Annotated in this window: 107 protein-coding genes (2 of these 107 only partly in view); 54 read left to right on the forward strand and 53 right to left on the reverse strand. The window is 46.5% G+C overall.

Annotated features, from left to right (window positions below; all coding sequences use genetic code 11):
- The 5 genes from WH95_RS10310 to WH95_RS10330 form a co-directional block, all read right to left on the reverse strand.
- Window positions 1-184, reverse strand: the start of a protein-coding gene (locus WH95_RS10310; RefSeq protein ID WP_046506587.1) for a 2-hydroxychromene-2-carboxylate isomerase. It extends 419 nt beyond the left edge of the window; 184 of the gene's 603 nt are visible here — the first part of the coding sequence; its start codon is at window positions 182-184; its stop codon lies beyond the left edge, outside the window.
- Complete coding sequence (locus WH95_RS10315) at window positions 181-1332, reverse strand: acyl-CoA dehydrogenase family protein (RefSeq protein ID WP_046506589.1); 1152 nt, start codon at window positions 1330-1332, stop codon at window positions 181-183. Before WH95_RS10315 ends, WH95_RS10310 begins: the two co-directional genes overlap by 4 nt.
- Window positions 1333-1344: 12 nt before the next feature.
- A complete protein-coding gene (locus WH95_RS10320) occupies window positions 1345-2025 on the reverse strand; it encodes an SDR family oxidoreductase (RefSeq protein WP_046506592.1) in 681 nt (226 codons plus the stop codon).
- Window positions 2026-2282: 257 nt separating this feature from the next.
- Window positions 2283-3674 (reverse strand): magnesium transporter, encoded by a 1392-nt coding sequence (gene mgtE / locus WH95_RS10325; protein WP_046506595.1) that lies wholly within the window; start codon window positions 3672-3674, stop codon window positions 2283-2285.
- 152 nt (window positions 3675-3826) lie between these two features.
- Window positions 3827-6112 carry an NADP-dependent malic enzyme gene (locus tag WH95_RS10330; protein WP_046506597.1) on the reverse strand — a complete coding sequence of 762 codons (2286 nt, stop codon included), beginning with the start codon at window positions 6110-6112 and terminating at the stop codon, window positions 3827-3829.
- A 242-nt stretch (window positions 6113-6354) separates the two neighbouring features.
- Between WH95_RS10330 and lipB the strand changes: the two genes are divergently transcribed.
- Window positions 6355-7002 carry a lipoyl(octanoyl) transferase LipB gene (gene lipB, locus WH95_RS10335; protein ID WP_281174829.1) on the forward strand — a complete coding sequence of 216 codons (648 nt, stop codon included), beginning with the start codon at window positions 6355-6357 and terminating at the stop codon, window positions 7000-7002.
- A 35-nt stretch (window positions 7003-7037) separates the two neighbouring features.
- On the opposite strand, the gene WH95_RS10340 is transcribed toward lipB, so the two are convergent.
- Together WH95_RS10340 and WH95_RS10345 are read right to left on the reverse strand one after the other, a co-directional pair.
- On the reverse strand, window positions 7038-7319 hold the full coding sequence (locus WH95_RS10340) for an acylphosphatase (RefSeq protein WP_046506600.1): 282 nt from the start codon (window positions 7317-7319) through the stop codon (window positions 7038-7040).
- Between the two features lie 31 nt (window positions 7320-7350).
- Window positions 7351-8211 (reverse strand): LysR family transcriptional regulator, encoded by an 861-nt coding sequence (locus WH95_RS10345; protein ID WP_046506602.1) that lies wholly within the window; start codon window positions 8209-8211, stop codon window positions 7351-7353.
- 107 nt (window positions 8212-8318) lie between these two features.
- Between WH95_RS10345 and WH95_RS10350 the strand changes: the two genes are divergently transcribed.
- From WH95_RS10350 to WH95_RS10365, 4 genes are all read left to right on the forward strand, one after another.
- The gene (locus WH95_RS10350) at window positions 8319-9242 is read left to right on the forward strand and encodes an MBL fold metallo-hydrolase (protein WP_046506605.1); all 924 of its coding nucleotides are present in this window, start codon (window positions 8319-8321) and stop codon (window positions 9240-9242) included.
- Between the two features lie 151 nt (window positions 9243-9393).
- The gene (locus tag WH95_RS20570) at window positions 9394-10215 is read left to right on the forward strand and encodes an AraC family transcriptional regulator (protein WP_052741930.1); all 822 of its coding nucleotides are present in this window, start codon (window positions 9394-9396) and stop codon (window positions 10213-10215) included.
- A 132-nt stretch (window positions 10216-10347) separates the two neighbouring features.
- Entirely contained in the window at window positions 10348-10806 is a 459-nt protein-coding gene (locus tag WH95_RS10360) for a (2Fe-2S)-binding protein (protein ID WP_046506608.1), read from the forward strand.
- Window positions 10807-10809: 3 nt separating this feature from the next.
- Window positions 10810-12984, forward strand: coding sequence for a xanthine dehydrogenase family protein molybdopterin-binding subunit (locus WH95_RS10365; RefSeq protein ID WP_046506610.1), 2175 nt, complete (start codon window positions 10810-10812; stop codon window positions 12982-12984).
- A gap of 117 nt (window positions 12985-13101) precedes the next feature.
- Here WH95_RS10365 and WH95_RS10370 read toward each other — a convergent pair whose 3' ends face one another.
- Window positions 13102-15489, reverse strand: a complete 2388-nt coding sequence (locus tag WH95_RS10370; RefSeq protein ID WP_204247764.1) for a transketolase-like TK C-terminal-containing protein — start codon at window positions 15487-15489, stop codon at window positions 13102-13104.
- 226 nt (window positions 15490-15715) lie between these two features.
- Here WH95_RS10370 and WH95_RS10375 point away from each other — a divergent pair, with 226 nt between their 5' ends.
- Entirely contained in the window at window positions 15716-16183 is a 468-nt protein-coding gene (locus WH95_RS10375) for an Lrp/AsnC family transcriptional regulator (RefSeq protein ID WP_046506613.1), read from the forward strand.
- 95 nt (window positions 16184-16278) lie between these two features.
- Here WH95_RS10375 and WH95_RS10380 read toward each other — a convergent pair whose 3' ends face one another.
- Together WH95_RS10380 and WH95_RS10385 are read right to left on the reverse strand one after the other, a co-directional pair.
- Window positions 16279-16485, reverse strand: coding sequence for a hypothetical protein (locus tag WH95_RS10380; RefSeq protein ID WP_046506616.1), 207 nt, complete (start codon window positions 16483-16485; stop codon window positions 16279-16281).
- 25 nt (window positions 16486-16510) lie between these two features.
- A complete protein-coding gene (locus WH95_RS10385) occupies window positions 16511-17773 on the reverse strand; it encodes a serine hydroxymethyltransferase (protein WP_046506618.1) in 1263 nt (420 codons plus the stop codon).
- Between the two features lie 218 nt (window positions 17774-17991).
- Between WH95_RS10385 and WH95_RS10390 the strand changes: the two genes are divergently transcribed.
- From WH95_RS10390 to WH95_RS10415, 6 genes are all read left to right on the forward strand, one after another.
- On the forward strand, window positions 17992-18888 hold the full coding sequence (locus WH95_RS10390; RefSeq protein WP_046506621.1) for a LysR family transcriptional regulator: 897 nt from the start codon (window positions 17992-17994) through the stop codon (window positions 18886-18888).
- Window positions 18889-19067: 179 nt separating this feature from the next.
- A complete protein-coding gene (locus tag WH95_RS10395) occupies window positions 19068-20963 on the forward strand; it encodes a PhoX family protein (protein WP_046506624.1) in 1896 nt (631 codons plus the stop codon).
- A 157-nt stretch (window positions 20964-21120) separates the two neighbouring features.
- Window positions 21121-21825, forward strand: a complete 705-nt coding sequence (locus WH95_RS10400) for a hypothetical protein (RefSeq protein ID WP_052741931.1) — start codon at window positions 21121-21123, stop codon at window positions 21823-21825.
- Entirely contained in the window at window positions 21818-23404 is a 1587-nt protein-coding gene (locus WH95_RS20575) for a HAMP domain-containing sensor histidine kinase (protein WP_052741932.1), read from the forward strand. The genes WH95_RS10400 and WH95_RS20575 overlap by 8 nt, the downstream gene beginning before the upstream one ends.
- 38 nt (window positions 23405-23442) lie before the next feature.
- On the forward strand, window positions 23443-25089 hold the full coding sequence (locus WH95_RS20580; protein ID WP_052741933.1) for a response regulator: 1647 nt from the start codon (window positions 23443-23445) through the stop codon (window positions 25087-25089).
- 124 nt (window positions 25090-25213) lie between these two features.
- The gene (locus WH95_RS10415; protein ID WP_046506626.1) at window positions 25214-25714 is read left to right on the forward strand and encodes a hypothetical protein; all 501 of its coding nucleotides are present in this window, start codon (window positions 25214-25216) and stop codon (window positions 25712-25714) included.
- Here WH95_RS10415 and WH95_RS10420 read toward each other — a convergent pair.
- A complete protein-coding gene (locus tag WH95_RS10420; protein ID WP_046506629.1) occupies window positions 25711-27096 on the reverse strand; it encodes a sensor histidine kinase in 1386 nt (461 codons plus the stop codon). The genes WH95_RS10415 and WH95_RS10420 overlap by 4 nt on opposite strands.
- Window positions 27096-27758, reverse strand: a complete 663-nt coding sequence (locus tag WH95_RS10425; protein ID WP_046506632.1) for a response regulator — start codon at window positions 27756-27758, stop codon at window positions 27096-27098. The genes WH95_RS10420 and WH95_RS10425 overlap by 1 nt, the downstream gene beginning before the upstream one ends.
- Window positions 27759-28015: 257 nt before the next feature.
- Here WH95_RS10425 and WH95_RS10430 point away from each other — a divergent pair, with 257 nt between their 5' ends.
- The 5 genes from WH95_RS10430 to WH95_RS10450 all read left to right on the forward strand — a co-directional run bounded on the left by WH95_RS10430 (window position 28016) and on the right by WH95_RS10450 (window position 33442).
- Entirely contained in the window at window positions 28016-29047 is a 1032-nt protein-coding gene (locus tag WH95_RS10430) for an ABC transporter substrate-binding protein (protein ID WP_157845937.1), read from the forward strand.
- A gap of 290 nt (window positions 29048-29337) precedes the next feature.
- Window positions 29338-30336 (forward strand): tripartite tricarboxylate transporter substrate binding protein, encoded by a 999-nt coding sequence (locus tag WH95_RS10435; protein WP_046506876.1) that lies wholly within the window; start codon window positions 29338-29340, stop codon window positions 30334-30336.
- Window positions 30337-30377: 41 nt separating this feature from the next.
- Window positions 30378-30857 carry a tripartite tricarboxylate transporter TctB family protein gene (locus WH95_RS10440; protein WP_046506634.1) on the forward strand — a complete coding sequence of 160 codons (480 nt, stop codon included), beginning with the start codon at window positions 30378-30380 and terminating at the stop codon, window positions 30855-30857.
- Complete coding sequence (locus WH95_RS10445) at window positions 30857-32392, forward strand: tripartite tricarboxylate transporter permease (RefSeq protein ID WP_046506636.1); 1536 nt, start codon at window positions 30857-30859, stop codon at window positions 32390-32392. The genes WH95_RS10440 and WH95_RS10445 overlap by 1 nt, the downstream gene beginning before the upstream one ends.
- A gap of 3 nt (window positions 32393-32395) precedes the next feature.
- Complete coding sequence (locus WH95_RS10450) at window positions 32396-33442, forward strand: AbrB family transcriptional regulator (RefSeq protein WP_046506640.1); 1047 nt, start codon at window positions 32396-32398, stop codon at window positions 33440-33442.
- A 31-nt stretch (window positions 33443-33473) separates the two neighbouring features.
- On the opposite strand, the gene WH95_RS10455 is transcribed toward WH95_RS10450, so the two are convergent.
- From WH95_RS10455 to WH95_RS10465, 3 genes are all read right to left on the reverse strand, one after another.
- Window positions 33474-34439 carry an amino acid ABC transporter permease gene (locus WH95_RS10455; RefSeq protein WP_113772010.1) on the reverse strand — a complete coding sequence of 322 codons (966 nt, stop codon included), beginning with the start codon at window positions 34437-34439 and terminating at the stop codon, window positions 33474-33476.
- Window positions 34440-34449: 10 nt separating this feature from the next.
- Window positions 34450-35301, reverse strand: coding sequence for a transporter substrate-binding domain-containing protein (locus WH95_RS10460; protein ID WP_082114110.1), 852 nt, complete (start codon window positions 35299-35301; stop codon window positions 34450-34452).
- Between the two features lie 233 nt (window positions 35302-35534).
- Complete coding sequence (locus WH95_RS10465; protein ID WP_046506642.1) at window positions 35535-36158, reverse strand: TetR/AcrR family transcriptional regulator; 624 nt, start codon at window positions 36156-36158, stop codon at window positions 35535-35537.
- A 212-nt stretch (window positions 36159-36370) separates the two neighbouring features.
- Between WH95_RS10465 and WH95_RS10470 the strand changes: the two genes are divergently transcribed.
- The 9 genes from WH95_RS10470 (at window position 36371) to WH95_RS10510 (ending at window position 48454) form a co-directional block, all read left to right on the forward strand.
- Complete coding sequence (locus tag WH95_RS10470) at window positions 36371-37561, forward strand: pyridoxal phosphate-dependent aminotransferase (RefSeq protein ID WP_046506644.1); 1191 nt, start codon at window positions 36371-36373, stop codon at window positions 37559-37561.
- Between the two features lie 31 nt (window positions 37562-37592).
- Window positions 37593-39209, forward strand: coding sequence for a 5-guanidino-2-oxopentanoate decarboxylase (locus WH95_RS10475; protein ID WP_046506647.1), 1617 nt, complete (start codon window positions 37593-37595; stop codon window positions 39207-39209).
- Window positions 39210-39430: 221 nt separating this feature from the next.
- Window positions 39431-41824 carry a NosR/NirI family protein gene (locus WH95_RS10480; RefSeq protein WP_157845938.1) on the forward strand — a complete coding sequence of 798 codons (2394 nt, stop codon included), beginning with the start codon at window positions 39431-39433 and terminating at the stop codon, window positions 41822-41824.
- Window positions 41825-41913: 89 nt separating this feature from the next.
- Entirely contained in the window at window positions 41914-43815 is a 1902-nt protein-coding gene (gene nosZ / locus WH95_RS10485) for a TAT-dependent nitrous-oxide reductase (RefSeq protein ID WP_046506650.1), read from the forward strand.
- An 18-nt stretch (window positions 43816-43833) separates the two neighbouring features.
- Window positions 43834-45168 carry a nitrous oxide reductase family maturation protein NosD gene (locus WH95_RS10490; protein ID WP_082114099.1) on the forward strand — a complete coding sequence of 445 codons (1335 nt, stop codon included), beginning with the start codon at window positions 43834-43836 and terminating at the stop codon, window positions 45166-45168.
- Complete coding sequence (locus tag WH95_RS10495; RefSeq protein WP_046506652.1) at window positions 45165-46088, forward strand: ABC transporter ATP-binding protein; 924 nt, start codon at window positions 45165-45167, stop codon at window positions 46086-46088. The genes WH95_RS10490 and WH95_RS10495 overlap by 4 nt, the downstream gene beginning before the upstream one ends.
- A gap of 1 nt (window position 46089) precedes the next feature.
- The gene (locus WH95_RS10500) at window positions 46090-46920 is read left to right on the forward strand and encodes an ABC transporter permease subunit (RefSeq protein WP_046506654.1); all 831 of its coding nucleotides are present in this window, start codon (window positions 46090-46092) and stop codon (window positions 46918-46920) included.
- Complete coding sequence (locus WH95_RS10505; RefSeq protein WP_046506656.1) at window positions 46917-47450, forward strand: nitrous oxide reductase accessory protein NosL; 534 nt, start codon at window positions 46917-46919, stop codon at window positions 47448-47450. The genes WH95_RS10500 and WH95_RS10505 overlap by 4 nt, the downstream gene beginning before the upstream one ends.
- A 17-nt stretch (window positions 47451-47467) precedes the next feature.
- On the forward strand, window positions 47468-48454 hold the full coding sequence (locus WH95_RS10510) for an FAD:protein FMN transferase (protein ID WP_046506658.1): 987 nt from the start codon (window positions 47468-47470) through the stop codon (window positions 48452-48454).
- Between the two features lie 66 nt (window positions 48455-48520).
- Here the strand turns inward: WH95_RS10510 and WH95_RS10515 are convergent, their stop codons facing one another.
- The 7 genes from WH95_RS10515 to WH95_RS10545 all read right to left on the reverse strand — a co-directional run bounded on the left by WH95_RS10515 (window position 48521) and on the right by WH95_RS10545 (window position 56232).
- Window positions 48521-49336 (reverse strand): ABC transporter permease subunit, encoded by an 816-nt coding sequence (locus WH95_RS10515; protein WP_046506660.1) that lies wholly within the window; start codon window positions 49334-49336, stop codon window positions 48521-48523.
- The gene (locus WH95_RS10520) at window positions 49333-50235 is read right to left on the reverse strand and encodes an ABC transporter permease subunit (protein WP_046506662.1); all 903 of its coding nucleotides are present in this window, start codon (window positions 50233-50235) and stop codon (window positions 49333-49335) included. Before WH95_RS10520 ends, WH95_RS10515 begins: the two co-directional genes overlap by 4 nt.
- An 11-nt stretch (window positions 50236-50246) precedes the next feature.
- The gene (locus WH95_RS10525; RefSeq protein ID WP_046506667.1) at window positions 50247-51392 is read right to left on the reverse strand and encodes an ABC transporter ATP-binding protein; all 1146 of its coding nucleotides are present in this window, start codon (window positions 51390-51392) and stop codon (window positions 50247-50249) included.
- 69 nt (window positions 51393-51461) lie between these two features.
- Window positions 51462-52559, reverse strand: coding sequence for a polyamine ABC transporter substrate-binding protein (locus WH95_RS10530; RefSeq protein ID WP_204247765.1), 1098 nt, complete (start codon window positions 52557-52559; stop codon window positions 51462-51464).
- Window positions 52560-52648: 89 nt separating this feature from the next.
- Window positions 52649-54022 (reverse strand): aspartate aminotransferase family protein, encoded by a 1374-nt coding sequence (locus WH95_RS10535; RefSeq protein WP_046506670.1) that lies wholly within the window; start codon window positions 54020-54022, stop codon window positions 52649-52651.
- A 43-nt stretch (window positions 54023-54065) separates the two neighbouring features.
- Complete coding sequence (locus tag WH95_RS10540; RefSeq protein WP_046506673.1) at window positions 54066-55412, reverse strand: glutamine synthetase family protein; 1347 nt, start codon at window positions 55410-55412, stop codon at window positions 54066-54068.
- Window positions 55413-55476: 64 nt separating this feature from the next.
- A complete protein-coding gene (locus tag WH95_RS10545; RefSeq protein WP_052741935.1) occupies window positions 55477-56232 on the reverse strand; it encodes a gamma-glutamyl-gamma-aminobutyrate hydrolase family protein in 756 nt (251 codons plus the stop codon).
- A gap of 285 nt (window positions 56233-56517) precedes the next feature.
- Between WH95_RS10545 and WH95_RS10550 the strand changes: the two genes are divergently transcribed.
- The 4 genes from WH95_RS10550 to speB are packed head-to-tail and all read left to right on the forward strand — an operon-like array spanning window position 56518 to window position 60807.
- Entirely contained in the window at window positions 56518-57903 is a 1386-nt protein-coding gene (locus WH95_RS10550; RefSeq protein ID WP_046506676.1) for a glutamine synthetase family protein, read from the forward strand.
- Window positions 57904-59181: an NAD(P)/FAD-dependent oxidoreductase gene (locus tag WH95_RS10555; RefSeq protein WP_046506679.1), complete on the forward strand. Its 1278-nt coding sequence runs from the start codon at window positions 57904-57906 to the stop codon at window positions 59179-59181.
- A 49-nt stretch (window positions 59182-59230) separates the two neighbouring features.
- Entirely contained in the window at window positions 59231-59779 is a 549-nt protein-coding gene (locus WH95_RS10560; protein ID WP_046506896.1) for a cupin domain-containing protein, read from the forward strand.
- Window positions 59780-59835: 56 nt separating this feature from the next.
- On the forward strand, window positions 59836-60807 hold the full coding sequence (gene speB / locus WH95_RS10565; protein WP_046506682.1) for an agmatinase: 972 nt from the start codon (window positions 59836-59838) through the stop codon (window positions 60805-60807).
- 56 nt (window positions 60808-60863) lie between these two features.
- Here speB and WH95_RS10570 read toward each other — a convergent pair whose 3' ends face one another.
- The 7 genes from WH95_RS10570 to WH95_RS10595 form a co-directional block, all read right to left on the reverse strand.
- On the reverse strand, window positions 60864-61292 hold the full coding sequence (locus WH95_RS10570) for a GNAT family N-acetyltransferase (protein ID WP_046506685.1): 429 nt from the start codon (window positions 61290-61292) through the stop codon (window positions 60864-60866).
- A gap of 44 nt (window positions 61293-61336) precedes the next feature.
- On the reverse strand, window positions 61337-61594 hold the full coding sequence (locus WH95_RS20960; RefSeq protein ID WP_082114100.1) for a YjhX family toxin: 258 nt from the start codon (window positions 61592-61594) through the stop codon (window positions 61337-61339).
- A gap of 233 nt (window positions 61595-61827) precedes the next feature.
- Complete coding sequence (locus WH95_RS10575; protein WP_046506688.1) at window positions 61828-62268, reverse strand: Rrf2 family transcriptional regulator; 441 nt, start codon at window positions 62266-62268, stop codon at window positions 61828-61830.
- A 127-nt stretch (window positions 62269-62395) separates the two neighbouring features.
- Window positions 62396-63184, reverse strand: a complete 789-nt coding sequence (gene otnI / locus WH95_RS10580; protein ID WP_046506690.1) for a 2-oxo-tetronate isomerase — start codon at window positions 63182-63184, stop codon at window positions 62396-62398.
- A 4-nt stretch (window positions 63185-63188) separates the two neighbouring features.
- Window positions 63189-64121, reverse strand: a complete 933-nt coding sequence (locus WH95_RS10585) for an NAD(P)-dependent oxidoreductase (RefSeq protein WP_046506693.1) — start codon at window positions 64119-64121, stop codon at window positions 63189-63191.
- Window positions 64122-64203: 82 nt separating this feature from the next.
- Window positions 64204-65205 carry a GlxA family transcriptional regulator gene (locus tag WH95_RS10590; protein WP_046506696.1) on the reverse strand — a complete coding sequence of 334 codons (1002 nt, stop codon included), beginning with the start codon at window positions 65203-65205 and terminating at the stop codon, window positions 64204-64206.
- Window positions 65206-65492: 287 nt separating this feature from the next.
- Window positions 65493-65966: an MEKHLA domain-containing protein gene (locus WH95_RS10595; RefSeq protein WP_046506699.1), complete on the reverse strand. Its 474-nt coding sequence runs from the start codon at window positions 65964-65966 to the stop codon at window positions 65493-65495.
- A gap of 429 nt (window positions 65967-66395) precedes the next feature.
- On the opposite strand from WH95_RS10595, the gene WH95_RS10600 reads away from it, so the two are divergent.
- Window positions 66396-66605, forward strand: a complete 210-nt coding sequence (locus WH95_RS10600) for a cold-shock protein (protein WP_020593825.1) — start codon at window positions 66396-66398, stop codon at window positions 66603-66605.
- Between the two features lie 199 nt (window positions 66606-66804).
- Here the strand turns inward: WH95_RS10600 and WH95_RS10605 are convergent, their stop codons facing one another.
- From WH95_RS10605 to WH95_RS10615, 3 genes are all read right to left on the reverse strand, one after another.
- Window positions 66805-68433 carry a thiamine pyrophosphate-binding protein gene (locus WH95_RS10605; protein ID WP_046506704.1) on the reverse strand — a complete coding sequence of 543 codons (1629 nt, stop codon included), beginning with the start codon at window positions 68431-68433 and terminating at the stop codon, window positions 66805-66807.
- 60 nt (window positions 68434-68493) lie between these two features.
- On the reverse strand, window positions 68494-69702 hold the full coding sequence (locus WH95_RS10610) for a CaiB/BaiF CoA transferase family protein (protein ID WP_046506707.1): 1209 nt from the start codon (window positions 69700-69702) through the stop codon (window positions 68494-68496).
- Between the two features lie 86 nt (window positions 69703-69788).
- On the reverse strand, window positions 69789-70976 hold the full coding sequence (locus tag WH95_RS10615; RefSeq protein WP_046506710.1) for an acyl-CoA dehydrogenase: 1188 nt from the start codon (window positions 70974-70976) through the stop codon (window positions 69789-69791).
- A gap of 204 nt (window positions 70977-71180) precedes the next feature.
- Here WH95_RS10615 and gcvA point away from each other — a divergent pair, with 204 nt between their 5' ends.
- On the forward strand, window positions 71181-72086 hold the full coding sequence (gene gcvA / locus WH95_RS10620) for a transcriptional regulator GcvA (protein ID WP_281174827.1): 906 nt from the start codon (window positions 71181-71183) through the stop codon (window positions 72084-72086).
- Window positions 72087-72266: 180 nt separating this feature from the next.
- On the opposite strand, the gene WH95_RS10625 is transcribed toward gcvA, so the two are convergent.
- Window positions 72267-72488, reverse strand: a complete 222-nt coding sequence (locus WH95_RS10625) for a hypothetical protein (RefSeq protein ID WP_046506713.1) — start codon at window positions 72486-72488, stop codon at window positions 72267-72269.
- Between the two features lie 441 nt (window positions 72489-72929).
- On the opposite strand from WH95_RS10625, the gene WH95_RS20585 reads away from it, so the two are divergent.
- The 3 genes from WH95_RS20585 to WH95_RS10640 all read left to right on the forward strand — a co-directional run bounded on the left by WH95_RS20585 (window position 72930) and on the right by WH95_RS10640 (window position 76883).
- Window positions 72930-73961, forward strand: a complete 1032-nt coding sequence (locus WH95_RS20585; protein ID WP_052741936.1) for a PD-(D/E)XK nuclease family protein — start codon at window positions 72930-72932, stop codon at window positions 73959-73961.
- A gap of 234 nt (window positions 73962-74195) precedes the next feature.
- Window positions 74196-75536, forward strand: coding sequence for an NAD(P)/FAD-dependent oxidoreductase (locus WH95_RS10635; protein WP_046506716.1), 1341 nt, complete (start codon window positions 74196-74198; stop codon window positions 75534-75536).
- A gap of 66 nt (window positions 75537-75602) precedes the next feature.
- Window positions 75603-76883: an NAD(P)/FAD-dependent oxidoreductase gene (locus tag WH95_RS10640; protein WP_046506719.1), complete on the forward strand. Its 1281-nt coding sequence runs from the start codon at window positions 75603-75605 to the stop codon at window positions 76881-76883.
- Between the two features lie 34 nt (window positions 76884-76917).
- Here WH95_RS10640 and WH95_RS10645 read toward each other — a convergent pair whose 3' ends face one another.
- The gene (locus tag WH95_RS10645) at window positions 76918-77676 is read right to left on the reverse strand and encodes a DeoR/GlpR family DNA-binding transcription regulator (RefSeq protein WP_046506722.1); all 759 of its coding nucleotides are present in this window, start codon (window positions 77674-77676) and stop codon (window positions 76918-76920) included.
- Between the two features lie 226 nt (window positions 77677-77902).
- Complete coding sequence (locus tag WH95_RS20590) at window positions 77903-80362, reverse strand: DUF3772 domain-containing protein (RefSeq protein WP_052741937.1); 2460 nt, start codon at window positions 80360-80362, stop codon at window positions 77903-77905.
- Between the two features lie 386 nt (window positions 80363-80748).
- On the opposite strand from WH95_RS20590, the gene WH95_RS10655 reads away from it, so the two are divergent.
- From WH95_RS10655 to WH95_RS10675, 5 genes are all read left to right on the forward strand, one after another.
- A complete protein-coding gene (locus WH95_RS10655) occupies window positions 80749-82053 on the forward strand; it encodes an extracellular solute-binding protein (protein WP_046506725.1) in 1305 nt (434 codons plus the stop codon).
- Between the two features lie 87 nt (window positions 82054-82140).
- Entirely contained in the window at window positions 82141-83019 is an 879-nt protein-coding gene (locus tag WH95_RS10660; protein ID WP_046506728.1) for an ABC transporter permease subunit, read from the forward strand.
- A gap of 11 nt (window positions 83020-83030) precedes the next feature.
- The gene (gene ugpE, locus WH95_RS10665; RefSeq protein ID WP_046506731.1) at window positions 83031-83885 is read left to right on the forward strand and encodes a sn-glycerol-3-phosphate ABC transporter permease UgpE; all 855 of its coding nucleotides are present in this window, start codon (window positions 83031-83033) and stop codon (window positions 83883-83885) included.
- On the forward strand, window positions 83885-84961 hold the full coding sequence (gene ugpC, locus WH95_RS10670) for a sn-glycerol-3-phosphate ABC transporter ATP-binding protein UgpC (protein ID WP_046506734.1): 1077 nt from the start codon (window positions 83885-83887) through the stop codon (window positions 84959-84961). Before ugpE ends, ugpC begins: the two co-directional genes overlap by 1 nt.
- A gap of 48 nt (window positions 84962-85009) precedes the next feature.
- Window positions 85010-85774 (forward strand): DeoR/GlpR family DNA-binding transcription regulator, encoded by a 765-nt coding sequence (locus WH95_RS10675; protein WP_046506737.1) that lies wholly within the window; start codon window positions 85010-85012, stop codon window positions 85772-85774.
- A 35-nt stretch (window positions 85775-85809) separates the two neighbouring features.
- On the opposite strand, the gene WH95_RS10680 is transcribed toward WH95_RS10675, so the two are convergent.
- The 5 genes from WH95_RS10680 to WH95_RS10700 all read right to left on the reverse strand — a co-directional run bounded on the left by WH95_RS10680 (window position 85810) and on the right by WH95_RS10700 (window position 89472).
- Window positions 85810-86511: a substrate-binding periplasmic protein gene (locus WH95_RS10680; RefSeq protein ID WP_157845939.1), complete on the reverse strand. Its 702-nt coding sequence runs from the start codon at window positions 86509-86511 to the stop codon at window positions 85810-85812.
- Between the two features lie 257 nt (window positions 86512-86768).
- Window positions 86769-87122 carry a VOC family protein gene (locus WH95_RS10685; protein WP_046506742.1) on the reverse strand — a complete coding sequence of 118 codons (354 nt, stop codon included), beginning with the start codon at window positions 87120-87122 and terminating at the stop codon, window positions 86769-86771.
- A gap of 29 nt (window positions 87123-87151) precedes the next feature.
- Entirely contained in the window at window positions 87152-87676 is a 525-nt protein-coding gene (locus WH95_RS10690) for an SRPBCC family protein (RefSeq protein ID WP_046506745.1), read from the reverse strand.
- Window positions 87677-88009 (reverse strand): ArsR/SmtB family transcription factor, encoded by a 333-nt coding sequence (locus tag WH95_RS10695; protein ID WP_046506746.1) that lies wholly within the window; start codon window positions 88007-88009, stop codon window positions 87677-87679.
- 86 nt (window positions 88010-88095) lie between these two features.
- Window positions 88096-89472: an aminotransferase-like domain-containing protein gene (locus WH95_RS10700; RefSeq protein WP_052741938.1), complete on the reverse strand. Its 1377-nt coding sequence runs from the start codon at window positions 89470-89472 to the stop codon at window positions 88096-88098.
- Window positions 89473-89575: 103 nt separating this feature from the next.
- On the opposite strand from WH95_RS10700, the gene WH95_RS10705 reads away from it, so the two are divergent.
- Both WH95_RS10705 and WH95_RS10710 read left to right on the forward strand, forming a co-directional pair.
- Entirely contained in the window at window positions 89576-90316 is a 741-nt protein-coding gene (locus tag WH95_RS10705) for a pyridoxine 5'-phosphate synthase (RefSeq protein WP_046506750.1), read from the forward strand.
- 123 nt (window positions 90317-90439) lie between these two features.
- Entirely contained in the window at window positions 90440-90853 is a 414-nt protein-coding gene (locus WH95_RS10710; protein ID WP_046506753.1) for a DUF1801 domain-containing protein, read from the forward strand.
- A gap of 16 nt (window positions 90854-90869) precedes the next feature.
- On the opposite strand, the gene WH95_RS10715 is transcribed toward WH95_RS10710, so the two are convergent.
- The 9 genes from WH95_RS10715 to WH95_RS10755 all read right to left on the reverse strand — a co-directional run bounded on the left by WH95_RS10715 (window position 90870) and on the right by WH95_RS10755 (window position 99297).
- Window positions 90870-91136 (reverse strand): metal-sensing transcriptional repressor, encoded by a 267-nt coding sequence (locus WH95_RS10715; RefSeq protein WP_046506756.1) that lies wholly within the window; start codon window positions 91134-91136, stop codon window positions 90870-90872.
- 117 nt (window positions 91137-91253) lie between these two features.
- A complete protein-coding gene (locus WH95_RS10720) occupies window positions 91254-92024 on the reverse strand; it encodes a hypothetical protein (RefSeq protein WP_046506759.1) in 771 nt (256 codons plus the stop codon).
- A gap of 73 nt (window positions 92025-92097) precedes the next feature.
- The gene (locus WH95_RS10725; protein ID WP_052741939.1) at window positions 92098-93159 is read right to left on the reverse strand and encodes an RDD family protein; all 1062 of its coding nucleotides are present in this window, start codon (window positions 93157-93159) and stop codon (window positions 92098-92100) included.
- Window positions 93144-94154 (reverse strand): stage II sporulation protein M, encoded by a 1011-nt coding sequence (locus WH95_RS10730; protein WP_082114102.1) that lies wholly within the window; start codon window positions 94152-94154, stop codon window positions 93144-93146. The genes WH95_RS10725 and WH95_RS10730 overlap by 16 nt, the downstream gene beginning before the upstream one ends.
- 15 nt (window positions 94155-94169) lie before the next feature.
- Window positions 94170-95486, reverse strand: a complete 1317-nt coding sequence (locus tag WH95_RS10735; RefSeq protein ID WP_052741940.1) for a DUF58 domain-containing protein — start codon at window positions 95484-95486, stop codon at window positions 94170-94172.
- Window positions 95486-96442, reverse strand: a complete 957-nt coding sequence (locus tag WH95_RS10740) for an AAA family ATPase (RefSeq protein ID WP_046506767.1) — start codon at window positions 96440-96442, stop codon at window positions 95486-95488. The genes WH95_RS10735 and WH95_RS10740 overlap by 1 nt, the downstream gene beginning before the upstream one ends.
- Entirely contained in the window at window positions 96429-97685 is a 1257-nt protein-coding gene (locus tag WH95_RS10745; RefSeq protein ID WP_046506772.1) for a hypothetical protein, read from the reverse strand. The genes WH95_RS10740 and WH95_RS10745 overlap by 14 nt, the downstream gene beginning before the upstream one ends.
- Entirely contained in the window at window positions 97682-98419 is a 738-nt protein-coding gene (locus WH95_RS10750; RefSeq protein ID WP_046506775.1) for a hypothetical protein, read from the reverse strand. Before WH95_RS10750 ends, WH95_RS10745 begins: the two co-directional genes overlap by 4 nt.
- Window positions 98420-98736: 317 nt before the next feature.
- Window positions 98737-99297: a TetR/AcrR family transcriptional regulator gene (locus tag WH95_RS10755; protein WP_046506778.1), complete on the reverse strand. Its 561-nt coding sequence runs from the start codon at window positions 99295-99297 to the stop codon at window positions 98737-98739.
- A gap of 143 nt (window positions 99298-99440) precedes the next feature.
- On the opposite strand from WH95_RS10755, the gene WH95_RS10760 reads away from it, so the two are divergent.
- From WH95_RS10760 to WH95_RS20595, 3 genes are all read left to right on the forward strand, one after another.
- Window positions 99441-100103, forward strand: coding sequence for a cupin domain-containing protein (locus tag WH95_RS10760; protein ID WP_046506780.1), 663 nt, complete (start codon window positions 99441-99443; stop codon window positions 100101-100103).
- Window positions 100104-100469: 366 nt separating this feature from the next.
- Window positions 100470-101468 (forward strand): D-cysteine desulfhydrase family protein, encoded by a 999-nt coding sequence (locus tag WH95_RS10765; RefSeq protein ID WP_046506782.1) that lies wholly within the window; start codon window positions 100470-100472, stop codon window positions 101466-101468.
- A 48-nt stretch (window positions 101469-101516) separates the two neighbouring features.
- Window positions 101517-102191: a GDSL-type esterase/lipase family protein gene (locus WH95_RS20595; RefSeq protein ID WP_082114103.1), complete on the forward strand. Its 675-nt coding sequence runs from the start codon at window positions 101517-101519 to the stop codon at window positions 102189-102191.
- A 183-nt stretch (window positions 102192-102374) separates the two neighbouring features.
- On the opposite strand, the gene WH95_RS10775 is transcribed toward WH95_RS20595, so the two are convergent.
- On the reverse strand, window positions 102375-102833 hold the full coding sequence (locus tag WH95_RS10775; protein ID WP_046506785.1) for an Lrp/AsnC family transcriptional regulator: 459 nt from the start codon (window positions 102831-102833) through the stop codon (window positions 102375-102377).
- Between the two features lie 213 nt (window positions 102834-103046).
- Here WH95_RS10775 and WH95_RS10780 point away from each other — a divergent pair, with 213 nt between their 5' ends.
- From WH95_RS10780 to WH95_RS10805, 6 genes are all read left to right on the forward strand, one after another.
- On the forward strand, window positions 103047-103952 hold the full coding sequence (locus WH95_RS10780; RefSeq protein WP_046506788.1) for a DMT family transporter: 906 nt from the start codon (window positions 103047-103049) through the stop codon (window positions 103950-103952).
- Between the two features lie 274 nt (window positions 103953-104226).
- Window positions 104227-106257: a hydantoinase/oxoprolinase family protein gene (locus WH95_RS10785; RefSeq protein WP_046506791.1), complete on the forward strand. Its 2031-nt coding sequence runs from the start codon at window positions 104227-104229 to the stop codon at window positions 106255-106257.
- Window positions 106258-106348: 91 nt separating this feature from the next.
- Complete coding sequence (locus tag WH95_RS10790; protein WP_046506794.1) at window positions 106349-106648, forward strand: Imm32 family immunity protein; 300 nt, start codon at window positions 106349-106351, stop codon at window positions 106646-106648.
- A gap of 29 nt (window positions 106649-106677) precedes the next feature.
- The gene (locus WH95_RS10795; RefSeq protein ID WP_046506797.1) at window positions 106678-107307 is read left to right on the forward strand and encodes a DUF2971 domain-containing protein; all 630 of its coding nucleotides are present in this window, start codon (window positions 106678-106680) and stop codon (window positions 107305-107307) included.
- Between the two features lie 305 nt (window positions 107308-107612).
- Entirely contained in the window at window positions 107613-108758 is a 1146-nt protein-coding gene (locus WH95_RS10800) for a hypothetical protein (protein WP_204247766.1), read from the forward strand.
- A gap of 66 nt (window positions 108759-108824) precedes the next feature.
- Window positions 108825-109595: an abortive infection family protein gene (locus tag WH95_RS10805; protein WP_046506799.1), complete on the forward strand. Its 771-nt coding sequence runs from the start codon at window positions 108825-108827 to the stop codon at window positions 109593-109595.
- Window positions 109596-109683: 88 nt separating this feature from the next.
- Here the strand turns inward: WH95_RS10805 and WH95_RS21500 are convergent, their stop codons facing one another.
- Window positions 109684-109977 carry a winged helix-turn-helix transcriptional regulator gene (locus WH95_RS21500; protein WP_204247767.1) on the reverse strand — a complete coding sequence of 98 codons (294 nt, stop codon included), beginning with the start codon at window positions 109975-109977 and terminating at the stop codon, window positions 109684-109686.
- 298 nt (window positions 109978-110275) lie between these two features.
- On the opposite strand from WH95_RS21500, the gene WH95_RS10815 reads away from it, so the two are divergent.
- Window positions 110276-110653 (forward strand): VOC family protein, encoded by a 378-nt coding sequence (locus tag WH95_RS10815; protein ID WP_046506805.1) that lies wholly within the window; start codon window positions 110276-110278, stop codon window positions 110651-110653.
- A 309-nt stretch (window positions 110654-110962) separates the two neighbouring features.
- On the opposite strand, the gene WH95_RS10820 is transcribed toward WH95_RS10815, so the two are convergent.
- A complete protein-coding gene (locus tag WH95_RS10820) occupies window positions 110963-111379 on the reverse strand; it encodes a PilZ domain-containing protein (RefSeq protein ID WP_046506807.1) in 417 nt (138 codons plus the stop codon).
- Window positions 111380-111638: 259 nt separating this feature from the next.
- On the opposite strand from WH95_RS10820, the gene WH95_RS10825 reads away from it, so the two are divergent.
- Complete coding sequence (locus WH95_RS10825) at window positions 111639-112637, forward strand: lipid II:glycine glycyltransferase FemX (protein ID WP_046506920.1); 999 nt, start codon at window positions 111639-111641, stop codon at window positions 112635-112637.
- Window positions 112638-112787: 150 nt separating this feature from the next.
- On the opposite strand, the gene WH95_RS10830 is transcribed toward WH95_RS10825, so the two are convergent.
- Window positions 112788-114017 carry a YeeE/YedE family protein gene (locus WH95_RS10830; protein ID WP_218044485.1) on the reverse strand — a complete coding sequence of 410 codons (1230 nt, stop codon included), beginning with the start codon at window positions 114015-114017 and terminating at the stop codon, window positions 112788-112790.
- Window positions 114018-114271: 254 nt separating this feature from the next.
- Between WH95_RS10830 and WH95_RS10840 the strand changes: the two genes are divergently transcribed.
- On the forward strand, window positions 114272-115343 hold the 5' portion of the coding sequence (locus tag WH95_RS10840) for a tetratricopeptide repeat protein (protein WP_046506924.1). Its footprint extends 332 nt past the window's final position; only the first 1072 of its 1404 coding nucleotides appear in the window; it begins with the start codon at window positions 114272-114274; the stop codon falls past the right edge of the window.

Here is a 115343-nt window from a genome sequence, read left to right on the forward strand (position 1 = left end):
AGTCCTGCTTTAAAGGCATTGAAAGCAGCGGTTGCGCCCCTGTTTTTTTGAATATTGCCCCAAGCAAGATAGGGTGCCAGTGAAGTGCTAAACTGTGCCGTTCAGCAAGTTTATCAACATCCATTGCGGCGAAATAGGCATAGGGGCTGGAGAAATCAAAATAAAAATCCAGCACCCTGTTCATGTGTCATCTTCCTGCAGGATCTGTCGACTGATAACCAAACGCTGTATATCAGATGTTCCTTCGTAAATTTGGCAAACCCGGACATCCCGGTAGATCCGCTCGACCTCATAATCACGAAGGTATCCATACCCACCGTGGATCTGGATTGCATCTGAACACACACGCTCTGCCATTTCAGAAGCAAAAAGCTTCGCCATGGAGGCCTCTTTCAAGCAAGGTTCGCCATTGTCCCGCAATCGCGCTGCCTCTAACACCATCAACTCTGCTGCCTGCAAAGATGTCGCCATGTCTGCCAAACGAAAAGCGACGGCCTGATGCTTGGCAATTTCCTTACCAAAGGTTTTACGCTCTTTGGCATAATTTTTTGCTAATCTATAGGCACTGCGCGCCATACCAATAGACTGTGAGGCGATACCAAGTCGGCCACCTTCTAGATTGGATAATGCAATCTTATATCCTTCACCTTCTGCGCCTAACAAATTATCTTTTGAGATTTTACAGTCTTCAAAAACCAGGTGCGCCGTATCCGAAGCGTGCTGGCCGAGCTTGTCTTCGATATTTGCACAGGAAAAACCCGGTGTTTTTGTGGGCACGATAAAGGCAGAAATACCCTTTTTGCCTGCGTCAGGATCAGTAACAGCAAAGACAACAGCAATGTCAGCATTTTTACCGGTCGAAATAAACTGCTTCGACCCGTTAAGGATATAGTGATCCCCCTCTTTTTTCGCCTTCATCTCTAACGCAGAAGCATCAGAACCTGCACTTGGTTCTGTTAGACAGAAACACCCCAGTAATTCACCAGATGCGAGCGGTTTAAGATAGGTTTCTTTTTGATCAGCTGTCCCGTAGTTCATAATAGGGGAACAAACCAATGAGTTCTGCACCGACATGATCGTCGAACAGGAACCATCACCAGCGGCAATTTCAATCAATGCCAACACATAGGAAATGTGATCTGTACCTGCCCCGCCATATTCCGGCGGTACCAGCATTCCCATAAATCCGAGTTCCCCGAGTGCATCAATTGCATTTCGGGGAAAAGTTGCTTCCTTGTCCCACTCTGCCGCAAAGGGCGCAAGCTGCTCACGTGCAAAGGATTGAGCTGTCTCGCGAATTAAAGTTTGTTCTTCGCTAAAACGTGATGACATAGAAGCACCTCTCTACCAGGGAATAATCGTCCCGTCATAATTAAAGAATTGTCCGGTTTGCTCGTGCGTTACCTTGCCGATGAGTTTCCGTAATCCGGATACTGACTTTGAAATTGTCAATGGAGCCTGTTCCCCCCCCATATCGGTTTGAACGTGACCGGGGTGAACACAAATCACTGTAACGCCCTGTTCCTTGAGATCAACGGCCAGACTTTTGGTTACAACGTTCAAAGCTGCTTTCGATGATCGATAAACATAGGCACCACCGCCTTCATTCTCGGCAACAGATCCCATTTTACTGGAAACGTTAACGATCAGCTTTCGTTCACTACCAGCGACATGTTCAATGAAATTTTCAACCATGCGCAAAGGTGCCATGGTGTTGACCTGAAAGGTATGCGCCCAGTCTTCATAATCAATTTCACCAAACCCAAGGCGAGGACCATAATATCCTGCATTGTTGATCAGGATATCAATCTTCTCATCAAGCATACCACGGGCAACACTTGCCACACGCAAACCGTCTGTTACGTCAAGCTTATGAATGCTGATATCACCTTCGATACCTTGCAGTCCCTTTGCTTTGTCCGGCTGACGACAGCAGGCATGAACCTTCCAACCATCAACGGCAAATGATTGCGCAAAAGCAAGTCCGATACCCTTGTTGGCACCTGTGATTAAGACACTTGGCACGTGGCCACCCCATAGTCTGTTATCCCGATGGACATATTATGTCCTTCGCGCACCTTACGCCTTTCCCATTTCCAGTCAACATATCGAAGGCTGATCAAACTTGCGTAATTAACCCTGATTTTGGAATTATCTATCATAAGAAGAATTGAACAGTGGGATATATATGCGAGACATTTCCAGTTAACCACTTGTATTTAAAGAAAACAAAAAGTTATTTTTGACTTTGTATAATGATTGAAGAAACGGACCTGACAATATTAGAGCAAGAATATTGCCGCCAAGCCCAAAAAGGCAAAAAACCCGATAACATCGGTAACTGTGGTCAAGAACACACTGGATGCCACAGCGGGATCAATATCAAATTTTTCCAAACCCAAAGGAATAAGCGTGCCACATAACCCCGCAACAACCATATTGATGATCATTGCCGCGCCAATAACCAAAGCCAAAGCGGCCTGATCAAACCACAGCCATGTAACAACCCCCGTAAGTAAGGCAAACAGAAATCCATTTATAACGCCAATGATAAGCTCTTTACCTATAAAGCGCGAAGCATTTGCTTCGGACAGATCCTTCATGGCGAGAGATCGCACCGCAACGGTCAATGTTTGCGTCCCCGCATTTCCGCCCATAGATGCCACAATGGGCATCAACACCGCCAGCGCAACAACCTTTTCAATCGTTGCATCAAACAAACTAATAACAATTGATGCCAAAACAGCGGTTAAAAGATTGACCCCAAGCCAGGTAAAGCGGGCTTTGGTTGTATCTGCCACATCCTCATAAAGATCCGGCTCGCTCACGCCCCCCATTTTCATAAGGTCATCGCCAGCTTCTTCATCAATAACGTCCACCACGTCATCAACCGTAATGACACCAACCAGACGACCGCTTTCTTCAACAACAGGTGCCGAGATCAAGCCGTATTGACGGAACATGTGTGCAACGTCCTCCTGATCAAGCTCAAGAGGAATAATACGCATATCATCGTCCATTACTTCGTCCAGGCGCACATGACGACGTGATCGCATAACCCGACTGGCCGGAACAAATCCGACAGGATGATGGCGGGGATCAACGACAAAGATATCATAGAAGTCATCTGGCAGATTATCGCTGACACGCATGTAATCAATTGTCTCGCCAATGGTCCATACTGATGGCACAGCAACGATTTCACGCTGCATCAGACGTCCGGCTGAATCTTCCGGATAGCTGAGGCTTTCTTCAATGACACGACGATATGCTTGGGGTAGAGCCGCCAGGATATGCATCCGGTGATCTTCATCAAGATCCTGAACCAGTTCGACAGCATCATCACTATCCAGTTCCTGAACCAGTTTAGCGATACCCTGTGGGCCGAGCCACTCTACAATTTCTTCGCGGATTGTTTCATCCAGATAGGGAAGAATTTCAGGATCAAACCCAGCCCCGATTACCTCCATCAGGCGATAGCGTTCATCCCGTCCCAGAATTTCAAGCAGGTCAGCGGTATCAGCCTCATGAAGACTTTCGACAAGGTCCTCAACATCTGAATCCCTGCTTTCTTCAAGCGCGTCCTCAACGGCGTGGATAAGGTCGGACGAAAGACCAAAATTTTCATCTTCTGCGAGATTTTGAAGATCATTATTATTTTTTGTATCTTCCATTATCTCTCCCTACTACCTGTATCCCTGATACTGCTTTAAATGACAATTGCCTGATTTTATGTACAGGAGGAACATTACCCTTTTATGCAATGTCCCTCCTTAAATACTTAATCAGGCTCAATAACTTTTCAGTGCTTAAACGTGTCAGGCGTTTATTTTTTTATTCGCCTTTCTCTATTCTGTGCATCAACTACCGCAACTGCGGTCATATTAACAACCCCTCTTCCTGTTACAGAAGGTGTTAAAATATGTGCTGGCTGCGCAGCACCAACCAGAATTGGCCCGACTGGCAAGCCATCTTCCACAGTTTTCATTAAATTAAAGGCAATATTTGCAGCATCGAGATTAGGGAAAATCAACAGGTTTGCAGGACCCGTTAAATTCGAGTTCGGGAATACTCTATGGCGAAGCTCAGGATCCAAAGCGGCATCCGCATGCATTTCTCCTTCGACCTCCAACTCTGGATCCATTTCCTCTATCAAAGAAAGAGCCTTGCGTACACGGCATGCTGATTCGCTATCCGAGCTACCAAAGTTAGAATGCGAAAGTAAAGCAACCCTTGGCTTAAGGCCAAAGCGACTGACATGCTTTGCAGCCAGAATTGTGGTTTCAGCCAACTGTTTAGATGTTGGTTCCTGTGTAACGTAAGTATCCGCCATAAAGTAAGTTCCACTTGGCATCAACATCAGGTTAATTGATGAAAAGTCAGAAATACCATCCTGCAACCCAAGAACCCCGCGAACGTGTTTAAGATGACGATGGTATCCCCCCGTCACACCACAGATCATGGCGTCGGCATCCCCACGATAAACAGCAAGCGCCGCAATAACTGTGTTCCGGGTACGCACGATAACCTTCGCAGTTTCAGGCGAAATCCCCTTGCGTTCCATCAGGCTATGATAAGTTGTCCAGTAATCGTTGTAACGGGGATCATCCTGTGGGTTAATGATCTCAAAGTCTTTTCCAACCTTGAGCTTAATCCCCACCTTGTCCATGCGCATCTGCACAACATCCGGGCGACCGACAACAACGGGTGTCGCAATTTTCTCATCCAAGGCAATCTGAACAGCCCGAAGAACGCGCTCGTCTTCCCCTTCGGCATAGATCACCCGCTTTGGATCTTTCTTAGCGCGCTCAAAGAGCGGCTTCATTACAAGACCAGAACGATAGACAAAACGTTTTAGCTTCTCGCAATAGGCTTCAAAATCTTCAATAGGACGACTGGCGACCCCTGTATCCATTGCAGCCTTGGCAACAGCCGGAGCAATAATAGAAATCAACCGTGGATCAAAGGGGCTGGGGATAATATATTCCGGGCCAAAGTTCTTGGCCTCACCGCCCATTGCCTTGATAACGATTTCATCCTGCTCTTCCATCGCAAGATCTGCAATGGCCTTCACACAGGCAACTTTCATCTCTTCGTTGATGGCTGTTGCCCCGACATCCAAGGCCCCCCGGAAGATATAGGGGAAACACAAAACATTATTGACCTGATTAGGATAGTCAGATCGTCCGGTTGCCATAATGGCATCATCACGAATTGCCTTGACTTCTTCGGGCATAATTTCCGGTGTCGGGTTTGCCAAGGCCATAATAACAGGATTTTTGGCCATGCGTTTCACATAGTCAGGCTTTAATACACCCGGTGCTGAAAGCCCAAGAAAAATATCAGCCCCGTCAATTACGTCCGACAAGGTCCGCGCGTCTGTTTTTTGGGCAAAAACTGACTTCCAGCGATCCATGAGTTTTTCCCGGCCTTCATAGACGACACCTTCGATATCTGTAACCCAGATATTTTTGCGATCAATCCCCAAAGAAACCAAAAGATTAAGACAGGCCAGTGCCGCGGCACCTGCACCAGAAGCAACCACTTTGACATCTTTTTTCTTTTTTTTCACAAGACGCAGGGCATTGTATATGGCCGCAGCAACAATAATGGCTGTACCGTGTTGATCATCATGAAAAACCGGAATGTTCATCTTTTCGCGCAACGCGTCTTCGACAATAAAACATTCTGGTGCTTTGATATCTTCCAGATTAATACCACCAAAAGTGGGCTCTAGCGCTGAAATGACATTAATCAGCTTGTCTGGATCAGTCTCATCAATTTCGATGTCAAAAACATCAATACCCGCAAACTTTTTGAAAAGAACCGCTTTTCCTTCCATAACAGGTTTCGAGGCAAGTGGACCAATCGCCCCAAGTCCCAAAACAGCTGTGCCATTGGATATCACGCCGACAAGGTTACCGCGTGAGGTCACGGTAGAAGCTTCGGCGGGGTCATCGACAATGACCTCACAGGCCGCGGCTACTCCGGGGGAATAGGCCAAGGCCAGATCACGTTGGTTACCAAGAGGCTTGGTTGCGGAAATTTCAAGTTTTCCAGGTGTTGGGTAGCGGTGATAGAATAATGCAGCGTCGCGCAGGTCTTGCGTCATAAAGTTTATTGCTCCTTGGGGCAGTCGATGCCTTATATATAAATCGGGAACGGCTCGTTCCTGCCAATGACGGTCTTGACAGTGTGGCGCATAAAAGCGACACCCTGACGCGATTAAAACATAGCAATCCATGCGATGCCATAGATAGGATGAGTAAAACCGTGAAAAATTTCCCAACGCTCCCAACGGCACACCCGAATGAGGGGCAAGAGGGTAAAGGTGACAATGAGAAAAAGGTCTCTTTGGACATGCCGGGAATCGAATGGCGCATTACGGAAAACCACGTCACCTATCCTGATGCCCTTAGCTTTATGGAGGACCGCGTGGGAAAGATTTTCAAAAAAGAATCCCCGCAAACCGTTTGGCTGTTGGAACACCCGCCCCTCTACACTGCGGGCACATCAGCTGATAAAGAAGACCTGATCGATCCTGATCGTTTTCCCGTCTATGATGCTGGCCGTGGGGGGCAATATACCTATCATGGACCGGGACAACGTGTTGCCTATGTGATGATCGACCTTAATCAATACGATAAAGATGTTCGCAAGTTTGTATATAATCTGGAAGAATGGATCATACGTACACTTGCAAAATTCAATGTCAAAGGTGAACGACGCGAAGGTCGTGTCGGAATCTGGATCGACCGCGGAAATGGCCGTGAAGACAAGATCGCGGCAATTGGTGTCCGTGTAAGAAAATGGATCACCTTTCACGGCATTGCCATTAATCTTGATCCTGATTTATCGCATTTCGAAGGTATTGTCCCCTGTGGGATCAATCAACATGGGGTGACATCACTGGTTGATCTTGGGCTTTGTGTATCCATGGAAGATCTTGATGTGGCGATGAAAGAAACCTTCTATGAGGTTTTTGACCCGGTTTCCTCGTAAATCCGGGTTCCGAGTAATGATTCCCGCGTTCAGAGCTATTTTATTTGGCGGAAATCATCAACATCATCAAGAGGGGAATTATCCTCGGTCACATCAATGGACTCGACTGAAGCAAGTTGAGGGCCATCATGGCAGGCTTTGATCAAAGCATCGATGGAACTTTCATCACCCTGTGCTACGGCCTCAACCTGACCTGACATCAAGTTCCGGACCCAGCCTTTCAGCCCTAACTTAGTGGCGGTCTCTACTGTCCAGCCTCTATACCATACCCCCTGAACACGCCCTGTTATAAGCAGACGTACCTGTTGATCAGCCATTGAACATATTCCCTGTATCTCCTCTGAAAGCTTAAAGCTTGTTATCTTTATCATAATTCACCAAAAAATCGACAAAGGCTCGAACCCTTCGAGGCAGATGCTTTTTAGCTGGTCGAACTAAATAAAGAGAAAGTTCCGGTAGCTCCCATTCAAATTCAAATGGAACGAGTTCTCCAGAATTAAGCGACATTTCACATACCGTCTTGGGTAAAAGCGCAATTCCCTCTCCTTTTATGGCGAGGCATTTAGACAGTTCAAAGTTTTTTGTCGAAATAAATGCTTCAACAGAAACAAAATCCAGCTCTTTTGCGAGACCTGTTGGATCGAGTAGAGGATTCACTTTTAGAACATCAGAGAGAGATCGGGCCTTAGACTTTGCAGCTATATCTGGGCTCGTGACAAAAACCATTTCTCCGGCAGATATCTTGCGTGCAACAAGACTGTCACTTCCAGGATTTTTTCCCCTAAAAGCCAAATCAATATTCTCTGAAACCATATCCAACGTATTGTCGGTTACAATAACATCAAAGACCACGTCGGGGTGAAGCGCGTTAAATTCACACAGCAAAGAAGCCAGATATTCCTTTGGCAAATCTATGGGCACTGTCAGACGGATCAGTCCCTTTAAGACCTCCTTGTCCTGAAATTCTTCTTCAATAGATTTAAGTGTATCCATTGCTTCGAAACAACGATCGTAATAACGCTGGCCCTCATGGGTGAGGGATACCTTACGGGTTGTGCGTGTTAGGAGCGCAACATTCAAGCTTTCTTCCAGGGCTTGAATACGGGCGCTTACTGTCGAACGAGGGACCATCAGAAGCTTACTGGCTTTTGTAAAGCTCTCAGTCTTGGCCACTTCAAGGAAAGTTTGAATTTGAATAAATGATACCATTGTACAATTTTATTAAATAATTAATTCAAAACTATCCGACTATTTTAACCAGATTTCATTTTGTAAAGTCAATCCGTAACCAATCAAATTTTCTATCAGGTAAAGCTATGGATCGTCGTAATTTTTTGAGAGTTAGCCTCTTTGCAGCAGGGGCAGCCCCTCTCCCTATTTCGCAAGCAACAGCAAAGGGTGAAGTGTCCCCTTTGCACACACAATCGGATCTGAAGATTTCCTGGCTGGGCAGCGCAACACTTTTGATACAATTCAACGGATTTAACATTCTGACAGATCCCTGTTTCGGCGGTGGAGATCAGGCCTTTGAGATGGGTAACCCCAACGAAAAGTTTGATCTAGCAAAAGGCCCGAACATCATCCATCACAAACGCCTAAGTAAAACACCAGACGTTCAGGACCTTCGTATCAACCAAATCATTCTAAGTCATGGACACGAAGATCACTTCGATCAAAAAGCACAGGAAAATTTAGAAAAATCTATTCCCTTTATCTCTCCCCCTCATGATCTTAACAGAGTAAAAGAAGCAGGCTTCACACAAGTGGCTCCTCTTGACTGGGGTGAGAGCAGGACAATCAAGCTGGCTAATAGTGCAATTAAAATTACTGCTATTCCAGCCTACCATTCGGAAAACCCCGAAATCGCAAAGATCCTTGGCAAGGGCAACGGGTATTATTTTGAGTTTGATCATGGGGACTGGCAGCGCACAGTCTATTGGACGGGAGATACTTTTGGTACAAAGGCTGTAGTGGAAGCCCTTGAGGCCTTTAAACAGCCGGATCTTATGATTCCTCATATGGGGGGCGTAGGTACAACCGGCCCCTTGGGAAAAATCAGTATGGAAGCAGAGGATCTTTTGCCCTTTGTGGAAAAGGTTAAGCCCATGAAAGTTCTTCCAATCCATCATTCAACCTACGAGCTTTATCTGGAAAAGATCAGTAAATTGGCACTGAAAAACGATGACAACCTATTTGATATGGATTTGATTTCCGAAGGAAGTACGCTTTCTATATCCTAACGTGATAACCGTTATTTTACTTATAAAACAATCCACTAAGCAACACATTTGAAAACCAGAAATAGTAGTAACAACAAACAAAAATGGGGGGTAAACATTGTAGTTTGCCTCCCGCTTCCCTATCTCTATTGACAGCTTGGGGAGGCTCTTAATGTTAGATACTGGTTTAGTTGAAAAATTGACAACACTCGACCCTATGTCAAATTCTTGGCGTACGGGCACCATTGAGGTTGGGGAAACCCATCCCGGTGATTGCGTATTTTCGACCACACAACTGACGCTAAACTTTATGCTCTCCCCGGTTAAGAAGCGTCATGATTCCGGTAATCTAGCTGAATATGATATTGGTCAAGGCTGGATGGTTCCGGCAGGCATTAACCTTCGCTGTGGTTACGAGACCTCCTCACGTAGTTTGCGTCTAACCCTCCCCCTGACCACTTTACGGGACGTGCTGCCCGAAGGACAAGCCATTCCCGACCTTCCGATCACATGTCTGGAAGATCCCAGCTTCTTGCATATGGTCTTAAACCTTTATCATGCCAGTCAAGAAGACGACGCCTATTCAGCACTCTATCGGGATACCATGACCATGGCGCTTGCGGCGCATCTTTATCGTGCTTACGGGCGCGTGGAAGAAAGCGTTACACACAACAGTGACCCACGTATAAAAAGGGTGCTGGAATATATAGAGGATAACCTCGATCAAGCGATGACACTGGATGAATTGTCAGCTGTGGCAGCAATGAGCAAATATCACTTTGCCAAAATGTTTAAGGATCTGACCAGCCTTCCACCCCATCGCTATGTAGCTGAACGTCGGGTTGAACGCGCGAAAAACCTTTTGATGACTTCCAAGGTTTCTACCGCAGAGATTGCCTATCAAGTTGGTTATAACAGTCAAAGTAACTTTACCCAGATTTTTAGACGTTTAACTGGCGTTACACCGGCAAAGTTCAGGGAAGTACGGGTTTAATAACCCTTTCCCAAGAATTTGATAAACAATCCCAAGAACCGATCTATCAAGATTACCTGACGTTTCCTAATTTAAATACCTAGCCTCCCACAAGAGCGAGGCCTTAATGCAGAAATTGTCAGGATACCAACCATGATTACTTTCACACTCAACAACGAAACGCGCTCGGTTGATGCCGATCCCGATACCCCCTTATTATGGGTTATCAGGGACGAAATAGGCCTAACAGGAACGAAATTCGGATGTGGTGCCGGTCTATGCGGTGCCTGTACAGTTCATCTTGATGGCGAACCAGTACGATCATGCCAGACACTTATTAGTGACATTGAAAATCAAAATATTACGACGATTGAAGGTATTGACGGGAAAGCCGCCAAGGCCGTTCAAACGGCTTGGGAAGACATCCAGGTTCCTCAATGTGGATACTGCCAGTCTGGACAGATTATGTCAGCCACCTCTTTGCTATCACAAAATCCCAAACCAAGTGACGAACAGATTGATGAAGCCATGAATGGCAATGTCTGTCGTTGTGCCACCTATGTACGTATCCGAAAAGCCATTCATCATGCTTCTGATCTGATGGAGGCCTAAAAAATGACAAAAGAACAATTAATAAATTCCAGCCGTCGTACATTCCTCAAATCTGCAGTTGTAACCACCGGGTTACTTGTTGGTTTTCATATTACGGGAAAGAGTGTTGTTGCCGCCCCCAAAAGCCAGACATTTTCACCAAATGCCTTTGTGCGCATTGGCACCGATAACCTGGTTACTGTGATCGCAAAACATATAGAGTTTGGACAGGGAAGTCATACCGGACTTGCCACAATCCTTGCCGAAGAACTGGATGCCAGTTGGGATCAGATCCGTATTGAATCAGCCCCGGCAGATGCAAACAAATACAATAATCTGCTATGGGGGTCCTTTCAGGGAACAGGTGGGTCAACAGCCATCGCAAATTCATGGATGCAGCTTCGTGAAGCTGGTGCAAAAGCCCGTGCATTACTGGTACAGGCCGCCAGTAGCGAATGGAATGTTCCTGTATCAGAAATTACTGTTTCCGATGGCATCGTAAAACATGAAAAATCAGAGAGACAGCAAGCCTTTGGCGCACTTGCTGAAAAAGCAGCCCAACAACCAGCCCCGGAACAAATTACACTAAAAACACCCGATCAATTCAAACTGATCGGACATAAAGTCAATCGTAAAGATATCGGCCCAAAAACCAATGGCACAGCAATCTTTACCCTTGATATAAGCCGGCCTGGAATGGTTGTAGCCGTTGTAAAACGCCCCCCACGGTTTGGCGGGCAGGTTAAATCATTTGATGATACTGACGCCAAAGACATCAAAGGTTATGTCGGATCAGTTACAATCCCCCGTGGTGTTGCCGTTATGGCAAAAAACACATGGGCGGCGATAAAAGCACGCGAAGCAATTACAGTTGACTGGGACGACAGCCAGGCTGAAATGCGTGGCACAGAACAGATAATGGCTGAATATCGTCAACTGGCCGAAACACCGGGCTTGCCAGCACGCACCGACGGAGATGCCCTGGCGGCTATTGCAGAGGCAAACCAGATACTTGAAGTCAGTTATGATTTTCCATTTCTTGCCCACGCACCAATGGAAACACTGGATTGTGTGATAGAGCAGACAGATCAAGGTGTCGAGGTCTGGACCGGATCGCAAATCCCAACGGGTGATCAACATACTGTCGCAACCATCCTTGGACTAAAACCTGAGCAAGTTACAATTCATTCCCAACTTGCGGGCGGAAGCTTTGGGCGCCGTGCAACCTCTGATTCAGATATGGTTTCAGAAGCGGCTATGATCCTCAAAGCGACCAAGGGTAACGTCCCTGTAAAGGTCGTGTGGACCCGGGAAGATGATATCCAAGGCGGCAGATACCGCCCGGCATATCATCACAAACTCAAAGCCGGGCTTGATGATCAGGGAAATATAACGGGATGGCAGCATTCAATCGTTGGACAATCCATTGTGTCCGGAACAGCATTTGAAGCTTTTCTCATTAAAGAAGGTATTGATGCTACGTCTGTAGAAGGGGCAACCAACCTTCCGTACACCATCCCGAATATATCTGTTGACCTGACAACAACCGATTCAAAGATACCTGTTCTCTGGTGGCGGTCCGTCGGCTCGACACACACAGCCTATTCCACAGAAACCTTTATTGATCAGCTGGCAAACAAAGCAGGCAAAGATCCCCTTGAATTTCGACGTGCCATGTTGAAAAATCACCCCCGTCATCTTGCCGCGCTTAATCTGGTTGCTGAAAAAGCAGCATGGGGAAGCCCGATTGCCGAGGGGCGTTATCGGGGTGTTGCCGTTCATGAAAGCTTCAGTTCAGTGGTTGCCCAGATCGCAGAAATCAGCTTTGATAATGACGGATTGCTAAAAGTCGAAAAGGTTTGGTGTGCCGTAGATTGCGGGGTCGTTGTTAATCCTGATATTGTCAAGGCACAGATGGAAGGTGGAATTGGCTTTGGTCTAGGGGCCGTTCTGCGTAATTCTGTCACTCTGGATGAAGGTATCGTTGATCAATCCAACTTCCATGATTACGAACCTCTTCGTATAGAAGATATGCCAGAGGTCGCCGTTTATATTGTTCCAAGCGAGGCAGCACCTACTGGTGTCGGCGAACCCGGTGTGCCGCCAATTGGCCCCGCCGTAGCAAACGCGATTTTTGCAGCAAAAGGTCAAATGGTTACCAAGCTGCCCTTTAGCGAAGGCATGCCTGATTTGGTATAACTTTTAAGCAAGACCATAGAACCAAACAAGCCGGGACAAAGAACATTGCCCCGGCTTGTTTTTATTTGGATAGAATGACCTGAACCAAGAGTAAATCAATATCCAGTCTTGTGTACCTTATGACGCAATTTCATAGGGTGTTTGCAGTGCGTTATTTGCCGATCTGGCAATTGATTCTGAATCCAGACCAAAATGACGATACAAATCGCCAATGGTGCCTGTTTGACCAAAGTGCTCTACACCCAGAGGAATTGTGCGATGTCCGCCAACAGCGCCGAGCCATGACAGAGTTGCCGGATGACCATCAATCACCGTCAGCACGACACAGTGCTTTGGCAAACGGGAAAAGAGCTGTTCAACATGGCTGGTGGCCTGACGGTTGCCGCGACTGCGATCCCGTTGCGCTGCGGTCCAGCCCGCATTCAACCGATCAGCTGATGTGACGGCAAGAACACCGACATCACGATTATGCTGCGATAGCTTGCCCGCGGCATCAATGGCTTCATTGGCAACGGCCCCCTGATACACAATGACCAGTTCACAGTTTGGTCCCGGTTTGCGCATCCAATAGGCACCATCAATAACGCCCTGTTCAAAATCCGCGTTTGACCTTTGGCCTGGCTGTTCCAGTGGATTTGTCGTCAAGCGAAGATAAACGGATCCACCCGTTTCATCCCGAAGCCAGGTTCGCTCATCCGGCTCACCTTCGCCATCACGCTGCATATAGTCAAAAGCCCATTGCATGATGATTGCCAACTCATCCACAAAAGCAGGTTCAAAGGCTGCCAAACCATCCTGAGACATACCAATCAAAGGAGATCCGATGGACTGGTGCGCGCCCCCTTCCGGTGCCAGTGTGATACCGGATGGCGTACCGACGATCATGAAACGTGCATCCTGATAACAGGCATAGTTCAGGGCATCCAAGCCCCTGGCAACGAAGGGGTCATAAACGGTGCCGATTGGTAACAGGCGCTTCCCATAAAGCGAGTGCGACAAACCCGCAGCCCCCAGAAGCAGAAAAAGGTTCATTTCTGCAATACCAAGTTCAATATGCTGGCCTTCGGGGGTAAATTCCCATTTTGCGGTGGACGGAATTTTCTCGTTAATGAAGGTGTCGCTCTGCTCACTGCGGGCAAAGAGCTTACGACGATTAACCCAGGGACCAAGGTTTGTTGTTCCCGTCACATCAGGTGAGGTGGTTACAATACGCTGTGCAAGCTCGGAATTCCCTTTGGATAGGTCATCCAGGATTTTACCAAACCCCATCTGGGTCGATATCTCGCGATCACTTGCCAACTCAATTTTTGGAACCTCGACAGGCGTATCGGAATAGCGACGCATCCCCTTGGCAAAGAAAGGCGTTTTATCCAGAAACTCCTGTAGTCCTCTAACATCTGCAACAGCGGCGAACTTCTCCCACTCCTGTCCTTCCGGCACGCCCATATGCGCTTGCCACTCTGTCATTTGGGGCTTGTTCATCAGCCCACCGTGATTGTCCTTGTGCCCGGCAATAGGTGTCCCCCACCCCTTGATGGTGTAGGCCAGGAAGCAAACGGGTCTGTCATGATCAATGGCATCAAAAGTTTCCGCCATGGTCTGAACGCAGTTGCCGCCCAGATTTTCCATCAATTCGGCCAGTTCGTCATCGCTGCGTTTGTTGATCAGGGCCGTAACATCCCCTTGGTCGCCCAAAGCATCCATCAGGCGTTCGCGCCAAACTTTGCCCCCCATGTATGTCAGGGCTGAATAAAGCTGGTTCGGGCAATTATCAATCCAGTCTTTGAGCTTCTCGCCGCCCGGTTCTTCAAAAGCAGCTCGTTGCAGGTGACCATACTTGACCCGAACAACATCCCAGCCAAAGGCATCAAAAATCTGCTCTATGCGCTGGAATAAACCTTCGCGCACAATACCATCAAGGGATTGACGGTTGTAATCAATAATCCACCAGGTATTGCGCAAATCATTTTTCCACCCTTCCTGCAGGGTTTCATAAATATTGCCTTCATCCAGTTCCGCATCACCAACAAGCGCAACCATGCGTCCAAGTGGAAGGTCTTGGCCCCATGACTTTGCCTGAATGTAATCCTGCACCAGAGACGCAAAAGAGGTTATCGCAACCCCCAAACCAACAGAACCTGTAGAAAAATCAACATCATCAATGTCTTTTGTTCTAGAAGGATAGGACTGAACGCCTTTGTATCCTCTGAAATTTTGCATCTTTTCGAGGGTCTGATTTCCCATCAGATATTGCATCGCGTGGAAAATAGGTGATGCATGAGGTTTCACAGCCACACGGTCTTCGGGTTTCAGGGCAGAGAAATAAAGCGCCGTCATGATCGAGACCATAGAGGCCGAAGATGCCTGATGCCCGCCGACCTTGATACCATCTTCCTTGGGTCGCAGATGATTGGCGTTATGGATCATCCAATGCGAAAGCCACAGCAATCGTTGCTCGATCGTTTTCAGATGATTAATTTTTATCTGGCTCGCCTTATCAGACACGATGCCCTCCTCCCAATGCGTAAAAGTCAGGAAACAATAAAACAGCTCCAAATAATATTACTCACAGCAAACAGCTTAAGAAAAAAAGTTACCAAAATTAACATTATTTGGGGCAAAAATATTGTTCGATTAGAAAACGTACCATCTAAACAAAAGCGATATCTTGCTATTTACACCTTATTTGATTTATGAATTGGATGAATCTAACATTTTTTAGGATTTTTTAGTGGCTTCACCTAATCTAGATGACATTGACATTCGAATCTTACGCGAACTTAGAAAAGATGGGCGGATCACGGCTGCCGAACTCAGCCAGCGGGTTGGCCTGAGTGTAACCCCTGTTATCAGGCGGCTTAAACACCTTGAGAACACGGGGATTATTACAGGATATGTTGCGCTAATTGACGAAGTTGCCCTTGGCTATGAAATGTCCGTCTTTGTGTCTGTCAAACTGGACAAACAAATAGATGCAGCCATCGAAAATTTCGAAACAGAAATGCTAAAATTTCCAGAGGTCGTCGATTGCTGGCTGATGACAGGACACAGAGACTATCTGTTACGTATCGCCATAACAGGTTTAAAAGAGTTTGAAGCCCTGATGATTGAAAGGCTTGTCAAAATCAACGGCGTTGCATCCATCGAATCATCTATTCCGATACGGCGGGTAAAATCCGGTATTTCCAGAACGCCGTAACCCATTCCAGTCTGCAAACCCAGCCAGTCTGTAAACCCAGATAGTATAAAGGCTGATATCCAGAACATATCAGCCTTTATTCCTGCCAATATTAATTAGCGTTTTTGATCATAGATTTTTGCCAGTTTCAGTTCCTGTTCGATAGAAGCAAAAGAACTCGCAACTGACAGGTCACCTTTGTTATCAAAGCGATAGGAAGCTTTCCTCAAAAAACGCCCCTTTCGATTGCGTGAAATGATCGGTTTCCGAGCAGAGTCCTGTTCCGCCCACAAGACTCTGCTTCGTGGATTTAAAGTCTGCATTTCAAAATCCAGTATCAATCTTCTATCAGGAATAAATAGGGAAACGATTACAGAGGCTTGCAACCTGTTCCTTAGATTTTTGGATAGTCGTTTCTTCTTTCTCGGTACCCGCGGCCAAAATCATTTCACTGATCAACTGCCCCAGTTCGAAAAATTCAGTTTCCTTCATGCCCCGTGTTGTTGCCGCACTCACACCAAGACGCAATCCAACCCAGTCAGCCGGGCGTTTGCTATCAAAGGGGATCGGGTTTTTGTTTGACGTAATATCAGCGCGCTCCAAAAGCCTTTCAATCGCTTGTCCGGTCTTTTTCTGTGCGTTGAGATCAAGCAGAACAATATGCGTGTCGGTGCCGCCAGAGACAAGATTGATCCCCTTGCCCAAAAGCGTCTCAGCCAGCGTATGGGCATTATTCTTTATTTGTCGCGCATAGGATTTGTACTCGGGCTGTAAAGCTTCGCCCAGACAAACTGCTTTTGCTGCCAGAACCTGCGTATGGATAGATCCTTGGACACCTGGGAAAACCGCAGCCTGAAGTTTCTTTTCATAGTCTGTGGATTTAGAGAGAATAATCCCCCCGCGTGGTCCACGCAGTGTTTTGGTGGTTGTACAGGTGACAAGATCGGCATGGGGGATCGGACTTGGGTGAACACCGCCAGCAACCAAACCGGCAAAGTGCGCCATATCCACATGGAAAAGGGCCTCTACTTTTTTGGCAATAGCCGCCATACGCTCAAAATCAATCTCTCTGGGATAGGCAGATCCCCCTGTGATTAACAGTTGGGGACGAATTTCCAGCGCTAGAGCTTCCAGCTTGTCATAGTCAATCTGTCCTGTTTCTCGCTCTACACCATAGTGATGTGCTTCAAACCACCGACCAGACAGATTAGCCCCCAGGCCATGGCTTAAATGACCACCCGCGGCAAGATCGAGGCTCAAAACCTTGTCACCGGGTTTGAGTAGGGTAAAGAAAACAGCCAGATTGGCCTGACTGCCGGAATGAGGCTGAACATTTGCATAGGCACAGTTAAATAGCTCTTTAGCCCGATCAATTGCGGCCTGTTCGACAACATCGACATAACGACCACCGCCATGGAAACGCGCGCCCGGGTAACCTTCTAGCGTTTTGTTCGTCATCTCATGCCCCAGGGCATCAAGAACCGCACGACTGACAATATTCTCAGATGCAATCAATTCAATCTGGTCTTGTTGACGGGCTTTTTCATTTTGCAAAGCCTCGGCAATTAACGGGTCAGTCGCTGAAACGGGGGCGTCAAAATACACTGACATCTGAAATATTCCCTATAAAAGTATGCGCCAGCCCAAACCAACAGGCTTGATTACAATAGAGAAGTTCAAACAAAACCTCTGTTCAAATTCGCTTTCCCGAAGCTGGCGCAGTTAAGTTACTGTCTCTTGAGGACCCCTTGATGATTGCGCGAATTCAATAGACGCCGCAAATCAGTTTTGCTATATCTTAGGCCTAGAAAAACTGAGTCTTAAATATTATGGCTGTTGCCCCACCCCGTCCGCAAATTCCTCCCCTGAACTCTCTCCGTGCCTTTGAAGCAGCGGCCCGACTTGGTGGTTTTTCGCTGGCTGCAGACGAGCTTTGTGTGACACCCGGTGCTGTGGCGCAGCACGTAAAATCACTGGAAGCATGGGTCGGCGCTGACCTTTTCATCCGCAGATCGCAAGGAGTTGAGCTGACCGAGCTGGGGCAAAACGTCCTTTCAGAGTTCAGTGCCGCTTTTGATCAATTGGGCCTCGCGGTTCAAACACTGCGATCACAGGCAACCCCCAAACACATCCGAATTGCCGCTTTACCCAGCATTGCTCAGCTGTGGCTCTCTCCCAAATTGCCTTCTGTTCGGGAAGCTGCTTCCGATCTCACCATCTCGGTCACTGCAATGGAAAAGGAACCCAATCTTCAGCGTGAACCTTTTGATTTAAGTATTTTCTATCAAGATAATCTGAACAGCCCAAAAGACACTTTTTCCACCACATACGAAGTTTGCAAGGATATCATTTTTCCCGTCTGCTCGCCGCAAGTTGCAAAACGGCTGAAGGTTCCTGAAGATCTGGAAAAAGAGCTTTGCCTGCACGACGCCTCTTGGGCAGAAGACTGGACAAAATGGGTTGCCTGTGCCCTCCCCCATACGCCGTTAAACACAGACGGATCTGTTTTCTCGCTCTATGGTCTTGCGATTGAAGAAGCCCGTAATGGTGCAGGCATTATGATGGGGCATCAGGCACTGGTTGAGCATCATCTGGAAAACGGCAGTCTAGTCGCACCTTTTGACACATCACTTACACTGGACCGTGCACTGGTCATCGCGACGGCGCAATCAGCCAGGAATAACCCCTATCTGGAATTAATTATCACAACACTTCTGGGTAAATAGGTCGAACAACAAAGCCCCTCTGGATGGTAACAAAGCGGCTTGGCTCTGTGTCTACCGGGTTTGTTTTTAAAGGTTCCAGAAAGTGTCATATTTATGCAATGGCCAGTAAGTAATCGTAAGGCATTCAACAATGATAAAGCCGACACTGATCAAGGCTGTCGTGCGTTCAGGAGTGCAACATGATTGAAAATAAAAACGAAGACCTTTCTTTTGATGAATTTGATGAAATCACAAATCCCGGCCCTGATGTAACCGGATTTGAACAGGTTGTAGAAAAGGCCATGTCTCGCCGTAATTTTCTTGGCGGTGGCTTGGCCATCGGGGCATCTGCCTTTGTTTTGGGATCAACTGCCTTGACACCTTTTAATGCAAAGGCGGCAAGCAGTTTTGATTTTGAACCTATTCCCGCAAACTCTTTGGACACTGTCACAGTGCCAAAAGGCTATTCATGGCAGGTTGTAACCCAATGGGGGGACGAGCTTTGGTCCAAATCTATCCCTTTTGATCACAAAACACGCGGCACAGGTGAAAGCCAGGAACTCGCCATTGGTGATAACAACGATGGCATGTCACTCTTTACCATTGATGGACACCATCTGCTGGTTTCCAACAATGAATACACAAACCGCAGCATTATGTATGACAACCGCGAGAGCAAGTTGCCGGAAACAGCAGATGATATCCGCAAAGGCAAAGCCGCTCATGGCGTTACAGTCGTAGAAATCAAACAAGACGGCAAAAAATGGAACATCGTAAAGGATTCCAAATATAACCGCCGCATTACCGCGGACTCCCCTATGGAAATTTCGGGTCCGGCACGCGGTCATGATTTGCTGAAGACATCAGCCGATCCATCCGGTACACAGTCACTCGGGACATGGAACAACTGTGGAAATGGTCGTACACCCTGGGGCACCTATCTCGCATGTGAAGAAAACTTCAACGGTTATTTTTCCAGCAGCGATGAAAACTATGCGCCAAGTGATGAACTGAAACGCTATGGCGTCAAGAATGAAGACTGGGGCTACGCCTGGGCCAAAGAAGATGAACGTTTTGACATCAGCAAGAACCCGAATGAACCAAACAGAGCGGGCTATGTTGTTGAAATAGATCCAAGTGATCCGACATCAACACCGAAAAAGCGCACTGCTCTGGGGCGTTTCAAGCACGAAAATGCAGAAGTCGTTGTTAATAAAGACGGCCATGTTGTGGTTTATATGGGGGACGATGAGCGTGGAGAGTTTATCTATCGCTTTGTCTCTAAAGGAAAGTTTGCAGAAGGCGGCGACAATACCGATCTTCTGGATGAAGGCCAGCTCTACGTTGCAAAGTTCAACGATGACCAAAGTGGCGAATGGCTGGAACTTTCCCCTGCAACAACGGGCATGAAGTCTCAGGCTGAAGTTTGTATTCACGCACGGATTGCGGCCTCAAAGGTTGGTGCAACCACAATGGATCGCCCGGAATGGGTCGCATCGCACCCCAAGAAGGCAGAGATCTACTGTGCTTTAACCAACAACAAAAATCGCGGCAAGAAACCAAATGCCGGTGGTGACGAAACACCTGTCACAGGTCCGAACCCCCGCGCTGCGAACCTCTATGGTCAAATCGTTCGCTGGAGACCCCAGGACGAAAATCATACGTCGAATGCTTTTTCCTGGGATCTATTTGTGATGGCGGGCAACCCCACTGTTCACAATGATGCTTACGCGGGTTCAAAAAATATTGACGCCCACAATATGTTCAACTCACCTGATGGTATTTCGTTCGATAACAACGGAAAACTCTGGATCCAGACAGACGGCAAGTATTCCAACAAAGATGACTTCGCCGGTATGGGGAATAACCAGATGTTGATCGGGGATACCGAAACCGGGGAAATTCAACGTTTCCTTGTGGGTCCAAAAGAATGCGAAGTGACAGGCATTACCTGGAGCGAAGACCGCAAAACAGTCTTTGTTGGCATTCAACACCCGGGCGAAAAAGGGGACAGTACCTTCCCCGGTGGTGAAGGAACAGCACCACGTTCCGTTATCGTTGCAGTCACCAAAGATGATGGGACCGTTATTGGTTAGATTCTATTGATTGTATTCAATCATTAAAAGTTTATCTGAAATTAACGGGAAGATTTTTCTTCCCGTTAATTTGTTTTACAACAGAACAAAACACCACTTTAGGTTTTGTAAACACTTTAAAGCTATCCTTGAACGTGATTAATCAGGAATAAAGGCTATGAAGTTTTACATCAAATTATTCTCATTAATTTTTGCAGCCGTCATTTCGGCCGAAGCACATACAGCCAGTAAAACGATTCAAACACTTGGCTTGGTTAACTTGCCTAAATCAGATGACTTGGCAGCCAAAGTCATAAATGAAATAATTCAAACAAAAATCAAACCTATCTCTCAACAAGAAAGTATTATTACTGCCATTAAGCAACAAAACATCGAGTTTACGGATATTCATGAGATAAAAATAATCGCTATGGATAAGAAATGGCGATTGGAAACTGAGAAATTAGGCTCCTCCCCAATTAATCACCCATTAATAAAAAAACTACTCGATAGAACTGCGTCAAAAAAACTTCGTTCAATTAAAGAGAAACAAAGAGGTCTTTTCACCGAAATCATTGTAACAGACAACAAAGGTCTAAACGTTGCAATTAGCGATATTACTTCTGATTACTGGCAGGGTGATGAAGACAAATGGCAAAAAACCTTCAAAGTAGGTCCAGAAGCCATCTTTATTGATGAGCCAGATTTAGACGAATCAACGCAAGCCTTTCAATTACAGGTCAGTATTACAATCAACGACCCCCATAATAATCAGAGCATTGGAAGTCTTACTGTTGGGCTAGACTTAGATCTGCTCGAACTTCTTCTCGAAGATGAAGTTGAGGTATCCAGTTTCAACAACAGGAACTTACTTAATGAATGAGCAAAAAATTAATCGTTCAAAATTTTTTTGGAACGTTAGTCGTAAAGTATGTTTTTTAGCTATAACTGGTACAACACTTTGCTTTGCATTGCTTACATATATCAACTGGCAAGTCGAAAAAGAAAGAATTTACCAGATCGTGATTGATAATGCCGTAATCAAAACAGAGTTATTGGCATCGCAAATTGTCGGCGGAGTACGATGGAAAAAACCTGAAGCAATATGGCGCCCCTTTAATAGTCTAAAGGCAAACAACTCAATATCAAATTTTAACATTCATGTATTTGATAATAGCGGCAATCAGCTAATTGAGCATGAAGAACTAAAACAACACAATAATGCGTGGGATATTAGCGTTTTTTTATCGCAGGACGAAGTTAAAACCGAATATATTAAAAACCACGATAATACTTTAACAGTTATCACACCGATAAAAAACACCCGAGATACAATTTTTGGCACTCTTGTGATGGGCTGGAGTCTTGAACAAGCAGAAAATTATCAACAGCAGAGTTTACTGGAAGAACTGTATGTCTTTCTCGCCTTCACAATCATCTCTGTATCTTTTTTATTTCTTATTATTAACAAGAAAGTTGGTAAGGTTCTAAAACAACTCAGCCATGAAATGGTTTTGGTTACTGAAAATAAGCATAAACCTGGTAGCGATCTTTTATCGCGAAAGGATGAGTTTGGCTTAATGGCCAATGCTTTGGAAGTGTTTAAAAAAAACACGGACAACCTGAAAAAAATCGAAGAAAAGCTTATTGAAAAAACTCTTCAGCTAGAAAGCACGTTACAAAAAGAACTTAAGCAAAATGCACTTCAACGTGACTTCATATCCATGACTTCCCACGAATTTCGCACCCCCCTCGCCATCATTGACAGTAGTGTCCAAAGAATTGAACGGCGGATGGATAAACTTGACAAAGAACAACTGCAAAGACGAATTCATAAGATCAAAGTAGCCACTCAGCGTATGCTCACCTTAATTGACAGTACGCTAAGTGCATCTAGGATTGAAGCTGGTGAAGTAGAAATCGAACTCGGTCCCGTTGATCTTGCGGGTTTGGTTGCACAACTTTGTATTAGTCACGACGATATCGCAGACAAACACACAATTACCTATAACGTAGAACAACTGCCCAGAAACATGATCGCTGACTTTTCAAAGCTATCACAGGTTTTCACTAATCTCTTATCTAACGCCATAAAATATTCACCGGATGCTTCCGAAGTTATTGTTAATGGTTTTCTCGAAAACAATCGGGCAACCATCACCATACAAGATTTTGGGATTGGTATTTCGCAAGAAGATTGGGACAACATCTTTGAGCGTTATTATCGGTCAAGTAATACAACAGGTATTTCAGGAACAGGTATTGGTCTTTGTCTAGTCCAAACCCTTTTGGAATTACAAGGCGGTGTCATCTCGGTAGAGAGTGAAGTTAACCAAGGATCTACCTTTAAGGTCCAGATGCCAGTTAATCCACCAGGAGATAAAACGGCAGAAATAATTGAGGTCCCCCTTAGCTCTCAAAAAAACAAACCGTCACTTGATGACATTATGGATGCACTCTGATTACGCGCTGATCATATTTAGATTATTAGGGAATAAAAATGGCAACAATTCTATGTGTAGAAGATGAAGACGCCCTTCGTGAAGATTTAGTAGAAGAACTTGAAGACGAAGGCTACACTGTTCTATCAGCCAAAAATGGCGAAGAAGGTTTCAAAATTATTTCGGAGAATAAAAACCTTGATTTGGTTTTAAGTGATATTTCAATGCCAATAATGAATGGCTTTGAGCTTTTGAAACAGGTCAGAGAAAATGATGCAGCCTTTTCTGATATTCCTTTTGTTTTTTTGAGTGCTTTGTCAGACAGAGATCAAATTCTCGAAGGCAAAAAACTTGGCGTTGATGATTATGTTATAAAGCCTGTTGATTTTGATTTGTTATTTGCAACGCTCGCTACCCGTGTTCGACAAATTACAAAGATAAAACAAAAGCAGGAAAAGGAAATGGTTGCCCTTTATAAGGCATTATCTCCTGAAGAGAAAAACGCGTCTGAAGCAGCTCAAAACACGGTTCCTAACGTCACTCAAGTTCCTGAACAAAATAACACTACGCAGGAACCAACACCACAAACGACATCTTCGCCTCCCAAGCTACCTGAAACTGGAAAGTTGGTAACCGGGCGTTTTCAGTTGCTTGGCTTGGATAAATTAAAAGAAAAGCTGAAAGACAAAACCGATAAATATATGGCAACGCTTCAAACCGTTATTCAAAATGTTGTTTCAAAAAACCTGTCTCCTGAAGATGTATGTAAAATCGGTGCTGACCATGAAATGATGATTTGTTTTGCCAAGTTATCAGAAGAAGAAGCAGCCTATAAAATTGAATCCATTAAACGGGAAATCTGGATAAAAGTACTTGGAGAAGAAGATTATCAGGAAGAATTAAGTATAAATTCGCAAGTCTATGAAATCGAAGTTGAAGAAGAGGAATATGCTAGCGCCAAAAGTCCCTGGGATTTAATCCAGGATAGAATAAATAAAGCCGCCGCAGCAGCCGAAGAACGCGTTGATATCTTTATTGGCGAAATACTAGAACGTGCTGAAGTACGATTTACAAAGCTGTACAATACTGATGGAAAACCATTACCAATATCTGTCGCAAAATTTGATGGTTTTGGACAAAATAAACTGAACTGCATTAATCAAGTAATCAAACCCGATGACCCGCGCTGCCTTATCGTAGAGGGAAGCTATATTGGCCAAACCATTGCGTATATGATTTCTAATCTATCAGATATGGCCGCGGGTGTTGTTTTAAAAATTAGCTATCAGCTCTGTATCAACAAAAAAGAGTTTGAAAACGCGCTGGGATTACTTGAGAAACTTCCAAAAGTTGCCAGAGATCGAATGATCATAGCAATTACCAATATTCCGCCAAAACTGCATCTTTCACAACTCAGTGACTTGATGATGCGAATAAGGCCCTTTTGCAAAATGGGAATGACAGAGTTCCAACTGGAGATGCCATCAGATCAAAACTTTGAATTGGTTGGTGCCTCGATACTTATGCTGGATTTTCACGAAGCAAAAGCCTTGATCAGATATTCAAAGCCAGCCTTTGTACAGGCCATAAAAACATTACGGCTAAAAAAGAAAAAATTGCTCATCACGAATGTGCCTGAAAAACAAATCGAAACTTGCAAAAAACTTGGAGCTAATTTTGTAGATATCAGAAACGAAGCTGCTTAGTTAACATGAGCATCTGTACTATCCGTTTTGAAGACACCAAATATACGATGCCCCCCAGGTGTAAAAAAACGTGTAAAAAACTATACGGGCTTTAATAACAGCTGTTTTTAATAACCATAAGACAATGCTTCAAAATTCTCTCGCAACATGGGACACGAAATCTGCCGAAGATATTCGTAAAATCTATGCGCAGTATGTGAACGCTCCCAACTTCGAACAAGATCTTGTTGCCTCTTTACAAATCAAAGATTTGCAACAAGGTGCCACGTGGCTATTAAAACACCATCTTTGTCAAAAAGGTCTCGCCACTTCGATCTATTCGGACACCTTGTTTAATAATCTGGATTTATTTGATGAATGGGAAAGCTGGCTACACATTTTACAGTCATTTGAGCATCTTATAATAGATATTTCACACAAAAAATCCGTCGAACAGTTTGTTCGCAACAGCCTCAAAAGCGATAATAAGCTAATCCGCGCTTGGGGATATCACGGGTTTTATTATCTCAGTCAACAGTTCCCGGAATATCAAACGGAAGTCAAATCACTCATGCAAAAGGCCCTTTTGAGCGAAGCCGCATCGGTAAAGGCACGGATAAGAAATTTACCAAAAGTGACTGATTAACTTTTGGGGAAAACCAAGATAAAACAGGCTCCGGAACCTGGTCGCATATCCCTATATTCAATTGATCCGCCGTGGCGTTCCATGATTTCCTTTATAATTGGCAAGCCAAGGCCACATCCCTCATCATCGCGTGTTTCAGAACGATAGAAACGTTCAAAAACCTTATTTTGCTCACCTTTTGAAATTCCCGGGCCGTTGTCTTCTACCAATAGAACAACGTGCTGAGTATTTTGTTTTAATCGAACCGTCACAGTTGACCCCTTGGGACAATAGTTCAAGGCATTTTCAATTAAATTCTTTAACGCTTCTTTGATCAGCTCTTCATTACCAAAAATAGATGAAACCGGGTTTTCGGGCTCAAAGCCCAAATCAATTTCCTGTGCAACGGCCATCGGGACATATGCACGGGTTACATCCTCACTTAGTCTTTTAAGATCAATGGCCCCGGTTTGGAAGCTCTCGTCCTCTTGATGGGTTCGGGCCAGGCTAAGCAGCTGATTAATAAGCCGTGATGTTTGTTTGGTGCTTCGGTTCAAATGCTCTAACCGCTTCGAAATTTCCTCTGGATCTTTTGTCTTACGGGCTAATTCTGCCTGTGTCTGGATCGCAGCAAGCGGTGTTCTTAACTGGTGCGCAGCATTCGCTGTAAATCGTTGCATGGCTTCTATAGACGCGCCCAGCCTTTTCATCAGATCATTAATCGCATCAATCAGGTGTCGGACCTCTTGTGGGACTTCGTGTTCTATGGGGCGAAGGTCAGAGGGTGTTCTGCGATTAAGGGCTGCTTCCAATCGCACAAGAGGTTTTAAGCCCCACCCGATACCTATCCACAAAACAATTCCAGCCACCACTATAAACACCAATTGACGGACAATCGCGGCTGTCATCATTTCATTAATCAGATTGTTACGCCCCTCGACGGTCTCGGCTACCATCACAGTAAAACGAGCAGATAAACGCCCCCCGGAAATATGACGGGAAATCACGCCGACCCTTATGGCATCACCACGGTAATCAGCATCAAAGAAAAGCGGTGCACCATTTTTGGGAATATCTTTATTATCTACCACCGGTAAATCATCATAACCTGTGATAAAGCTATTTCCCGGGCCAACAACCTGATAAAAAACGCGATCCTGAGCCGCCGATGTCAACATTTCAAGTGCCACATAAGGCACATCAACTTCCAGCTGTTCGCCCACGACAACAACGCGTTCGGCAATCGCCAGTGCAGACCCCAATAACACCCGGTCGTATGCTTCGTTAGCTGCTTTACTTGCGCTGGACCTTACCTCGAACAGCATCAGCACAGAAATAATAGCAAGTACACCAAGCAACCACAGCAACAAACGCCTACGGAGAGATTTGCGCTGCCAGCTCATTATTTTTCCATCAAATAGCCAAGACCCCGGACAGTCTTGATACTTATATTTGCCGTCGTCAATCTCTTCCTCAAACGACTGACATAAAGCTCGACAGCATTTGGACTGATGTCTTGATCAAAATTGGCAAGGCTGTCGGCGATCTGTTCTTTACTGACAACATGCCCTGCCCTGCTGATCAGTAGTTCCAGTAAACAAAACTCTCGACGTGGCAGGTCAAGTGGCTCCCCCAAAAGGGTGACCCGACGTGCCACACTGTCAAAGATCAACTCACCAATTGTAATTTCCGGTGATTTCAACCCACTTTGTCGGCGTAAAAGCGCCCGTACCCGCGCTTCGAGTTCGACAAGATCAAACGGCTTTGTTAGATAGTCATCTGCCCCAAGATCCAAGCCTTTAACTCTGTCGTTCAGCGTATCCCTTGCTGTCAGAATCAGAACCTGGGCTTTACCACCATTTTGACGATAGCGTTTTAAAATCTCAAGCCCGTCATAGCCCGGTAAATTCAGATCCATCACGACCAGATTAAATTCCTGAGTACGTAAAATATTGTCTGCTTCTGTACCGTCACCAACAACATCAACGGCCATTTCCATGCGGGTAAGAGCACTGGAAATTCCGTCTGCCAAAGCAGCATTATCTTCTACGACTAGTATTCTCATGCGCAAAAGATTAACTTTGTTCCAGGTTGTTTGAAAAGCCCGGGAACGAAAGAAAATCTAATTTCCTTTCGATGACAGGTTCCCGACAGCTTTCAACCCTACGCTTAAAGGAAAACAGAAACCATAAATTGGTCAGTACTAAATCAGGGGCTCGGATCATCAAAACATTATTACTTAATCGTGCACTTTGTATACGCGCGTTTTACAAATCACTACTATTCATTTTTGGCTTATTTGGCGTCATACTGGCTAGCCACTTGGGCACGGGTACATCCTATGCAAAGGCATATGATTTTCCCGCCATATCAGGAAAAGAAAATAATGTCATAACGATTTATAGCGTAACCGATGTTGATATTTTCCAAGACATCATAGCCGATTTCCAACAGATATTTCCCGATATTTCTATCATCTATCACGATCTGCAATCTCTTGAGCTTTATGAACGTATTCAAGAGGAGACGTTGAAAGACAATGTCACTGCCGACATCGCCATCAGCTCGGCTATGGACCTTCAGATGAAACTTGCCAACGACGGATTTGCGCAGCCCGTCGAAATATCGACGGCACAGGAAATGCCGTCATGGTCACAATGGCGGAACGAAGTCTTTGGCTTTACATCAGAACCAGCAGTTACGATTTACAGTAAAAAGTACTTTGAAAACCATGCGCTGCCCAAAACGCGCCTGGAACTTCAACGCTTTCTGGCGGAAAGGCACGCAGATTTATTTGGGCGAATTGCGACTTATGATATAGAACGCAGCGGTGTTGGTTTTCTTTTTATGGGGGTCGATTCTGAACGATACAAAGGCATTTGGAATCTAGTTAAATCATTTGGGGCAAACGGTGTAAAACTGTCCACAAACTCTTCGGCCATTATCAACAATGTCAACAGTGGGAAGTATGTAATTGGCTATAATGTCCTGGGATCTTATGCACTCGCACGACTGGAAAGTTCACCCAATCTTGGTATATTATACCCCGAAGACTATACAACCGTTCTCTCTCGCCTCGCCCTGATTCCCAAAGCTGCAAAATCGAAAGAGACAGGAAAACTCTTTTTAGAATACCTTCTTTCTGAACGGGGACAGAAACTACTAACCAACAGTGCCAAACTAAGTGCAGTGCACCCGGCCGTAAAAGCGAGCGGCCCAAAGGAAATTCTGGCCGCCCAAGCCCGCAGTAATCTTCAACCGATCAAGGTCGGGCCGGGATTACTGGTATACCTTGATCAAGTAAAAAGACGAAAAACCATCAACCAGTGGAACAAATCCTTACGTGGCGAATAAAGGATAAGACACATTAAAAAAGCAACATAAGCACCTATTATTAAACAGTATTTAATTTTATTTAAAATAATTCATTCAACGACAGGATAGTGACAGCTTTATAGATTAGCTTACTGATATTGAATGGTGGGCCGCAGCATAAAAATAAAAAAAGCGGTTGGGGAGACAGTAATATAAACGGCTCGGACAATGCTCTGAACCGATTTTCCTACATTAAGGCTTCCCCTTACCCGACTTGGCTCGGCGGTTTGTTATTCATCGAATTAACAATCATACTCGGAGGCCAATTCATGTTTGGCAAAACAACAAAACTATCACGTCGTCTTGTACTTTCTATGGCAGCAGCGACAGTTTCCCTCGGTCTGGCAATGCCGCTTTCTTCTGCCTCGGCTGCTGATCTGGAAAAAATACACTTTCTTATCCCTGGTGGTGCTGGTGGTGGCTGGGATGGCACCGCACGTGGCACTGGTGAAGCCTTGACCAAATCGGGTTTGCTTGGTTCTGCCTCTTTTGAAAACATGTCCGGTGGTGGCGGTGGTAAAGCCATTGCCCACCTGATCGAAACGGCAGAACGTCAGGGTGATACCCTGATGGTCAACTCTACGCCAATCGTTATCCGTTCACTAACAAAAGTTTTCCCACAATCCTTCCGCGATCTGGTTCCTGTAGCTGGTATTATCGGTGATTACGCAGCTTTTGTTGTGCCAGCTGATTCCAAATACAAATCTTTCTCCGAAGTTGTGGCTGATTTCAAAGCTGATCCTAAATCCGTGAAAATAGCGGGCGGTTCCGCACGTGGCAGCATGGATCATCTTGTTGCAGCACAAGCTTTCAAGGCTGCTGGCGGCGACCCCAAAGCTGTAAAGTACATCCCTTATGATGCTGGTGGCAAGGCAATGGCCGGACTTCTATCCGGTGAAACTGCCCTGCTTTCAACAGGCCTATCCGAGGCACTGGAACTGGAACGCAGTGGTCAGGTTCGTATTCTTGCCATGACTGGCGCCAACCGTATTGACGATGCTCCTGAAATTCCAACCCTTACAGAACAGGGAATTGACGCCACATTCGTAAACTGGCGCGGTTTCTTTGCAGCGCCAGGTACATCAAAAGAAAAAGTTGCGGCCTATAACGCCACTTTGGAAAAAATGTACGACACACCCGAATGGGAAACCGTTCGTTCACGTAATGGATGGGTCGAAGTCTTCCAGCCTGCTGATATTTTCTACACCTTCCTGGAAGAGCAAGAGGGCATTATTGGTAACCTGATGAAAGAGCTTGGCTTCTTATAAGTCGAATATCTGTCAGTAAATTTAAAGAAGGAATGGAGACAATGACCCTCAGCAAGGAAAAAGCGGGAGCCTTGTGTTTTCTGGTTCTCGCAATCGCTTATGGTATGGAAGCAAGGCAAATTCCCTTGTTTCCGGGTGATGAACTGGAACCTTTTACCGCCCGGACTATGCCAATCGCCCTTTCCTGGCTTACGGGCATTGTCTCCTTTCTTCTTCTTGTCCTGCCGCAAAGAGAAGAAACAGACGATATCTTATCCGTCTTTCGTGGACTGAATTGGGGCAGAACTTCTATCCTGATCGGCCTAATGGTCTTTTACGGATTTACATTGAGCCCACTTGGGTTCCTGTTATCTACCGTCTTGTTCCTGATTGGTGGTATCTATGCACTGGGTGAAAGACGATGGTCCGTCATTCTTCTTTCTTCAGTTCCTGCCACCGTTGGTTTCTGGTTCATTCTCGACAAGCTCCTGGGGATCTATCTCGCACCCGGTGAGATCTTTACTATGCTCGGAGCAAATTAATGCTTGATGGTATTCTTCAAGGGTTAAGCACGGCTGCTTCCCCCGTTAATCTTTTAATGGTTTTTGTTGGCTGTTTCGCAGGAACCTTTATCGGCATGTTACCGGGTCTTGGCCCTATTTCAGCCATTGCTCTCATGATCCCTATTACCTACGGCTTTGACCCTGCAACGGGCATGATCCTGATGGCTGGTGTGTATTATGGTGCTATTTTTGGTGGGTCAACATCCGCAATTCTGATCAATGCACCGGGTGTTGCTGGTACCGTTGCCACATCATTTGACGGCTACCCTCTTGCTAAGCAAGGCCATGCTGGTAAAGCCTTGGCAATTGCAGCCTATAGCTCCTTCAGTGGCGGTACCATTGCCGCGATATTCCTTCTTTTTGCAGCACCTGCATTGGCATCGGTCTCCCTCAGCTTTCAATCTGCTGACTATTTCGCCCTTATGGTTCTTGGCTTAACAGCCGTCTCCGCCTTTGCCGGAAAGGGAAAATTTCTGATTGCGGTTCTGATGACACTCTTTGGCTTGATGCTCTCGACCATCGGGACCGACCAGACAGCAGGGCTACAACGATTTACATTTGGCTCTCTGGATCTGATAGATGGCATCAGCTTCCTGTTGCTTGCAATGGCGACCTTTGCCCTGTCAGAAGCATTGATGGTCGTTCTAAAGCCAGAAAAAGTATCTCAGGAAGCTGAAGAAGCGACCAAAGGGAAGCTCGGCAGCATGAAGGTGAGTAAAGAGGAAGTCAAAGACCTTGCGCCTGTTGTCGGACGTAGTTCTGTCCTCGGTTTCTTTATCGGTGTCCTACCCGGGGCTGGGGCAACGATTGCCTCTTTCCTTGCCTATGGGATGGAACGCAGCTTCGCCAGTGCGAAGGAAAAACTTAAATTTGGCAAAGGCTCCATACGGGGCTTGGCTGCGCCGGAAACAGCAAACAATGCTGCTTGCTCTGGATCATTTGTGCCACTTCTCACGCTTGGTATTCCGGGGTCGGGTACAACAGCGGTTATGCTGGGCGCACTTATCTCCTATGGCGTTCAACCCGGACCACGACTATTTGTGGAACAGCCAGCGGTATTCTGGTCCGTGATTATTTCCATGTATATCGGGAATATCATCCTGCTTGTTCTAAACTTGCCCTTAATTCCTTACATTGCCCGTTTACTGGCGTTGCCCAAGCAAATCCTGACACCCTTGATCCTGTTTTTCTCGTTGATCGGTGTTTACCTTGTCTCCTTTAATACCTTTGATATTCATATCATGGTTATCGTGGCAATTATTGCGATCGTCTTCCGATTGATTAACTTCCCGCTTGCCCCGATGTTACTGGGCTTCATTCTGGGCGGAATGATGGAAGACAACCTTCGCCGGGCCTTGGCAATCAGTGATGGAGAGTTGTCCTTTTTGTGGGAGCGTCCAATTACCGCAAGCATTCTGGCGATTACCGTCATTGTTTTACTTGCGCCGCTCGTTCAAAACATCATTGATATTCGCCGAAAAAAAGCCCTCAAAGTAAATGATGGCGAAGGATAGAATGTGTCTTCCCCACAAACAGCACTTAAGCTGGTTCTGACTTTTCTATCCGGTTTGATGGGAGGCTTCGTGTTTTGGACACTGGGCCTCCCGCTTCCCTGGATGTTAGGTTGCCTGACCGGTAGCCTTGTTGCCTCGTTATCAAACGTCCCGGTTGGTGTCACAAAGCCTGTGCGACTGATCATTATGGTTATTCTCGGTGTGATGTTGGGTGGGACCTTTTCTCCCGAAGTTCTCGCCCGTGCCAGCGAGTGGGTCCCAACGCTTATTGCAGCAGTCCTGTACTTGGCCGTACTCACCTTTGTTGCACAGTTCTACTGTCGAAAATTTATGAAGATGGATCGCCTGACCGCAATCTTTGCCGGGTTTCCTGGCGGTCTGTCAGAAATGACAATCTTAGGGGAGGAAGCCGGGGCTGACGTTCCAGCCCTAACCCTTGCACATGCATGCCGTGTTGCAACCATTCTCCTCGCAATACCATTATTTCTAACCTACTGGTCAGGACTAGAAATGATAGAAAAAGAGACCACGTCCCCGTTATGGTCTCTGGTTGATATTCTTATTCTACTCGTGCTTGCTTTTGGCGGGTTATTCCTGGGTAAAATTGCCAAGTTTCCCGCTTACCAATTAACGGGGCCTCTTTTATTAAGTGCTATCGTTCACACCAGCGGGCTGGTTCAAGGCGAGCCCCCGGAAATAGTCACCATTCTATTACAATTAACTCTTGGTTCTGCACTTGGCGCGCGCTTCGCAGGTTACTCGCTAAGTCAGGTTGGGAAATTAATGGTGCTATCCGTCATCATGGCCTTTTTAATGCTCGCAGTTACCTTGATTGTATCCGGGGCATTATCATACGCTTTTGATCTCGAGTTCGAAGCATTGATTCTCGCCCTGTCCCCCGGTGGATTTGCAGAAATGACATTGGCAGCACTATCCATGGGGATTGACCCGGCCTTTGTGACCACTCATCACGCTCTGCGGCTTTTGGTAATCGTCTTTATTGTCCCCGTCTTTCTTACTCGAATTATTAAGCGCAAGAATGAACGCTGACATAATGAGCATCTATCGACGTCAAGCAAATCTAGACATGGTTGACGTCGATACCTTTGCCATACTTCTTTTCAATCCTGGATTGAACAATTTCAAATCCTACAGACAGGATCCAGTAAATAAGAGCCGCTGAAATCAACATCTCCATATACTTGAACTCTGCACGACCATGGGTTCGGGACATATACATTAATTCCCAAGCCCCCAGAACAGAGACCAGCGAGCTATCTTTAAGCATCGCAATGAACTGGTTACCAGTCGGTGGAATAATCAACCGGATGGCTTGGGGTAAAATGACAAGCCGCATAATCTGGCTGCCTCTCAGCCCCAAAGCTCTTGCTGCTTCAGACTGTCCGGCAGGAATAGCCTGAATACCCGCCCGGAAAATTTCTGCCATATAGGCCCCATAACAAAGGGATAATGCAATAATGGCTGCCGGGATAGGATCAAGAACAACGCCTATTTGTGGTAGCCCCAGATAAACCAAAAGGATTTGCAAAAGCAGGGGTGTCCCCCTGAAAAAAGATATGTAAAAAGTGGAGATCCCCAACGCCATACCATTTCGCGACAAACGCGCAAGAGCCGCCACCAGAGCCAGAATGGTTGAAGCAAAGATCGACACGGCACAGATAAAAACCGTAAGTGCCGCGCCCATAAGGAACCCACTTTTCAATCCCAATCCCAACAGGTGAGGTAACCGGGACAGAATAAATTCGTAGGAAAGATCAAAGCTGTAGAAAAAGAAAAGAAACAGCGCGAACAGTTGTCCCCACGTCACAAAAAGCTGTGTCGTTGTGGGCAACTTACTTACAAGGAAAAAATTAGATAAAATTCCCAATGCAAAGATACCACGAACAATTTCTATATTTATTGAAACCCCGGAAATTTCTGTGAAACCAGAGAGATCAAAACTCAGAAAGATAAGGTAAATAACAATGAAATAGAGCGACCATCGTGCTAATGGCCGCTCTACAAAATTAAAAGACTTACTATTCACAAGATTATACTCACTGTGTCAGATCACCGCCATACCACTTTTCAGATAAGCGAGAGAGAGTCCCATCTTCACGCAACGCCGAGACAGCTTCTTTGATCTTCGCATTAAGCTCTGCGTCTCCCTTGTCAGTAGCAATCGCCAAAGGCTCCATAAACAATGCTTCCGGACCAACAATTTTAATGGGATAGCCTTTCTTTTTAGCTTCCAGAACCGTTGGCAGTGCTGTGAATGCCGCATCCAGACGTACCCCGTCGCCTAGGCGCAAATCATCCAGAGCCAATAAATCTGTATCATAAGTACGAATATCAGCATCATTGATAATATAAGAGAATTCGGGAACATTTTCCGCATCGATAACCAGGTTTTTCTTGAGGTAACTTTCATAGGTCGTCGAAACGCCAACCCCAACCTTATGACCCGAAGCATCTTTTGTACTTAGGATCGATGTATTTTTTTCGTGAACAACCAATGCTGCAGGTGTAAAATAATAAATAGCAGGGAAATCCAGAACTTCCGCACGCTTTTTAGTTGGCGTCATAGACCCCACGGACATATCCCACCGTCCCGACCAATGGCCAGCCGTTATAACATCCCAACCGGGGGTTACAAATTCGGCCTCTACCCCAAGGTATTTGGCAATAGCCCGGCCAACATCAATATCAAAACCAACAAATTCGTTATCTGCATTTAAGGAAGATTGCGGGGGATATTCGGCATCAGTCGAAATTACCAGCGTCTTCTTGTCCATAATTCGATCAAGAGTTTCACCGGCAAAAGAACTGCCCGTCGCAGCAATTACAATTGCTGTAATCCCCGCAATCCTTGCGAGCCCCGTCATCATCGTTTGTCTGAAAATTTTCATTACTTTCTCCCTGTTAGGAACGAGGGCTTGAACAAGTTTTCCTGTTTCTTTGGCCCTAATACTCAGTTTTTTTTTGAAAACCGCTTTCAGTGAAATAAACGATAACACAATTGAACACATGTTCAACTAGAAATTTTACATACGAAGATCCCCTCTCCTCTGAAGGTGTATTTCCTTAATGTTCTCAGTTAGAGTGTGAAATTTTCTGCGGTGAAATTTTCTGCGGTGAAATTTTACAGCTTAAAGGCACCGGCCATAAGACCATCCACCCAGCCTTCGCATAACTTTAATCCCTCTTCGGGAGAGAAAACATCAGGATTGAGGCACCATTCAAGCCAAAGACCATCCAACATTCCGCTGAGGCCAATGGCCGCAAGTCGATAATTAAATTCAGGTGTTTCAGAAGACTTGACCAGATCCCTGAGCATAAGTTCAATTTGATGCCGAAACCCAGCATTTGTCTTGTCATGTGACAGTCGCACCTGTTCGGACTTGTCCGACATATGCCAGAATACAATCCAGATCCTTAGAAATTTTTGGTCCAAAACGATTGATGAAAAATAGGCCTTAAAAAAAGCACTCATTTTTTCACGGGGCGACCCGTCTGTTTCAGCAACAATATCGACAACATTTTGCAAAATGTCTGTCGCAAGCTTTTCATAGGCATCTGCAATCAAATCATCTTTACTGGGATAATGGTGGTTTATAAGGCCGACAGAAATCCCGGCTTCCGAACTTATACTTCGCACCGACAGTCCATCGCTACCCTTTTTTTCAAGGCAGCGAATGGTCGCTTCAACCAAATCTTTTTTCCGTGCATCTGGTGCCTGACGCCGAAATTTTGGAGTTTCTGTCATATTGTTCTCTGAAAATTAAACCTAAAAAAACCACCACTTATCTAGATTTACCCCGTATATATCGCCCTGACAACACATGCATTCAGGCCATTAAAATGAGTCTTTCATTTTTCTTGTTGAACGTTTGTTCAGTTTTATATATTGTCCAGATATACCAACTGTATTCTTTAACAGGCGCGGTGAGCTTACAACCATTACAAGTCAGGTGATTTATGCAACTTTCCCCCCTTACAAAACGCGTAACTGGTGCTGGTGCATCCGCATGGGATTTACATAGTAAGGCTTTGCAAGAAAAGTCCGAGGGTAAAGATGTCATCGTTATGAGCGTCGGCGACCCAGACTTTTCAACGCCGGAAAAAATTACCGCTGCCGCCAAAGATGCGTTGGATGCTGGTGATACCCATTACACAGAATTAACAGGTAGATACGAATTAAGAGACATTCTGGCCAAAAGACATAGCAGGCTTACAAAACAACCGGTAACTGCCGATAATGTCATCGTTTTAGCTGGTGCTCAGTGCGCCCTTTTTACGTCATCTCTGTGCATCGCGACCCAAGGCGATGAAATTATCGCGCTGGAACCAATGTATATCACTTATGAGGCCAGTATTTGTGTAACGGGCGCGACGATCGTCCCTGTATCTCAATTAGCAGAAACAGGTTTCAGACCTGATATCAAGGCAATAGAAGATGCGATCACCCCCAAAACCAAGGCTATTTTCCTAACAACCCCAAATAATCCAACGGGCGTTGTTATGACACAGACAGAACTTGAAAAAATCGCCCAACTTGCACAAGCGCATAACTTATGGGTAATCGCAGACGAAGTATATTCTGATCTGATTTTTGCTGGCGAGCATGTCTCTATCGGCTCGTTACCCGGCATGGCAGAGCGCACAGTTACCATCAGTAGTTTATCCAAATCACACGCAATGACCGGGTGGCGACTGGGATGGGCAATTGGCCCCCGCCATCTAATTCAAGCGATGGAAAAAATTGCGCTTTGTATGTTGTATGGTTTGCCCGGCTTTTCGCAAGAAGCTGCCAAGGTCGCTCTAACCGATCTGGCCAATGAACCAAAAAGAATGAAAGAGATCTATCACAAGCGTCGTGATCTGACTTTAAAATCACTGAAACCAGCCACAACCCTGTTACCCCACTGCCCGCAGGCGGGAATGTTCTTATTGGTCGATATTCGGTCAACAGGCCTGACCAGCCGAGAATTTGCAGAAAACCTCTATTCACAAACAGGTGTCTGTGTCTTGGATGCCGAACCTTTCGGCCACAGCGCAAAAGGACACATTCGATTGTCTTTTACCCTGTCAGAAGAACAAATCGTCGAAGGCTGTCGCCGAATTTGTGAATTTTGCGACAGCCTAAGTCAGCAAAAGACATTCGCATAATCTTCTCTTGTTTATATAAAGCGAAACCAGCATGATTACACTTGGTGAATATCTCATAAAACTGCTTGAACACTATGAAGTAGATCGGGTTTTTGGCATCCCCGGCGTTCATACAATCGAACTTTATCGTGGCTTGGCAAACTCTTCAATTACCCATTATACACCGCGCCACGAACAAGGTGCAGGCTTTATGGCAGATGGCTATGCACGAATAAGCGGAAAACCGGGGGTCTGTTTTGTCATCACAGGTCCAGGACTAACCAACATCTCAACGGCAATGGCACAGGCCTATGCAGATTCAATTCCTATGCTGGTCATTTCAGGTGTTAATAAGACCAAACATCTTGGACACGGAAATGGGAACCTGCATGAATTACCCAACCAAAGCGCATTTGCAGAACAGGTTGCATCCTTTAGTTATTCCGTCAGTCACCCAGATGATTTGCCACAGGTAATGGCACGGGCATTTTCTGTCTTTTCCAGCGCGCGCCCAAGACCTGTTCATATTGAAATTCCAATCGACCTGATGTCTGCGCCAGCGGATCATCTTATGCCGATCCCTCCCCTGTCATTTCCACAGGCCCCGGTTCCTGACAAAAACAGCATAAATCAGATCACAAAACTCTGCTTAGCTGCAAAATCGCCCCTTCTGATCATTGGCGGAGGCGTTAAGGGAGAAAATAAATCTGCGCAAGAACTTGCCGAAGTTCTGGATTGCCCTGTTGTTATGACCGTCAATGCCCGGGGACTAATACCAGATAGTCACCCCCTTGCGATACCAGCCAGCCCATCTCTGGAGGCCACGAGGGCATTAATTAAAAATTCGGATCTGGTGTTGGCAATAGGTACAGAATTAGGACCAACTGACTTTGACATGTATGAAAATCAAAGTTTTACAATTCCCAACACCTTAATTCGTGTTGATATAGACCCCCTTCAATTACATCGAAACGTGCTACCAACCATGGGTATCATTGGTGATGCGGATCGTACCATGAAACAACTTGTTGTTTCTCTGCAAAAAAATGAACAATCAAATGTGAATAGAAATGGGGCTGACCGTGCTTTAACAACGAAACAGACTGCATTTAACGAGCTGTCGCAACCGATGCAGGAGCAGGTCAAATTTATTGAAACAATTAAATCAGCATTGCCCGGGGTCATTATTGTGGGCGACTCAACACAACCCGTTTATGCAGGGAACCTCTATTATTCACCGGACACCCACAAAGGATGGATAAACTCGGCAACAGGTTTCGGCACACTGGGTTATGCTCTTCCCGCATCTATTGGGGCACAACTTGCTGCAACGAAACAACCAGTTGTATGCCTTACCGGGGACGGCGGCATCCAATTTACACTGGCTGAACTTGGAACGGCTTTGGATGCCAATGCAAACGTCATTATCATTGTCTGGAATAATGATGGATATCAGGAAATTAAAAATTTCATGCTGGAAGATGATATTACGCCAGAGGGTGTCACCCCCAGCTCCCCGGACTTCCCTGCAATTGCAAGAGCATACGGTCTTTATGCTGAACACCTAGCATCCAAAGAAGAATTGCCGACTGCACTTAAAAGAGCACATTCAGAAAACCGACCGGCGCTTATCCAAATAGAAGAGAATCTATTCACGCCTGTGGTCTAATTTCTTTTCCTGACCCCAGCCACACCGTCCCTGAAGAACGCTAGTAAATTAGAAATAGAGGCCTGAATTCAGGTCTTTATTTTTTCACCCCAACGATTGGAACGCTAAAGGAATAATTTTTTTATATCTTTATTGACTTACATCAAAGGCAATTTCGGTAAATGAGCAGATGTTTGTTTCCGTTAGGATTTTGTCAGTATGTAAGTGAAAGGAGATGCTTCATGCCGAACCAAAAGGCATGGGCAAAAAATGCAACGGAAAAAAGCATCAAAATAACAAAGGCGATTGCTGCCTGTCATGATGTCTCTGCTGTCTTTATACAAAAGCTCATCTTTATACCGCTTCTAATCGGGCTTTATTTTCTCTTCGCTTTGGCCTCGGCCAATGCTGCGTCAAACAACTTTGAAAAATACCTTTCCAAGGTTACGCCAAACGAAATATTAGAAGGCGCGACAGAGTTTCGTCTTGTTCCCGGCACGCCGTCTTACGCAGAAATATTAAAGGGAAGCGAAAAGGTCGGCTACGCCTATCTGAACACTGACTTTGTCAATGCCACCGGTTATTCAGGCAAACCCATTCACGTTATGGTGGGCCTGACACCAGAAGGTGTGGTCAGCGGCACCAAACTCGTAAAACACAGCGAACCCATCGTTCTTATCGGAATTCCAGAAGAAAAAATTACAAACTTCATGTCTGGTTACACCGGGATCGATGCCGTCAGTCGCACAGGGCAAAGCCGAGATACAGGTGAAGTTGACATGATCAGTGGTGCGACTGTCACCATCATGGTTATCGAAGATTCAATTTTCCGATCAGCCATTAAATTTGCACGATATCTTGGTATTGCTGGTGTAGAACAAGATCAAGCCTCCGGGCCAACAGAAATAAGACACGTCAACAAAGACATCACAGACGTTACCGATTGGCAAACACTGCTTGGTAATGGTGCCGTCCGTCACCGCGTTATTACACTTGCAGAAATCAATGAAGCTTTTGAAAATTCCGGCAACAAAAAAGCAGCTGCCCGCCCTGAAAAAGGCGCACCGGATGAAATCTATATAGATCTTTATGTTGCCCCGGTTAGTGTTCCTGCCATCGGTAGAACGCTTTTGGGTGATGCAGAATACGAACATTTACAGAAACAGTTGGAACCCAACCAGGAAGCGATACTCATTTTCGCCAATGGCCGCTATTCATTCAAAGGTTCCGGCTATGTACGTGGCGGCATCTTTGATCGTTTCCAACTCATCCAAGGTGAAAGTTCTGTTCGGTTTAGAGACAAATTTCACAAACGTATCGGCGACCTTGGCGCTGAAGGCGCCCCCTATTTCAAGGAAATAGCTCTCTTTCGCATCCCAACAGATGTAGAATTTAATCCAGCAGATAATTTCCGTATTGAGCTACTTGCCAACCGGGAAATTGCGGCCATTAAAAAGATATTCCTGGCCTTTGAGCTTAATTATGACCTGCCCAATAAATACGTCACAATAGAAAAAATAGCTCCAACACCCGCTGCAACAAAAAAAGCGCCAGAACAATCCATTGGCCAAGAAGCGTCAGAAGATAGTCATCGCGTTGAGTTATGGAAACGCATGTGGGATCTGAAAAGACCGGACATCGCAGTTCTAAGTATTGCGATTGCTATACTTACAGTTATTTTCTTTTTCCAGGACTGGCTCGTCAAACGCCCAAGACTTTTGACATGGACCAGAAATCTATTCCTTGTTTTTACCGTTCTCTTTATCGGGTTTTACGCTCAGGCACAGCTTTCTGTGGTCAACGTCCTCACCTTCGTGAATGCGCTTTTGACAGATTTCAGCTGGAACTACTTCCTTATGGAACCCATGATCTTCCTGTTGTGGTTGTCAGTTGCTGGCGCCCTGCTCTTTTGGGGCCGAGGGGCCTATTGTGGCTGGTTATGTCCCTTTGGTGCCTTGCAAGAACTACTCAATCAGGCCGCCAAGTTCTGTAAAGTACCGCAACTAGAGCTGCCATGGGGGTTACATGAACGCTTGTGGCCATTGAAGTACATCATCTTTCTCGGTCTATTCGGCCTATCCCTCTATTCTTTGCAGGACGCAGAACATTGGGCAGAAGTTGAGCCTTTTAAAACCTCTATCATTCTGAAGTTTGTGCGTGATTGGCCTTGGGTACTTTATGCCGTCGCTCTATTGGCCGCAGGGCTATTTGTCGAACGTTTTTATTGTCGTTACATCTGCCCCTTAGGTGCAGCACTCGCCATTCCCGGACGTATGCGTATGTTTGAATGGCTCAAACGTCACCCCAACGACTGTGGCAGTCCCTGTCAGACCTGTGCCAAGGAATGTATGGTTCAAGCGATCCATCCCACAGGTGAAATCAATCCAAACGAATGTCTCTACTGTCTGCATTGCCAGGTTGTTTACCACGATGAGCATCGTTGTCCACCCATGGTACAAAAACGCAAGCGCAGGGAACGCCTTCAGGACCTTCAAAGCAAAAGCGCTGCTGTTGTTAAAGCAAGCTGCTCTGCGACGGAAATTCCAGATTTCATCGGTGAAGATAAAAACAATCCCGGACCTTCTGCAAAAGTCAGAGGGAAAGGCGCTAGCCCGGGGAAAGTCACTCCGAGCTAGCAAAACCGTCGCCCTAAGGGCGACAGCACGCCCAGCCTGTTGAATGGTGAGACAAGCGACAGGTTGGGCACTTAAAGAGGAGCATATAAATGTCAAAAGATAAAGGTCTGTCCAGACGTGATCTGCTTGGGGGTTCAGCTAAACTAGCGACTATCGCTGGTGTGGGTGCTGCCTCTGGTATTGCTGGATTAGGGGGTGTTTCAACAGCATCTGCCGCTGGTGCAAATAATCCTGCTACTGTTGAGCCGGGTCAGTTGGACGAATATTACGGTTTCTGGTCATCAGGACAAGCGGGTGAATTGCGTATTCTTGGTTTGCCTTCTATGCGCGAGCTTATGCGCGTCCCTGTTTTTAACAGATGTTCCGCGACTGGTTGGGGGCAAACCAACGAAAGTAAGAAAATTCTTACCGAAAACCTGTTGCCACAAACCAAGAAGTTTCTTGAAACACGTGGTGGCGACTATATGAACGGTGATTTGCATCACCCCCATATGTCCTTTACCGAAGGTGCCTATGATGGGCGCTATCTCTTCATGAATGACAAGGCAAACACCCGTGTTGCCCGTGTTCGCTGTGACATCATGAAAGTTGATAAAATTATCGAAATTCCGAATGCATCCGACATTCACGGTCTGCGTCCACAAAGATACCCACGTACTGGCTATATCTTTGCCAATGGCGAACACCGCGTTCCTTTGCCAAACGATGGTTCTGTTCTGGATGATCCAAGTAAATACTTTGCCGTGTTTTCTGCCATTGACGGCGATACCATGGAAGTTAAGTGGCAGGTTAAAGTCAGTGGTAACCTGGATAACGTCGATGCAGATTATCAGGGTAAATATGCGATATCTTCTTCCTACAACTCTGAAGAAGGTGTCAATCTGGCTGAGATGACATCATCAGAACAGGATCATGTCGTTGTTTTCAATATCAAGCGTATTGAAGAAGCCGTTGCCAAGGGTGAATACGAAGTATTTGATGGCGGTGTTCCCGTTGTTGATGGAACCAAAGGTTCTCCATTAACGACATATATTCCAATTTCCAACAGCCCACACGGCGTGAATGCTGCACCGGATAAACGCCATATTGTTGTGAACGGTAAACTATCACCAACAGCATCTGTTATTGATGTTGAACGTTTGGATGATGTGTTTGACGGCAAGATCAAACCTCGTGATGCAATTGTTGCTGAACCTCAGCTTGGCCTTGGCCCTCTTCACACTGCCTTTGATGGTCGTGGCAACGCCTATACCACCCTCTTCCTGGATAGCCAGGTTGTTAAGTGGGATATTGAAAAAGCTATTCGCGCCTACAAAGGTGAAGATATCGATCCGATTATTCAAAAGATTGATGTTCATTACCAGCCTGGGCACAACCATACGTCTATGGGGGAAAGCTCTGGAGCCGACGGTAAGTGGCTGATATCTATGAATAAATTCTCCAAAGATCGCTATATCAATGTTGGACCACTTAAACCAGAGAACGAACAGCTGATTGATATTTCTGGCGATGAGATGAAAATTGTCCATGATGGTCCGACCTTTGCCGAACCACATGACTGTATCATCGTTCACAGATCAGTTGTTAATCCGGTTCATGTTTATGATCGCAACGACCCGACTTTTGCCGATACCATTGCAATGGCAAAAGCAGACGGCATCGATCTGGAAGACTGTCAGGATGTTATCAGAGACGGTAATAAAGTTCGGGTTTACATGAATTCTGTTGCACCAGAATTCAGTCTGGAAAAATTCACTGTCAAACAAGGTGACGAAGTCACCGTCGTGATTACAAACCTTGATGATGTTGAAGATCTGACCCACGGATTTACCTTGGCGAACTATGGTGTTTGTTTCGAAGTAAGCCCTCAACAAACGGCTTCCGTAACCTTCATTGCAGATCGTCCTGGTGTTCACTGGTTCTACTGTCAGTGGTTCTGTCACGCGCTTCATATGGAAATGCGTGGCCGCATGCTGGTTGAACCAGCTTAAGAGAAGTTGAGTAGATCGATGGCTTGGTTTTCCAATAAACTGACAATAAAACAGTATGTTTTGACGTTCCTTTTAAACACCATCGTCTTAATGACGATGTTTGAAAGCCAAGCCGTCGTTTTACAGGTAACACCTGAAACGCTAACAAACTCTCTTGCCAAGGCACAGGATGGTGATGTTCTGTTATTGAACAAGGGTACCTACACTGGTCCAATAGTGATCGAAAAATCACTGACACTTAAAGGTCAGAAAGGTGCCGTCATTGATGGTAGAGGCATCGGCAACACCATTGAAATTTTGGCACCTGATAGTGGTGTAGCAGGTTTAAAGATCATCAACTCCGGACAGGATCTTTCAAAACAGAACAGTGGCGTTTTTGTTAATAAAACAGCCCATAACACAGTTGTCGAAAACAACATTATACAAAATAACCTGATCGGGGTTTATCTGTGGGGTCCCAAGAATGCCGTCGTCAGGAACAATCGTATTGACGGCTTGCAAGTACTTCAGGTCAATGACCGTGGAAATGGCGTTCAACTGTGGAATACTCCCGGATCAATTGTCGAAGGCAATACCATTCGTTTTGGCCGGGATGGTATCTTTACCACAACCAGTAAAAAAAATATTTTCCGAAACAATGTTTTTGAAAAGACACGTTTTGCCATCCACTACATGTATACAAACAACAGTGAAGTCAGTGGCAATGTTTCCCACGGGAATGATGTCGGTTATGCCCTGATGTTTTCCAAAAAGCTAAAGATAACCAACAACCAATCGATCAATGATAAAGAACACGGCTTTGCGCTTAACTATGCGAACTCGTCTCTTTTCAAAGGAAATCTGGTCGAGAATGGCGGCGTCAAATGCGTGTTCATATATAACTCTAACAAAAACCGTTTTGTGCGGAACCACTTTGAAGGATGTCAAATTGGTATCCACTTCACCGCAGGATCAGAAAAAAATACCGTAAGCGAAAATGCCTTTATCGGTAATCAGCATCAAGTCAAATACGTTGGCACTCGTCATCTGGACTGGTCCGAGAACAATCGTGGTAATTATTGGAGCGATAACCCCGCTTTTGATCTGAACGGTGATAATATTGCTGATAGCGTTTACCGCCCGAATGATATTCTGGATCAAGTCATCTGGGCCTACCCCGCAGCCAAGCTGCTGATTAACTCACCAGCCATGGAAATTCTGCGTTGGTCACAATCCCAGTTTCCTTCACTACAGCCCGGCGGTGTGTTCGATAGCGCCCCCCTGATGACCCCGCCACAAATCGACCGTCTTTCATTGATTTCAGATATATCTAGTTCTGATACAACAAACCCAGACATGGTGATAAATCCATGATTAAAAATAGCATTATTTTAAAAAATGTCAGTAAACACTACCCATCCCACCCAGCCGTAACAGATGTTAACTTCACGGTCCCCGAGGGCTGTCTTATGGCTCTGGTTGGTCATAATGGCGCGGGTAAAACCACATTGATGAAATTAATCCTGGGTTTGATTCAACCTACCACAGGATCACTCTCTATTCTTGGTCACGACCCAAAAGATAAAAGTTCTTTTCACTACCGCAATGCCATTGGTTTTTTACCCGAAAACGTTGCCTTTGATGCCAATATGACAGGCAAGGAACTGATTACATTTTACGCAAACCTGAAAAGAGAAACCAAATCGAGAAGCCTAGAGCTAATGGATATGGTTGGTTTATCAGCAGCCCTTGATCGACGCTATAAAACCTATTCCAAGGGTATGAAACAACGCTTGGGACTAGCGCAGGCACTATTAGGAAAACCACGTTTGCTTTTGCTTGACGAGCCGACATCCGGGCTTGATCCAGCAGCCAGACAGCACTTTTACGATATAATCCGCGATCTAAGAAAAGACGGTGTCACGATCCTGCTCTGCTCTCATGTTTTGACCGAGCTAGAAGCTCAGACAGACGCTGTAACCGTTATGAACTCTGGCAGAGTTGTCGCCTCTGGATCATTGGATGACCTTCGTAGCCAAGCCGGATTGCCCCTTAGCCTTCGGATAACAGTTCAAGAAGGCATGACCGAAAAAATTGCCCAGCCACTTCAAAATCAGAACGCAACGATAACCCATATGAACGGTAAATATCTGGAAATTGAATGCGCCCCAAGCTCAAAGATGACTATGCTTCGCCATCTGGGGGAACTCGGGTCTATTGTCGAAGACATCGAACTTCAAAACACGTCCCTTGACCAGCTCTATGCAGTCTTCAGTGATCAGAGAGGGCAATGACATGAAAACAATCTCGATTATCGCCCTGAAAGAACTAAAAGATGCACTCCGAAACCGATGGATCATTGCTGCTTCCTGTTTATTAGCGATCCTTGCCCTTAGCTTGGCTTTTGTCGGAACAGCACCTGTCGGCGGAGCTAATATCAGCACAATGCAAGTAACCGTCGTCAGCCTGTCCAGTCTGTCCGTTTTTCTTGTGCCGTTGATATCACTGATGCTTTCCTATGACAGTATTGTCGGCGAAGTTGAACGCGGCTCTATGCTCTTGCTACTCACCTATCCGATTAATAGATGGCAGATCATCTTTGGAAAATTCCTCGGTCATACGCTCATTCTGTCCATCGCAACGCTTCTTGGTTATGGTGCCGCAGGCTTCCTGATTGGTTTTAGCACAAATAGCGCTGGCTTTCATGACTGGCTTGTATTTGGCAGCTTGATTGCTTCTACCGTGTTATTGGGCAGTGCCTTTCTGTCCATAGGCTATCTGCTCAGTGTATCTGTCAAAGAACGAGCTACGGCAATGGGCTTGGCCGTCGCCGTCTGGCTATTGTTTGTATTGCTTTTCGACATGGCCGTTTTAGGGGCCTTGGTGGTCGATCAGGGAGAGAATATTAAATCAGACTTTGTTAATTTCTTGCTCCTCTTTAATCCCGCAGATTCCTTTAGGTTATTAAACCTGACAGGCTTTGATAGCACAGCATCACTTTCCGGTATGTCATCCATTGCCGGACGAGCAGTGCTTCCTGTCCAATATGCCATCATCGCATTAATCAGCTGGATTACCCTTCCGCTATTACTTTCCGGATACCTTTTTTCAAGGAGAGAGATATGAACAAATTCACTTCATTATTGTTTATATCAAGCGGCTTACTTCTGGCTGGCTGCTTTGGCTCTGAAGATATCAAAAAACCAGATCCGGCAACGCTTACCTCTGAAGATCAAAGTTACTTCTGCGGCATGACGGCTGCGGGACATCCCGGACCCAAAGCACAGATCCATATTCTGGGGCAATCTGTGCCCATCTGGTTTGCAGCAACCAGAGATGCTGTTGGCTATATGAAGCTGCCCGATGAAAATAACGAAATCACAGCTGTTTATGTCACGGACATGGGCAAAGCAAACTGGCAATCACCAGAATCTGGCCCCTGGATTGATATAAAAAAAGCAACATTGGTAATCGAAAGCAAGCGTCGTGGTGGTATGGGTGCCCCTGCCGTTGTTCCTTTTGCAGAACAAGCCGCAGCCGAAAGTTTTATTTCTGATTATGGTGGAAAAGTTGTTTCCCTGGATGATATCCCCATCGATTATGTACTGGGAATGGTAGAAATTCCGGATAACCCTGCCTTATCTACAGTCCAATAAAGAACGGTAATTTAGTCATGCACACACATAATACCAGACGACGCTTTCTACAAATTATCGGGACAGCCTCTCTTTTAAGCTCAACATCATTAAGGCAATCTTTTGCACAGGGTGATCCGCAAAATGCCGCTCTACATAGATGGCAGGGTATTGCGCTTGGCAGTCATGCAGAAATTCTTTTACCCAAAAACAATGGATCTGCAGAACTGGCACGTAAAATACGGCAGGATATAAAGCGTTTAGAAAATATATTTAGCCTATATGTACCAACTTCGGAGATTAATCGCCTCAATGCTCAGGGGGAACTCCAGAACCCATCACCTGAACTTTACCAGGTGATCTCAAAGGCACATGAAGTCTCATCCCTCACCCAAGGTGCATTTGACATTACTGTACAACCCCTCTGGCTACTCCATAGCGAAATGCCGAACCTGAACGACCTCAACCGAACCAAGATAATGCAATCAGTCAAAGAACTGATTGACTACAAAAACATTGATGTATCGCCGAACAAGATCTCGTTTAAAAAGCGGGGTATGGCGATTACACTAAATGGCATAGCCCAGGGATTTATTACGGATCGTATTTACCAGCTATTGCAAGGTCATGGCCTGACAAATAGCCTGGTAAATGTTGGTGAAATCAAAGCCTTGGGCAACCATCCGTCAGGGCGAGAATGGGCCGTCTCAATCGATGGTCAAGAACAACAACTTCCTGAAAACTCAATACATTTGGCACCGGGAAAGGCAATTGCCACATCATCCCCGACAGGAACAATCTTGCGTGACGGTCACTCACACTTGTTGCAAGCAAGTAGTATTGAAACCAAACCCCTGTACAAATCAATGACGGTTATTGCTAATAATGCGGCAACGGCTGACGCACTATCAACCGGACTGTCATTTATACCGCCAGAGAAACTGGGCAGCATAATATCAACGGAAAGCGATATAGAAGTCATTGCCCTTACAGTTAATGGCGAGACAATCAGGCTGCAAACGTAGAATTAATTCAACCTGCTTGTCTCATTTACATTAAGCTGAGGCAGATAGCTCAGAGGCTTTTATCCCTTAAGCCTCGGCCATCCGCTCATCTTCCTTGCGTTGCGCCTCTGCCCGTTTTGTCAAAATGGATGCTGTGATTACTCCCATCGTGACGATCATAATCAGTATGGTCGAAAGTGCATTAATCTTGGGCGTAACCCCAAGTCTTACCTGACTATAGATTTTCATTGGCAGGGTTGTTGCCCCCGGCCCTGATGTAAAGGATGCGATCACCAGATCATCCAGAGACAGGGTAAATGACAAAAGCCATGCAGAAATAATCGCCGGGGCCATAATAGGTAATGTAACCTTGATAAAGGCCTGAAACGGCGTACAGCCCAGATCTGTTGCTGCCTCTTCCAATGAACTGTCAAAGGTAACCATCCGTGAAGAAACCACAACAGCAGCATAACACATGGAAAAGGTGATATGAGCCATCGTGATAGTCCAGAAACCGCGATCAATGCCCATGGCCACAAAAAGTAACAGCAAGGAAAGCCCGGTTATGACCTCTGGCATCACCAACGGTGCATAAATCATTCCTGAAAAAAGGGTTCGCCCGCGAAAACGTCCGGCGCGCACCATAACAACGGCGGCCAAAGTGCCAAGGATGGTTGCCATCGTCGCTGACAACAATGCGACCCGCAGCGTTACCAGCGCCGCATCCAGAAAGGCTTCGTCTTTAAAAAGCTCCGCATACCATTTTGTTGAAAAACCTCCCCAAACAGTTACAAGTCTGGACTCGTTAAAACTGAAGAAAACCAGAATAAGAATGGGCAAGTAGAGAAAGACAAACCCCAAAGTCAGGGATGTAGTATTAAACCAGGTAAATCGACTACTCACTGTTCTGCCTCCTGTGCACGCTCTTGCTGTTTTTGGAACAGAACAATCGGGACAATCAACAATAACAGAAGTATTACAGCGACAGCCGAGGCAACGGGCCAATCTCTGTTGCTAAAAAATTCAACCCAAAGGGTTTTACCAATCATTTTGGTATCAGATCCCCCAAGCAAATCAGGGATAACAAATTCCCCAATCGCCGGAATAAAAACCAGAAATGATCCCGCAATAATACCTGGTATAGAAAGCGGTAATGTCACCTTCCAAAAGGCTGAAATCGCCGTACAGCCAAGATCCTGTGCCGCTTCTAAAAGTGACCCGTCCATCTTTTCAAGTGTGGAATAAAGCGGAAGCACCATAAAGGGCAAGTATGAATAAACAATACCGATATAAACGGCTGTATCCGTATTTAGTATTTGTAATGGGTCATCAATGATTCCAATGAACATCAAAAACTGATTGAGCAATCCCTCCGTCTTCAGAATACCAATCCAGGCATAAACCCGGATAAGAAAGCTGGTCCAAAAGGGTAAAATAATAAGCATTAATAGCGTTGGTCGCCATTCAGAGGGTGCCTTTGCCATAGAATACGCCAAAGGATACCCAATCAGTAGAGACAGAACCGTCGACACAAACGCAATTTTTAAACTGGATAGATAACTAGACCAATAAAGATCATCTTCGGTAAGCCAGATATAATTCTCTAAATCTAAACTCCCCACTAAAGCCTTAATCCCTTCCCACCCACTTTCAAGGTCAAAGGTTGGCGTGTAAGGCGGAATTGCGACCGCAACATCGGAAAGAGAGATCTTAAGCACAATCCCGAAAGGAACGAGAAAAAGCAGGAATAACCAAAAGTAAGGTATCCCGATAAGTAAAAAACGTCCGAATTTTTTATCCATGATTCCCGCCCTTAATCCAAGAGGACGCCAGCGGTACTTCGCCAGGATAGCCAAACGTGATCTTCCCAAGTAAACTCACGATTAGCCAAACGGCGTATATTTGATTCCTGAGCTTTGAAAATCGTGCCGTTGCTAAGCTTTACATGATATGTGGATAGATTACCGACATAGGCAATATCATCAATCTGACCTCTGATTTTATTGTCTGCATCTTTAGGTTCATCCCGTGTGACATGAACTTTTTCAGGGCGAATAGCTAAACAGGCATTTTCATTTTCAGATCGGTTTACATTATTGGCAATTGATATTTCCGGCTCACCCTCGGCCCAGGATAGTTTTATCCCCTCTGCTGTTTTATTAACAAGCCGACCTTCGATAATGTTCACATCGCCAATAAAATCAGCCACATAACGACTATTGGGATATTCATAAATCACTTCGGGTGTTGCCACCTGCATGATTTTACCATCATCCATAACCGCAATACGGCTAGCCACAGTCATAGCTTCTTCCTGATCATGGGTCACAATAACAAAAGTCATGCCCAGCTTTTCCTGAATATCCATCAGCTCAAACTGGGTTTGTTCGCGTAACTTTTTATCTAGTGCCCCAAGCGGTTCATCCAGCAAAAGCAACTTCGGCTTTTTGGCTAACGAGCGGGCAAGGGCAACCCTTTGGCGCTGCCCGCCGGAAAGTTGATGCGGTTTACGCCTGGCAAATTTGCGTAACTGAACCAGCGCCAACATCTCTTCAACACGTTCGGCAATAAGGTCCTTGGGCCATTTATCCTGTTTCAGGCCAAAGGCAATATTGGCCTCAACCGTCATATGCGGGAAAAGCGCATAGGACTGGAACATCATATTCACAGGGCGCTTATACGGGGGAACCTTACCGATATCATCATTACCAAGAGAAATAATCCCTTCGCTGGGCGTCTCAAACCCGGCCAGCATTCGCATCATTGTTGTCTTGCCACACCCAGAGGGGCCGAGTAAGGCAAAGAATTCGCGCTCATAAATATCAAGACTGATATCATCAATGGCGGTAAATGATCCAAAACGCTTGGTCACATTCTTAAATCGGACCAATGGTTTTTCATCGGGATTATCCCACGGCGCAAAGCGCGCCGATGGTTTCTTGGCTGATGAGATATTCATAGCACCCTCAAATAATACTCTACACAAAAAAGCATCGCCTCTGAATTGAGACGATGCTTTTATCTGGATTTAACTGCCGCTTTTGACCTTGGTCCACAAGCGAGTTATCACACGCTGTGTTTTCGGATCATAAGGCATAATTGTGTAAAGCCTCTCCATCGTTCCTGAGTCAGGATAGATAGCCGGATCGCCAATGACATCTTCTGCCAATAGCTTTTGAGATGCAAGATTACCATTCGCATAATAAACGTAATTGGAAGCCTTAGCCATCACGTCATCACGCATAATGTAATTGATAAATTTATGTGCATTATCAGCGTTCGCTGCGTCGGCAGGTACGGCCATCTGGTCGAACCACATCAGAGCGCCTTCTTTCGGGATAGCATAGTCAACGGTAACCCCGTTATCTGCATCCGCAGCACGATCCCGTGACTGCAAAATATCACCCGACCAACCAACAGTCAGACAGATATCACCATTAGCAAGTGATGATATATATTCAGAAGAATGGAATTTTCGTACAAATGGACGAATAGACAATAATAGATCTTCTGCTGCCTGCAAGTCATCTTTGTCACGACTATCCGGGTTTTTGCCCAGATAATTCAAAGCCGCTGGTATCAATTCTGTCGGCGCATCCAATAAATACACACCACAATCTTTTAGTTTAGCCAACTTTTCAGGGTCAAAAACAACATCCCAGCTATCAATACGCTCGATGCCAAGTCGTTCTTTAATCATATCGACATTGTAGCCGATACCTGTGGTACCCCACATATAGTTCACAGAGTAAGCATTACCCGGATCGTATTTATCAACCCGTTCACTCACAACATCCCAAAGGTTGCCTTTATTCGTTAATTTAGACTGATCAAGTTTCTGGAAAACGCCTGCTTGAATTTGACGCGCCAAAAAAGTACCGGTTGGAACGACCACATCGTAACCGGAGCTACCGGCAAGAAGTTTTGTTTCCAGCACTTCATTAGAATCGAAAACATCATAGACAACTTTGATACCTGTTTCGGCTTCAAATTCGGCCAGGATTTCTTCGTCTATATAGTCGGACCAGTTAAAAACATTAACCACTTCTTCCGCACTGGCTTGGGTACTTACTGCAAAACCTAGTGCCAGAACACTGGTCAGCAAACTATTTCTAATTTTATTCACGATGTAGCCTCCGTTAAATATATGTACCCGGTAAAGTTATGTGGATATCGACCTCATTTTACAGATGAGTTATCAATATCCACTCCCAGTTATAACTTTCCAAGATCTTTAGCTGTCAAATCAAGACAATATTTTACTTTTTCCAACAACTCGTCAATTTCCGCCTTTTTCATGACCAATGGCGGCGAAAGAACCATCCGGTCTCCACAAGCCCGCATAATCAGGCCGTTGTTAAAACAGTGATCACGGCAAATGTTGCCAACTTCAGAGCCATTTTCAAAAAGCTCACGAGTCTTTTTGTCCTTCACCATCACCATACCGGCAACCATGCCGTATCCGACAACTTCACCAATCAGGGGGTGATCCTCTAGTTCCCGCAAGCGCTTTTGGAAATAAGGGCCTGTTTCATCCCGAACCCTGTCAACAATACCTTCATCGCGCATCAGGCGAATATTTTCAATCGCCACCGCACAGGCCGCAGGGTGCCCGGAATAGGTAAACCCGTGGTAAAACTCTCCACTTTTTTCAATCAGGCTTTCTGCCACACGATCCCCGACCATCACGGCTGAAATCGGCAAGTAACCAGACGACATTCCCTTTGCCATGGACATAAGATCAGGCTTAATGCCAAAAGTTTCACTGCCGAACCAGTTTCCTGTACGACCGAAACCACAAATCACTTCGTCAGCGACCAGAAGAATATCGTATTTTTCGCAGATCCGCTGAATTTCAGGCCAATAGCTTTCCGGCGGAACAATTACGCCTCCGGCCCCTTGAATAGGCTCACCAATAAATGCAGCAACCTTTTCCGGCCCAACCTCTAGAATACGTTCTTCCAATGCCCGGGCCGCCTTTAACCCGAATTCATCAGGCGACAGATCGCCACCATCCTTGTACCAATAGGGCTGCATAATATGCTCGATCCCCGGCATCATAAGACCGCTTTGCTCGTGCATCGGGTCCATACCGCCAAGGGACGCCCCGGCGACTGTACTGCCATGATAAGCATTGTTGCGGCTAATGATTACATTTCTGTCGGGTTGGCCTTCTGCCTGCCAATAGCGACGGACAAGGCGAATGACCGTATCAACCGCTTCTGATCCTGAATTGGCAAAAAATACTCTGTTCAGACCTTCTGGCGTAATTTCCGCCAAAAGCTGTGACAGCTCTGTTGCCGGGGCATTGGTCGTCTGAAAGAAGGTATTGTAGTAAGGCAGTTCCAGCATCTGGCGCTGAGCAGCATCAACCAGTTCTTTCCGGCCATAACCGATATTCACACACCACAATCCAGCCATCCCGTCCAGTACGCGATTACCGTCGGAATCCCAAAGGTAAATTCCATCAGCCTTGGTAATGACGCGGGTGCCTTTTTCATTCAGGCTCTTGGTATCTGTAAAGGGGTGCAAATGATGCGCCCGATCCAGTTCCTGCCAATATTCGGTACTTTTATTTATATGGTTCATAACACCCTCTTAACTCCCAATCTCACATACAAGATCATGGGCACTAAACATTAAGCAACAGATGCTCGCGTTCCCACGAGCTGATAACCTGATGGTAATTGTTATATTCAACTTCTTTGGTTGCGCAGTGTGCCTCGACAAAACGATCACCCAACACGTCTTTTATCGGCTTGCAGTCCATCAAGGCCGTAATAGCATCGGATAGATACAATGGTACGCCCCGTGGCAAGATATAGGCATTATCTTCGACTTTAGGTTCTGCTTTCAGCCCCTCGACCATGCCCAGATAACCACAAAGTAAACTTCCCGCAATCGCCAGATAGGGATTCACATCTGAACCGCACAAACGGTTTTCAACACGACGGCTCTGTGGGCCTGAATTGGGAACCCTGAACCCGCAACTACGATTATCAATGCCCCAATGAATATTTATCGGAGATTCATCATAGCCAAAACGTCGATAGGAATTCACATTCGGTGCAAAGAAAGGCATTGCCGCGCTAGAATAACGCTGTAACCCTGCGATGAAATTCCCAAATAGTTCGGTCACATTGCCGTCTTCATCACTAAAGATATTCTTGCCTGTTTTGGCATCGACGACGGAATGATGAATATGCATAGAGCTACCGGGTTCATCCTTCATTGGCTTGGCCATAAAGGTTGCATATATATCATGGGATAGTGCCGTTTGCCTGACCGTGCGCTTAAAGAGGAAAACCTGATCAGCAAGGGACAAGGGGTCACCATGCAGGAAATTGATTTCAATTTGCGCGGCCCCTGCTTCGTGGTTGAGGGTATCAATATCCAGCCCCATTGCATCGCAATAGTCGTACACGTCCTCAAATACAGGATCAAATTCATTCACAGCATCAATGCCATAACATTGACGTGCCGTTTCAGGTCGACCATTTTTACCAATCGGAGGTACCAGAGGCAGATCAGGATCAGTATTTTTTTGCACCAGATAAAATTCAAGCTCGGGCGCAATAACTGGTTCCCACCCCTTTTTCTCGTAAAGCCCCAAGACAGTACGCAGGATTTGACGCGCGTATAGGTCAACGGGTTTTCCATCGGGATAAATACAATCACAAATAACCTGTGCCGTAGGCTCTTTGTACCAGGGAACAGGACGTATTGTACTTGTATCAACCTGGAGGATCACATCATGGTCAGCGATATCAACCCAGGTATCTTCCTCTGGCCACTCACCTGTAATCGTTTGTGTAAAAATACTCTCGGGAAGACGATGCCCGTTACTTCCAATTCCACGCAAGAATTTTTCAGTAGGCAAGATCTTGCCGCGTGGCACACCTGAAATATCGGGTATCATACACTCGACTTCGGTAATCTTTCGTTCTTTACACCACTGTTCTAATTCTTCAAAGGTCATAAATCACCTGTTTTATAGGGTATCAGCTTCTAATACCGCCGTTATTTTACTTACCGCCACTTGATTACCGTCTGTCGGCGCGTTCCCGGCAAGCATTCCCAAAAGCTTTAAAAATCTTGTTAGAGAACTCATTATCACTGGCGTTCCATTCCGGGTGCCACTGCACTGCCAGTGCAAATGCAGAAGCCCCGGAAACACTGACGGCTTCGACCAATCCGTCTGGGGCATGAGCTTCAACAACCAACCCTTCCCCCAATCTATCAATACCTTGTGCATGGACTGAATTAACTTTGACTCTAGAGCCATTATTCAATCCTGCCAAAATACCACCAGATACCAGTTCAATATCATGAGCCAACGCAAAGCGATCTTCTATGGCGCCGGTCATATCAGCCCTGTGATCCATTTTCCCGGGCTGGTCCTGTACCTTTTGAAAAAGAGTACCGCCAAAAACGACATTCAATTCCTGATACCCACGGCAAATGGCCAACATGGGAATACCGCGTTCCAAAACCTTCTTTATCAATGGCAAGGTCGTGGCATCCCTTGCCGGATCGTGCAATGTCCCCTCATCACTGGGTTCTCCGGCATAATGTCTGGGTTCAACATTCGATGGGCTGCCTGTAAAAACGACGCCATCCAGATGATCCAAAAGAGCGTCACCGTCCAGCTGCGCCCCTAAAGCCGGTATTCCCAAAGGAATTGCCCCGGCAACATTTGCAACCGCCTCTGAATAATATCGGCTTACGCTGTCGTATTCATTTCCGTTCTTCGGCATACGACAGGTGGAAACACCCACAATGGCCTTACCACTACTCATTTTGATCTACCTTGACGCAACTACTGATCGTTATTCTGAACAGAATGATAGATATCATTTTTAGAAATGCATACAAAAAAATTTGTCTTTATCATTTTTTCTCTCAGAGAAATAAATATTATCCATTAATTACAAATAATTACAGATGATCAATATAACGAACACAAAACAAAATGAATCCTGACTCCAGAAGAAAAGAGTTCTTTTTATTGGACATCTCTTGACAAATATAAGCCTCAGGTGCGCATAATCCCCTAAATTGCGTTAGAACAGGCGACAAATAAAATGAACAGCACCCCCGATCATTATTCTGAACAGGCCGAGTTTTTAAAGGCACATCCTGAAATTGACCTGATTGAACTTCTTATCGCTGACGGTAATGGTGTTTTACGCGGGAAACGCATCACACGGGATAAGCTGGCGTCTGTTTATAAAGACGGCATCCTTTTACCCGGTTCTATCTTTTGCCTTGATACATCAGGCGCAAATGTAGAAGGGGCCGGACTGGTTTGGGCCAATGGCGATGCAGATCGGGTTTGTCACGTTGTGCCCGGAACCCTCAAACCAGCACCGTGGCACAGAAAAGGATTGGCCCAGGTTCTGTTGACAATGCACGAAGAAGATGGCTCTCCCTTCTTTGCAGACCCTCGCCACGTCCTAAAGGGTATCATCGATCGCTTCACAAAAATGGGATTAAAACCAGTCACAGCTGTCGAACTGGAATTCTACCTGATTGACAAAGATAGAACGATGGCTGGATATCCCCAGCCACCAGTATCGCCAATCTCGGGATTGCGTCATGCGCAACCAGCTGTTTATGGCATTGATGAACTCTATGATTTTGATGATTTTCTGGACGAAGTTGCCGCGACAGCAAAAGCACAAGGTATCCCCGCAGATACCATGGTCGCTGAATATGCCCCCGGACAGTACGAAGTCAACCTGCACCATGTGGATGACCCGCTTCTGGCCTGTGATCAGGCTGTGTTGCTCAAGCGGTTGATTAAACATGTTGCCCAACGCCATGGCATGGAAGCGACTTTCATGGCCAAACCCTATACACAAGAATCTGGAAACGGCACCCATATTCACGTCAGCTTGCTGGATCAAGATGGAAAGAACATATTTCAAGGCAAGGGAACGGATGACGAAGAACGCCTGAGCGATGAAATAAAATGGGCGATGGGTGGCCTGTGTGAATCCATGGCTGAATCAATGGCCCTGGTTGCCCCGAATGCAAATTCATATCGTCGCTTTCAATTGGGATCCTATGCACCTCATACCCCTTGTTGGGGAATTAACAACAGAACCGTTGCCCTGCGCATTCCAGCGGGACACCCAGCAGCAACACGCATCGAACATAGGTTGGCCGGCGCAGATGCCAGTCCTCATCTCGTGATGTCTGCCGTTTTGGCCGGCATGCTCCACGGTCTGGAAAACAAGATAGATCCCGGACCCCGGATCACAGGCAACGCCTATGAAGAAAAAGAAGCCACCCTACCCAACATCTGGCCCGATGCAATCGATGCTTTTGAAAAAGCAGAAATCTTACCGAAATACATGGGCAAAGAATTCTGTAACGTGTTCACCATTTGCCGGAAAACCGAACGAGAACGTTTCAACAGCCATATATCCACTGTCGAATTTGATTGGTACCTGAGGAGCGTTTAAATGAACGATCAGGACTATACAAATTCCTATTATACGGCGAGTATGAACCCAAGCCGTGACCGCCCTGCTATTAACGGGGAACACAGTTGTGATGTTTGTGTCGTTGGCGGTGGTATGACGGGTACATCAGCAGCACTCCACCTTGCCGAACGCGGCTATAAAGTTATCTTGCTTGAGGCCAGTAAAATTTCATGGGGCGCATCCGGGCGTAGCGGCGGCCAGATGATTATTGGCTATAACCAATCTTACCAAGACATCCAAAAGATGGTCGGTAAGGATGACGCTAATAAGCTCTGGAAAATGGGCGAAGAAGCTATGTCACTCGCCAAAAGCCAAATTAAAAAACACGATATCTCTTGCGATCTGGCATCTGGCCATTATCACGTTAGCACCAAACAAAGACACGTTGGCGAACTGGAAGAATATCTCGAAGATTTAGAATCAGCAGGCTACAAAAACTGCAAGCTTTTGGATCAAGACGAAATTCGTCAAAAGATTGGCTGCGACAAATACTTGTCTGGTATGTACGACCCAAATGGGGGGCACTTACATCCCCTGAATTACACCCTGGGGCTGGCTGATGCCGCCGAGAAATCTGGCGCAGCACTCTATGAACACAGCCGCGTCACCAAAATCGATCACGGCAGATCCCCCAAAGTCCATACTGACAAGGCGACCATCAACTGTAAACACGTTGCACTTTGTACCAATGCCTATCTCGACGGTCTCGATAAAAAACTAGATAAAAAAATCATGCCCGTCGGCACCTATATCCTTGCGACAGAACCTTTGGCTGATGACGAAGCAAGCCAGCTTATCAAGGATAACGCGGCTGTTGCCGATATCCTCTTTGTCCTCAACTATTACCGATTATCCGGTGATCGACGCATGCTCTTTGGTGGCGAGGTAAACTATTCAGGCAAAGACCCATCAGATATTGGTAAAATCATGCAAAAGACCATGCTTGAATACTTCCCCCAACTTGCACCAAAGAAGATTGATTATGCATGGGGTGGAAATGTTGCCATCACCGTCAACCGTCTTCCCCATTTTGGCAAACTGGCCGAAAGTACTTACTTTGCACATGGCTTTTCAGGGCACGGCGTGGTCCTGACCGGTCTGGCAGGAAAACTAATTGCCGAAGCCATTGCCGGGTCAGAAGAACGATTTGATGTGTTCAGCCGCATTCCACATCAATCATTCCCGGGCGGGCGTCTGTTACGTACCCCGGCCCTGGTTTTGGCCATGGCTTATTACCGTTTACGAGACATGCTGTAGAGAAAATCCATTGAACGAGATCATAACTGAACGAGGTGAAACAGAACAGATGTCAGCCAGTGTTGGAAAACGCCTAAAAGCCCTACGTGCCATGCACGGCCTTTCACAGCGAGAACTCGCCCGACGAGCAGGTGTTACCAACAGCGCAATATCAATGATTGAACAGGATCGGGTTAGCCCCTCCATTGACTCACTTACCAAGGTTTTGGCTGGATTTCCCGTGACCATGATCGATTTTTTTTCGATGGAACCAGAACAGGAAGAAAAAATCTTCTATGCCAAGGACGAACTTGTCGAAATGTCGGATGGCACCATGTCAGTCCGTTTGGTTGGCGCCGCCAAAAAAGATCGAAAGATGCGTGTTCTGCATGAAAAATACCCCGCTCAGGGTGATACCGGTGACAAAATGATTGTTCAAGAAGGTGAAGAAGCTGGCGTCATTATCCGTGGCCAGCTTGAAATCACCGTCGGCAATGAAGTCAAGGTTCTCAACGCAGGGGAAGCCTATTATTTTAACGCAGAAATCCCACACCGCTTTCGCAATCCGGGGGACGAAGAATGCGAAGTTGTTAGCGCCGCGACCCCGCCATCTTTCTAAGAACAAACACCCCAATAAACTTACACCAAGGTCCAAGATCGTTCTGGAGACATAACATGGCCGATATATCCGGTATCAATTCCGAAGGCGATAACGCCTTTATGGCAAAAAGCCTTTTGGGTACAGATGTTGAACCTATGTATTCCGGTGCAAATTCCTTTATGCGCCGTAAGTACACCCGTGATCTTCGCGATGCAGATGTCGCGATTTCCGGCATACCTTATGATTGCGCAACCACGGGCAGATCGGGCACTCGACTTGGCCCACAGGCTGTCCGAAAAGCATCCGCCAACCTTGCATGGGCACCACATTTTCCTTCCGGGCTGGACGTTTTTGAAACCTTGGCTGTCGCGGATTATGGCGATCTGGTTTTTGATCCCGGCGAACCAATGACCATCCCCGATGCCATCGAATCCCATGCAAAAACAATTCTGGACACAAACACAGCCATGGTGACTTTGGGCGGAGATCACTTTGTCACCTACCCCATTCTAAAAGCCCATGCCGAGAAACATGGTCAGCTTGCCTTGATCCAGATTGACGCCCATTCAGATACCTGGGAAGAAGATCAGCAACGCATTGATCACGGCACCATGTTTTATCACGCCGCCAAACAAGGGATTATTGATCCCGCGTCTTCTGCTCAGGTTGGCATCCGTACTCACAACGACAAAACCCATGGCTTTAATATCATCCACGCGCCTTGGGTTCATGAAAAAGGCCCAGAAGCAGTTGTTACCGAAATCAAACGGATTGTTGGTGACAGAAAAGCTTATCTCACATTTGATATTGATAGCCTCGATCCAGCTTTTGCCCCCGGCACAGGCACACCTGTTACAGGGGGCCTAACCCCGCATCAAGCCCTGACAATTCTTCGTGGTTTAGAGGGAATAAACATTGTCGGAGCAGATGTCGTAGAGGTATCTCCCGCCTATGATGTCAGCGACATCACCGCACTTGCCGGTGCGACTATGGCATTTGAAATGCTCTATCTGATGGCACTTCAAAAAAAGAAAAAAGAAGCATAACTTTCTAAAAAATCTCCATAGGGGCACTCATCTCAAAGTGCCCCTATTACGTCAGGTCACCCTTTGGCCAAGGCAAGTATTAGAGAAACTTCGCCTGACGGTTCATGATAATAACGGTCAACCTCGACAAAGCCGTAGAGATCGTAAAACCGACGCCCCACCGCGTTCTTTTCAAAGACTTCGACATTCAAAGCCCCCTTTAACTTCACTGCATGGTCGACAAGTGCCCGACCAATCCCCTTGCCATGAAATGCCGGGTCAAGAAACAACGCCCCGATTTTATCTTCAAGAAGAGAAATGAAACCAACAGGATTTTGATCAATGATCCAAACCCAGGTTTCAGCATTAGGCAGGTAAATATCCGGCATATCTTTGGCCACTTGAGTGACAAATTCATCACTCAGGAATGGATGACCAACCTTGTTTGCCTCGAACCAGATTTTAATTAATTCTGCCGTATCGGCAATTTCGTACTTTCTAATCATAACAATATTCTTCTTTCCTGATACTTATTTTTGGCTTTACTGATTTATCTGTTATCCAGTTGCGATCGCACGGATCGAATACCCAAACGGGTAATTCGATAGGGTTTACCCCGTTGGGACTTCACAAATGATCGCCGCTTTAAACGTTCAAAAACTCTATAGTTACAATCAGCCAGCACATGGCCATCTCGTGTATAGCAGATTACCTTTGTAATCTTGCCATTCTCACCGCGCTCATAGTGGATAGCCCCACCCTGAGCGAGAACGTGTAAAACACGCTGTTCATACTTTGAAATGTTCAATGGATTTTCATCTTATGTGAGCATAGAAAAAGGTATCGCCCAGCGCACAGCTTGGACGTTACGACAGTTTCAAATGTTCCTGAGGTTCAGGAACTAGCGGATTACCGCAATCTCTAACATAAAATCTCCGTAGGACTTGGGCGGATCAAAATAGTGCCCAAGCAAGGTCACAAGTAATTGAGATGGATTAGTTTTACAAGGAAAATTTTCTACAGACCATTGGCGTGACAAGATTAGATAAATGAAATGCTTAACGCCTTTTGAAGTCCCTGTCTATTCGACATCAAATCTTCCAGAGTATAACGGGACAAAACATCAAAAAAGGCAATGACAGCTTCGCCTAAAATACCCTGTAATCGACAATAACCATCAATCTGACAACAGCCTTTTTTCTTGTCGAAGCATTCAACGATATCAAGATTATCTTCCATATCACGGACCACATCACCCAGATTTATTTCTGCAGCAGAGCGCGCCAGCAACATACCACCTTTTTTACCGCGGATAGTTTTGAGATATCCATCTTGAGAAAGCTGATTAACGACTTTCATCAAATGGTTACGGGAAATATCATAGCGTTCAGAAATTTCCGTAATCGTTGTTAACTCATCACCCTTTAGGCCGACAAAAATCAGGACACGTAGCGAATAGTCAGTATAGGTTGTCAGTCTCATCTCTGGTCTAATATCTCAAGGTATTTCATTAATTGTCCACGCAATATAAACACAAATTAGGACCAGAACATACGGAAAACAATAGGACAGGATGACGCTATTACAAACAGAACCAGTCTTTTATTGTTCACGAAAAGATATTTCGTGCCGTCTCAAGCCACCCAAGGCCAGACTTTGTATCTGCCTTTGGGGTATATTCACATCCAATCCAACCATCGTATTTGACCTTTGCCAGTTCCGAGAAAATCCAGCCATAATTGATTTCACCATCAGACGGTTCGTGTCGATCTGGTACACCGGCGATTTGAATATGTCCGACATAATCCATTTGATGACGGATCAATACCGATAAATCGCCCTCCATAATCTGGGCGTGATACAGATCCATTTGTAACTTTATGTTTGGCATGGCGATATGATCGATAATTTTTCGCGCCTGAGCTTGATGAGACAAAAGATATCCGGGAAAAGCCCGTGTATTCAACGGCTCAATCAAAACAGTAACATTTGCCGATTGCGCCTGTTCACAAGCATATGCCAAGTTGGCCAGATAAACTTCGAAGCAAGCTTCCAGTGCTTCACCTTCGGGACAGATCCCCGCCATGACATGCAGTTTGCGACAATTCAGATGCTCGGCATAATCCAATGCCAACTCAACACTCAACTGAAACTCACTTTCCCGCCCTGGCAAAGCTGCAATCCCGCGTTCACCCTTTTCCCAGTTACCGGCAGGAAGATTGAACAGCACCTGTTCCAGACCCGTACTATCCAACCGGGCCTTTAGGTCCTGTTTAGAAAACTCGTAAGGGAAAAGAAACTCAACTCCTTCAAAGCCGGCATCCTGCGCAGCCTTAAAACGATCGAGAAAAGGATCTTCGGTAAAAAGCATGCTGAGGTTAGCGGCGAAACGATACATACTATCAGCCTTTAGTTTGATTGTTATTATCGATTGTTTTTTCGACAGCGTTAATAAAGCCAGCTTGATCAAGATCCCCAAGCCCGTCATCAACCATTTTTTGCCACAAGGTCAAAGCGGTTTCCAATCCAGTGAGCTTGAGGTCATAATGTTTTGCCAGCTCTGAAGCTTGCTTTACATCCTTTAGCTGAACGGTTGCTCTTGCTCCTGGTTCAAAGTTGCGCTCTATCATACGCTGACCATGCAGTTCCAGTATCCGGCTATCTGCAAAGCCCCCTAACAGGGCGTTACGTACTTTGGCAGGATCGGCACCTGCCCTTGATGCCAGGGTCAAAGCCTCAGCAACAGCATCAATTGTCATCGCGACAATCATCTGATTTGCCGTCTTGGCAATCTGACCAGCCCCCAGAGAGCCAACATGATTAATATTCTCACCCAGAACATTGAAAAGCGGCAAAGCTCGGCGAAAATCAGTCTCTGAGCCACCAACCATAATCGAAAGTGTTCCATTCTCGGCCCCAACAGCGCCACCGCTTACGGGGGCATCCAAATACCCCGCCCCGACATGATCAACCCTTCCGGCGAGAACGCGCGTGTTCATAACCTGGGTCGTGCCCATATCGATCACAAGCGTATCCGGGTTCATAGACAGTAACAGCCCTTGATCCCCGCAAATTACCTGCTCTACAGCCACTGTATCTGTAACGCAGATAACGATAAATCCACTCTTGATTTTTCGGGCAAGGTCCTGCGGCGTTTTACAGTATATCAGGCCCAGTGCCTCCAGATCCGTAGCCTTGCCACGGGATCGGGAATGGATAAAGACTTCCGCCCCCGCATCATGTAAGCGTTTGGCAAAATGCCAGCCCATTTTTCCGAGCCCGACAACACCGACTTTTGTTCCGGAAAAAGAAGATAATTCAGAAGGACCATTCATATACAAGACAATCTAACAGCTGTTTATTCGTAAACATTCTGAAAGAGTTACCCGGTAAGGTCAAAATAATTAAGTGAATTGTCTAACCAACACGAGCAAGACGATCTTCCCGCGGCGTTGATCCAAAATAGCCACGATAAGCGCGAGAGAAATATGAAAAGGATGTAAAACCACAGGCTATGGCGACTTCACTTACGGGCAAAGCTGTTTGCCGAAGAAGGGCACGTGCTCGCTTTAATCGTAAACGCTTATAATATCGCTTTGGGCTACAGCCGAGATGGCGGGCGAAAAGACGTTCTATTTGACGTTTGGAGCTGCCGATTTCTTTGGCGATCTCCTCTGCTGTCAATAAAACTTCGAGGTTCTCTTCCATTATCCGTACCGCATCAGCCAGCTTCCCCGACAGTTTTTGCAAGGTAAGATTGCGTTGACGTAAAGGAATAGATGCGCCGCCTCGAACTTCGTAATTAAAGGCTTCGGCGACTTGCCCGGCTATATCCGTACCACACTGATGCTCGATAATATTAAGGATTAAATCAAGGCACGCAGCTTTACCTGTACAGGTGATGCGCTTACGATCCCATGAAAAAAGGGCATCCTGTATTTCAACAGATGGATAAAGCTCTTTAAAACTATCGTGATAAGCCCACGGCACAGCACACCGATAACCACTTAACAACCCCGCACTGGCAAGTTCATTACAAGCCCCGCCAACAGCACCGACATAAACGCCTTGGCGATCCAACCGCTTAAGCCAGTTGATAAAAAGATCCGATTTACCTGTACGAACCCCCCACTCACCAAAGACAAGCGCAAGATCAATTGCCTCGTCATCGCCAACGGCCATATCGGGCTTTAGAATAAATCCGTCTTCCAGATCAATATTCTGACCATCCATTGTTGCAATACGCCAATGAAAAGCCGCATAGCCAGCAACAGCATTAGCCGTTTTTAACGCCTGAATAGTTAAACTGGTATCCAAAGAGGCTGTACCGGGAAGAACGGCAAAAACCACACGTTGCAAATCTCTGCGAGGCGCTTTTTTCTTTAGATGTGGTTCTGCACTATACACCTTTAAATGCATAAATGCCCTTCCTTTCCAGACCGACACCCCATTTCTGAACGGGTCGCCAGATACCTATCAATTCGTTATTTCAAAATTATGCAGCATCCATTGTCATCCGCAAAACGAACATATAAAGAATTCTTTATTTAGTCAACCAAATAAAGAATTCTTTATATTGATTTTGAAATCAAATTAATATATTTATTTTCAATATGTTAATCGAATTTTCTTCGAACTAAGATTTAAATTTGTGAAATTTTTCTTCTTGTTTGCGACTTTTATTTACGTAAATGCGCCTCATAAATTTACAAAAACGTCCAAGAGCTGAACGTGGCTGCCTGCCCTGCTCTTAAAGCATCGGGATTATTGCTCTCTTTAATGGGCGGTACAGTCCAAATAATAGCTTCTTCTATTAAAAACCTCTTCCCCTTACTTGAAATCCTTATTCCTCTGTAGTTATCAAAATACCCCTTTTCCTTGGCTTGTTGCAGCATTATAGCCCGGTCATCACGGAATTCAGGTTCTGCTGTCTTACGCGAAGGTATCTTGGTAAAATCATCCCATGACATTTCCCAAAGGTTGAGAGCGATTAAATTTCCGTAATTCAGAACTGGATCAGCCCCACCATTATGCGATACGACAACAAACGGCGCTTCGAATAATTGCCGCCCCCAGCTCTTCTCTTTATCCAATTTAATTAAGTCTTTCCCGGTTACGGCCTTGAAACTGTCGATCAATCGTTTCGCATGCTGTTCCTGAAACTCGCTTATTTCTGGCACAGAATAATTTCTCCTGGTAGCTCTTGATGATAGCGGATTTTTTTCCTGAAATTAAAATTCAAAAGAACAAAACTTAAAAGTTTTCTCCCCAAAAGGTTGTCAAAACAACAGAAAACAAATTAATCCTTGCTTAAAATCATAATATTTCAAATACTATAGGCATACGATTATTATCTTATTTTTGAAATGGGCCACCAGTTGACAAGAGAATGCCGTATTCAGGCGTTTCTCAAAACTTTAACATGCCCAAATCCCGATAATACTTGACTTTTCTCTAAATTCGTAGATAAAGCTAGTATGGTTTTAAAAGTCCCGGCCTCCTCTGCCTGCCCTACACTGGTCACTAAAGAAGATTCCCGGCCTTGCCGAACCCTTTACCAACGGCTGATTTTGGCCGTCACACAAGATAAGTAATTAGGAGTCTCTTTAATGGCGACTGGCGTAGTAAAATGGTTTAACTCCACTAAAGGTTTTGGCTTTATCGAGCCTGATGCTGGCGGTGATGATGCTTTTGTTCATATTTCTGCTGTAGAACGTGCAGGCCTACAAGGTTTGAACGAAGGCCAACGTGTTGAGTTCGAACTAGAACGCGGCCGTAACGGCAAAATGGCTGTCTCAACAATCGCGGTTGCTGAGTAATGCCATGCTGCAATCATTAATTTGATTGCAAGCGACAGACTAAAGGGTACCAAATCGGTACCCTTTTTTCGTGCCTGATTTCTGATTTTTGCTGATTTAAAAACGCACTAGCTTAAACACACGATCCACTCAGCGCTCAAGCTCGTGATTAAAACATCACGGCAACAACATCTGATGCATCAACCATCAACGTCGCGAGCTACTCCCACACATTCGGTACTTTCATGTGAATAAGGGCGGGCTTGCCGCTTTCTTTTGCCTGCTCAAACGCCTCGGGGAACTGATCTGCATGATCAACAGTAACCCCAACACCACCATAGGCCCGCGCCAGAGCGGCAAAATCAGGGTTGTTTAAACGGGTTGAAATAACACGGTCTGGATATTCACGTTCCTGATGCATACGAATTGTTCCAAAGCACCCGTTATCGACCACGATAATGATGACATTGGCCCCGTATTGTACGGCAGTTGCTATTTCCTGCCCGTTCATCATAAAGCAACCATCCCCGGCCAAAGTCACAACCACTCTGTCAGGCTCTGTAATCTTGGCACTGATCCCCGCGGGAACACCATAGCCCATCGCCCCTGAAGTCGGGGCCAGTTGACTTGGGTAGGACGAGAACTGATAGAACCGCTGCCCCCAGATGGTGTAGTTTCCCGCACCATTGGTAATGATCGCATCATCCGGTAAATTTTCCCTCAGATAGCGGCTGATCTTGTGCATGGGGAAATCTTTGATACCAGCTTCTTCCGCAATAAAGGCCTCATATTCAGCACGTGCTTGTGCAACCGTACCTTTCCAAACAGGCGCATTAACGGGGTCAAGATCCAACGCCGCTTTGGTAAAGGCTGTCAAATCACTCAGGATAGCCAACTCTGCATTAAAAACGCGGTTAAGCTCTTCTGCACCGGGGAGAATGTGAACAAGCTTCTGTTTGGTATTGGGACTGTCCAGCAAACTGTATCCACTGGTTGTCATTTCCCCCAGACGTGGGCCAACAACAATCAGAAGGTCACTTTCCTTGACCCGGGCAGCCAGCTTTGGATTAAGCGCAATACCAACCTCGCCAATATATTGAGGGTGGTGATTATCGAAGGTATCTTGCCTGCGGAAAGCACAGGCGACAGGCAAGTGATTGCGTTCAGCAAAGGCCGTTATGTTCCGACTGGCGTCTTTTGACCACCCGCCACCGCCAATAAGCAACAAAGGTTTCTGCGCTTCACTCAGCAATGTTCTGAAATCAGCCATATCCTCGGGCCGAGGGGCGGAAGCGACCTTTTTATAGGATGGCGTATCCACCACGCTTGCCATTTCGGTCAACATATCTTCGGGCAGCGCCAACACCACAGGCCCCGGTCGGCCGGACGTTGCCGTATGGAAAGCGCGATTAAGATATTCCGGGATACGGTCAGCAGTTTCAATCTGGGCAACCCATTTCGCCATCTCACCAAACATGCGGCGATAATCAATTTCCTGAAAGGCTTCCCTGTCTTCCTGATCCCGAGCCACCTGACCGATAAACAAAATCATCGGCGTGGAATCCTGAAACGCAGTATGAACACCGATAGAGGCATTGGTCGCCCCCGGCCCCCGCGTCACAAAACAGATCCCCGGTGTGCCTTTCAGCTTGCCATAGGCTTCCGCCATATAGGCCGCGCCACCTTCTTGCCGACAGGTCACGATATTGATGCTCTCTGTCAAATCATAAAGACCATCCAGAACAGCCAGATAGCTTTCACCCGGCACACAGAACACCGTATCGACACCGTGGGCCTGTAGGCCCTGAGCCAGAATTTCCCCGCCTGAACGTTCCGTTACATTTGCCATCAATCTTTCCTGTCCAACTTTTTCATTTGCACTTTGTTGATTTATTTGTGGTCCACCCGGTTATGCAATGGCCCCTATAGTTCGTAGCTTTTCAATGTCATCGCGTTCAGTGCCAAGGATTTCACCGAGCACTTCATCCGTGTGCTGGCCTAGCATCGGCGGCGACAACTCTGCACCTGACTTTGCCTGTCCATATTTGATCGGCGTTGAAACCAGTTTCTGCCTTGCACCGCCGGGATGCTCATACTCCTTGAGAATACCGCGCTGCTGGATGTGCGGGTCAGCAAAAACCTGTGAAAGGTCATTAATAGGCCCACAGGGCACCTTTACCTTTTCGAGGGATGAAATCCAGAAATCAGTCGGCTTTTCTTTCAGCACTTCCTGAACAAAAGGAACAAGCTGCTCTCGGTTTTCTACCCTTGTTGTATTGGTCTGGTACTTGGGGTTTTCTGCAAGTTCCATACACCCGGCAACATCACAAAAAGCCTCGAACTGACGGTCGTTACCAACGGCCAAAATCATGTAACCGTCTGCGGTTTCAAAAACTTCATAGGGGGAAATATTCGGGTGCGCATTCCCTCTGCGATGGGGCACCTTATCTGAAACCAGATAGTTTGTTGCCTGATTGGCCAGCATCGCCGCCTGACAATCCATCAAGGCAATATCGATATGATCGCCGCGCCCAGTGCGTTCGCGCTTGAACAATGCCGCAAGGATGCCTGTTACCCCATACATGCCGCTAAAAAGATCCACCACAGCCACGCCGACCTTCATCGGCTGTCGGCCAGCTTCCCCAGTGATGCTCATCAAACCGCCCATGCCCTGTATCATCAGGTCATAGCCCGCCTTGTCTGCATAGGGGCCTTCCTGTCCAAAACCCGTGATCGAACAATAAATAAGCTTGGGATTTATCTTTGATAGCGCCTCGTAATCAAGGCCGAACTTCTTTAGTCCACCGACCTTGAAGTTCTCGATAACAATGTCGCAGTGCAGCGCAAGATCCTGAAGGATTTTCTGACCTTCGGCCTTGGTCATATCCACAGCCAGAGATCGCTTTCCCCGATTGGCAGACATGTAATAGGCAGACTCTTGCGTATTCTCGCCTGCCGAAGTCTTCACAAAGGGAGGCCCCCAGGCACGGGTATCATCCCCGCAACCCGGGCGCTCTACCTTGATCACATCACATCCCAGATCGGCCAAAGTCTGACCAACCCAGGGACCGGCTAGTACACGTGACAGATCAAGAACCCTAACCCCTTCAAGAGGCATATCATTTTTCTGATTATCCGAAGGCTGTGTCACCGCTTTGAATTCCGTGTGTTACATAAAGGCCCGATTTACATGAAAGCCCAGTACTACATAAAAGCTTGCAAGCCGGTTTGCGCCCGTCCCAGAATAAGCGCGTGCACATCATGCGTACCTTCGTAAGTGTTTACGGCTTCCAGGTTCATCACATGCCGGATGACATGAAATTCATCGGAAACACCATTACCACCATGCATATCCCTTGCGGTTCTGGCAATCTCCAGCGACTTGCCACAGGAATTACGCTTGATCATGGAAATAAGTTCCGGGGCAATCTTGCCTTCGTCAAACAACTGCCCCGCACGCACGCAGCCCTGTAATCCCAAAGAGATTTCGGTCTGCATATCTGCCAGCTTTTTCTGTACCAGTTGGGTCTGCGCCAAAGGACGGCCAAACTGTTTGCGGTCCAGCGTATATTGACGCGCCGCGTGCCAGCAAAACTCTGCCGCCCCCAATGCGCCCCAGGCAATGCCGTACCGCGCCCGGTTAAGACAGCCAAAAGGACCTTTGAGGCCTGTAACTTCCGGGAACATATTTTCTTCTGGCACAAAGACCTTATCCATAACGATCTCACCCGTTACAGAGGCTCGCAAACTGAACTTGCCCTCGATCTTTGGCGTGGAAAGTCCCTCCATACCGCGTTCGAGAACAAAGCCGCGAATAATGCCCTCGTCATTTTTCGCCCAGACCACCATCACATCGGCGATGGGCGAGTTCGTGATCCACATCTTCGCGCCAGATAACTCGTACCCACCGTCAACTTTACGCGCGCGGGTTTTCATACCGCCGGGATCAGACCCGGCATCGGGTTCTGTTAGACCAAAGCAACCGACATATTCACCCGTCGCCAGTTTTGGCAGATACTTTTGCTTTTGCTCTTCTGATCCATAGGCGTAGATCGGGTGCATCACCAAAGAAGACTGCACAGACATCGCAGAACGATAACCGCTGTCGACACGCTCGATCTCTCGAGCAATCAGGCCATAGCTGGTATAGCTGACACCTGCACAGCCATAACCGTCGATGGTCGCGCCCAAAAACCCAAGCTCACCCATCTCACGCATAATGTCGCGATCAAAGGTTTCGTTGCGGTTCGCGTCCAGAATACGCGGCATCAGCTTGTCTTGCGCATAGTCACGCGCGCTGTCCCTGACCATGCGCTCTTCTTCATTCAACTGAACGTCTAACAGGAACGGGTCTTCCCAATCGAATTTTCCAAGTTTGGCAGATGCAGACATGTTCTTCTTTCCGAGCTATACGCGGCACATAAAGTGCCTCAAGGTTTTTATTCGCCGTAATTTTATAGCTTATTGTCCCCTGCGTTAATGATAAAGGCCAACGATTATTTTTCCAAACATCATTCACTAAACTCATGACTAATGGATCAAAGATCTATACAGTCATGCAGATAATTCTTTGTTTGATATCCGAGCATTAATCCTGTGATATACCGATACGTCCCCTCTCTCACCGCGCTGCGCACCTTTGAATCTTCTGCACGACACATGAGCTTTACGAAAGCCGCCGAAGAATTGAACGTGACACAAAGCGCCGTCAGCCGCCAGATCAGACAGCTTGAAGACGAACTCGGCATCCGGCTTTTTGAACGGGTCCGGCAACGACTGGTCCTCACCGAAGCTGGCGCAAGCTATGTTCAGGAAGTCAGAAAAGGCCTTGATCAACTTAAATCAGCCACCCTTAACCTGCTGGCCTATCAGGGTGTGGGTGGGGAGCTGGTTCTGGCCTGCCTGCCAACCTTTGGCAGTCGGTGGCTGATCCCGCGTCTGGGGCGCTTTACATCCCAGCACCCGGAAATCAACGTGAACCTTGTCACCCGTATCGAGGCCTTTAATTTCGAGAGCGAAGATATTGATGCGGCGATCTATTTTGGCGACAGTAACTGGCCCGGCACAATTTCCGACAAGCTGATGGGCGAAGAGATGATCCCGGTTTGCAGCCCCTCACTGCTGCAAGATGTCGGCCCGATAAACACCCCCGCAGACCTGAAACAACATACCCTGCTGCAACTCCGCTCCAGACCCTATGCCTGGCAGGAATGGCTCAAGGGCAAGGAAACACAAGATATCAACCCCGCCGCAGGCCCCAAGTTCGAACAGTTTCACATGATTATCAATGCGGCACTTACTGGTCTGGGTGTCGCCCTTTTACCTGCCTTCCTGATCAAAGAAGAACTGAGCAAAGGCCTACTGACCCAGCTTTTTGATGACAGCGTGCGCGGCAAAAATGCTTACTACCTCGTCTATCCCGAAAACAAACGCGGCCTGCCCCGCCTGCAAACCTTTCGCCGATGGCTACTCCGCGAAGCCGCCCGGCAGGAAAAACAATAGGGTTGCGCCCCTTAAATAAGAAACTCAAGAAAAAGCCAGATATACAAAGGCATCGGAACCAACACCCAGATCAGGCTGATGGTCAGGGCTTTGATGAGCAGTTTATCGACTTCCAAAGGCATTTTTCTCTCCTTTTAATATGTTCCTATATTGAGACTTAAATAGGCAAACTACTTAAAATCAGCCCGCCAGCCCGTACACATAGACAACAGTTCCCGCATAGACAGTTGTCAAACCAACAACGATGGCCCACTTGGCATTGGCAATAAAGAACCGGACCAGTGGATCTTTCCTTGGAAAAGCCGCCTTCTCCCCTTCTTTGACAAAGCCGGATATCAACAGGATGTAATTCACAAACCAAAAGGCCGTAAAAAGCTCGGCGGCAAGTACAACATAGGCCATAAGCTTCTCCTTTAATGTGTATTCATTTTAAACATGTATTTTATATGCATGTTATAATATTAAACTCAACACCAGATATTGATACCGGTCAAAATGCCGCAGCTTCGGCTTCATTCTTTAGCTAATCGAGCTGTAATTAGGAAGGACCAGTTCACCTTAAATGAGGAAAACTCAGTTCTTTATTTAAGGTTTAAGTCGATTTTATATTATGAAACTGATACTTAGGACAAAGGCTTCGGACCATGGATTCTATGATGTCAAGTACCAACAGAAAACGAAAAACAATAAACTTGAAAGCTTAAAACAAATACAAAGAAACACCAAAGGTTGTAATTTCATTTATTTTATATAATTTTTGATTTGTTATTTGAGTATCCAATTCTAGCGCCTAATAAATAAGAAAAATAAAATTATTTTCTCAATAAGATTGAGCCCCCCCTAATGCCTCATACTCCCTCGCATCCAAACCTCTTTAAATATGCAACGAGTGAACTTAGCCAAGATGCTTTTCTTTGTTGGCTTGCTAAATGGGGGAATATTGACTTAGAGCATCTCGATAAGAAGATGCACCTTGTCGGAAAACATTTTATCGAGCACTTACTCGGTGATGACATTGACCATATTACAGAACCTTGCACGGTCAAAGTACATCGACAATACAAAAATATTGATATTTTGTTAGAAATTAATAGTAAGCATTTGATTTTGATTGAAGATAAAGTTCATAGCAGTGAACACAGTAACCAATTAGCCCGATATTACAATCTATTAATCAATGAACCTGAATTCAAAAATCATACTGTAGTCAGCAAGATTTTTTTGAAAACTGGTGAACAACAAGATTACTCAAAAGAAGTAGCAGAAGGATATAAACTAGTCACTCGACAAGACTTACTAACCATTCTGAATAAAGGTGTTGAGGATGGGGTAACGAATAATATCCTTCTTGATTTCACCAACCACTTAAATACTATCGAGACTGAGTATTCATCATGGAATACAGAAAATTTTGATAATTTCCCGAAATGGTCTCATATGAGATGTTTTGGATTATATTCTGCATTATCAAAACACTTGGAAAATTGTAAATATTCATCTGTATCTAATGCTCAAGGCGGATTTGCATGTTTTACTTTTGGGTGGACACAATTAAATTTTGGCCCTTATCTCTATGCTCAAATAGATCAAAATTTTGATGTATATCTTAGAATTGGGTGTTGGGATGGTTCAGTATCACCAGGTAAAATAAGCGACTATCGGTCAAAGCTGATTAATTATTTAGAAAACAAGCCAGCTCTAAATTATGAAGTGGCACGCTCTCGCAAAGGAAAAAGCATGAGAGTATTTAAATTTTCAAAGTGTTTAGTACCATCAAACGAAGGCACTATTGATATAAAGAGTTCACTTAAAAAAATACAACAAATCCTGCCACTTATTCATGATTTATCAACTAAGCTTAGCTTTGGCGAATAAAAAACACCCTATAAAGCCAGACTCTCTAAAAAGGCACACCCACAACTCAATCCCTAATAATAGTTAATATGTTCTGGCATGAGCATTCGCAAATCAACGCCTCTAATAATCGTTTGCCCTCACTGACAAATACCTAACAATCATTTTAGCTTGACCAATTCACCTTCCTGACATGGAATACAGAAAAACAAAACACGTATCCCTCGCCTTCTTTTGAAAAGTTCGTCGCACGCCATGAAATATCTTTATGATACGCACGCCTTCTCTGCCAAAAATCATGCACCGAGTTATTGGCGGGATACGGCGCCTGAGCTAGCGGATTTCCCAAGTCTGACAGCAGATACCAAGTGTGACGTTGCGGTAATCGGCAGTGGCTATACGGGCATGATGGCGGCCTATCGCTTGGCAACAAAGTACCAGATTGATGTAAAGGTCTTTGAGGCCGCGCAGCCAGGTTGGGGGGCGTCGGGGCGCAATGGTGGCTTTTGTTGCATGGGGTCAACCAAGCTCAGTTATCAGCAGATGATCAGCCGTTACGGGCTGGAAGCCACAAAAGACTTCTTTGCGGTCCAAAAGCAGTCTGTTGCCTTTGTGAAGTCTTTTCTGGAAACCCACAACATTGATGCAGATGTGACGGGCACCGGAGAGATTGAGTTGGCCCACAAGGCCAACCGTGTGGATGACCTGCGACAGGAACAGGACTTTCTGGCCCAAACCTTTGATCACGAAACACACATTTTATCCCCGGAACAATTAAGGGAAATGGGCTTGGCCGGTGACTTTCACGGCGGTCTGCACAACCCGACCGGATTTGGTCTTCATCCGCTAAAATATGCCAGAGGGCTTGCCAAACTCCTACGCGATACAGGTATCGAGATTTTTGGCAATAGTCCTGTGACCAAATGGGAAAAGCATGTGGATGGTCATCACCTTCACACGCCACAGGGTATTGTCAAAGCAAACCACGTCATCATGGCCACCAATGGCTATACCCCGGAAAACCTGTCGGCAAATGCGGCTGGTAAGTTGCTCCCCGCCCTGTCCTCTATCCTGGTGACGCGCCCCTTGAGCGAACAGGAACAGCAGGATCAGGGCTGGACCAATACAACGACCGTCTATGACAGCCGTATTTTATTGCATTATTTCCGTCTGTTGCCTGACGGGCGGTTCCTTTTCGGGGGGCGTGGTGGAACGGATAGCTCGGCCACAGGGGAAAAACAGGCCGAAAAGCGCGTTCGGGCAGATTTTGAAAAGCTCTTCCCTGCTTGGTCCCATGTTGAGCATACACATTTCTGGCAGGGCTTTATTTGCCTCGCCAATGATCTGGTTCCCTATATCGGGCCAATAAACAAAGATAAAACGGCTTGGACCTCTCTTGCCTATCACGGCAATGGTGTCGCCATGTCCGGTTGGGCGGGAAGTGCTTTGGCAGACGAGATCGCCGGAGACAGAAACCAGAGCAAGCTCCCCACTGTCTTTACAAAGCGATTTGATAAATTCCCCTTGCCAGCCCTGCGCTTACACTATTTAAAAGCAGCATATGCCTTCTATCAAATCAAAGACGAATGGCTTTAAGCTTCTGGTCTTTAATCCTCTGGCCTTTAATCCTCTGGCTTCAATCACGAACAACAAGTAATCACCATGACCTATCCAGATACCTATTACAGTCGAACAGCGATTGAACATTCAACTTATCCCACTCTGACAGAAAATCTGGACGCAGATGTCTGTATCGTCGGGGGCGGCCTGGCGGGACTAAGCTGTGCGCTGGAACTTCTGAACAGGGGAAAGTCCGTTGTTATTCTAGAAGCCAACCGCGTGGCATGGGGTGCATCAGGGCGAAATGGCGGCTTTGTATCACCCGGTTTTGCAGGCGGCCAGGCCATTGTGAAAAAACGGCTGGGCATTGACAAGGCGCGCGAGGTTTTTGCCTTGTCATTGGAAGGTGTCAATATGGTCCGGGACAATATCGCCACCCTAAAGCTCGAAGGTGTAAACCCAAGCCCCGGCATGCTGTCGGTCATCCGCTACAACGATCCCGATGGCATGAAACGACACTGTGATGACATGGCAGCGCAATATGACTATCCGCTGGACTATTTATCCCGCGACGATCTACAGGAAAAATTCAAGACCACACGCTATTATCAAGGTAACTTTGACAAGGGAGCTTTTCATTTTCACCCTCTGAACTATTGTCTGGGTATCGCACAGGAAATCACAAACAAAGGTGGCCTGATCTTTGAAAATACCGAAGCTGTTGAAATGAATCTCGACGGTCCGGTCAAAGAAATAAAAGCAGCAGGTGGTAGCATCAAGGCAAAAGACGTTGTTCTCTGTGGTGGCGGCTATTCTGGCAATGTATTTGCCCGTCTCAGACGTGCGTTGTTACCAATCGCGACCTATATTGTTGTTACCGAAAAGCTTGGCGCGCGCGTCCATGAGCTGGTAAAAACCAGTGCGGCTATTCTGGATGATCGTCAGGCGTCGGACTATTACCGCATTGTTGACGGGGATCGGCTGCTGTGGGGTGGCCGGATCACGACAAGAACAAGCCAGCCCAAGCGTTTGGCACACCTGTTGAAACAGGATATCACCAACGTTTATCCTGATTTATCGGACGTAAAGATTGATATGGCCTGGACCGGTCTGATGGCTTATGCCCGCCACAAAATGCCCTATATCGGTGAACAGAAACCCGGTGTCTGGTCCTGTACCGCTTTCGGCGGGCACGGCATGAACACGGCACCTATCGGGGGACGTCTTGTTGCCGAGGGCATAGCCAAAGCATCTGATCGTCACAAACTGTTTCAAGCCTTTGATCTGGAATGGAACGGTGGATTTTTTGGCCCCCTCGCCGCGCAGAGTGTTTATTGGGGCATGAGACTATCCGACAGATGGCGCGAAGCGACATCGCGTTAATTTACCGGATCTTCTTTCGGTTAACTTGCTGAGTTCAGGTCGCGATTAAAGTTTCCACCCCGGCTTCTTTCAGCGCATCCTGAAGCTCTCGGGGTGGTTCTCTGTCTGTCACCAGAAGATCCATGTCTTCAAGATTGGATATATGAACAATGCCCTTGCGCTCGAATTTCGTGTGGTCAACGGCAACGATGACGCGCTCAGAACGCTCCATCACCGCCTGACAGAATTCCTTTTCACTAAGTCGGAAATCCATCAAACCTGCGGGGCTAACTGCCCCAATGGCAAACACAGCCGTTTTAACCTGAAAGGTTTTGATAAACTCAATTGCCGTGGGTCCGACAGAGGCCGCATCGTCTGTACGCAACAGGCCACCCGCCATATACACTTCGTTACCCTCACCACTTACCAGTGTGCGGGAAATTTCAGCAGAGTTGGTCAGGATGACCAGATCACTGTGATCGCATAGCGCGCGTGCCACATAGTTTGTTGTCGATCCGGGATGTAAAAAAACTGTCTCGCCATCTTCGATCATGCGGGAAACCGCCGTGGCAATCTTGACCTTGGCGTCCATATTTTCCTGCATACGCATATGGAACGGTGGCTCTTTGATATCATCCGGCATGGTTACCTTGCCGTGGGTTTTAATAACCAACCCTTTGGCAACCATTGGCTTGATGTCACGCCTGATTGTTTCTTCCGAAACAGATAGGGATGTCGCAATTTCAGATATGGCACAGGTGCCCTTCAAACGAATTGCCCGTAGTATTTCTTGCTGTCGAGACGAAGCAGACATGACACCCCCAAAAGATAAACTCGTTATCTTTATGCCGTTCTAACAACTAATTTTCAAGAAATAACCTGACATAACCACAAATATCCCAAACTTTTGTGTGTTTGAATCAAAAGACACCTATTTCTAATTGTCTCGACCATTTAACTATCTGGTATATATTTCTTTCAGACAAAGCCTATCAGGCCGCCGATATCAGACTGACAAATTGTTAGCTGCAAGATTTAGATCAGGTATTTTTTTTCTTATCCTCGGTGTCTTCAGCGGAAACATCGATGGATTTTGATACACCCGGCGCCTGTTTGATGTAAATGTCCTGTTGCGGAAACGGTATCTCAATACCCTCATTCTGAAAGGCCTTGCGAATTGAAAATCTGAGATCGCTGGCAACACTCATTTTATTCTCAATATCTTTCAGGAAACATCTGAGTTCAAAATCAAGAGAACTAGCCCCAAAATCCATGAACAGGACGTAAGGTTCCGGACGGGCAAGAACGCCGGGATGTTCCGTCGCAATCTTGGTTAAAATCTCCCTCACCTTCTCTTCGTCAGAATCATATGAAACACCGATACGGACTTCGAGCCGGCCCAACTTGCTCTTGTGGGTCCAGTTTTTCATTGTCCCCGAAATAAGATCAGAGTTCGGGATAATGACGGATGCACGGTCAAAGGTTTCTATTTCGGTGGCCCGTACCTTGATTTTTTTGACGTGCCCCTCTTCATTGCCAACAACAACCCAATCCCCCTGTTTGATCGGGCGTTCAAAAATCAATATCAAACCGGAAACAAAATTGTTTACGATGGATTGCAGGCCAAAACCAATACCCACAGAAAGCGCACCAGCAACAATCGCAATATTGGATAGATCAAGCCCCGCAGCTGACACCCCGATCAGAACGGCAAGCCCCAAACCGGCATATCCGACCGATGCTTTAATCGCATTGCGGACCCCTGCATCCAACTTTGTTTTTGGTAAAAGTCTTTCATCCAGAACATTGGCAAAAACTTTTGTCAGGGCCAGCATACCGATAAAGAGAATGCCCGCGACGGCTATATCGATAAATGATATTCTGACCTCGCCAATCTTAAAGCCTGTCAACGCTGTCTGGATAATGCCAAACAGTCGCTGCGCACTCATCCCCCAAATCAGCAGGGTTCCAATAACCCCAAGCAGGATAAGACCGCACCCGACACAAAGCACAATCCAGAAACCCAGACGATCAGCGCCATCATCATCCAAAGACAGTACATTTCGAAGACTACGACCAATATCGGCCTCTCCGGAAAGTTCGTAATGGGCGACTTCGTGAACAATTACGTGCACCAGCAACAACAACAAAAACAGCTCTAATGTCGCAACCAGATTAAAAACGGCAAAATGAGCCATTGGGATAAAACCGATAAAAGCCGCCGCAATCATAGCCGACATAAAGGCAACGATTGTTACCCGGAACCTGGACCAGAGTCTGGAAACGCGACTTATTTCCTCGGGGATATCCCCGGCTAGATTCCAAAGGCTTTTCCGATGCAAGAGAATAACAAGCACAGCCATCGTTGTGGCCGTAAAAAATTTACCTAACAAATGCTGACTGGCCGAAGCATGCACAACATCATTAAGGACACGGATCAAAAGATCTGCGGCAAAGGTAAAGGCAATAATAATCGCAATAACCCTGACCTGTTGAGCAGAAGGTATTGCCATATCAAGAACACGCCACGATGAACGGTCCGGAAACAAGGTTGCCTTGGTAATAGCCTCGGCAATGGTAATGAAAAGCAACCCTAGAATTACAGCCTTGACCATCTGTTCTATTTCAGGGTCCAGAACATTACTCCACACAAATGTTCCCGCCACCAAGGTCAGGAACGTAACAGGTATCAGGGCACGTTTCAGGGCATTCAAAGATGCTGCGAGGACTCTTTTATGGTAATCGGGATCAGTTACATCCGACTGTACACCGTAGCGACGTCGCATAACCCGCAAGATAAGAGACACAACAAAGGCAGCAGCAAGAACAATCACCCATAGCGGAATCACTTCTTCCCATTCAATCTGTCCCCCCACGGTGCTCTGGGCCAGTTCAAGTTGTACAAGAAACGCTTCCCAGTCAGTACCACTTAATTCAAAAACCTCGCCCCATAACGAACGGGAAACGGGAACAGGTCCACGGCTAAAGACTTCATCAACAAAACGTTGCCTTTCGATCCTGTTAAATCGCCCGACCAGTTCATCAACACGCGGTGAAATCAGTTCAGCCTGTTTTATTTGGCTGTTCACAATCGAGAGTTCAGTCTCTAGATTTTGTCGGATCGTAACAATTTGCTCGGTTTCAGGTGTTTGATTTTGCTCGGGTTCTGGCCCCAATCCCCTCAACTGTTTTGTCAGTTGATTTTGAATAGGCTGTAGCCGGGAAATAAATCCACGCGACTGCATTCGTACACGATCCAGATCGTCACGAATATTTTCAAAGTCGCTCTGGGAAAGGTTTTTATTATCTAAATCCTGCGTTTTCTCATAGAGTTCCAGTTCCCATGTTGCCATCGCCTCATCAAAGTTTCGCCGCAAATCCCCGCTTGCAGAAACGTTTGCCGAAACATTTGCAGAAACAATTATAATCAAAAGAGCAGAAGCCACACAGATATGGACAATAAACAATGTCTTTTGAAACATTGCATTCAATATATTCATAAAACCAAATTCTCGAACTCAGATAATATAAGCCGCGCGGACTATAACACACCTTTACTTTGGAAAGATATCTAAAGGTACATATAAAGGATATTCAATAGGACAGATTATAATATTGGCAAAGCCCACACAAATAAGGCCACTTTAACCCCATCAATGATACCAATTAATACACACTATTTATTCAAATAACCCAAGAAAACCTTTAAGTAAAAGCCGATTCAACAGATCAAATTCCTTGAAAACCCTAAGGCTTGGATTTTGTCTTTTATTTGACCAATTTTTGTAGTTATAGTTTCATATGAAGGCTATAAATGGTTCAAATGAACCCGGCAAACGGGTCTGAATTTATTCTTTCGATACTTTACCTACAGGGAGTTATCTCTATGTTAAAACGTACTCTTACTGCCATTGGTGCATTTTCGTGCCTGGCAACAATCAGCGTGGCTCATGCTGCGACGGAAGTTCAATGGTGGCACGCTATGGGCGGTCGCCTGGGCGAAGTTGTTGACGAAATTGCCGTTAAATACAACGAAAGCCAAAGCGAATACAAGCTCGTACCAACCTACAAAGGTGGTTACGAAGACACAATGACAGCTGGTATCGCTGCATTCCGCGCCAAGCAACAGCCGCATATCCTTCAGATCTTTGATGCCGGTGCAGCAACTATCATTAACGCCAAAGGTGCGACTGTTCCTGTTGCCGATCTGTTGGCTGAACATGGCGACGGCTTCAACAAAGAAGACTACATCGCTGGTGTACGTAACTTCTATGCTGATTCCGATGGCAAGATGATCGGTATGCCGTTCAACTCTTCCACACCGCTTCTTTATTACAACAAAGACGCTTTCAAAAAAGCTGGTATCGCTAATCCACCGAAGTCATGGGAAGAATTTGAAGAAATTGCACCCAAGCTGAAAGAAGCTGGCTACATTGCGCTTGCACAAAGCCACAGCCCGTGGATTTTTACTGAAAACTTCCACAGCCGCCACAACCTTCAGATGGCGACAGCTAACAACGGTTATGACAGTACAGATGTAAAAATCATGTACAACAACCCAGAACTGAAAATGCACTGGGGCAAAGTCAAAGAATGGTTGGACAAAGGCTGGTACGGTTATTATGGCCGCGCATGGGGTGACAACCAGGATGCCTTCATCCAGCAGAAAACAGCTATGTGGCTAGGTTCTTCAGGCTCTTTTGGTGGCCTGACAAAGAGTGCTGAATTTGAATTCGGCGGTTCTTTCTTGCCATACTGGAAATCAATCATTGATGAGCCTAAAGGTACCTTCATCGGTGGTGCTGCGCTATTCACAATGGCCGGTCACGACGACGAGGAATACAAAGGCGTTGCCGACTTCATGAAGTTCCTGACCAGCCCGGAAATGCAGTATTTTTGGCACAAGGAAACTGGTTATGTGCCAATCACAAATGCAGCTTATGATCTTGCAAAGAGTGATGGTTACTACAAAACAACACCAGACGCTGAAATCGGTATTCTTCAGCTGAACCAGCCTGGTGGCGACTGGACGAAAGGCTATCGCCTTGGTTATTACGTTCAGATCCGTGAAGTTCTCTACAAACATTACGATGATATTTTCGCAGGAAAAACATCTGTTGACGATGCTTTCGCTAAAATCGAAGAAGAAAGCAACGATCTGCTAGAGCGCTTTAACGCGACCTATAACTAAGACTTGATTATGAGCGGCGGTCACTATGATCGTCGCTCATAGTTTTACGATGTTTACTATCGACGAATATGGAGCGCGCTTTCTGCTATGAAACGAGTTCAATTTAGCCACAGCCCGATACCCTATCTGTTTATCGCTCCACAAATTATTATCATTTGTATATTTTTCCTGTGGCCCGCTGCTCAGGCCATATACCAATCATTTTTGCTGGAAGATGCCTTTGGCCTTTCTTCACAGTTTGTCTGGTTCAAGAACTATAAAGACACCATCCTAAACGATGCCTGGCTTCAGTCCGCGGGTTTTACCCTTGTTTTTTCCTTTCTGGTGACGTTCCTCTCCCTTGCTCTTGCCATGTTGCTGGCCGTAAAGGCAAACGAAGCCATCCAAGGGGCTCGCACCTATAAAACATTGCTCATGTGGGCCTATGCCATCGCCCCACCAGTGGCCGGCTTGATGGGTAACCTGATGTTTAACCCCCTGATTGGTGATCTCTACTATTTCCTAAATGCCATGGGATGGGACTTTAACCATAAGCTTGATTCGTTTGATGCAGGCTTTGTTGTTGTATTGATCGCGGTCTGGAAACAGGTCAGCGTGAACTTCATTTTCTTCTTGTCCGGTCTTCAGGGTATTCCAAAATCAGTGATTGAAGCCGCGACAATTGATTGCAAAAGCAGTCTCCGCCGCTTCTGGACCATGACCTTCCCGCTTTTGGCCCCGACAACCTTCTTCCTTATAGTGATCAACATCACTTACGCCTTCTTTGAGACCTTTGGTATCATTGATACCACAACTGCGGGTGCTCCTGGTGGATCAACCAGCACCCTTGTTTATAAAGTTTATCTTGATGGCTTTAGAGGCAGCGATCTTGGGGGGTCATCCGCTCAATCTGTTGTTCTGATGCTTATGGTACTGGCACTAACTGTTATCCAGTTCCGTTTCATTGAACGCAAAATTCATTACTAGGAGGGATCAGAATGTTGAAACTTAATTGGCATGCGATCTCGGGACATCTGATCCTTATCCTCGGTGCAATATTCATGACAGCCCCCGTTTGGGTTGCTTTTATGTCATCGACACATTCTGCAGAAACTCTTTTCAGAGAAGGTCTGCAGGCTTGGCCGGGCGGACACTTCTTTGAGAACTACAACGAAGTTCTCTTTGTAGAAGGCGGCGTAATGAAACGTGTCACCGCTAGTATGATGCTTTGGAACAGCTTTATCCTTGGCATCGGTTTTGCGGTTGGGAAAGTCGTGATTTCAATGCTCGCGGCCTACGCCATTGTGTATTTCAGGTTTAGACTCGCAACACCGTTATTCTGGATCATATTCATGACCCTTCTCTTACCACTAGAGGTCAGAATTATTCCATCCTATGAAGTTGTTGCCGGTATGGGATTACTGGATACCCACACGGGGTTGATCCTGCCGCTCATTGCCTCGGCTACCGGAACATTCTATTTCCGACAATTTTATAAATCAGTTCCAGAAGAACTTCTTGAAGCAGCGCGCCTGGATGGTGCAAATGCCTGGCAGTTCTTTATCGATATTCTGGTTCCGATATCCAAAACTATGATCGCTGCGATCTTGATCATTATGTTTGTTGTTGGTTGGAACCAATATCTATGGCCCCTGATCATGACAACAAATGAAGACAATTACACCTTGGTCATCGGCATCAAGCAGATTTATCAGGTATTGTCCGAGGGCGGCGAACTCCCCCAATTCCAAAAAGCATATGCCCTGACCATTCTGGCCACCCTGCCCCCGGTAATCGTGGTGCTGGTATTCCAGAGCTGGTTTGTTAAAGGTTTGGTAGAAAGTGAAAAATAATGGCCGAAGTTAAGCTCACCAATGTTAATAAAGTTTACTCGAACGGTGCACACGCCGTCAGAGGCGTTAACATGGAAATTGCCGACGGTGAATTTATCGTATTCGTTGGCCCAAGTGGTTGTGGGAAATCAACACTGTTACGCATGATTGCCGGACTGGAAACCGTTACCGAAGGTGATCTTCACATTGACGAAAACCGGATCAATGATGTCTCCCCGGCGGAACGTAACGTCGCTATGGTTTTCCAGAACTATGCACTTTATCCCCATATGACCGTTCGCGGGAATATGTCTTATGGTTTGAAAAACCGTGGTGATTCCAAAGAAGAAATCGAAAAGAAAGTCATTGCTGCGGCAAAGACACTCCACATCGAAGATTTTCTGGACAGACAGCCGAACCAGTTATCCGGTGGTCAGCGACAGCGTGTTGCGATGGGACGTGCAATTGTCAGAAACCCCAAAGTATTCCTGTTTGACGAACCGCTCAGTAACCTTGATGCAAAACTGCGTGTACAGATGCGCATCGAGATCAAAAAGCTTCAACGTAAAATGGGCGTCACCAGTATCTACGTTACCCACGACCAGACAGAAGCCATGACACTGGCTGACCGTCTTGCGGTGATTAACAATGGTCAGATAGAGCAAATGGGTAAGCCTATTGAGCTCTATAAAGATCCCAAGACACTCTTTGTTGCCAGCTTTATCGGATCTCCCCAAGTGAACCTGATTTCAGTCCAGTATGACGGAAAACTTCTAAAGTCCGGTTCATTAGAGATCGGTGGATTTGACGGGCTGCCTATAGCCGAAGAGCTTGTACTGGGCCTGCGCCCTGAACACCTTCGCATTGACGATCAGGGCAAATTGGCAATGAAGATTGACCTTGTGGAACAACACGGCGCTGATAACTTGGTCTACGGTACACTTGAAGGTGCTAAAAACGAGGATGGTGATGATCTTGAGCTCTGCTTACGCCTCAACCAGGATCAGGAACCAACAATCGGGGAAACCATCAAACTTGGCTACGATCACAGCAATGCACTTGTTTTCAACAAAGAAACAGGTAAACGTTTGATCTAACCTCTTATTGGCCACAGATATCGGCGAAAAAACGGACACCACCTAGTCATGCGTCTGAGCGAGAGACAGAATCAAATACTGGAATGGACCAGCCGGGAAGATGCCCTTAGCATCGAAGACCTGTCCAACCATTTTCAGTTGAGTACTCAAACTATTCGCAAGGACATCAACGCCCTTTGTGAAACGGGATTACTCAGACGTGTGCATGGTGGTGTCTGTTTGCCTTCGGCCATTGAAAACCTGTCTTTCAGCACAAGACAGGTGATGAATGCTAAAAATAAAGATGAGATAGCGCAAGCTGTGGCCGACCAAATACCGGACGGTTCAACAATTTTTCTAGGCATAGGAACAACTGTTGGCTCTGTCGCTAATGCCCTGCTCAAGTATAAAAACCTACGTGTGCTAACAAACAACCTCAAAGCTGCGGCTGTTCTGTGTAACAACCAGAATATTGATACCCATGTTTCTGGTGGACGCCTAAGACATAGTGATCACGATCTGGTCGGCGTAGAAACAATTCGCTTCTTTTCATCGTTCAAAGCTGATTATGCCATCGTGGGAACCGGTGGGCTTGACCCAACTTACGGTATGCTGGATTTCAAACCGGATGAAGCACATGTAACACAATCTATTCTGGAAAATAGTCGCAAGAAAATTCTTGTTGCAGATAATACTAAATGGAACAGACCAGCAAACGTAAAGGTTGCCCCTTTTAAGGACCTGGATCTAATGGTGACGGATCAGTTGCCAGACGATAATACGCGCGTGCAATTGGAACTATCAAAACTAAAAATAAAAGAATGTAGTGTATAATCCAATATAGTTTCCCCCCAGCCGACTAGAGCGTTCTACATGACGGGGGGCGAGTCTTTTCCCAAGTGTCTGGTCCAAATTCCCTGAATAACACCCTTTGCTTTTAGCTTAAGAAACGTTGCGTTAAATTCTGTAATTAATCCCTGCCCATTCGGATGTTTTTTAGATATGACAAGGTGCTCTGTCGATGTTTTTAGCGGTACCTTTGATTCAGATATAATATCTTTTGCGTTATCTTTCCAAAGCTTATTCGCAGCAACCCAGGCAACAGACGGGCTAAGAACAACAAAGTCTGCACGCCCCGATGCCACCCCTTGCAAACAGTCCTCGACACTTTCAGCGCGGAACCGATTGATTTTTTTCGCCTTAATTAAATCTACAAGCTCAATTTCGGTCTTGTACCCCAACGGTTCACAGCCTGTCAGGCCGATCAAATCATTTGGTGAAGAATAATGATTTTGGCTTCCAGAGTTTTGGAAAACACTTAATTTCATGTGATGAACCGGATCGGAATAGAGGAATTTTTCTGCACGATCATCAGTATAAGCAAAAGGAAAGGTCGCATCACTGTTAAGGCGATCAACCCTTTTGAGCGCTCTATTCCACGGATAATAGCCCAAACTGACGCGATACCCCATTTCGGAAAAAACAGTCGTAACGATTTCAGTGATAACTCCACCACTGGGGGAACTAGGACTTGCATAGGGGGCATAATCAAATCCTGTGACTAACTTCACCTCTTTCGCAAAAGCTGTTATCGCACTGAAACAACTATGAAATAGCACAAATAAGAAGAGTAAAAATCTCATCCAAAGCCCAATGACCTGTTTCGAGGTAACTTAATAATATTGGAAATAGGTAAAATTATATTAAAGATTCTATAAAACGAAAAAGCCCCGAAACGAACAAACCCCCGAAAACGAAAAAGCCCCCGAAAACGAAAAAGCCCTGACATTTCTGTCAGGGCTTTGGGAAAACGTATTCTTGAACTGGATCATGCCTCGACAAGCCCAACCCGACGGCCATCCGGATCATTAAACAAACCAATCGTAGGGCCACCAGGAACATCCAGTGCCTCTAGAACAATCGTCCCCCCTTTTTCAACAACTTGTTTCAAGGTCTCTTCCACTGACGGTACTTCGACATAAAAGGTCAGATGCTCACCCGTATCGGCCATATCCTCGCCAATACCACCGTTAATACCCTTGTCATCGCTTTCGGTGTCAACCATGCCATAGTTCATAGGATTATCTGCATCAATATCCCAGCCAAAGAGGTCTCCGTAAAAGGCCTGTGCCTTTTCAGCGTCCTCGGAAATAATTTCAAAATGTACAACGGGACATCCCATTTATTTTATCCTTCTTGTCTTTTACGTGTTCAAAATATTTCAGGAACACCCAATAGTTCGTTTTTTCCCCCTGCGAGGACTTCTTCGAGACAATCCCAAGAACTTTTCCACCCTTTACGATGTTGATCCCATTGCTCTGCATCAGCAAAAATCTTTTGGGAAAACTCCATCAAAGTTTTCTTACCTTCATCATGAAGCAGTATTGTCACTTCTGTTTCATGTCCGCGAATTCCATTCTCGTCGATCCAGGCCCAGGTAAAAACCAGCTTGGAAGGATCTTCGATTTCGGTGTATACACCGCCAACCTGATTAGAAGAACAATCTCCGTCCGTGTTTTCCAGTGTCGTTTTCCACTGGCCACCAACCCGTAAATCGATCTCACAAGCACGACAGTCACACCCCTTTGGCCCCCACCAGGTTTTGAAAATCTCTGGCCGGGTTAGGGCTTTGAAAACTGTTTCCCTTGGCGCAGCAAAGCGTCGTGTAATTTCCAACGTCAAATCAGAAGAAGAAATATTATCAGAAAAATTGCCTGTATTTTTATATTCAGCCATCTACTCTGCGTCCTCCTCAGCGACTAACACCTTCAAGGTATCATCAAGCTGAGCAAAACTGCCTTCCCAAAAATGGCTGTAATGCTCTAGCCATTCAGAAGCCCCCTTCAAGGGTTTTTCCTGCAAAATACAACGACGTAACTGCCCATCCTTTTCCTTACGAATAAGCCCGGAACGTTCAAGTATTTTAAGGTGCTTTGTAATAGCCGGTGCAGACATTTCAAAGGGGGAAGCCAACTCCCCGACAGTTGCATCCCCCTTGGATAGCCTCAAAAGAATGGCTCGTCGTGTCGGATCAGACAGCGCAAAAAATGTATCGCTTAGATTATCCATACCATAACCAAAAAGAAAATTAACCCATTAGTTAAATATATCACTTATAAGCTAAGGTCAAATCATTCGCCCCATGCATAAACACCTTACATCTGGAACTTAGTTGCTTGAGGTGCACTGTTGAGAAGCTCGACAACAGCGATTAGGGATTGCCTTAATAAAGTGTCATCAATATTTGTAAGATTAATCCGAACACCGGATGGTGCTGAGACAGGATCGACAGCAAAGATACTCGAAGGCGAAACCCTGACCCCACGCAACCCCAATGTCTCGGCAAACTCTTCGGCCTTCCACGTATCTCTCAACGGGATCCAAAGATGTGACGTTGCCTCGTTGAAACGGTATTCGATTTCTGACAGGCAATCAGCTGCTTGCTTGAGCAAGTTAGCGGTAATCACATTTCGTTGGGTTTCAAGCTCACACGCCGTACCATCCTTAATCCAGTGACACGCAACCTCTGCCATCAGGGGGGGAGCCATCCAACTGGTCGTCTGACTTGCCGCTAGGAACTGAGACAACAGCCCTTGCGGCGGCATAAGAGCACCCACCCTTAACCCCGGCGAAATAGTTTTGGATAAACTGCTGATATACACAGTTCGTTCCGGGTTAAAGGCTGCAATCGGCTTGAAATCGGACTTTAGACTGCGCGGATTTACGTCATCCTCGATAACAAAAAAACCGTATTGGTCTGCCATTTTTGCTATTTCAGCAATTCGCGCTTCAGACATTGTGGCTGTGGTTGGATTATGGGCAAAGGGCATACAATAGAGAGCTTTGACAGAATTTCTAAGGCAAGCTTGCTCGACAGATTGCGGTACCAGTCCGCCCTCGTCCAAAGCAACAGGAACCAGATTGATGCCAAAGAAGCGCGCGTAGTTCTTGATACCTGGATAGGAAAGTTCCTCTACCAGCACAGTATCACCAGGAGATGTCAATGCCCCCAAGGCTGTGGTCAATGCCTGTTGAGCGCCGCCTGTAATAATCAGACGACCAGGGTTCGCTGCAAATCCTCGTCCACCAAGCCATTCACACAAGACTTCACGGTGACGTAACAATCCCTGGCTCTGGCCATATTCAAGCATTCCATCAAGGTTGCTATCTTTGCCAATCTCGATCAACGAACGTCTTAGCTGTGCCTCTAGATTAATAAAGGGCGGCGTGTTACGGCTGAGGTCAACGGCCCCTGTTTCATCCAACCCGTCCTGTTTATTTTGTTCATGATCCCTGTGGGAACGAACAAAGCTTCCACGTCCCGTTTGCTTGACAAGTAAACCCCGCTGTTCCGCAAGATCATAGGCCCGTAATATAGTTCCCACAGTAACACCCAGTTCATCAGCAAGGTCACGCATGGGGGGAAGCTTCTCACCCTCGGCAAGTCGCCCCTGTTCAATATCGATCGCCAAACAATCAGTTATGGCGCGATAGACAGGCAGTTTAGAATCAAGATTTTGTGGAACCCACATTGTTACCCCAACAATGTTTTTGTTGACTAGAACAATAATAAGAACATTATTCTATGAAATACTACAACAATTTATATTGTTACCATAACAATATGAGGAAATTATGACCGTTCTAAGCATCAATCTAAACAAAGTTGCCCTGTTACGTAATCAGCGGGATATCGACTACCCAAGCGTTACCGGAATGGCAAAAATAGCCTTGGCAGCTGGTGCAGGCGGTATAACAGTCCACCCCAGACCGGACCAGCGACATACCCGTAAATCGGATGTTTATGAGCTATCTAAAATGCTTCGCGAGGAATATGGGGCGCCGATTGAATTCAATATCGAGGGAAATCCGACCGAAGAATTCATGCAGCTCGTGGCTGATACCAAGCCTGAGCAGGTGACACTGGTTCCCGACGATCCAGACCAAAATACATCTGATCATGGCTGGGATATTCGCACCAACAAAGACAGGCTCAAAGAGATTGTTGATCGGCTTCACGCGCAAAATGCGCGCGTGTCTGTTTTCATTGATCACGATCCAGATGTTGCCCTTGCCGCAGCAGAAATAGGGGCTGATCGTGTTGAGCTTTATACTGGCCCCTACTATGAATGCTTCTTTAGGGATGATCGTGAACAGGTACTTTCCTTGTACAAGAGCACAGCGATTGCCGCACGTGATTCTGGCCTAGGTGTAAATGCAGGTCACGATCTAAATCTGGATAATCTGGCGCATTTTTTACAAGCAATCCCCTGGACCGATGAAGTGTCGATTGGCCATGCCCTCACTGCGGACGCCCTAATCTATGGAATGGATGGTGCGATCAAGGCTTACCTTGCTGAGATTGCAAAGAAATAAAGGACAAATAAGATACCTGGCCTGTATAGTCCAAGGCCATAGCTATACAGTCAGGTAGCTTTTAGATTAAACTGTTGGCTATAAGTAATTTGCTGGGAATGTATCCGTGAGGCATCAGACCAAATGACTTCCAAATCACTGCCCGTTAATGTCGCAACAGCATATGAAAACTATCCTGCAAACCTTCGTAACAAGCTATTAGACCTTAGAAAGATAATTCTGGATACAGCAGCCAGTATCCCAGATGTTGGTCCTATCGAAGAAACCTTAAAATGGGGACAGCCAAGCTTTCTAACCACAAAGTCTAAAAGCGGCACAACAATTCGTATTGATAAGACGGGCGACGATCAGGGGCAATATGCCCTTTATGTTCATTGCCAGACCACCCTGCTGGATCAATTCAGAGAACTCTATCCAACTGAATTTACATATAGCGGTAACCGGGCAATCCTGTTCAACGAGCAAGATATTATAGCGAAACAAGCGCTACAGCATTGTATTTCTCTGGCTCTGACCTATCATTTAAATAAGAAATAACGTCAGATATATTACATCAGAGATATTTTGTAATCTCTTTCAGCTCGTCCAGAGTTTGGCTCGATTGAGGATCATGATCCCCTTGCCCCAAACAGTGATCAATATGATCATGGATTAAGAGCCTCTTGGCTTTAATCACGGCTTTTTCGACGGCATACAATTGTTGCGCCACATCAACACAAGACCGTTCATTTTCCAGCATCTCCATAATCTTGTGCATGTGTCCATGCGCCCGTTTAAGACGGTTTATAACCTGCTTATGGGATGTGTGCTGTGTTGACATGTTTTCTGCCGTCTCTTGTAAAAGGGTATTCTGAATAGCAAGATTTTATCACGACATAAAGAAAAAGCCGGAGACAAGACAGCTCCGGCTTTTTCTGTGCTTGTAATCAAACCGTTATCAGTCAAATACGGCAGCAATTTCACCAGAAGAAACGCCTTCTTTACTATTGCGCAGATTGTTATAGGTCACAGCGCCAACAATCAGGAAGAAAGTGGTTGTGATAACCTGCACCACAGTCGAGATAACAATGGCAATGACATTCAAGCTCGTCCCAACAAAGAAAATTGTGATAAAGTTACTAATGAATCCTAGTACAATAGCGATTAACATAATAACCAGGAAGAGTCCCAGGATGGACCAGCGATTGCCTTTGGTAAGATCTGCACTTCGCCCAAGGCTTGCAAAGATACCAGGACGCTCGACAACCACAACAGGGATCACAACAAAAAAGCATATCGCCGCAAAAATACCGGGAACGACCAGTAATACTGTACCGAGAAGAATGATAACATAAGCCAGCAGGCCGGATAGGATGACAGGAACCAAAACACTCAGACTTTTAGAAAGACATTCGCCAATACTAATATCACGCCCAGTAATATCCAGGAAAACACCGTAAACGACAGCAGCAGCAGAGGCAAAAGACAGAATTGTGGAAACAATCATAATCCAGACAAACTGGTTGCTATAGGTACTTAAAACGATTTCGGGATTTTCAACACTCGCTGTAAACAATCCCGAAGAGACAGACCAAATCAACATAGGCAGTTGAAAGATCAACACGATTAGATTCAACGGAATAAACCGCTTCATGAGAATATTAAAGGTTGTCCCCAAGGTATCGCCAAGACTGAATTGCCCCGCGACATTCTCATTAAAGTTACTCATATTACCCCCTCAGATAATAAAATAATTTAAGTTATAGAATAATAGTGAAGATTACATCAGAGATCAAAATCTCTTATGTCTTATCATACTTGTTTTCCCGACGAACCCCCAAAAGCATTTTGGCTTCGAGCCTTTTACGTAAAGCTGCGTAGTACGCCTTGAGAAACTCTTTTTCTTTTTCTGTGCTGCCCTTGTGATTTTTCCAGTAAAAAGAAGCCCCCTTGTCTGCTACTGGTTCAACCCATTTGATCTTTGTTTTTATCCGCTCGGCGACTTCTTTAATGGTTTTAGGTGTCACCTCTGGTTTTCGCAGTAACTCTTCCAAAGTTTGCAGTTCATAAATACCATAGGCATCAACCTGCTCTTCAGAAAAGCTATAACCTTGCTCTTTGCCGGGCGTTGTCGAAAGTTTATTCGTTGTGATCCCAAGAATATCTTTATCCTGAACGATATCACCTAACAGATTTGTTTTAGGTATTTTAACCACCCAGGTTCCAGCAATCATATCCCCCGCCCTTAAGCGGTCTTTGTTGAAGAAGGGAAGAAAAATAAAGACCCCGAGCCAAATCCAAACCAGTAAATTAATGACACCATCAACGCCAGAACTGACCGGAGAAAACAGCATTGTAAGGGGTAAAAACAATTCAAGTTCACGCATCAAATTCCGCGCAAAAACGGCATCGGGTTTTAATTGACCGCCATGCCGGTCAACAACCCTGATCCCCAAAGCCCGTTTACCCGGTGTTCGACCTTGCCATTTTATCTCAAAGTAACTGAAATAAAAATTATACCACAGAAACAAGACAACCGTGACGATTGAGATCAGAACATAAATTGCCTCTTTTTTGTCCAATAGGTTTTCCCAAACACCAGAAAACAGAAAACCGACAAGCAGCAAAATTGGCAATCCGTAAACAATCATGAGATCCAACAAAACTGCAGCAACACGATCACCACGAGATGCCAGTTGAAAGCTAACGGGCACCCCTTCGGGTGTTACAACACGCCGCCACTGAGTTGGGTTATTTTTAGTGTAGCCCCTTTTGGCAAAACGCTTGCCTTTATTGAGCTTATTATCTTGGCCTTTATTTCGTTCGGAAACTTTTGACGAAGCGGACGTTACCGTCTTTTCCATAGCCGATGCCCCCAATAGCCAAAATATAGCCCCCAGAATGTGAGCATGGATCCACCGATCAGAAAACGTGTCGATGTGTCTGTAATCCATTGCCGACCAAAACCTTCGAGAATAGCCGCAATTAACAGCATCAGTACCGCACCAATTACAATTTTAGCGGCCTGGCGTCCTTCGTAAGCCAGGTTAGCCAGTCTGGATTTATGCCCTGGCATTATTATTCCCTTGGCAAGACCAAGCCCGCCTGCACCACAAAGAATAATTGCCAGTAGCTCTGTGGTACCATGGATGGATAACCACCCAGCCAGATCAACACCCAAACCACGTCCACTATACAGAGCAACAAATGATCCCAAGGTCAGGCCATTATAAAAAATAAGCAAAACACTTGGTACTCCCAGGGCAAAACCAAGGGCAAAGGAAAGTATCCCGACAGACGAGTTATGGGAAAACAAGTATGACGCAAAGACATTTAATTCATGAACATCCATATCCGCACCATCGTAAAGACCTTTGCGTAAATCTTCGGTAGCACTGGCCGGAGTTCGACCACTGGACATACCATCACTAACAAAGGTGTAATACCATTCTTCGTTAGTGATTGTCAGATAATAGGCGATTACCCCGCCCACAAGCATGATGATTGTGGTCAGTAAAATGCGCCAACGAGCATTCCAGACAGCTAACGGAAATTCCTGGAAAAGAAAGTTCAATACTGTTCCGCCAAAGCTGGCATGAACGCCGTAGATACAAAAATAGGCCCTTGTTGAGAGAAGCTCGAGATATTCAAGCAGATTTCTATCCAGCGAGACACCGCGTGCCACCGACAGAGATGACAGGGTAAAGCGATACAGGTTTGGCAAGCGCATTAGTTGATCTGCGTCCAGCGACTTCACACCCTTCTTTTCAATCTTCTCTACCAGATCCTGAAGCTCTTTCCACGAAGCTTCCCGCTCTTTACGAAACTGAGAACTTTTAAGCGTTGTATCTGACATCATGCCTGCCCTTTCATATCAGATAAGATCCTGATCTTTAATCGCGAGATAGCGTTCAACAAGATCCGCACTCAGGGAAGCTGCCGGGGCCTGAATACAATGCACACCGAGACGCCGCAAACGTTCAAAGACAACCTGTCGATCCCGCAAAAAATCGTCCGCGACAACAGACTTGGCAATATCGCTAATTGACCGTGGTTCTCTTTCGGCAAGGCTTGCAAGTTCACGATCTTCCAATGTAACAAAAATAATCAAATGTCGTTTGGCCATGCGTGTAAGATTTTCGATCATCAATTCTGCCGTAACAGTATCAACAAAATCGGTATAGAGAACAATCAGAGACCTGCGTTGTAACTGTCCGGCAAGGTGGGAAAGTCCGAGCGTAAAGTTGGTTTCGTTGTACTGATAATCCAGCTCGGCACAGTTTACCTGTAGATGGCTAAAGGCCTGATGCCCGCCTAATGGCTTTGCCAGCCGTCTGACCTTGGCATCAAAACCATAAAGACCGACCTTATCCCCGCCTCGCAGCGCCATAAACCCTAACAATAACCCTGCATTGATCATATGATCCAACTGAGGCAGGCCATCAAGAGGCCTTGTCATCAAATGCCCTGTATCAAACGCCAGGATCACATTATGATTTCGTTCAACCTGAAACTCTTTGCAGACTAATTTTCTGTGTCGGGCTGAATGCTTCCAGTCGATCGAACGTAAATCGTACCCCGATTGATATTCACGCAAGGCATCAAACTCGGTGCCGTCGCCACGTTGTTTTTGAGCCTTCGTTCCATGGTAAGCATCGCGACTGTTTATTCGCAGGGCCGCAGTTCTGACTGCATGAACATTCGGCACAATCGACACTTCGTGTGCCAGATCCCATTTGGTCTGACGCACAATCAACCCCCAAGGGCTATACCACTTGAGCCACAGATGCATGATCTTGGCTTTTCCCCGACGCTTTACCACCAATGGAAAAGCCAATTCACCAACTGAATTTTGGTCCAGACGATCTATAATTACCGGGGCCGTCTTATCAAGATATTCACTGTCCACATCCAACAAAGCTGTCACGCCCAAAGCACGTAAGCGGCTATTAACAGTTAAAGAGAAATACGCATAGTCATCGTGCCCGGCATAGAGCAAATCAGGAATATTTTGCGAAAGCGTTATTCGCCTTGGTGCCAATGCGTTCAGGGCATCAATTCCAATAAGGAAAAGAGCTAACAGTAAATAAACCCCGCCGAACAACCACAATCCCTCATCCCAGATAATCAGGAAAAGGCTGAGCGGTACTCCCAGAGAGAGAAGAAAGGCACTACGAAGCGTTGGTCTCATTATCTCGGGGCAGCTGTCTGTTCCAGAATTTCACGAATAACGCTGTTTGTTTGCGTTCCCTCAATTTCTGCACTTGGGGCAAGAACAACACGATGGTGCAAACCCGGGATAGCAACAAACTTCACATCATCGGGAATAACATAGTCCCGTCCTTGCAAAGCGGCATAAGCACGGGACGCTGCAGCAAGCATCGTGGCTGATCGAGGAGAACCACCGAATTGAAGCGCCGGGTGCTCTCGCGTGGCCCGCACCACTGATACGATATAGTTTGTTATTTCCGGACTGAGCCTGATTTTACCAACGATTGCTCTCATTTCTTCCAATTGAGCCAGATTGGCAACACCCTTCATGCCGAATTCATCTAGCTTTGGCATAGAGGTTTGATGACCATGCATTGCCACGATCGAACGTTCTTCTGCTTCGCTGGGATATTCCAGAACATACTTGAACATAAACCGATCCAACTGTGCCTCGGGCAAGGGATAGGTTCCCTGTTGCTCAATAGGGTTCTGTGTCGCAATGACCAAAAACCCGGCGCCAAGCTGGTGGCTGGTACCATCGATTGTCACGGATCGTTCGCTCATGGCTTCCAACAAAGCAGATTGAGTTTTTGGCGGGGTTCGGTTGATTTCATCCGCCAACAACAAATCAGTAAAGATCGGTCCTTTGGTGAGCGAAAACTCGTTTGTCTGAAAATTAAACAGGTTTGTTCCCAGTACGTCACCCGGCATCAAATCCGGTGTAAACTGAATGCGTCCAAACTCTAGATTCAAGGCTTTTGAAAAGGACCTGACCAACAGGGTTTTTCCTGTTCCCGGCACCCCTTCCAGCAATAAATGACCTTTGCACAAAAGACTGACAAGCATCAGGTCCAATGCACCATCTTGTCCGACAATGGTACGGCGGACTTCTTTTTTTAAACCATCACTAATGGTCCGGATATCATCCAGTTCCATACAGCATCTCCTGTTTCCATCGATGGATATTTTGTGCTGCGCGAATAGCAGCCAAAACGTTAAATCGGTTTGCCTTGCATAGATCTTCTGCGGCAGTTAATACGTCACTCCCCCTTGTATCAATACCGCGGGCATAACCGACACGGTCAAGCCATTCTAGAAGTTCGTATGAATGAATGTTTTTGGGCGCGTGCAATTTAAATGCAACCGACTGTAGCGATCGATCTGCATACTGCCTGAGCATCAAGGCCCCATGCCCACCAAATGCCAATAGTTCTGCGGTGTTGCCAATCAGGAATTCTTTACCCGCCTGATATTCTTTTTTATTTTTCGCCGGAGACCCAAAACGGCTAAAACTGCTCCAAACCAAAAAGAGAACGGACACAGTGGCCAGTAACGTAACCACAGCAAAGGGGAATTCAAACATCTTTCGCCACAGGCTTGGTTCTGCGGCGAAGCCATGAGACGTCTCATCAATAATAACACCACCGATACGACCATTGGTAAGTTCGTCAACAACACTAACAATAAAGGCGGCGTTTCCACCATTATCCAGACCATGATTTGATAGAACATCCGGATCACTCAAAACCCAGGTACGATCAATATCATAAAAGAAATCAGACCGGATAACTTCTGCTAGCAGAACCCCTTGATCATTATATACCAAGGGACGCAAGACAGTGGGGTTATGGGCAATTAACTGTGGCCCTGTAACAGATAGCTGTCGATCCAGCGACAAAATATCAGTATCCCAGGTAAAGTTTTCAGCCGTCTGGGTTACATCATTCTGAACAAGGATGAGATCATCGCCAATATAGTCCAGAATCCTTCCTACCTGTTCAGGCCGACGCAGTTTCATGGTACTGACCCAACGACTATTTTTGGGATCTTGACGCACCTGCCATTTGGGTAAAACAATCAACGATCCGATACCGCTAAATCCATTGAGCGTATCAGACAAACCAGAAACGGATTGCGGCTCTATCACCAACTTTGCGTCAGAAAAGTTAAAACCACCACGCATTTGACGACTGATCCGTGTTCTGAAATTCATCTTTTGCAGTAACTTGACAAAAGCTTTGTGACCAACTGCTGATTCAGAATAGGAATTTGCGCCATAGGAGCTTATCTGCACGATCTTGCTTTGATAGATAGAAGCAACAAAAGCCCCGACAAAAGACAGCACACCAATCAACACCAGCCATATCAAAGTACGTCTTGAAAAGACCCGATCATTCATTCGGTCTCTCCCTGTCGCTTGTCAGTATCTGTATTTTTCTCGTCTTTATTCGGTGCCAGTGCCGATCGCGTCGAAAGATTTGGAGCCAAAAAAATCTGAAAGGCGTTACGGCATGACGTAAATTCGTCCTGACCAGCAGGCCGTCCACCAAATTCTGTCAATTCTTCAGCGTTTACAATGATCGCCATTTTAGAACTGATATCAGTTGGTAACCAATCAGCCTGCAGGATCTCCCTGTTGGTCAAAGCATCCGGCAAGGTTGCATAGTAGCTCTCTCTGACATGTTTCAAACAGCACATAAGAATAACCCTGATCGCCGCCTCAAATTGCCCTTGGTTCGCCAATTGATCTGCGTGTTCCAGGGTTTCTCTGCTCAATTCTTCAGAAATAGACGTCACTCTGGCATAGGAACTCGCTTCGTCTTCAACGGTCGTTTTGTTTTGCGGGCGTCGTTTCAAATCACTGAAATAGCTATAGGCAGCTTTAGCAAGTAAAAGCACAACAACCACCAAGAACCCGAAAAAAATAATCTTACCCAAAAACTCCAATGCCGAGAAATCATAAGGCTCCCTCTCTTCTTTTTTCTTTTCCGGGACTTTCTTTTCGACCTTCTCAGTCTTTACATCAAAAGGCGGCTCGTTTTGGTAACGATCACCTGAATAAATATCTTCTATTGCCTCACCAATTTCGCTATCAAAAGATTGAGCACCAGCAAAGGAAGATGCAAACAACATCCCTCCCAAGTTTAGCAAAAGGAGCAAAAAACTAATAAAAATAAACTTTTGAATAGTCAGATATCGACGACGTAATATCTTATTTTGACTTATAGAACACAAAAGATAAGGACCCCCACAAAGCCTTATCAGGGCGATAGTACTTTGGTAAATATTAATCGATTTAAAACGAGAACAAGCAATAAAACAGCAACCAGTACCCACCAAAACCTAGACGAGAATTCAACGCAGAATGACACAGCCATAAGAATAGTGTCTATAGTTTTTTAAGACCTGAGCCAATTAAACAAATCTCGTCAGAAAACCAACGACTACTGTTACAGATTATAATCAATTATCTGGTCAAAAGTCTTCAGGCCATCCATGGTGCGGGCCACAATAAGCCCGCCTTCCAGCAATGCCAAAAGTTTCAGGGCTTCACTTTGTGCACTCTCTTCAGAGTAAGCGCTCGCCTTGTCAGACAAAAACACACGGGTAAGCCAGGACATGTTTTGATCAAAGAAGGCCTTGGATTTCATCATAACATTATCGGGAAGGGATGCAATCTCGGCCCCCAGCATCCCGCACAGGCACATCTGTTCACCCGCGGCATAGGACGAACGAAAGGCTTCTTTATAGCGCCGCACCTGCTCCATCACGGGATAGGCATCCGGTTCCCCCAGGCTTTCGATAAAGCGGTCGGTATAGCGTTGCGTGACGGCGACACCCAAATCAGCTTTGGAGGGAAAGTGATAGTGAATACTGGCTGTCTTGATTCCAATTTCAGCAGAGATATCACGAAAGCTAAAGGCGTTATAGCCACGTGTCCGAATGTAGTCTTCTGCAATGTCCATAATTGTCGTTGCTGTTTTTGATCTCTCTGTTGATCTTTCGGGCATTTGTCTCTTACCTTTAGCTAGCCAGTCAGCTTACCTATTAATTGATAGATAGCCTCTTGACGTTTCTTTTTAAAGGTATAAATGATAGAATTATATATACCTACTCATAGATATATACTTTGAAAGTATAGACGGAGAGCCCCATGCGTATCAATGCTGATTTCACACAGGCCGCTGAACTGCATCCCTCGGATACAGCTTCTTCGCCCTCTCCGGCGGCGGGGGTTCACAGAACAATGCTTGACCGCATTGGCGATGAAGTTGCCCGCGCCACAACGATTGTGCAGTTTGACCGCGATAAATACTTCCCGGAACATAGCCACGACGGCGGCGAAGAGTTCTTTGTGCTGGAAGGCGTTTTCTCTGATCAGTACGGCGACTTTCCCGCCGGGACCTATGTGCGCAACCCAGTCGGCACCAGCCACTCACCGCATACTGTCGAAGGCTGTACAATTTTTGTGAAGCTATGGCAGTTTGATCAAAATGACAGAGAGCAAAAGTCAGTTAACACTAACGATACAAGCCTCTGGACCAAGGGAGAGTATACAGGTCAAAGCACCATAAACCTGCACCAGTTTGAGAGCGAAAAAGTCACCCTGCAAAAATGGACCACTGGCGCCAATCTCACCCTGACCACCCCGGATAAAGGCATGGAAGTTCTGGTTGTGAGCGGAGAACTGCAGTCCAATGGCCGTGCCTTCCCAGCCAGATCATGGTTGCGCTATCCAGCAGAAACAGAGGTCACATACGATTTCACAAAAGACACAACGCTGCTGGTTAAGACAGGACATCTTGAGAAAGTATAGTTTGCTGGCCAAACTCTTCCTTTTGTTTTTTGGGCCGCACCTTATAGTTCGCTAACTTTGTAATAGAACCTTCTATGTGCCAGACTTTTGGTGAAGCCTTTCCCTTTGGTGAATCCTTTCCCTTTGATGAATCTTTTCGGGGCGCAAACCATAATTATCCAAGCGGCGTATTATCTGTGTGAGCAAAGACGAAGTTTGCCCCCCCACAGTGATCAGATAGTCACAAGATCAGGCAATAGCAGACCAGCAATTAACGCCATCAAAAAACCAAAGATTTTACCTAGCTCTATTGAAGTAAAAGCGGAAAAGGATCAAAGTAAGCCTTTAACAGTTTTAGCCTTTTGCCCCTCGTTTCTCAGGTATCCCATGCTTACCGAATTCAATTCATCTGTGCCGCTGGCCTTCACCCCGACGCCCCTGCATCTGCTAAGTAAGTTATCCAAACATCTCGGCGGGCCAGAGATCTTTATCAAACGGGATGACTGCACAGGTCTTGCCGGGGGTGGCAACAAAACCCGCAAGCTGGAGTTTCTGATTGCCGATGCACTGGACAGGGAAGCGACCTGTGTGATTACGGCGGGCGGCCTGCAATCCAACCATGTTCGCCAGACCGCCGCCGCAGCGGCACGATACGGGCTAAAATGCCATCTGGTGCTGGTGCGAAATGTAGACTGGCCGGATGCGGCTTACCAGACATCGGGGAACCTTGTTCTCGACAAATTACTTGGTGCAGAGATTACCATCCATCCCGGCGGTTCTGACCGGGATCGTATTATGGATGAACTGGCCGCTGATCTAACAAAAGCGGGCGAAAGGCCCTATATCATTCCCGTTGGCGGGTCCAATGCGGTTGGTGCCCTTGGCTATGCCAGCGCCCTGTTGGAAATTCATGAACAGTGCCGCAGCCTAGGCCTCAGCCCCAAGGCGCTTTACCACGCCACATCCAGCGGCGGCACACAGGCGGGCCTCATTGCCGGAATGATCACCCTGAAACGTCCCTTCCCCATTCTCGGCGTCGAGGTGGATGGCGACCCCGCCCCTGTGACCGACGCCATCAAGTCCATTGTGCCGGAAACACTCGAACGCCTTGGTCGGTTCGAGGTCTGGGACCCGGCAGACGATTTACAGGTGATCACGGGCTATGGCGGCAGTAACTATGGCATTCCCTCGGATGCCGGAAACGAAGCCATTGAACTGCTTGCCAGAACCGAAGGGATATTGCTGGACCCTGTCTATTCCGGCAAAGCCTTTGCTGGCCTTATAGATCATATAAAGCAGGGAAAATTTAAAGAAAACGATACTGTAATCTTCCTCCATACAGGCGGCGCACAGGCACTTGGGGCTTACCCGTCCTTATTCAGGTAATCCCCAAATTCAGATGATACTTACCCAACACCGAATAAGAACCGAAAGATGAGTGACATGAAACGAGTTTGTTTTCTGGGCGCGTCCGTTATGGAAGGCATGGGGGATGAAGCGCGATTGGGCATGCCCGGACGCCTTGCGCTTTTAGAGGCAGAAACCAAACAAAGCTTTATCCACTACAATCTCGGGGTCAGGGGACAAACGCTCAGGGAGATATCGGAGCGCGCCGCAGCGGAGTGCCGGGCCAGATTTACAGATGCAAAGGACTTTATTGTCTTTGCCACGGGGTCAAACGATTTCGCCCTGATCGAAAGTAGTACGCCCCCAAAATCCATGCCCAGAACGCCGATGCCCCGAACACCGAGGCATAGAGCCATGAAAAACTTCGAAGCCCTGATGAACGAACTTGCCGAGATTGCGCCCTTGCTTGTCTTTGGTCCGACGCCCGTAGATGAAAGCAAGCTACCCTTCTTCTCGACCGTATCAAACATGAATTTTGACTTCAAAAACGAGGACCTGGCCAACGGATCTATGGAATATGCCGAGATATGTCAGGGCCTGAATATTCCCTATATCAATATGCACCAAGCCCTGAGCGGAAATGATGATTTCATGGCCGGGCTTGCAGAGAATGACGGCCTGCATTCAACCGGAAAAGGCTATCAGGCCATGGCAGAAATCGTGCAGTCTTCGCCCCATTGGCAGGGCCTGATTCAAGCCTAAATCTAGTTGTCTAGCTTAACTTTTTCTCATCGTTTCTTCATCGTTCATGTAGAGAAATCTACACGTCTCTCTTCACGCCTTGAGCTAAAATTAAGTTAGACAACTATCCCAAACACCTTGGCTTACAAGACTAGAGAGTTCATTAAACTTCAGCAACGCGCCGCCAACTAAAATAGTCGAAGACTATATTGGCAGCTCCAGACCGCGTTTAACGTTTTCCATCACGACGGTGGTGGTGAATTCCTGTATGGCCGGGTTATCGAAAAACACGCGCTTGGTAAAGCGGTCATAGCTGGTCATGTTTTCCGCGGTGACGATCAAGAGGAAATCAAAAGCCCCGGTCACGTTATAACACTGCTGGATTTCCGGCTCGGCAAGGAACTGTGCGGTCAGACGGTCCAGCATTTCTGCATGACAGCGTTCGATAACCACCTGCACGATCAGGGTCAGTTGATGGGTGGAAAGATCCGGGTTGATCACCGCAATTTCCCGCTCGATAGCCCCCATATCGCGCAATCGTTTAATCCGGCGTTGACATGCGGTCGCGGACAGACCAACCTGTTCCGCAATGCTATCTGATTTAAGGCGGGAATTTTCCTGTAATAGTCGCAGGATAGCCTTGTCGAAATTATCTATCTTCATCTTGGTCTTTAAACTGATCTGTCTTGAAGTGGCCTGTAGGGTGACACTAACCTGTTGCCGTTTCGGGGTATAGGTTGAAAAAACGCGTCAAATTCTATTTGTTGCAGTTTTTTGATCCGAAAACCACTTATTTTGCCGCAAAAGGCCGCGAACAATCAGCTATGATTCAAATGGTGAGTTTCAGGTTTATTTTTTGAGTATCGGGTAAGAGTAATGGATCAGGCTTTAAAAGCAGAGCAAAGCACAATGACAATGGGGATTATCTACGGCCTGATGGCAGCTCTGTTGTGGGGGGCGTGGCCCGTAGTGTCCAGCCTCGGCCTGCAAAACCAGACCCTGACACCCTATGATATTACCGCGCTGCGCTTTGGCGTTGCGGGTATTATTCTTTTGCCCCTGATCCTCAAGCGTGGCTTCAAAGGCATTGGCCTGCCCGGCGGGCTTCTGTTTGCCTTCGGGGCGGGTGCGCCCTATTTGCTCTTCACCGTCACAGGGCTTAAATACGCCCCGGCCAGCCATATGGGGATCATTGCGCCAAGCTGTATGCTGACCCTGTCCACCATCGGCGGCTGGTTTATTCTGGGGGATCGCCCCGACAGAAACCGTCTGCTTGGTTTGGGCGTGATTATTCTGGGCGTTGCCCTGCTCGGCTGGTCCGGCCTTGCCATGGCGGGGGATAACCAGTGGATTGGCCATCTGATGTTTGTCGCCGGGGGCGGTTGCTGGGCCACCTACACCGTTTCCTCCAAATACTTCAAGGCCGATCCCCTGCACGCCACAGCGCTGGTCTCTGTACTGTCCATGGTCATTTACCTGCCACTCTATTTTACCTTTGGCGACCCACAGATCTTTGTTGCCCCCATGGAAGAAACCCTGTTTCAGGCGATCTTTCAGGGCATAGGCTCTGCCATTCTCGCCCTGTTGTTCTATACCAAGGCCGTTGCCTTGCTGGGCGCGGCCAAGGGCGCGGTCTTTGCCGCACTGGTGCCCGGCATCGCCGTTATCCTTGCCCTGCCCGTTCTGGGCGAAGAGCCAACGACCATCGAAATCGTCGGCGTCAGCATTGTCACCATCGGCATGGTTGGTGCCCTGGGCCTTATCAAGGCCCGCAAAAGATGAGTACCTGATCAAGGCCCGAAGAAGATAGGTACCTTATCACAAAATACCCCTGATCGTTTTAATTTTCGGCCATTCAAGGCGTGAAGAGCGAAATGTAGAAACCCTACATGAGCGATGAAACAACGCCGAAGAGTCGCGAATTAAAACGATCAGAAGCTTTGATCTATTTGCGTCAACAGCACTCGTCGCTTTTAGGGAAGCAATATTCATAGTAAATTGCTAGGGGATTTAGGTATAAGTTCTTTTATCACTGGCAGTTACGGATTATTCGGGAATGTTGTTAGGTATTGATACGGGTGGCACCTATACGGATGCGGTTCTTTTCACAGAAGAAGACGGTGTGCTGCGGACCGCCAAATCCCTGACGACCAAACACGACCTGTCCATCGGTATCTGTGATGCGGTCAACCGGATTATGGATCGCGAGGGCGACCAGATCCGCATGGTGTCCCTGTCCACCACCCTTGCCACCAACGCCATTGTCGAAGCCCACGACAGCCCGGTCTGTCTGATTATGATCGGCTATGACAAGGGATCGCTGGAGCGATCCAACCTCGGCACCGCCATTGGCAAGAACCCCTATGTCTTTATTGACGGCGGGCATACGCCCTTGGGCGACGAGCAATCCCCGCTGGATCTCGACGCGGTGCAACAGGCCATCGACGAACACGCCCCCCATGTGTCTGCCTTTGCCGTTGCGGGCTATTTCTCTGTGCGCAATGCATCCCACGAAGAAGCTGTTCGCAACCTGATACTGGAAAAGACAGACCGCCCGGTGACCTGCGCCCACGAACTGTCATCGGGGCTGGATGCGCCGCGCCGCGCCCTCACCGCCTTTTTAAATGCCCAGTTGATCCCGCAATTACACCAGCTGATCCATTCCGTCGATATCATGTTACAGGAAAAGGGCATCAAGGCCCCCGTGATGGTGGTCAAGGGCGACGGGTCGCTGATCTCTGCGCAAACCGCGCTGGAACGCCCGGTTGAAACCATTCTCTCCGGCCCGGCGGCCTCTGTGGTCGGGGCCAAATATCTGTCCGGCGCCAGCGATGTCTTTGTGGTCGATATGGGCGGCACCACCACCGATATTGCGATCCTGATGGATGGCGAACCCAAGCTCAGCGAAGAAGGCGCCAACGTCGGCGGCTGGCGCACCATGGTCAAGGCCGTCGCGGTCAGCACCTATGGACTGGGCGGCGACAGTGAAGTCGCCCTGAAAGCTTCGCACAAGGGCACGGGTACGCCGCTCGGCATTGGCCCCCGCAGGGCTTACCCCATCAGCCTATTGACGCAACAACACCCAAGTGTCCTCGACGAGCTACAGCAACAGCTGCGCAAGGAGCGCATTGGCGAATACGACGGGCGCTTTGCCCTGAAGCTGCGCGAACTCAACACCGCGCTCACCAGCCTGTCGCGGCTGGAACTGGAAATATGGGAAAGCCTCGCCGACGGCCCCGTTGCCCTCAACAGCTTGCTGGAACGCCCGGCCATGGCTGGCCCCTTGCAACGCCTGATTGATCGCGGCCTTGTGATTAATGCGGGCCTGACCCCCAGTGACAGCAGCCATATCCTGAACAAACAGAACAACTGGACCCGCGACGGCGCCCTGCTCTGCGCGCAGCTGTTTTTAAGACAGGCCCAGCGCGACAACCACCTGTTGGGCGTCACGCCCGAAGACCTTGCGGAAATGATTTATCAGCAAACCGTGGTTCAGGCGGGCAAAACCATTCTCGACACCGCTTTTATCGAAGAAAATATTCCGCAGATGACCAATAGCCAAAGTCTGGGATTGGCCCTGCTGGACAATGCGCTGCGAAACAAGGCAGATAGTCATAAAGGCGACACCAAAGGCACCTCTCCCCTTCTGGACTTTACCGTCAAACTGGGCAGAGGCATCGTGGCAACGGGCGCCCCGTCAGCCATCTATTACCCGGAAATCACCGCGCGCCTGAACACTGAACTGAACCTACCGGAAAACGCCGATGTGTCAAACGCGGTCGGTGCCGTGTGCGGCGGCGTTGTCCAGAAATACACCGTCCTGATCTCCTCCCCCGAAAAGGGCCGCTTCCGCACCCACATGGGCACCGAGCAAAAGAACTTTACCGTTGCGCAAGACGCCATCGACTACGCCAAATCCCACGCCGAAGAAAAAGCCTATCAAATGGCAGCGGAAAGCGGTGCCACCGATATCATCGTCGAGGTTGACCAGTTCGATAAAATCATCACCGACGCCGGCGGCGACCAACTCTTTATCGAAAGTTCCATTATTGCGACGGCTAAGGGGCGACCTGTGTTGATGGGGTGATGAATGCACTATGGTTGTATTTATTTTATTGCGAACGTCCTATTCATAAGCAAAACTTGCAGCATCAAAAGAATTTTTAGAAGCTGCAACCATGAATGAAAAATCAGATCTTCTTAGTGTCGTCGTAGATCCTGATGGCGATCAGGTTTATGTGCATGCTGATTTGAATGGCTTGAAAAAGCTAAGAAACACAATTGATTCAATGATATCCAAACTTGAGTCGGATCAATGTGATCACGATCATCTTCGCGCAGAAGAATGGGCTGGCGATGAACTCACCACTTCTATGCTAGAGGCTGAAAAGAAGAATGGTTGCACCCAAGTACATCATGTAAAGCTTTATGCATGGAATACAGAGTGGAAAAAGAAGCACGGCCTTTTCAAAGGATGAATAGATATAAAAAGTAAAAAGGTGCAAAGATGAGCGGAATCAGTATTAGACGATATACGAATTTAGCAGCAACAATTCACATACTTAAAAATAGAAATATTACTCTTTTAGACCCTAATTATTGGGATGACAAAAATGATAGTTATTTCATGGATCATTATAAAAAACAAAAAAATCTACAAACTTTACTTGCATTGTGTTTTGCAGAGGATGCTGAAACCTACCACCATTGGAAAGTATTTTCATCGGGGAGTGACGGTGTTTGCATTGAGTTTAACAAAGAGGAATTAATTCATTCAATTAAGAAAACTCCAGGAATTTCATATGGTGTTGTTGATTACATACCAATTAAGAAAGCTAAAACTGTCCCCCTCACATTAGACAAACTCCCATTTACTAAACGTTATCCTTATAAGCCAGAGAACGAATTCAGGATTGTTTATCAAAATAAAGGGCAATATGAGGCAGTCAAAGACATACCTATGCCTCTAAGTACTATTAAGAGGATTACCCTAAGTCCTTGGCTACCCAAAGCGTTAAGAAATTCAACGGTTGACACACTAAAAACTATCAAGGGATGTAGCAAATTGAAGATCTACCGTACAACATTATTAGAAAACGATCAGTGGAAAAAATTAGTTGACCATGTCAGTAAATAGCAAACCGTTATAAATAAGTTTGGTTAACTTGTTGCACCTTTCCCTAAATAAACAATCAACGTTCCTCCCTTTATAACTACCTTCCAATTCATTGGCATTAATACACTTCTTTCAAGAATACTAGAGTGTTCCAAGGTAGAAATAATAATTTATCAAATAGTATTACTGCGAAAGATTGTCGAATGAATATTTGCACGCGCTTAAAATGCGATACATGTAGTACTCTAATTGATTGTAGAATAGGCATGTCAAACAGAGATATCCAACCATTTCAGTTCGCCTGTCCATCATGTGGCGAAGTAATAATGTTCACACTTGGAACTCAAGAAAGTAACTTAAGTGGTGCGATTGAAATTAAAAATTTCAAAGGGTTATTTGACGGTCAAAATCCTTTTGTAGATCTTCATCTAGATTTTCCAGCTTCATTCGAAACCTATAAAATGGGTGGTACAACTTACATGAAGGCCGTAGAAGAGTTGGGGGCAGAAGCTATTGGTAACTTAAGCTATCGACTGTCTATGTTAAATCTACTGTATTCGAAGCAAAGGGACCTTCAAAGGCTTATCACCCAGTATAAGCGAGGTAATATAAAAAGCTTTAAAAAAATCTGTAATGACTTTGAAATTCCAGAAATTACGTTAAAATCAGAAAAAAAAGAAGATGTGCTTGCAGCACTCTATTCTGTTACTTCGATAATGTCTTCGCCAATAACTATTCATGCTCAAAATGAAGAATTATCAAAAAAAATACCACTAATTCTTCAAGATCTCTACGAAAAGTATAATAAAAACACTACTAATTTTGTTAATAAAATCATTGAGAATCAGTTTTTAGAAAATTTACATCACGATTGCTTAGATCTGTATCCCAATATAGTTTCACTTGATCTGCCTATACGTCCAACTCTTTACTATGATTATATAAACTCCAGTGAACATAGTAAGGTTCCAGCCAGAGTATCAACTTCCGATTTTGGAACTTGCAGTAACTTTTATAAAGATCTTGCCGAGGTTTTTTCACGGCAGCTCGTACTCCTTGCAGGATTAAACAACCTACATAATCGAGGAGATCATGATCTGTTTGACGATAAGGTTAGATTGAATAAGAAGGGGAAAATAATAAAAGAGTTCTCTTCTTTAAATAGTTATGCAAATGTCGATTTGGGAAAGAAACTAGGTGCTATAGATAACCCTTTCTACCAAATAGATAAACAAGCAATAGATAACAACCTAAGAAACAGTATTGCGCACTATAAATATGATTATGATGAGGCTTCACAACAAATAGCTTACTATCCGAAGAAAGAGGGAATGCAAAGAAATATAGAGCACTCACTTTATTTCATACAATTCATGCGTAAAACGCTTCTCTTGTTTCGTGAAGTTCATAATTTGAATCACGTGATTAAATCATTGCTTTATTTTAAAATCTTTATTTTGAGAAAAGAATAAAATACTTCATTACTTATAACTCTTTAACTGTTTAAAAAATCAGGATTTTTTTAAGGGGCTGCATAAATGAGCGGATATATTGAAATTCCGGCCGATATTATCGAACGGGTTGAAATGATGGAGGCTATCCTGACTTCTCGTGCAACTGGCGGAGGAGAAGAAGAAGATAATAGAATTTACAAGCTGTTACGACAAAACCTCATGGCAGATCAAGTAATCCGCGACCTACTACCGAAATTTGTAAGGACTTATCGTAATCTTGATGCATTTTGGCCTTTTATAAAAAACGAAGCGTCTTCTTATGCTGAACGTAGAGAGATTATAAACAAAGCCTTCACTCCCCTCGTTGATCACTTGGAGGGATGTAACAGTGCACCCCCTGATAAAGAATCGTCTAACATTTTAGAAGTCTTTGATGCGAATGGAGTATATGCTGCTTGGACAAAAGCACTTGATCGCCGCAACTCTGATCCAGAAGGAGCTATTACTATGGCAAGAACCCTTCTCGAAACGGTGACAAAACGTATTCTTGATGAACTACAGAAAACTTACTCTGACAAAGACGATCTACCCAAACTTTATAAGTTAGCGGCAAAAGCATTAAATCTTGCACCAAATCAACACACAGAAGAGCCGATAAAGGCAATCCTTGGGGGAGCGATGCACTTGGTTAATGGCATAGGAACATTACGAAATCGGTTATCAGACTCGCATGGACGAGGAGGAAAATTGCCCGTGAGACCATCGCCACGTCATGCAAGTCTCGCAGTTAATACTGCCGGTGCTATCGCAACTTTTCTCGTAGAAACATTCTTGGAACAACAAAAGAATATATAATTTCTATTACCAAATTCACAAACAAGTACGATAATCGGCATCCGCGCAACGGATTTCGATGTCGATCAATAAGCACTCTACTCCCCCATCACCCCAAAATCACACCACTTGTTACACTACTAATCATCGCACCCGTATTAATCGGGTGATAGATGGGCATGGGCGGGCGGGTGGCGTTTTCGACGCTTCGGTGGATCCATTGTCGGTCTTCCATGCGGCGCAGGGACTGGGACAGGGCTCGATCTGTGATGGTGGATAGACTGCGCTTGATCTCACTGAACTGACTTGGCTTTTGCAGGCTTGCCAGCACGGGCAAGGTCCAGGATCTGCGTATCAGGTCCTGTTCTTTTTCTTCCGAAACGTCCAGAATTTTATGCGCCATTTCGGCTGCGACCTGGCCCAGCGGGGTCAGGCGGAATTCCGGGCGCAGGGGGTGGCCGTGGCCGGGGTTGCGTTCCAACAGGCCGATATCAATCAGATGCGCCATACTTTGCGCGAAGGCGGTTCGGCTTGCGCCCGTTGCGCTCAGCAAAGGGGCTTGCCGCCCCGGGACGCCAGCGTGGAGCTTGGCAAGGATGGGCAACGCCCATGCCCGTGATGTGATGTTGACAAATGTATTTATGTCCATAAAGTATAGTTACTATATTTTAAAAATTAAATAAAGCAGTAAAGGATAAATTATGTCGCTCGTAAAATTGAATGAAACCATCACAATTGCCCTGTCGGTCACAGATCGCCACAAAAGTGCGGACTGGTACCAGAAAATACTGGGGTTTGAAGTTATGTACCACGCCGATGAAGCAGGTTGGTCCGAGATTACAACCAAAACGGAAAACGTGACAATCGGCCTGGGCGAACACACAGAACCCGCCCCCGGCAACTGTGTGCCCGTGTTCGGCATTGCAGATCTGGATAGCGCACGGGCCAAGATGGAAGATGCCGGGGTGCGGTTTGATGGCCCCACAGACGTGGCCGAAGGCATGGTGAAAACCGCAACCTTTTATGACCCCGACAACAATGCCCTGATGCTTGCGGAAGATTTAACAGGCGGGGCGTAATACGGCCTAGCCCTTTTCAGGCTTGATCTTTTTTGGGCCTAATATTTTCGAGACCTAATCTTTTTTGGAGTTGGGGCCTCTTTCGGTATGTGCCCCTGTTCCAGTGTTTGGCCATTTTGGGGGGACTGATCACGCAACAATCATGCAGAAAATAACCGACCCCGAATAGTCACCTGAATAATCGGGTGAATAATCGGGGTCGGTTATATGTCTGTATATGTCTGCCCAAAAAAACAATTGGACAAACCAACCGGACAAAAGATTGGGATAAAATCTCTAGAAAGAATATCGGGGAGAACCTCCCCCCCTCTAGCGTAATCGCCCGAGAACGATTTTTTCCAGCGTGTTAAAGTCTCTGTTGCCGATATTCACAAAGCGGGCGCCGAGCTTGCCGTTATCAATGTCGGCGCGACGAATTTCAATATCGATCTTAAAGGGATCGGCCTTTTTCAGCAGAATTTCAAGGTTGACGATATCCCCGACTTTCAGACCCAGTGCGTCGATATCCAGCTTTTCGCCGTCTTCGACAATCACGTCCATATCGCCGTACTGTTCCAGATCGTCTTCCTCGCCGGAAATACCGACGCCGCCGGGACTGATATCATTAATCGTCACCCGCACGCCCTTGAGGATAGCCTCTATCCCCCGCAGCTTGGCGGCCAGATTTACCGCGCGGCGATGGTCGCGTCTTCTTTCCTTGTTATAAACCGCTACTACCTTCGCCATAAAACCCTAGAACCCCTTTTTATAGTTATGCAAGCTAACTCTTCCTTAGCGTTGTTTCATCGTTCGCATAGGTCGCCTACACGTCACTCTTCACGCCTAAAGCAAAAGTCAGCTTTCATAACTATGGCTGTTAAACTTACATAAGAATAGCACGAATATATCGGGAAATCATTTACAAAGCCATAGATAAAGCATTATGGATAATAGATGATTCGCCACAAAACAATTGCCCTCGACAGTCACGCACAATTACTTGCCCATGCCTGATAAAGCCCGGATAAACGCCCCTGAGACCTCTGGCACCCCTGGCACCCCGCAACTGGATATAAAATGGAACGACGTTTCCGTGCGCCAGTGGCGAGAGCTGGTGCGCAAGGCCGGGCAATCAAACCTGTTACAAAGCTGGCCCTATGCCCAAGCCGTCCTGATGACCGAACGGCTGGTCGGCAAGTTCGCCACCATTTACTGGCAGGGACGTATTGTCGGCATCTGTCAGGTGTTGGAACAAAAGCTGTTGGGCGTGTTTCACAAGGTACGGCTCTATCGCGGGCCGCTGTGGCTGGAACCCGACATCCCGCAAGAGGTGCACGAGTTTTTCTGGGCGGAAATACAAAAACGCTATCCCGCGCGTCCCTGGCGCTTTCGATACTTCCTGCCGGAAATGCCGGATACGGAAGCCAACCGCGCCTTGCTGGCGAAGTTTGGTCTGAACCGTATTCAGACCGACGGCTATTCGTCAATCTGGCTCGACCTGACACAGCCCGAAGAAACCTTGCGCGCGAACCTGAAACAGAACTGGCGCAATACCCTGAACCAGTCAGAGAAAAAAGGGCTGGCACTGGAACTGGACACAGAGGGCAAGCACCTGAACTGGCTGCTCAAACTCAGCGAGATGGACAAAATCCTCAAGGAATTCAAAGGGCCAAGCCCCGCACTGGTCGCGCACCTGAAACGCTTTACAAAGGACCGGGGCGATTTCCTCTTGATGCGCGCGTTGCTTGATGGCGAAGCGGTGGGCGCCATTCTGCTGTTCCTGCACGAAGGCAGTGCAACCTATCTGGTGGGTTGGAACTCACAGGAAGGGCGCGACGCCCGCGCGCACAATTACCTCTTGTGGCGTGGCCTGCTGGAGCTGAAAGAGCGCGATATCAACTGGCTCGACCTCGGCGGGATCAACCCCGATGATGCCAAGGGCGTGACCTTCTTCAAAAAAGGCCTCGGCGGCACCCCCTTCACCCTCATCGGCAGCTACAACTAGGTGGCTATAGCCACTTCTAACTATAACTGCTTTACTCTTTTAATAGCTGTTTTACTTAATCCTAATTCAAGGCGTAAAGAGAGACGTGTAGGCGACCTATGCGAACGATGAAACAACGCATGAGATTTTAGGGAAGAAGGGGTGAGTAAATCAGCTATAGGCCTTGCGAACTCTGACGCCGATCATATTCCCGGCCAATGCTGCGAAGAGCCAGACCCAGCCGTGCACACTGCCCGATGCGACGCCGCTGAAAAAGGCACCGATGTTACAGCCATAGGCTAAACGCGCGCCATAGCCCAACATCAGGCCACCGATCAGGGCCGTGACGATGCCTTTGACCGTGACGTTCTGTGACTTGCCAAACTTTCCGGCGAGGACCGCCGCGCTCATGGCACCGGCGACAATCCCGATGTTGGTGGCAGAGGCATCGCTTTTGAACAGCGACTGATCCAGCGCCGCCATGCGCCCGGACCAATAGGGAATGTCGGACAGATCCGCGCCAAGGAAAGACACCAGCTTGCCGCCCCACAGCGTAATGCCCGACGTAATCCCCCACGGATGCCCCAACAGCGCCAGCATGGCAAAGTTGAGCAAGGCCAGCGCCACAGCCCCGAGCACCAGCGGCCATGGTCCTTGGGTGATGCGATGGAACAAGGGAGCCTTAGGCGTGCTCTCTCCTTCTTCTAACAGAAAGTTTCTGTTTTCGACCTTACAGACAAAGAGATAGAGCAAGGCAAAGACAATCAGATGCAGGATCAAAGCCTGTTCCCATCCCCAGAGGTTCACCATGGAAACGGCTTTCCACTTTGGCAATGCGTGCCAGAACGGCAGGTGCACCGTTGCAATGACCGACCCCAGCATAAAGGTGATCAGGGTCACCACCATGCGAATACTGCCACCGCCAACGGTAAAGAGCGTGCCACTGGCACAGCCCCCCGCGATTTGCATGCCGATGCCAAAGACAAAAGCCCCGACCACAACACCCGTTCCGGCTGGCGCCACAAAGCCCGACGCCCTGTGGCCCAGTATCGTACCGCTATCAAGCACCGGGAAGAACAGCGTGACCACAACCGCCAGCATGACAATCTGTGCCTTGAGCCCTGCGCCCCAGCCCTCGGTCAGAAAACGTCTCCAGGCCGAGGTAAAACCAAATGCCGCGTGATAGAGGCTAATGCCAAGGGCAATACCCAGCCCCGTCGCGATTGCCGATCGTTGCCCCATATAAAAATACAGCACAACAAGCGCCAGCAACGACATTGCCAGTGGCAAATACTTATGTGGGGAAAAAACATGGCTTGTTTGCGCTTGCATTAAATGGGTCCGCTTGATGGGGTTCGGGTAAGCATATTGGTTTACGGATTTTGAGCTTATCATACCCATCCAATAACTCTTTTTCTTTCACAATTTTGTCAGAAGGCTGTGTCCGGCCTGTGAACTGCATTCCAGCGCAGAGACAAAAAGCAGAGCTATTCTGCTGCTTTGGGGCAGAACGTGCCTTATCACGGTGATCACAACCACCTGAAACACTAGGTTTTGACATCTTTTGTGCACTGGAAATCCCCCCCCAATGCATGCCATATGGGATTCAGGAATTAAAAAAACCGCCGTATAAAAAATTGCTATGGAGGCACCCCGTGTTGTTTGATTGTCGTGGACACGCAGTAACAGCTTTGAATCAAAACGCCGTTGATCACTTTGACAATACAGTCTCCCTCTTTCTCGCCCATTCAAAGAAAACACCCGAAGCTCTTGGCCTGACCCTTGCCGCCGATCCGCAAATGCTTCTGGCGCTGATCGCCAAGGGCTTTTTCTACAAGATGCTGGCCAAGGTCGAAACCGACCCCGTTGCCCTGGAAGCCCTGTTCAAAGCAAAGCTGTCGGTCAGAGAACGCGGCGCCAACCACCGCGAAAGCGAGTTGCTCACCGCCTTGGAAGAATGGTGTTACGGCAATCTGGATAAAGCCATCGCCCGGCTGGATGCACTATTGGATGACTATCCGCTTGATGCCCTGAGCGTCAAGATCACCCACGCCTGTCAGTTTATTCGCGGTCGGAACCACGGCATGCGGGCCTCGACCACAAAAATCATGAGTGCCTGGAACGAAGGTGTGCGTGATTACGGCTTTATTCTTGGCTGTCACAGCTTTGGGCTGGAAGAAACCGGGGCCTATGCCGAAGCGGAAAAAACCGGAAAGCGCGGCGTAGAAATCGCCCCGAACGATGCGTGGGGCACCCATGCCGTCGGTCACGTACTGGAAATGTCAAACCGCCCGTCCGAAGGCATCAACTGGCTGAGCCAATACCAGAACGAGTGGGAAAACTGTAACAACTTCTCGTACCATATGCATTGGCACAAGGCGCTGTTCCATCTGGAATTGGGCCAAAAGGACGAAGTTCTGCGCCTGTACGATTCCTATATCCGCAAGGATCACACCGACGATTTCCGCGATATCAGCAACGGCGTGTCCCTGCTCTACCGTCTGGAGCTGGAAGGCGTCAACGTCGGCAATCGCTGGGAAGAAATGGCCAAGCTGTCTGCCAACCACGTCAATGACCACAGTCTGGCCTTTGCCGATGCGCACTATCTGCTGGCCATCCTGAGCAGCGGTAACACCAAAGCCGCCGACGCCTTTATTGAAACCATGCACGAAAAAGCAGAGGGCGAAGGCACGGCGCAGGAAATCTTCCGCAACTATGGCATGCCAC

This window comes from Kiloniella litopenaei (genome assembly GCF_000982415.1).
GTDB classification, from domain to species: Bacteria; Pseudomonadota; Alphaproteobacteria; order Kiloniellales; family Kiloniellaceae; genus Kiloniella; species Kiloniella litopenaei.

What these genes read in the sequence shown, in the direction of transcription:
- WH95_RS10315 (WP_046506589.1), bottom strand. Translation starts at nt 1,332, where the DNA reads ATGTCATCACGTTTTAGCGAAGAACAAACTTTAATTCGCGAGACAGCT.
- mgtE (WP_046506595.1), bottom strand. Translation starts at nt 3,674, where the DNA reads ATGGAAGATACAAAAAATAATAATGATCTTCAAAATCTCGCAGAAGAT.
- WH95_RS10330 (WP_046506597.1), bottom strand. Translation starts at nt 6,112, where the DNA reads ATGACGCAAGACCTGCGCGACGCTGCATTATTCTATCACCGCTACCCA.
- WH95_RS10340 (WP_046506600.1), bottom strand. Translation starts at nt 7,319, where the DNA reads ATGGCTGATCAACAGGTACGTCTGCTTATAACAGGGCGTGTTCAGGGG.
- WH95_RS10345 (WP_046506602.1), bottom strand. Translation starts at nt 8,211, where the DNA reads ATGGTATCATTTATTCAAATTCAAACTTTCCTTGAAGTGGCCAAGACT.
- WH95_RS10350 (WP_046506605.1), top strand. Translation starts at nt 8,319, where the DNA reads ATGGATCGTCGTAATTTTTTGAGAGTTAGCCTCTTTGCAGCAGGGGCA.
- WH95_RS20570 (WP_052741930.1), top strand. Translation starts at nt 9,394, where the DNA reads ATGTTAGATACTGGTTTAGTTGAAAAATTGACAACACTCGACCCTATG.
- WH95_RS10360 (WP_046506608.1), top strand. Translation starts at nt 10,348, where the DNA reads ATGATTACTTTCACACTCAACAACGAAACGCGCTCGGTTGATGCCGAT.
- WH95_RS10365 (WP_046506610.1), top strand. Translation starts at nt 10,810, where the DNA reads ATGACAAAAGAACAATTAATAAATTCCAGCCGTCGTACATTCCTCAAA.
- WH95_RS10380 (WP_046506616.1), bottom strand. Translation starts at nt 16,485, where the DNA reads ATGCAGACTTTAAATCCACGAAGCAGAGTCTTGTGGGCGGAACAGGAC.
- WH95_RS10385 (WP_046506618.1), bottom strand. Translation starts at nt 17,773, where the DNA reads ATGTCAGTGTATTTTGACGCCCCCGTTTCAGCGACTGACCCGTTAATT.
- WH95_RS10390 (WP_046506621.1), top strand. Translation starts at nt 17,992, where the DNA reads ATGGCTGTTGCCCCACCCCGTCCGCAAATTCCTCCCCTGAACTCTCTC.
- WH95_RS10395 (WP_046506624.1), top strand. Translation starts at nt 19,068, where the DNA reads ATGATTGAAAATAAAAACGAAGACCTTTCTTTTGATGAATTTGATGAA.
- WH95_RS10400 (WP_052741931.1), top strand. Translation starts at nt 21,121, where the DNA reads ATGAAGTTTTACATCAAATTATTCTCATTAATTTTTGCAGCCGTCATT.
- WH95_RS20575 (WP_052741932.1), top strand. Translation starts at nt 21,818, where the DNA reads ATGAATGAGCAAAAAATTAATCGTTCAAAATTTTTTTGGAACGTTAGT.
- WH95_RS20580 (WP_052741933.1), top strand. Translation starts at nt 23,443, where the DNA reads ATGGCAACAATTCTATGTGTAGAAGATGAAGACGCCCTTCGTGAAGAT.
- WH95_RS10415 (WP_046506626.1), top strand. Translation starts at nt 25,214, where the DNA reads ATGCTTCAAAATTCTCTCGCAACATGGGACACGAAATCTGCCGAAGAT.
- WH95_RS10420 (WP_046506629.1), bottom strand. Translation starts at nt 27,096, where the DNA reads ATGAGCTGGCAGCGCAAATCTCTCCGTAGGCGTTTGTTGCTGTGGTTG.
- WH95_RS10425 (WP_046506632.1), bottom strand. Translation starts at nt 27,758, where the DNA reads ATGAGAATACTAGTCGTAGAAGATAATGCTGCTTTGGCAGACGGAATT.
- WH95_RS10435 (WP_046506876.1), top strand. Translation starts at nt 29,338, where the DNA reads ATGTTTGGCAAAACAACAAAACTATCACGTCGTCTTGTACTTTCTATG.
- WH95_RS10440 (WP_046506634.1), top strand. Translation starts at nt 30,378, where the DNA reads ATGACCCTCAGCAAGGAAAAAGCGGGAGCCTTGTGTTTTCTGGTTCTC.
- WH95_RS10445 (WP_046506636.1), top strand. Translation starts at nt 30,857, where the DNA reads ATGCTTGATGGTATTCTTCAAGGGTTAAGCACGGCTGCTTCCCCCGTT.
- WH95_RS10460 (WP_082114110.1), bottom strand. Translation starts at nt 35,301, where the DNA reads ATGAAAATTTTCAGACAAACGATGATGACGGGGCTCGCAAGGATTGCG.
- WH95_RS10465 (WP_046506642.1), bottom strand. Translation starts at nt 36,158, where the DNA reads ATGACAGAAACTCCAAAATTTCGGCGTCAGGCACCAGATGCACGGAAA.
- WH95_RS10470 (WP_046506644.1), top strand. Translation starts at nt 36,371, where the DNA reads ATGCAACTTTCCCCCCTTACAAAACGCGTAACTGGTGCTGGTGCATCC.
- WH95_RS10475 (WP_046506647.1), top strand. Translation starts at nt 37,593, where the DNA reads ATGATTACACTTGGTGAATATCTCATAAAACTGCTTGAACACTATGAA.
- WH95_RS10480 (WP_157845938.1), top strand. Translation starts at nt 39,431, where the DNA reads ATGCCGAACCAAAAGGCATGGGCAAAAAATGCAACGGAAAAAAGCATC.
- nosZ (WP_046506650.1), top strand. Translation starts at nt 41,914, where the DNA reads ATGTCAAAAGATAAAGGTCTGTCCAGACGTGATCTGCTTGGGGGTTCA.
- WH95_RS10490 (WP_082114099.1), top strand. Translation starts at nt 43,834, where the DNA reads ATGGCTTGGTTTTCCAATAAACTGACAATAAAACAGTATGTTTTGACG.
- WH95_RS10495 (WP_046506652.1), top strand. Translation starts at nt 45,165, where the DNA reads ATGATTAAAAATAGCATTATTTTAAAAAATGTCAGTAAACACTACCCA.
- WH95_RS10500 (WP_046506654.1), top strand. Translation starts at nt 46,090, where the DNA reads ATGAAAACAATCTCGATTATCGCCCTGAAAGAACTAAAAGATGCACTC.
- WH95_RS10505 (WP_046506656.1), top strand. Translation starts at nt 46,917, where the DNA reads ATGAACAAATTCACTTCATTATTGTTTATATCAAGCGGCTTACTTCTG.
- WH95_RS10510 (WP_046506658.1), top strand. Translation starts at nt 47,468, where the DNA reads ATGCACACACATAATACCAGACGACGCTTTCTACAAATTATCGGGACA.
- WH95_RS10520 (WP_046506662.1), bottom strand. Translation starts at nt 50,235, where the DNA reads ATGGATAAAAAATTCGGACGTTTTTTACTTATCGGGATACCTTACTTT.
- WH95_RS10525 (WP_046506667.1), bottom strand. Translation starts at nt 51,392, where the DNA reads ATGAATATCTCATCAGCCAAGAAACCATCGGCGCGCTTTGCGCCGTGG.
- WH95_RS10535 (WP_046506670.1), bottom strand. Translation starts at nt 54,022, where the DNA reads ATGAACCATATAAATAAAAGTACCGAATATTGGCAGGAACTGGATCGG.
- WH95_RS10540 (WP_046506673.1), bottom strand. Translation starts at nt 55,412, where the DNA reads ATGACCTTTGAAGAATTAGAACAGTGGTGTAAAGAACGAAAGATTACC.
- WH95_RS10545 (WP_052741935.1), bottom strand. Translation starts at nt 56,232, where the DNA reads ATGAGTAGTGGTAAGGCCATTGTGGGTGTTTCCACCTGTCGTATGCCG.
- WH95_RS10550 (WP_046506676.1), top strand. Translation starts at nt 56,518, where the DNA reads ATGAACAGCACCCCCGATCATTATTCTGAACAGGCCGAGTTTTTAAAG.
- WH95_RS10555 (WP_046506679.1), top strand. Translation starts at nt 57,904, where the DNA reads ATGAACGATCAGGACTATACAAATTCCTATTATACGGCGAGTATGAAC.
- WH95_RS10560 (WP_046506896.1), top strand. Translation starts at nt 59,231, where the DNA reads ATGTCAGCCAGTGTTGGAAAACGCCTAAAAGCCCTACGTGCCATGCAC.
- speB (WP_046506682.1), top strand. Translation starts at nt 59,836, where the DNA reads ATGGCCGATATATCCGGTATCAATTCCGAAGGCGATAACGCCTTTATG.
- WH95_RS10570 (WP_046506685.1), bottom strand. Translation starts at nt 61,292, where the DNA reads ATGATTAGAAAGTACGAAATTGCCGATACGGCAGAATTAATTAAAATC.
- WH95_RS10575 (WP_046506688.1), bottom strand. Translation starts at nt 62,268, where the DNA reads ATGAGACTGACAACCTATACTGACTATTCGCTACGTGTCCTGATTTTT.
- otnI (WP_046506690.1), bottom strand. Translation starts at nt 63,184, where the DNA reads ATGTATCGTTTCGCCGCTAACCTCAGCATGCTTTTTACCGAAGATCCT.
- WH95_RS10585 (WP_046506693.1), bottom strand. Translation starts at nt 64,121, where the DNA reads ATGAATGGTCCTTCTGAATTATCTTCTTTTTCCGGAACAAAAGTCGGT.
- WH95_RS10590 (WP_046506696.1), bottom strand. Translation starts at nt 65,205, where the DNA reads ATGCATTTAAAGGTGTATAGTGCAGAACCACATCTAAAGAAAAAAGCG.
- WH95_RS10600 (WP_020593825.1), top strand. Translation starts at nt 66,396, where the DNA reads ATGGCGACTGGCGTAGTAAAATGGTTTAACTCCACTAAAGGTTTTGGC.
- WH95_RS10605 (WP_046506704.1), bottom strand. Translation starts at nt 68,433, where the DNA reads ATGGCAAATGTAACGGAACGTTCAGGCGGGGAAATTCTGGCTCAGGGC.
- WH95_RS10610 (WP_046506707.1), bottom strand. Translation starts at nt 69,702, where the DNA reads ATGCCTCTTGAAGGGGTTAGGGTTCTTGATCTGTCACGTGTACTAGCC.
- WH95_RS10615 (WP_046506710.1), bottom strand. Translation starts at nt 70,976, where the DNA reads ATGTCTGCATCTGCCAAACTTGGAAAATTCGATTGGGAAGACCCGTTC.
- WH95_RS10625 (WP_046506713.1), bottom strand. Translation starts at nt 72,488, where the DNA reads ATGGCCTATGTTGTACTTGCCGCCGAGCTTTTTACGGCCTTTTGGTTT.
- WH95_RS20585 (WP_052741936.1), top strand. Translation starts at nt 72,930, where the DNA reads ATGCCTCATACTCCCTCGCATCCAAACCTCTTTAAATATGCAACGAGT.
- WH95_RS10635 (WP_046506716.1), top strand. Translation starts at nt 74,196, where the DNA reads ATGAAATATCTTTATGATACGCACGCCTTCTCTGCCAAAAATCATGCA.
- WH95_RS10640 (WP_046506719.1), top strand. Translation starts at nt 75,603, where the DNA reads ATGACCTATCCAGATACCTATTACAGTCGAACAGCGATTGAACATTCA.
- WH95_RS10645 (WP_046506722.1), bottom strand. Translation starts at nt 77,676, where the DNA reads ATGTCTGCTTCGTCTCGACAGCAAGAAATACTACGGGCAATTCGTTTG.
- WH95_RS20590 (WP_052741937.1), bottom strand. Translation starts at nt 80,362, where the DNA reads ATGAATATATTGAATGCAATGTTTCAAAAGACATTGTTTATTGTCCAT.
- WH95_RS10655 (WP_046506725.1), top strand. Translation starts at nt 80,749, where the DNA reads ATGTTAAAACGTACTCTTACTGCCATTGGTGCATTTTCGTGCCTGGCA.
- WH95_RS10660 (WP_046506728.1), top strand. Translation starts at nt 82,141, where the DNA reads ATGAAACGAGTTCAATTTAGCCACAGCCCGATACCCTATCTGTTTATC.
- ugpE (WP_046506731.1), top strand. Translation starts at nt 83,031, where the DNA reads ATGTTGAAACTTAATTGGCATGCGATCTCGGGACATCTGATCCTTATC.
- ugpC (WP_046506734.1), top strand. Translation starts at nt 83,885, where the DNA reads ATGGCCGAAGTTAAGCTCACCAATGTTAATAAAGTTTACTCGAACGGT.
- WH95_RS10675 (WP_046506737.1), top strand. Translation starts at nt 85,010, where the DNA reads ATGCGTCTGAGCGAGAGACAGAATCAAATACTGGAATGGACCAGCCGG.
- WH95_RS10685 (WP_046506742.1), bottom strand. Translation starts at nt 87,122, where the DNA reads ATGGGATGTCCCGTTGTACATTTTGAAATTATTTCCGAGGACGCTGAA.
- WH95_RS10690 (WP_046506745.1), bottom strand. Translation starts at nt 87,676, where the DNA reads ATGGCTGAATATAAAAATACAGGCAATTTTTCTGATAATATTTCTTCT.
- WH95_RS10695 (WP_046506746.1), bottom strand. Translation starts at nt 88,009, where the DNA reads ATGGATAATCTAAGCGATACATTTTTTGCGCTGTCTGATCCGACACGA.
- WH95_RS10700 (WP_052741938.1), bottom strand. Translation starts at nt 89,472, where the DNA reads ATGTGGGTTCCACAAAATCTTGATTCTAAACTGCCTGTCTATCGCGCC.
- WH95_RS10705 (WP_046506750.1), top strand. Translation starts at nt 89,576, where the DNA reads ATGACCGTTCTAAGCATCAATCTAAACAAAGTTGCCCTGTTACGTAAT.
- WH95_RS10710 (WP_046506753.1), top strand. Translation starts at nt 90,440, where the DNA reads ATGACTTCCAAATCACTGCCCGTTAATGTCGCAACAGCATATGAAAAC.
- WH95_RS10715 (WP_046506756.1), bottom strand. Translation starts at nt 91,136, where the DNA reads ATGTCAACACAGCACACATCCCATAAGCAGGTTATAAACCGTCTTAAA.
- WH95_RS10720 (WP_046506759.1), bottom strand. Translation starts at nt 92,024, where the DNA reads ATGAGTAACTTTAATGAGAATGTCGCGGGGCAATTCAGTCTTGGCGAT.
- WH95_RS10725 (WP_052741939.1), bottom strand. Translation starts at nt 93,159, where the DNA reads ATGGAAAAGACGGTAACGTCCGCTTCGTCAAAAGTTTCCGAACGAAAT.
- WH95_RS10730 (WP_082114102.1), bottom strand. Translation starts at nt 94,154, where the DNA reads ATGATGTCAGATACAACGCTTAAAAGTTCTCAGTTTCGTAAAGAGCGG.
- WH95_RS10735 (WP_052741940.1), bottom strand. Translation starts at nt 95,486, where the DNA reads ATGAGACCAACGCTTCGTAGTGCCTTTCTTCTCTCTCTGGGAGTACCG.
- WH95_RS10740 (WP_046506767.1), bottom strand. Translation starts at nt 96,442, where the DNA reads ATGGAACTGGATGATATCCGGACCATTAGTGATGGTTTAAAAAAAGAA.
- WH95_RS10745 (WP_046506772.1), bottom strand. Translation starts at nt 97,685, where the DNA reads ATGAATGATCGGGTCTTTTCAAGACGTACTTTGATATGGCTGGTGTTG.
- WH95_RS10750 (WP_046506775.1), bottom strand. Translation starts at nt 98,419, where the DNA reads ATGTTGTTTGCATCTTCCTTTGCTGGTGCTCAATCTTTTGATAGCGAA.
- WH95_RS10755 (WP_046506778.1), bottom strand. Translation starts at nt 99,297, where the DNA reads ATGCCCGAAAGATCAACAGAGAGATCAAAAACAGCAACGACAATTATG.
- WH95_RS10760 (WP_046506780.1), top strand. Translation starts at nt 99,441, where the DNA reads ATGCGTATCAATGCTGATTTCACACAGGCCGCTGAACTGCATCCCTCG.
- WH95_RS10765 (WP_046506782.1), top strand. Translation starts at nt 100,470, where the DNA reads ATGCTTACCGAATTCAATTCATCTGTGCCGCTGGCCTTCACCCCGACG.
- WH95_RS20595 (WP_082114103.1), top strand. Translation starts at nt 101,517, where the DNA reads ATGAGTGACATGAAACGAGTTTGTTTTCTGGGCGCGTCCGTTATGGAA.
- WH95_RS10775 (WP_046506785.1), bottom strand. Translation starts at nt 102,833, where the DNA reads ATGAAGATAGATAATTTCGACAAGGCTATCCTGCGACTATTACAGGAA.
- WH95_RS10780 (WP_046506788.1), top strand. Translation starts at nt 103,047, where the DNA reads ATGGATCAGGCTTTAAAAGCAGAGCAAAGCACAATGACAATGGGGATT.
- WH95_RS10785 (WP_046506791.1), top strand. Translation starts at nt 104,227, where the DNA reads ATGTTGTTAGGTATTGATACGGGTGGCACCTATACGGATGCGGTTCTT.
- WH95_RS10790 (WP_046506794.1), top strand. Translation starts at nt 106,349, where the DNA reads ATGAATGAAAAATCAGATCTTCTTAGTGTCGTCGTAGATCCTGATGGC.
- WH95_RS10795 (WP_046506797.1), top strand. Translation starts at nt 106,678, where the DNA reads ATGAGCGGAATCAGTATTAGACGATATACGAATTTAGCAGCAACAATT.
- WH95_RS10800 (WP_204247766.1), top strand. Translation starts at nt 107,613, where the DNA reads ATGTTCACACTTGGAACTCAAGAAAGTAACTTAAGTGGTGCGATTGAA.
- WH95_RS10805 (WP_046506799.1), top strand. Translation starts at nt 108,825, where the DNA reads ATGAGCGGATATATTGAAATTCCGGCCGATATTATCGAACGGGTTGAA.
- WH95_RS21500 (WP_204247767.1), bottom strand. Translation starts at nt 109,977, where the DNA reads ATGGCGCATAAAATTCTGGACGTTTCGGAAGAAAAAGAACAGGACCTG.
- WH95_RS10815 (WP_046506805.1), top strand. Translation starts at nt 110,276, where the DNA reads ATGTCGCTCGTAAAATTGAATGAAACCATCACAATTGCCCTGTCGGTC.
- WH95_RS10820 (WP_046506807.1), bottom strand. Translation starts at nt 111,379, where the DNA reads ATGGCGAAGGTAGTAGCGGTTTATAACAAGGAAAGAAGACGCGACCAT.
- WH95_RS10825 (WP_046506920.1), top strand. Translation starts at nt 111,639, where the DNA reads ATGCCTGATAAAGCCCGGATAAACGCCCCTGAGACCTCTGGCACCCCT.
- WH95_RS10830 (WP_218044485.1), bottom strand. Translation starts at nt 114,017, where the DNA reads ATGGGTATGATAAGCTCAAAATCCGTAAACCAATATGCTTACCCGAAC.